This is a genomic window from Nocardioides segetis, from assembly GCF_051390595.1.
Lineage (GTDB): Bacteria > Actinomycetota > Actinomycetes > Propionibacteriales > Nocardioidaceae > Nocardioides.
In genome coordinates this window covers 1-112,811 of record NZ_JBNINR010000006.1, presented here as the reverse complement: position 1 = coordinate 112,811, position 112,811 = coordinate 1, and the positions used below count along the sequence as shown (strand labels likewise).

Here is a 112,811-nt window from a genome sequence, read left to right as displayed (position 1 = left end):
TGACCGCGCCCGGCCTCTTCCGTCGCCGCGACGGGAGCGAGGTCGAGGTGGACCGGATGCGCCGCCCGGACCTGGCCGGAGGGCTTGTCACGGGCGACGGCTTCCGGGCGGCCGTCGTGCCGTACGCCGGACAGCGGCTCGCGATGACCGTCGTCCTGCCCGACGACGGCGCGTTCGACAGGATCGAGGCCGCCGTCGCCGACGGCGGCTTCGCCGGCCTGCTGGACGGCGCCGTGCCCGGGGCCGTCGACCTCAGCCTCCCGCGGTGGACCTTCCGGACCCAGGCACCGCTCGGGGACGTCCTCGAGGCGCTCGGCATGCCCACCGCGTTCGACGACCGTCGCGCGGACTTCTCCGCGATGACCGACGAGGACCTCTTCCTCTACATCGCCGCCGTGCTCCACCAGGGCTTCATCGCGGTGGACGAGGAGGGCACCGAGGCCGCCGCGGCGACGGCGGTCGTCATGCGCACCGAGAGCGCGGTCGTCACCGAGGAGTTCGTCGTCGACCGGCCCTTCCTCTTCGTCGTCCACGACGTCGCGCACCGCACCCCGCTCTTCGTCGGCCGGGTGGCCGATCCCACCGCCTGACGGCGGTCCCGGACGCTCCGCACCCCGCCGGCCGGCTGATTTCAGCAAAGTCGCCAGCACCGTTCCCGTGCCGTTCACCGACCGCACCCCGGTTGGTCGCGGACCCCCGCCACCGTTCCCCGTGGTGGCGCGGCTCCGCGCTGCCACGAGACGGCCTTCTCGGGTGGCCACGACTGAGGACGACGTGTGACCAGCCTGCCCCTTGCCGATCCGGGCGCGCCCGAGGCGCAGCCGCGCCGGATCTCCCGACGATCCACGGGTGCCGACGCCGTCTTCGTCAACGTCTCCCGGGCGATCGGCGCTTCGGTGCTGGTCATCACCGGCGGGGTCGGCCTGTTCCTCGGCTGGCAGGCGTTCCCGACCCTGCGGCGGTACGGCTGGCGGTTCTTCACCGAGTCCGACTGGCTCCCCGAGGCCGACGTGCTCGGCATCGCGGCCGTGCTCGCCGGGACGCTGCAGATCGCCCTCGTCGCGATGGTGATCGCCTTCCCGCTCGCGCTGCTGACCGCGCTGTACATCTCCGAGTACGCGCCCGCGGCGCTGCGCTCGACACTGGTGTCGCTCGTCGACCTGATGGCCGCGATCCCGTCCATCGTCTACGGCCTGTGGGGCTTCTTCCTCGTGATGCCCCATGCCGCGGCATTCGCCACCTTCCTGCAGCGGCACCTCGGCTGGATCCCGATCTTCGACGTGAAGGACACCGATCCGGACGCCGCGATCTGGGACGCCAGCCGCTACACCGCGAGCGCGTTCTGCGCCGGCATCGCCGTGGCGATGATGGTGCTGCCGATGGCCTGCGCGGTCATGCGCCAGGTCTTCAGCCAGACCCCGCCGGGCGAGAAGGAGGCCGCGCTCGCGCTCGGCGCGACCCGCTGGGGCATGATCCGCACCGTCGTGCTGCCGTTCGGTCGCGGCGGCATCATCGGCGGCACCATGCTCGCGCTCGGTCGGGCGCTGGGCGAGACGATCGCGGTCCTGCTCATCATCTCGCCGGCCTTCGACCTGAAGTTCCGCCCGCTCGAGATCGGCACCAACAGCGTCAGTGCGCTCATCGCCGGCCGGTTCGGCGACGCGAGCGCGAGCCAGCTCTCCGCGCTCCTGGCGGCCGGGTTCGTGCTCTTCGTCATCACCCTGGGCGTCAACACCCTGGCCGCCGTCGTCGTCAACCGCAGCCGCTCGGGTGCCGGGGCGGAGGCCTGACATGAGCACGTCACCGGTCACCTCGCCGCGCGGCGCGCAGTTCGAGCCGCGCGGCACCACCGTGCTGCCGTCGTACGACGAGGACGCGCCGCCCCCGCTGCCGCGGCCCGCCCTGGGCCGGCCCAGCCTCGACGAGCGATTCGTCCGGTGGGGCGCGTGGGCCTCGGCGCTGGGCATGGCCTGGCTGGTCACGCAGCGCCTGCTCCCGCTGCCCGGTCCCGCCTGGTTCCTCGTCGCCTGGTTCGTCCTCGGCCTGGTCGTCACGGCCGTGCTCTCGGCCCTGACCGTGTCGATCGTCGAGGTGCGGGACCGGGTGGCGGCCGCCGTCGTCACGGGCGGTGCCCTCGTCGTCGGCGCGGCCCTCGTGAGCACCCTGGTGTTCATCGTGCTGCGCGGGTGGCGCCCCCTGCTGCACGGCAACTTCTTCGTCGACGACATGGCCGGCGTCGGCCCGAAGGACCCGTTCGACATGGGCGGCATCGCCCACGCGGCGGTCGGCTCGATGATCGAGATCGGGATCGCGCTGGTCATCGTGCTGCCGCTCGGCATCGGCACGGCCATCTTCATGACCGAGGTCGGCGGACGCTTCGCGGTGCTCGTGCGCACCATCGTCGAGGCGATGACCGCGCTGCCGTCGGTCGTCGCCGGCCTGTTCGTCTACACCACGGTCATCGTGGTGGCGGGCTGGCCCCGCTCCGGCCTCGCCGCCGCGCTCGCGCTCGCGGTGATGATGCTGCCGATCGTGGCGCGGGCAGCCGACGTGGTGCTGCGCGTCGTCCCGGGCAACCTGCGCGAGGCCGGGTTGGCGCTGGGCGCGAGCCGGTGGCGGACCGTGTGGCACGTCGTGCTGCCGACCGCCCGGCCGGGGCTCGCGACCGCCGTCATCCTCGGTGTCGCGCGCGGCGTGGGGGAGACCTCGCCGGTGCTGCTCACCTCCGGCGCGGCCGCGTTCATGGTCGTCGGGCCGACCGACGGGGTCATGAACTCGCTGCCGCTCTACATCTACACCACCGTCCGCAGCGGCGAGCCCCAGGCCATCACGCGTGCGTTCGCCGCCGCGACGGTGCTGCTCGGTCTCGTGCTGTTCCTGTTCGTCCTGGCCCGCCTCGTGGCGCGGCCCAAGAAGGCGAAGAAGACCCGGCCGTCCTCGACGGCGCGGACCCGTCCCGTGAAGGAGAACCCGTGAAGCGCCTCGTGGCGGCCCTGGTGGCACTGGTCTGCGGCGTCAGCGTCCCGCTCGCCGCCCATGCCGCCGTTCCCTACGCCCAGATCGAGGGCACCGGGTCGACCTGGTCGGAGCTGATCGTCCAGCAGTGGATCGCCGACGTGAACGCCAACGGCATGAAGGTCGTCTACACCGGCGGCGGGTCGACCAAGGGGCGCAAGGACTTCGCCAACAACAGCGTCGACTTCGCGATCTCCGAGATCCCCTACCAGGGCACCGACGAGCAGGGGCAGGCCGACACCAGCCAGGGCCGGCAGTACGCCTACCTGCCGATCGTCGCCGGCGGCACGGCCTTCACCTACCAGCTCAAGATCGGCAACCAGCAGGTCAAGAACCTCCGCCTGTCGGGGGAGACGCTGGCCAAGATCTTCACCAACCAGATCACCAACTGGGACGACCCCGCCATCGCCAAGGACAACAACGGCCGGAAGTTCCCGTCGCTGCCGATCATCCCGGTCGTGCGCTCCGACGGCTCGGGTACGACGGCCCAGTTCACGACGTGGATGGACAAGCAGCACCCCAGCATCTGGCGTCCGTACTTCGGGCGGTCCGGCCTCACGTCGTACTACCCGAAGAAGTCGGGCAGTCGGATGGTCAGCCAGGCCGGCTCGGACCAGGTGATGAACACGATCAAGGGGTTCTCGGGCAACGGGATGATCGGCTACGTCGAGTACTCGTACGCGATCAACGCCAACTACCCGGTGGTGAAGGTCAAGAACGCGGCCGGCTACTTCGTCGAGCCGACGCAGTACAACACCGCGGTGGCGCTGACCCAGGCCAAGATCAACATGGACACCACGTCCCAGCTCTACCTGACCCAGAACCTCGACGCCGTCTACACCTACGACGACCCGCGGTCGTACCCCATCTCGTCGTACTCCTACATGCTGTTGCCGACCGGGGGCAGCGACCAGCGGATGTCGACGGCCAAGCGGCAGACGCTCGCCGACTTCATGTACTACTCGCTGTGCACGGGACAGACGAAGGCGGGCGCGTACGGCTACTCGTCGCTGCCGCTCAACCTGGTCCAGGCCGGCTTCGAGCAGATCGCGAAGCTGAAGGCGGCCGACCCCGCCGTCGAGCTCACGGACCGTGACGTCAAGAGCTGCAACAACCCGACCTTCGACGGCAAGAACCCCGACAAGAACCTGCTCGCCCAGAAGGCCCCGAAGCCGCCCGCCTGCGACAAGGAGGGCGCCGGCCCGTGCGGCACCGAGACCGGCACGGGCGAGCCCGCCACCGACGACACCGCCCCGGCGGCGGACGCGCCGCCGGCGGGCGAGGCGCCGCCGGCCGCCGTCGACCCGGCGACCGGGCAGGACGTCCCGGTCGCGGAGAGCGGCGCCCTGCCGGTCGCCGGCGGCACCCAGGACGTCTACGCGACGCCCGACACGCTCTCGGCCGACCGCGCCGGTGACCGGCGTCCGTTCGGCTGGCTGATCGTCCTCGAGCTGCTCGCGCTCGTGCTCCTGCCCGGTCTGCTGGCGGCGGCGCTCCGTCGCCGGCTGACCACGCGGGGGACCGTCCGATGAGGCGCGGGCCCCGTCGGGTCCGGGCGCTCCGGCTCGGCCTGGTCGCCCTGGTCGTCGGCGCGAGCGCGGCCACCGGGGTCACCGCTCCGGCCGTCGCCGAACGGCCGCAGCCCGTGACGCCCCGGGCCGCCGTCGCCGGGGACGCGTGGAGCCAGACGAAGTCGATGCAGCGCGAGTTCATCGCCGCGGACGGTACGTCGACCGCGATCTCGGATCCGAACACCGGCGGTGCCTGGCAGGTCACCGTCAACGCCGACCACACGCAGAACCTGCGTGGTCGCGAGCGGGTCGGCATCACCTGGAGCGGGGCCCAGCCCAGTGCCGGCCGGGCCAACGACCCGTTCGGACCCGGCGGTGTGAACCAGGAATATCCGGTGGTCGTGCTCCAATGCCGGGGGACCGGGGATGCCATCACGCCGGAGACGTGCTGGACGTCGTCCTTCGCGCAGCGCTCCCAGGTCTCCAAGTCGGGCAGTGACGCCGGCTGGACCGAGGACCTGCACGCCGGCGCCGCGGCCAAGGAGAAGGTCTCGTCCAGCAACGGCACCGTGCCGGACGCCGCCACCTGTCCGACGATCGACCGGACGGGTCTGCTCTACACCCGGGTCGTCCCCTTCGTCGCGGCCAACGGGACCGTCTTCCCGGCGTGCGACGCCAAGACGATGCCGCCCGAGGCGGCCGCGGACGCCGCCCTGCCGGCCAATGAGATGTATGCCTTCACCGACGCCGCCGGCGGCGGCAGCGTCCAGTTCGAGGTGCGCACCGACGTCGAGAACGAGTCGCTGGGGTGCAGCAAGGCGACCGCGTGCTCCATCGTCGTGATCCCGATCGTGGGACTCAGCTGCGACACCGCCTCGACGGACGACGCCTCGAAGCTCTCGGTGACCGAGAAGTCGTGCCGGCGTACCGGACAGTTCCTGCCGGGGTCGAGCAACTTCACCAGCATCGGCGTCGACCAGGCGGCATCGCCGCTGCTGTGGTGGTCGGAGTCCAACTGGCGCAACCGCTTCGTCATCCCGGTCACGTTCGGCGACCCGCCGGACACCTGCGACATCCTCGACCCGCGGGCACCGACGGGCTTCTACGGCTCGGAGCTGATGGCCCAGGCCGCGCTGCAGTGGGCGCCGGCGTACTGCCTGAACAAGAAGCGCTTCAAGTTCCAGCACAACCAGATGCCCGACCAGGCCGGCTTCTCGCTGATGGCGTCGGGCGGCGGCGCCGCCGCGCTGGTGTCGTCGAAGTACGAGGCGACCGGTGATCCGGTCGGCTACGCGCCGGTCGCGCTGACCGGGTTCGGCATCGGCTACATCATCGACAAGCCGGACAACGCCGGGGAGTTCACCGACCTGCGGCTGAACGCCCGGCTGCTCGCCAAGCTGATCACCCAGTCCTACACCGGGTCCAGCTTCGGCGCCGGGCACCCGGGCATGGAGCAGAACCCGTGGACCATCAACCGGGACCCCGAGTTCGTCGCCCTCAACCCGGGCCTCACCGACGAGGCGATGGAAGCGGGGGCCGCCCTGCTGTCCTTGTCGAACTCCTCCGACGTGATCCGTCAGCTCACGGAGTATCTCGCCAGCGACAAGGACGCGATGGCGTTCGTCAAGGGCAAGGCGGACCCGTGGGGGATGCGGGTCAACCCGTCGTACAGGAAGATCAAGCTGCCCCGCGACGAGTGGCCACTGCTCGACGACTACGTGCCGACCGGCGGCACGGAGTGCAAGGCGAACAACCCCTCGACGTACTTCAACGACCTCGCCGCGCCGGTGTCCACGCTGCGCAAGATCGCCGAGGCGCTGCTCGACGCGTGGCCCAATGTGCAGACGCGCTGCGACACCGATCTCAGCGTCGACCCGCCGATCTACAAGCTCGGTCGCACCGAGCGCCAGCACTACGGCCACCGGCTCATGCTGGGCGTGGTCAGCCTCGGGGACGCCCAGCGCTACGGGCTGCGCACGGCGGGCCTGGAGACGCGCAAGGGTCGGTACGTCACGCCGACGACCGAGTCGCTGACGGCGGCCGTGAAGCTGGCCGAGCCCACGGGCGGACGTGGCCCGTTCGAGATGGACATGGCCGAGCTCCGCAAGGCGGGCAACGCCTATCCGGGCACGATGCTCGTCTACACCGCGGCGCGGCTGCAGAACCTCGACAAGGAGGACGCCGCCAAGGTCGCGCAGTTCATCCGCACCGCCACCTCCGAGGGTCAGCGGCCCGGCAGCGGCAACGGTCAGCTGCCCGGTGGGTTCGTGCCGATCCGCAAGAGCGGCGCCACCAAGGCGCTGTACGACCGCGCCCAGTCGGTCGCCCGCGCCATCGAGCAGCAGAAGGTGCCGGCCGCGCCGCCGGAGGCGGGGTCCGCGACCGTGACCCCGGGGGCTCCCGAGGCGGTCCCCGCCGGCGAGCCGGCCGCCGCCGCACCCGCTGCGGGCCCGGCCGCCGCCGCACCCGAGGCGCTCACGATGCCGCCGACGAAGGCGGTCTCCTCGGAGTGGAGCGGCCGGCTGCTGCCGGTGCTGCTCGTGCTCGGCCTCGTGTTCTCCGTCGTCAGCGCCGTGTCGCGGGTCGTCGTGCTGCGGAGTCGCCGATGACCGCGCTCGACGACCCGCAGGTCCGTGCCGGCGACGTCACGCCGGCCTCGCCCCCGGGGCGGGGCCTTCGCCTCCGGCGGTCGTCTCCGCAGCGCCGTGCGCCCCGGCCGCCCCGCACCCCTCGGCCGGCCGGACCGCCCAGCCGGGTCGAGACGGCGGGCTCGGTGGTCAGCACCTCGACGACGATGGTCGCTCTGGTCACGCTGTGGATGGCCCTGCAGATGCTCGTGCTCGGCGGCGTCGCCCAGGAGCGCAGCCAGTCGCTGCTCTACCGGGAGTTCCGCGCGCAGGTCGCCGCTGCCACCGCGCCGGTCGGGCCGGTCACCGATCCGGGCGCGCCCGTCGCCCTGCTGGAGATCCCGCGGCTGGGGATCCAGCAGGTGGTCGTGGAGGGCACCGCCTCCGGCGACCTGCTCGCCGGTCCCGGCCATCTCCGCAACACGGTCCTGCCCGGCCAGGCCGGGACGTCCGTCGTCCTCGGCCGCGCGGCGACGTACGGCAGCCCGTTCGCCGACGTCGACCGGCTCGAGCCGGGGGACCGGATCGAGGTGACCGTCGGGCAGGGACGGGTCGTGTTCACCGTGCAGGCGCTGCGTCGCAGCGGCGACCCGCTGCCCCAGCCCCTCGCGAGCGGACGGTCCCGGCTCACGCTGGTCACCGCCGAGGGGAGCGGCCGGCTGGGCGCGATCGCGCCGGGCGAGGTCGTGTACGTCGACGCCGAGGCATCCTCGGCGTTCCCCGCACCGTCGGGCCTGCCGCCGACGGTCCCCGAGTCGGAGAAGCCGATGGGCATCGACACAGGGGTGCTGCCCCTGCTCGCCCTCGATCTCGCGCTGCTCCTGGCGTTGACGCTCGGCGTCATCGCCGCTCGTCAGCGATGGTCGCTGGTGCACGTGTGGGTGGTCGCGACCCCCCTCGCGATCGCGCTGGCGTGGGTGACGACCGACGGAGTGATGCGGCTCCTGCCCAACCTGACCTGACCGCCGCCCTCGGGTGGCGCCGTCCGCCGCGGTTGCACCGGCAGCCGCTCGCCTCTCACAGAAAGTCGAACACGCAATGTCCGTACGCAAGACCTTCACGGCCGCCTTCGCCGCCGCGGTGGCCACGTCGGCGGTGACGATGATCGCCTCTCCGGCCCACGCCGCCTACATCGAGCAGCCCTATGACAGCAAGCCCGCGCCGACCGCGGCCGACCTGGTCGGTGGCGGCTCCGACACGACCATGATCGCCATGTACGAGGTGGCCAAGCTCTGGAACAACGGCGCCAAGGCGGGCTACGGCCAGGCCTTCGACATCGCGTCCTTCGACGCCTTCGGCGGCGGCGACATCCCGCTGGGGAACGGCACCGAGATCCTGCGCCCCAACGGGTCCGGGAAGGGACGCGACGCCCTCATCGCCAACGCGGCGATGGACTTCGCACGATCGTCGTCCGCGATCAGCGGGTCCGCGGCCGAGACGTTGGAGGGCATCCCGTTCGCTCTGGACACCGTGGAGATGGCGGTGTCCAACAACGGCGGGGGGACGCCCTCGGCTGCTCCCGCCTCGCTGACCCTGGCTCAGCTGCAGTCGATCTACGACTGCTCGGTGACCAACTGGAACCAGGTCGGCGGCGGCAACGCCCCCATCAGGCCGCTCGTCCCGCAGTCGGGCTCGGGGACGCTGAGCTTCTTCACGTCGAGCCTCGGCGTCGCGACGGGCGCCTGCGTCAAGGACTACATCGACGCCAACGGCAACGGCACCAAGGACCCGGGCGAGGCCAGTGTCCAGGAGCACGACGTCACGGCCGTCCAGACCGACCCGAACGCGATCGTCCCGATCTCCAAGGGCCGCGCGAGCCTGGTGGCGAACAACCCGGTGCGTCTCGTCGGCGGTGCGCAGGTCTCGTTCAAGCGCGCTGTCTACAACCTGGTGCGCGCGACGGACATCGCCAAGCCCGAGATCCAGGCGTTCTTCGGTCCTGACGGCTTCCTGTGCTCCGCGGCCGCCAACGAGGCGATCGCCCGGGGCGGTCTGACCCAGCTCGCCACCGAGGCCAACGACGGCGTCTGCGGTTCGCCGGCCGACAGCACCTCCAACTTCACCACCAACGAGGTCGTGGCCAGCGCGACCACGCTGACCGGTACCAACCTGGCCGCGGGCGTCCGCCTGACCGCGACCGTCTCCGGCTCCTCGCAGCCGACGGGATCGGTGTCCTTCTACGAGGGCGCGACCCTGCTGCAGAAGGTCACGGTCGTGTCGGGCCAGGGCAACTACGTCGTCCCGTCCCCGACGGTCGGCGCGCACACCTACAAGGCCGTCTTCACGCCCAACAACGCGAAGTTCCTCGGCTCGGAGACGACCACCACGGTGAACTACGCCCCGCCGGCCACCGGTCCGTCCCCGGCGCTCGCCGCCGCGCTGGCCCAGCTGGACAAGGCGCAGACCAAGGTGGCCAAGCTCAAGAAGCAGGTCAAGAAGGCGAAGGGCGCCAAGAAGGTCAAGGCCAAGAAGAAGCTGAAGAAGGCCAAGAAGGCGGTCAAGACCGCCCAGGCCGCGGTCGCCGCCGCGTCCTGACCGTCCTGACGCACCACCCGTAGCTCCGCAGTGCCGGTGCCGGGCGACAACGTCGTCGCCCGGCACCGTCCCGCCCGACAGGAAGAACCCCATGGACCCCAACGCCGACCAGACGACCGTCATCCCGGAGGTGCGTGCCGACGTACCCCGACTCGACCCGGCGGTGCCGGTCGACGCGGGCGCGTCCGTGAGCCTGGCCGAGATCGAGGCGCGCCAGATCACCGCCTGGTTCGGCGACCACAAGGTCCTCGACCGGGTCTCGCTGACGATGGCCGCCGGCCGGATCACCGCCCTGATCGGGCCCTCCGGCTGCGGCAAGTCCACCTTCCTGCGCATCCTCAACCGGATGCACGAGCTCGTCCCGTCCGCGCAGCTGGCCGGCGAGGTCCTCCTCGACGGGGAGGACATCTACGACCCGGGCAGGCGGCTCATCGACGCCCGCCGCTCGATCGGCATGGTGTTCCAGAAGCCGAACCCGTTCCCGGCGATGTCGATCCAGGAGAACGTGCTCGCGGGCCTCAAGCTCACCGGCACCCGGATGAAGAAGTCCGACAAGGACGACCTCGTCGAGTCCTGCCTGGTCAAGGGCGGGCTCTGGAACGAGGTCAAGGACCGCCTCGACGCCCCGGGCGGCGGGCTGTCCGGCGGCCAGCAGCAGCGCCTGTGCATCGCCCGCTCCCTGGCGATCCGACCCCGGGTCCTGCTCATGGACGAGCCCTGCTCGGCCCTCGACCCGACCTCGACCCGGGTGATCGAGGAGACCATGCTCGAGCTCGCCCGCGAGGTGACGATCGTGATCGTCACCCACAACATGCAGCAGGCCGCACGGGTCTCCGACCAGTGCGCCTTCTTCCTCGCCTCCCAGGGCCAGCCCGGCGTGATCGTCGAGCACGGCGACACCGACGCCATGTTCCAGGCGCCCCAGGACTCCCGCACCTACGACTACGTCAACGGCCGCTTCGGCTGAGTGTCGGCGGCACGCCGTAGGCTGGTCGCCACACCCCCGGTCGTCACAGACCGGGGGCGCTCGTGCTGTCCCCTGACCGAAGGTGCACCTCGTGAGTCTCGCCGGCCTCGCCGACGCCGTCCTCGCCGACCCGACGCTGTCCGCCGCACTCGCGGGCGCGGTCGACGGCACCCAGCCGACCGGTGAGCTGACCGGTCCGGAGGCCCTGCGGCCGTTCCTCGTGACCGGGCTGGCCCGGGCCGGGCGCCCGGTGCTGGTCGTGACCGCGACCACCCGCGAGGCCGAGCAGCTCGTCGCCGAGCTCGGCGACCTGATCGACCCGGACCGGGTCGCCTACTACCCGAGCTGGGAGACGCTGCCCCACGAGCGGCTGAGCCCGCGCAGCGACACCGTCGGCCGTCGGCTGGCCGTGCTCCGCCGGCTGTGCCACCCGGGCACCGATGCCGCGACCGGGCCGGTCCAGGTCGTCGTGGCGCCGGTGCGCAGCGTGCTGCAGCCGCAGGTCAAGGGGCTCGGCGACCTCGCGCCGGTCGAGCTGGCCGTGGGGGCGAGCGCCGAGATCGAGGACGTCGTCGCCGGACTGGTCGGCGCGGCGTACTCCCGGGTCGACCTCGTCGAGAAGCGCGGCGAGTTCGCCGTCCGGGGCGGGATCGTCGACGTCTTCCCGCCGACCGAGGAGCACCCGCTGCGGGTGGAGTTCTTCGGCGACGAGGTCGACGAGATCCGCTCGTTCGCGGTGGCCGACCAGCGCACGATCGAGAAGGTCGACCGGCTGTGGGCCCCGCCGTGCCGCGAGCTGCTGCTGACCGACGAGGTCCGGGCCCGGGCCGCGGAGCTGGGGCGGACCCACCCGCAGCTGCTCGAGATCACCGACAAGCTCAGCGAGGGCATCGCCGTCGAGGGCATGGAGGCGCTGATCCCCGCGCTCGTCGACGAGCTGCAGCTGCTCGTCGACCTGATGCCGGAGGACACCCGGATCCTGGTGCTCGACCCCGAGCGGGCCCGCGCGCGGGCGCACGACCTGGTGGCGACGAGCGAGGAGTTCCTGGCGGCGTCGTGGGCCACCGCGGCGAGCGGGGGTCAGGCCCCGATCGACCTGCAGGCGGCGTCGTACCAGTCGCTCGCGGACGTCCGCACCCACGCGCGCGAGCGCGGCCAGGCCTGGTGGACGTTCAGCCCGTTCGGGCTCGACTCAGCGATAGTCCCGGGGCAAAAGCACCAGGAGACGCCCGAGAACGGTGCTTTTGAGCAGGGAGTATCCCCGGCGCCGGCGTACCGCGGCGACGTGGCGCAGGCGTTCGCCGACATCGCCCGCTGGCGCGGCGAGGGCACGGCCGTCGCGGTCGTCCACGTCGGCCACGGACCCGCGCAGCGCATGGTCGAGGCACTGGGGGAGCAGGACGTCCCGGCCCGGCTGGTCGAGGACCTTCCGGCCGGCCACGAGCTCGATCCCGCCGTCGTGACCATCGCCTGCGGCAACCTCGGCCACGGCCTGGTCGACACCGCGCGCGGCCTCGTGATCCTCACCGGCGAGGACATCGTCGGCGCGAAGGCCTCGACGCGCGACAAGGGCGCGATGCCGGTGCGCCGCAAGCGGCAGATCGACCCCCTCGAGCTCAAGGCCGGCGACTACGTCGTCCACGAGCAGCACGGCGTCGGCCGGTTCGTGGAGATGAAGCAGCGCGAGGTGCAGGGCGCCGTGCGCGAGTACCTCGTCCTCGAGTACGGCCCGTCCAAGCGGGGCGGCCCGCCGGACCGGCTCTTCGTCCCGGCCGACACCCTCGACCAGGTCACGCGCTACGTCGGCGGCGAGCAGCCCAGCCTCGACCGGCTCGGCGGCGGGGACTGGACCAAGCGCAAGAACAAGGCGCGCAAGGCCGTCCGCGAGATCGCGGCCGAGCTGATCAAGCTGTACGCCGCCCGGCAGGCCACGAAGGGCCACGCGTTCGGCCCCGACACGCCCTGGCAGCGCGAGCTCGAGGACGCCTTCCCGTTCCACGAGACCCCCGACCAGCTGACCACGGTCGACGAGGTCAAGGCCGACATGGAGCGCACGGTGCCGATGGACCGCCTGGTCTGCGGCGACGTCGGCTACGGCAAGACCGAGATCGCCGTGCGGGCGGCGTTCAAGGCGATCCAGGACGGCAAGCAGGTGGCCGTCCTGGTTCCGACCACGCTGCTGGTCAACCAGCACCTGGCGACGTTCAGCGAGCGGATGAGCGGCTTCCCGGTCGTCCTCAAGCCGCTGAGCCGCTTCCAGACCGACAAGGAGGCAGCCGAGACCGTCGCCGGCCTCGCCGACGGCAGCGTCGACCTCGTCGTCGGCACCCACCGGCTCTTCAACGCCGACACGAAGTTCAAGGACCTCGGCCTGATCATCGTCGACGAGGAGCAGCGCTTCGGCGTCGAGCACAAGGAGGCGATGAAGCGGCTGCGCACCTCGGTCGACGTCCTCTCGATGTCCGCGACGCCGATCCCGCGCACGCTCGAGATGGCGATCACCGGCATCCGCGAGATGTCGACGATCACCACCCCTCCCGAGGAGCGGCACCCGGTACTGACCTACGTCGGCGGCTACGAGGACCGGCAGGTGGTCGCCGCCGTACGCCGTGAGCTGCTGCGCGACGGCCAGGTGTTCTACATCCACAACCGGGTCAGCTCGATCGAGAAGGCCGCGGCGAAGATCCGCGAGCTGGTCCCCGAGGCCCGGGTCGCCACGGCCCACGGCCAGATGGGGGAGCACCAGCTCGAGCAGGTGATGGTCGACTTCTGGGAGAAGAACTTCGACGTGCTCGTCTGCACGACGATCGTCGAGTCCGGCATCGACGTGTCCAACGCCAACACGATGATCATCGAGCGCTCCGACACGCTGGGGCTCTCGCAGCTCCACCAGCTGCGCGGCCGGGTCGGCCGGTCCCGGGAGCGCGCTTACGCCTACTTCCTCTACCCGACCGAGAAGCCGCTCACCGAGACCGCCCACGAGCGGCTGGCCACGCTCGCCCAGCACTCCGACCTGGGCGGCGGCATGGCGATCGCGATGAAGGACCTCGAGATCCGCGGCGCCGGCAACCTGCTCGGCGGCGAGCAGTCCGGTCACATCGCCGACGTCGGCTTCGACCTCTACGTCCGGCTGGTCGGCGAGGCGGTGCGCGACTTCCGCAGTGACGGGGAGGTGCCCGAGCAGCTCGACGAGGTCCGCATCGAGCTGCCGGTCGAGGCCCACCTGCCGCACGACTACATCCCGAGCGAGCGGCTGCGCCTGGAGATGTACAAGCGTCTCGCCGAGGTCCGCACCGACGCCGACGTCGACGAGATCGCCGCCGAGATGAACGACCGGTACGGCGAGCCGCCCGAGCAGGTCGCCGCGCTGCTGCTGGTCGCACGCTTCCGCGCCCGGGCCCGCCAGGCGGGGGTCAAGGAGATCACCACGGTCGGCAAGAACGTCCGGTTCCACCCGGTCGTCCTTCCCGAGTCGCGCACCATCCGGCTCAACCGGCTCTATCCGAAGTCGATCGTCAAGCACCAGCTGGAGTCGATCCTGGTGCCGCGTCCGGGCATCCCGGGACGGACGGGAACCCCCCTGGAGGGGGTGGCCCTGCTTGAATGGGCCAGACTCGTCATCGACTCGGTCATCGACCCCAAGGAGTGAGTGTGCGCCCCTCGTTCGTGCCCAGGTTCGCGTCCAGGTTCGTGCCGAGGTCCCTGCCCGCCGTGGCGGCGCTGTCCGCGGCTGCCCTGCTGGCCGCCGGCTGCGGGGTCTCCGACGACGGCGTCAAGCCGGGCGTCGCGGCCGAGGTCGAGGGGCAGCAGCTGCGGCTGAGCAAGGTCGACCGGGCGGTCGAGGACTACTGCGCGCTGCGGGCGGCGAACCCGCAGGCGACCGCCGCGCCGACGGCGCTGATCCGCGCCCAGTTCGTCGTCGGCTGGACCCAGGCGGTCGCCGTCGACGCGCTCGCTGACGAGCACGGCGTGACGCTGCCGTCGGAGGCGATCGACCGCACATCGGTCCAGCAGGCGTGGGAGCCGCTCGGCACCATCGACGACGACAACTACGAGACCTTCGAGTGGCTGACCTGGATCCAGCAGCGGCTCAGCGACCCGGTCGCGCAGCTCGGTGCCGAGGACGCGGGCGTCGAGGGCCAGGAGGCCGTCGCCGCCGGGATCGACCTGATCACCGGGTGGCTCGGCGACAACGACGTCACCTTCAACCCGGTCTTCGGCTCCTACGACGCCGAGACGGGCGTCTTCGGCAGCGACCCGCTGTCCGTCCCCGTGAGCGGCGAGGCCAAGGGCGCCAGCGACACCTCCGCGCTCACGCCCGAGCAGATCGCGGACCTGCCGGCCGACCAGCGCTGCGGCCCGGCCGCGGCTCCGGCGGCCGCCGCCCCCCAGGGCTAGGACCGTGTCCGAGCCGTCGGCAGCGGATCCCGCGGACGGCGCTGTCGCCGAGTTCGTCGCGGTGATGCGGCGGCTGCGCGCCGAGTGCCCCTGGAAGCAGGAGCAGACGCACCGCTCGCTGGTGCGCTACCTGCTCGAGGAGACCTACGAGACGGTCGACGCCATCGACGACGCCGAGACGAGCGGCGACTTCGGCCACCTGGCCGAGGAGCTGGGCGACCTGCTGTTGCAGGTGGTCTTCCACGCGGTGATCGCCGAGGAGCGCGGCGACTTCGACCTCGACGACGTCGCCCGCGGGATCACCGCGAAGATGCGCCGCCGCAACCCCCACGTGTTCGCGGAGGAGGAAGGCGGGGAGGGCCTCACCGCGGCCGAGGTCGACCGGCGCTGGCAGGCGATCAAGGCGACCGAGCGCGGGGCGGACTCCGGCGTCGGCGACCTGCCCTCCGCGCTCCCGGCCCTGCTGTACGCCGACAAGGCGCTCGCCCGCCGGGAGCGCGCCGGGCAGCCGGCGCCGGCGGTGGGCGACGACATCGGAGAGCGCCTGCTGGGGTTGGTCGCCGAGGCACGGGCCTCGGGAACCGACCCCGAGCAGGCGCTCCGGGATGCCGTCCGCCGGCTGGGCTGACCGCCGGGGTCAGCGGGTGGGGGCCGCGATGCCCTCGACGCGGACCGTCCGGCCGCGGGACGCGGCGACGATGCGGACGGTTCCGGTGTACCCGGAGTCGAACGCCGCCACCGGCACGACCTGACGGGTCGCGGTGCCGCCCTTGAGCGAGACGGTCGCGAGGAGCCGCTTGCCGGCGTACACCTTGACCTTGCCGAGCTTCGCGCCCCGGCTCACGACGAGCGCGAGCCGCCGCGCGTCGGTGACGGCGTACGTCGCCGTGGCGCCCTTGCGCTTCGTCGTCAGCGCCGTCCCGGCGTAGCTCCCGGCGGTCGGCTTGAGCTTCCACCCCTTCTTGGCCTTCAGCGCGGACGCCGGGACGGGCACGGTCCAGACCCGGCTCGCCGCCGTGGCGTCGGTGTTGCCCGCGGCATCCGTCGCGGTCGCCGTGAGCACGTGGGTGCCGGGCGCCAGGCCGGTCAGGGACAGCGGGCCGCGGCCACAGGGCAGGGGCGCCCCGTCCAGGGTGCAGGCGGTCGTGGCACCCGCCTCGGACGTGCCGACCTCGAAGGCGGCATCGGGCGACGTCGCGATCGACCCGTCATCGGGGCCTCCCGTGAGCGTGGTGTCCGGTGCCGTCCTGTCCGTCGGCCGCACCGCCTCCACCGTCCAGGTGCGGGTCACGGGGGTCTGGTCCCGGTTGCCCGCGGCGTCGCGACCGGCGGCCGCGAACACGTGGATGCCGGGAGCGAGTCCCTCGAGCCGGACCTCCCCACGGTCGCAGGGGGTGAGGGCCCCGTCGATGCTGCAGTGGAAGTCGGCCGCGCCCGGGGCGTCGAGCTGGAACACGGCCGTCGTCGACGTCGTCGTGGACCCCTCGGCGGGTCCTCCCGTGAGCGTGGTCTCCGGCGCGGTCGCGTCGACCGTCCAGTCCCACCGGGCCGGGACCGGGTCGACCCAGGTGCCGTTGCGCGCGGCCACGATGAGGGAGTGCTCGCCGTCGGGCAGGTCGGAGAAGATCCCCGCGCCGCTGTCGCAGGTGAACTGGTAGCCGTCGAGGGTGCAGTCGAAGGCGTTCCCGCCGCCCGAGGAGAAGGCGAAGTTCGCGTTGCGGCTGTTCGTGAGCCGCGGCGGCGTCGCGGTGAAGACGGTGTCCACCGAGTGCACCTGGAGGCCCCAGCTGTGGCTCAGGTTGCCCGAGGCGTCCTCCGCCCGGACCGAGAAGTGGTGCGACCCCTCGGACAGGGTCAGGACGCGTGGCGACGTACAGGTCTCCCAGCCGCCGCTGTCGAGCTGGCAGTGGCTGCGCACCGCGCCGCTGGCGGACCAGGCGAACCGGAACCGGCCCTGCTCGTTGACCACCTGGGTCGACGTGAAGCCGAAGATCTCCGGCGGCTCCTTGTCGCGGAAGACGGCGACGGGGAACTTCTCGACGCTGCCCGTGATCCCGGAGTGCACCGCGCAGTCCCGGGTGCCGTTGCTGTTGGAGCGGGTCTGGTCGCAGCCCTGCCACTCCACGAACTCCCAGCCCTGCGGCACGCCGAAGAACGATGGGCGCAGCCACACCCAGGCCTCGAAGAGCTCCTCGTTGCGGATCCGGCCGCAGGTCCGGGTGACGCGGTGGTCGAGATTGGTCGTGTGGTCGCAGGCCGTCGCGCCACCGTCCTCGATGGACCCCTCGACGACCTCGACGCGGCCGGCACCGGTGATGCCGATGGTGACGCCGACCTGACCGGCGTTCGCCGCCGACGGTACGACGACCGGGGTCAGGCCGAGCGCGACAGCGACGGTGCCGAGGGTCAGTCGGGCGAGAGTGCGGGGTGTCATGCGTTCTCCTCCGTGAGGTCGGGCAGGGCGAGCCACTGCTGCCAGGTCAGGTCGCGCCCGACGTACCGCGGGCGCTCGAGCGGCCAGTGGCCGGCGATCCAGGTCGGGACGAAGACGTCCAGGGCGGCCTCGAGCTCGCTGCCCACAGCGCCCTCCACGACCCACCAGGAGATGTCGGCGTCCGCGCCGACCTTGGCCGGCGGGTCGACGTACACACAGCCGAGGAGTGCGGTCTCCTCGACGTCGAAGAGGCCGTAGAGGAAGGACTCGTGCGCCTCGATCTCCGCGGCGTGGTGGGCCAGGTCGTCGATGTCGGCCTCCCGGGTCAGCTCGACCGGCGGCCACCCCCACGCCTGGCCGTAGATGCCCCACAGCCGGTCGCGCGACGCGTGCACCGCGGGCAGGTCGAGGTCGACGTCGTCCGGTCCCATCGGACGCAGGTGGTGCTCGTCGGTCACGGTGACGCGAGTCGGGTGGGCCCAGGTCGCGGGCAGCCAGGAGTCGGGTGTGCTCATGGCGCAAGCGTCACGGTTGGCGCTTGTGGTGGGCTTGTGGGGCGCTTGCGAGGGTGTGGCGAGGGCGCGAGGGCGGGAGGTCGCGGTGGCGGGATCGGCTGGTGTCGCCTTGGGTGTCCGGTCGCGCTGGCGAGGGGTGTGCGCACGCTGCGGTGGGGTGGCCGGTCGGGTTGGGAGAGGCAGCGACGGGGAGGGTCGGGAGGGTGGCTGGGTTCGGGCGGCCGGCTGCGGCTTTTGGCGACGGTCGGGGGGCCTGGCCTAGGCCGGTGACACGTGCGGCAGGTCGGTGTGGGTCGCTGACCTGCCGTAGGTGTCACCGGCTCATCCCTCGCTGATCGAGAGGTCCTTCCGCGGTGCATCGGTCGAGTGGGTTTCCCTTGTGCACAGGCGGGTTTGCGACGCTCGGGTTGTGTCGTGGCTGGGTGGGAGGATCCGTTCATGGATCTCGGAACCCGTGCCTCGTCGACAGCCTTGCTGCTGTCGCGGCTGAGCGCGGGGATTGAGGCCCGCAATCAGCTCCTGGTCGAGGAGTGGGCCGGGATCGTGGAGTGGGCGAGCGACCACGTCATCGCTGGTCCGGAGGGGGTCGCGACGATCACCGAGGGCTACCTCGACACCGGCGTCCCGATCGCCGGTGACGGTGCGCCGTTGGTGTCGGAGTTCGCGTTGATGGAGCTCATCGCCGTCCTCGGCCGCACCCCGGATGGTGGGCGGGCGTATGTCGGGCGGGTCATCGAGTGCGCCTGGCGTCTCCCTCACGTCTACGACGCCGTGATGGCCGGCAAGCTGGCGCCGTGGCGGGCCGAGCGGATCGCCGACCTCACCCGCGCCCTGTCCGCGGAGGCGGCGGCGTTCGTGGACCGGCAGCTGTGGGATGCCACCAGCGTGGGGTGGGCCCAACTCGAACGACTCGTCACCGAGGCGGTGCTGCGGTTCGACCCCGAACACGCCGAGGCCGCACGACGCAAGGCCGCGGACCACCGGCACTTCGATATCGGTGAGGTCGACGAGCACGGCCTGGTCCACCTCGACGGGCTCATGGACGCCGCCGACGGGCACGACCTCAACCAAGCGGTCGCGCGCCGTGCCGAGACCCTCGCCGAGCTGGGTGACGACTCGTCGTTGGATGTGCGGCGGTCCAAGGCCGCCGCCGAGCTCGCCCGCCACGACCTCGCCCTCGACCTGTTGATCCCCGACCCCGACACCGGAGAAGTCGTCGACACGGTCCCGGGACGCAAGGTCGTGCTCAACGTCCACATCACCGACACCACGATGACCAGCGACAGCCCGGCCGACGACCTGGCTGGCTGGAACCCGGTGGGTCGGTGGGAGGAAGGCCGGTGCCCGGTCACCTCGGCCCAGATCCGCGAGTGGCTCCGTGCCCGGCACACCACCGTCATCGTCCGCCCGGTCATCGACCTCGCCGACCATGTCCCCGTCGGGGCGTATGAGATCCCCGAGCGCCACCGCACCCGCGTCGCACTCAGGGACCACACCTGTCGGTTCCCCCACTGCTCACGTGCCGCACGAGCCTGCGACCTCGACCACGCCCGACCCCACGCCGACGGCGGAGTCACCTGCCCCTGCAACCTCGTGCCGCTGTGCCGCCGGCACCATCGCGCGAAGACCCACTCGACCTGGCGCTACGACACCCTCATGCCGGGCATCTACCTGTGGACCAGTCCGCACGGTCACCGGTTCCGCGTCGACCACCGCGGCACCCACCCCCTCCGGACCGCCACACCCCGGTCGAGCGACCCCGACCCACCCGACCGGTAGCCATCCCGCCCCGCACCCCGCAGGAGCACACCTGCGGGGACATCGGCATGTCGTCGGCCAGCCGCGGGCGCTCCGCAGCGCGCGAGGACCGAGTCCGTCGACGTCCGGCACCGCGTGCTCGCCGCGTCGCCCCGTGCTGCCCGGTCACCTCCCGCGCCTCGGGCGCACGCCGGACCGGAGGACGACGCGTGCGCGAGAGCCGACGCGGCGTCGGAGCGCCGTGACAGGTACGCCTCCAGCGTGGTGCGACGGCGCTACCTAGCCGATCGCCAGCTCCGCCATCGCGTCCACGCTCAGGGCGCGGCCGGCGGCGACGTCGGCGTCGTACGTCGCCGCGCCGCGTGCGTCGCGCGCGACCTGTCCGGCCCGGGCGATGAGGTCCTCGTCGGGGCGGTAGTAGCCGTAGACGTTGCCGCCGGCCCCGGCGCGCAGCTCGTCGGCGGCACCGCGCAGGACGCCGACCCGGGCGAGATCGCCGCCGAGCGACTCGACCACCGCGAGGGCGTCGAGGAGGTAGGCGAGGTTGGCGTGGTCGCCGGTGTCGCGGCTGAGCCGCACGCCCTCGGCGATCTGGCGGCGCGCCCGGTCCGGGTCTCCCTGCGCCATGGACACCTGGATCGCGGTGAACAGGGCGATGTAGACGGCGAGCGGGTCGTGACGGCGGCGGGCGGCGGTCAGGGCTTGGTCGACCAGCTCGCCGGCGCCGGTGGCGTCGCCGCGCAGCAGCTCGACGGTGCCGAGCCACACGTGCGACAGCGTCCAGAGCCACTCGCCGCCCAGCCCGGCGTCCTCGCAGAGTCCGATGGTCTCGCCGATGACCGTGGCCGCGCGGTCGAGGTCGTCGCGGGCGAGGGCGATCAGGCCGATGCCGCCGTGGGCGTACGGCAGGCCCTCGGCGTCGCCGATCCGCCGGGCGAGGGCGGCGCTCGTCTCCCAGATCTCGGCCGCGTCGAGGTCCCCCTGGGCGAAGGCGAGCGCGCCGACCACCGAGCCGGCCCGCACCCGGACCAGGTCGTCGATCTCGGCGTCGAGGACGCCCTGCATCAGCCGACGGCCCTCCCGCAGCGCCCCGCGGATCCACCAGAACAGCCACAGGTGCCAGCCGAGCCAGCCACCGAGGTCGGCCTGGCCGGAGGCCAGGGACCACTCGACGGCCGCCACCAGGTTGGCGTGCTCCCGTTCGATGCGGGCCAGCGTGTCGACCGTGCCCTCGCCGCGCAGCGAGGGCTCGTAGTGCGCGACCAGCGCGCCGAAGTGGCGCAGGTGCGCGTCCCGCGCCGCCCGCTCGGCTTCGGCGTCGAGCCGGCCGGCGGCGTACTGCGCCACCGGCTCCAGCAGCCGGAACCGGGGGCCGGGCGCGACGACCAGGAGCGACTGCTCGACGAGCGACTCGAGCAGGGCGAGCACGTCGGCGCGGGGCACCAGGTCGGCGAGGACGGCGGCCGCGGCGTCGAGGTCGAAGCCGCCGCTGAAGACCGCCAGCCGGGGGAACGCCTCCTGCTCGCCGGGGGAGAGGAGGGCGAAGCTCCAGTCGATGGCCGAGCGCATGGTGCGCTGCCGTGGGGGCAGGTCGCGCGCGCCCTCGGCGGCCATCACCTCGTCGAGCCGGGTGAGCATCTCGACCGGGGCCATCAGCCGGATCCGGGCCGCCGCCAGCTCGATCGCGAGCGGGATCCCCGCGAGCCGCTGGCACAGCTGGCCGACGACGGGATCGTCGGCCGACAACGCGCCGGCGGCGCCGGTCGCGGCGGCGCGGGTCACGAAGAGCTCGGTCGCTGCCGGCAGGTCGAGCGGGGTGAGGGGGAAGAGCACCTCGCCGCGCACGCGCAGGGGGATCCGGCTGGTCACCAGGATCCGCAGCCCCGGGCAGGCGGCGGCCAGGGTGGCGACCTCGGGCCACGCGTCGAGGAGGTGCTCGGCGTTGTCCAGCAGGAGGAGCCGACCGGTGTCGGCGCGCAGCAGGTCGAGCAGGGCCGCGAACGGGTCGCCGCCCTCGGCGACGCCGACCGCGTGGGCGATCGCGGGGATGACCGCGGAGGGGTCGTGCAGCGGAGCGAGCGGCACCAGGGTGACGCCGTCGGCGAAGGAGGACTCGGCCGCGGCGGCGACCGCCAGCGCGAGCCGGGTCTTGCCGCAGCCGCCGACCCCGGTGACCGTGACCAGGCGCGACGCCGGGGAGCGGAGTACGTCGACCAGGTGGGCCACGTCGCGCTCCCGACCGAGCAGGGGGCCGAGCAGGTCGGTCGGCGGGATCGCGCTGGGCCGGGGCGCGCGCGGCGCGGCCCCGGACGGCGTGGACGGTGGCGACGGAGCGGCCGGCGTGGACGGCGTGGACGGAGCGGGCGCCGGGCGCAGCGCCGGGTCCTGCTCCAGGATCTGCACGTGCAGTCGCTGCACCGCCGGTCCGGGATCCACGCCCAGCTCCTCGACGAGCTGGGCCCGGAGATCGGCGTACTCCGCGAGCGCGTCCGCCTGGCGTCCGGCCAGGTAGAGGGCCCGCATCAGCTGCCCTCGAACGGACTCGCGCAGCGGGTGCCGGCGGGCCAGCCCGGTCAGTCGGGCGACGGCGGCTCCGGCGTCGCCGAGGGCGAGGTCGAGCTCGGCGGCCAGCTCCTCGCCGGTGAGCCGCAGGCCGTCGAGCCGCAGTGCCTCGGTGCGTGCGAACGGCTGGGGGATGTCGGCGAGCGGCTCTCCGCGCCACCAGGCCAGGGCGGCGCTCAGGCGGCGTTGGGCGGTGCGCGGGTCGCCCGCGGCGAGGGCGGTCCGGGCGTCGTCGATGCCGGCGGCCAGTCGGTCGGTGTCGATCGCGGCGGGCGGGAGGTCCAGCCGGTAGCCGGGTGGCGCGGTCGCGATGTCGGCCGGGACCCCGGCCTCCCGCAGCCGCGACCGCAGCCGGGAGATGACGGCCTGCAGGTTGGCCAGCGTGCCGCCGCGGGCGCGCTCGCCCCACACCCGGTCGAGCAGCGTGTCGGTGGACACGACCCGGCCGGCGTCGACCGCGAGGGCCGCGAGCGTCTCCCGGTGGCGGGGCGAGCCGATGTCGACGGGCGTGCCGGCGCGGTCGAGCACCTCGAGCGGGCCCAGCAGGCGCAGCGGTACGGCATCCCCACGATCTGGCACGCGGCCCAGGGTAGGGCGCCGGGCTGGAAGGATGCAGGATATGGAGCGACGGGCACCCGCGGCGGCTCAGGCGCTGGACGTGCTGCGGGTGATCTCGACCAGTGTCGAGCCGGTGTCGGCCAGCCACATCGCGCGGGAGCTCGGCCTGGCCCGCTCGACGACGTACTACCTGCTCGACGTGCTCATCGAGCACGGCTACGTGCGCCACCACGCGGAGCGGCGCCGCTACGGGCTCGGCATCGCCGCGCACGAGCTCGGCTCGGCGTACCAGCGCCAGGCGCCGTTGCGCCGGATCGCCCAGCCGATCATCAACCGTCTCGTCGACGAGGCCGGCCACAACGGGCACTTCGCGATCCTGCACGGCAGCGACGTGGTCTACCTGATCGAGGAGCGGGCGCCGGGCCGCCCGGTGCTGATCAGCGAGGTGGGCGTGCGGCTGCCCGCCCACCTCACCGCCAGTGGTCTCGCCCTGCTGGCCCGGCTGCCGGTGCCGCAGGTGCGGGCGCTCTTCCCGTCGAAGGAGTCGTTCTTCACCCGCCGCGGGCTCGGGCCGCAGTCGCCGACCGAGCTGCGCCGCGCGCTGACGACGGTACGACGTGACGGGTACGCCTTCGAGCAGGGCTGGATCATGCCCGACCTGGCCTCGGTGTCGGCCGCCGCCGTCGACGACAACGGCCTGCCGCTCGGGTCGTTCACGCTGACCTTCCCCGAGGAGCACCTCGACACCCTGCCCGCGCTGGCCGCACTCGCCGTCCGGGCCGCGGAGCGGCTGAGCGAGCGGGTGCGGCACTGACGCGCGGCGCGGCTCAGGGCTGCCGGTAGACCTTGCGGGCGAGCAGCACGCCGATCACCGACAGCGGCGCGATCAGCATGAAGTAGTACGCCGGCGCGCGCAGCGTCACGTCGCTCCACGCGGTCAGCAGGAGCGGTCCGAGGCTGCCCATGAAGATCATGCCGACGTTGTAGGACAGCGCGATGCCGGTGGTGCGCACCTCGGTGTCGAACAGCTCGACGAGTAGTCCCGACAAGGTGCCGAAGTACGCCGCGATGACGACCCCGAGAGCCAGCTCCACGACGATGAGCGCGCCCGTGGTGCGGTGGCCGAGCAGGAAGGACAGCAGCGGGTAGATGCCGACGAAGCCGACGACAGCGGCGCCCAGCAGGATCGGTACGGCGCCCGTCCGGTCGGAGAGGCGGCCGAAGACCGGCGCGAGCACGGCCACCACGGTGCCGGCACCCGCCGCGGCGGCGTACCCGGACCACGGGGCGAGGTCGAGGCGGATCGCGTAGGCGGCGAGGAACGTGATCAGGTAGACGCCCATGCCGGCCAGGCCGACGCACAGCGTCCCGACGAGGACCCGGCCCCAGTGGTCGCGCAGCGTGGTGCGCAGCGGGTGGGCGATCGGCTCGGTCGCGCGGAACTCCTCGGTGTCCGGGATCCGGTTGCGGATCCACAGGCCGATCGGGCCGATCAGGATGCCGAACGCGAACGGCAGCCGCCACGCCCACGAGTGCAGCGTCTCGGTGTCGACGGTCGTGAAGAGCAGCCAGCCGGACACGCCCGCGAGGATCATCGCCATGCCCTGCGTGGCCGCCTGCCAGCTGGCCAGGAACCGGCGCCCGACCTGTGCGCTCTCGGCCATGAACGTCGTCGCGGCCCCGAACTCGCCGCCGGCGGAAAAGCCCTGGATGAGCCGGGAGACCATGAGGATCGCGGGCGCGGCGAGGCCGATGCTGGCGTACGTCGGGGTCACGGCGATGATCGCGACGCCGAGCGTCATCAGCCCGATGGTCAGCGTCAGCGCGGCCTTGCGTCCGTGCTTGTCGGCCAGGTTGCCGATCACCATCGCGCCGACCGGCCGGATGAGGTAGCTGATCAGGAGGCCGGCGTAGGTGCTGATCAGGCCGGCGGTCTGGTCGGACTTCGGGAAGAAGAGGACGGCCAGCACCGGCGCCATGTAGGCGTAGATGATGACGTCGTACCACTCCATGACGTTGCCGAGCCCGGCCGCGACGACGGAGCGCCAGGTCGAGCGTGGCGCGGAGCGGCGGAGCCCGGAGGCGGTGGTGGGTGCTGTGGTCATGACGGGTGGACCTCGCTCGTGAAGGGGTGAGCTGCGGGACGGAGCGCGGGGATGACCTCCGCGCCCAGGAGCGCGGCGCTGTCCAGCAGGTCCTGCCGGCGTGCGTCGCGAGAATGACCGGCCACGATCACGAAGTCCAGCCCGAGGTCGATGAGGGGCTGGATCCGCTCGACGCAGTGGTCGGGGTCGCCGACGATGGCGAACCGCTCCCGCAGGATCCGGTCCTCCTCGCTCAGCGTCGTGCGGAGGTTCGCATGGGTGTCGATCCGGTAGTCGCCGTGGAGCTTCGAGCGCTGGTCGCGATCCGCGAACCTGGCGAGGACGCTGAGGCTTCCCGAGATGAGCTGGTTGGCGACGTCGAGGTCGCGGTGGGTGGCGACGTTGAGGTACGCGCCGTACTGGATGCCGTCGGGGTCGAGGCCCGCGTCGGCGCGGGCCTTGCGTGCCGTCTCGAGCCCCTGGGCGATCGGCTCCGGCTCGACGCCGAGGGTGAGCACGAGACGGTCGGCGAGACAGGCGCCGAGCCGGATGACGCGGGGCCCGGACGCCGCGACCTCGATCGGGACCGGCGGCAGCCCGGTCTCGGCGATCCAGTCCATGCGGCTGTCGAAGTCGTCGATCCGCACGCGCCCGTCGTTGAGGTAGCCGCGCAGCCCGGTCAGGACCTCCTCGAAGGCGGGCACCGACGCGGGCCCGCGCCCGATGTGGGAGAGCGAGGAGTCGCCCCGCCCGATGCCCAGCACCATCCGGCCGTCCGAGAAGGCGTGCGCGGTCGCGGCCGCCGACGCGAGCGCGGCGACGTGCCGGGTGACCGGATTGGTCACGCCGGTCCCGAGCCGGATCCGCTCCGTGCGGGTCGCGGCGACCGAGATCGCGGCGAACGGGTCGCCGGTGAGGTTCTGGCTGTCCGCGGCGAGGAGGCCGTGCCAGCCGGACCTCTCGTAGTGGACGGCGAGGTCGGGGAAGTCGGTGGCCGGCACGAAGCTCAGCGCGAAGACCTCGACCTCGCGGCCGTCGGGGCGGCTCATCGGGGGTCTCCCATCGGGATCTCGAGCCCGGTGCGCGCGGCGCAGTCCCGGGCGATCGGGTAGCCGGCGTCGGCATGGCGCAGGACCGCCGTCGCCGAGTCGTTGCGGAACACGCGGGCCAGCCGCGCGTCCGCCAGCTCGGTCCCGTCGGCCACGCAGACCTGGCCGGAGTGGATCGACTTGCCCATCCCGACGCCGCCGCCGTGGTGGATCGAGACCCACGAGGCGCCGGAGGCGACGTTGACCAGGGCGTTGAGCAGCGGCCAGTCGGCGATCGCGTCGGAGCCGTCGAGCATGCCCTCGGTCTCGCGGTACGGCGACGCGACCGATCCGCCGTCGAAGTGGTCGCGTCCGACCACGATGGGCGCGGCGACCTCGCCGCGTCGTACCAGGTCGTTGAACGCGAGGGCCGCCTGGTCGCGCTGCCCGTGCCCGAGCCAGCAGATCCGGGCGGGCAGTCCCTGCTGCGGGACGCGGTCGCCGGCGAGCCGCAGCCAGCGCTGGAGGCCCTCGTCGTCGGGGAAGAGCTCGGCGACGGCCCGGTCGGTGCGGGCGATGTCGGCTCGGTCGCCGGAGAGCGCGACCCAGCGGAACGGCCCGCGTCCCTCGCTGAACAGCGGGCGGACGTACTCCTGCACGAAGCCGGGGATCTCGAAGGCGTCCGCACAGCCGCCCTGGGCGGCGAAGGCGCGCAGCGAGTTGCCGTAGTCGAAGGCGACGGCGCCGCCACGGCGGAAGCCGAGCACCGCCTCGACGTGCGCGGCCATCGAGGCCAGCGCCTGCTCGTGGCAGCCGGTCGGGTCGCGACGCACCTTCTCGGCCCAGCCGTCGAGGTCCTCCCCGGCGGGCAGGTAGGTCAGCGGCTCGTGGGCCGAGGTCTGGTCGGTGACGATGTCGATCGGGGCGCCGCTGCGCAGGTAGGCCGGCAGCACCTCCGCCGCGTTGGCGCACACGCCGATCGAGAGCGGGCGCCGGGCCGCGGCGGCCTCCTCGGCCATCCGCAGCGCCTCCTCCGGGCCGTCGGCGACGGTGTCGAGGTAGCCGAGCTCGACCCGGCGGGCGACCTTGGCCGGGTCGACGTCGAGGCAGATCGCGACGCCGCCGTTCATCGTGACGGCGAGTGGCTGGGCGCCGCCCATGCCGCCGAGACCCGCGGTCACCGTGATGGTGCCGCCGAGGTCGCCGCCGAAGCGCTGTCGGGCCACCGCCGCGAACGTCTCGTAGGTGCCCTGCACGATGCCCTGGCTGCCGATGTAGAGCCACGAGCCGGCGGTCATCTGGCCGAACATGATCAGGCCGAGCTCGTCGAGGCGACGGAACTCATCCCAGGTGGCCCAGTCGCCCACGAGGTTGCCGTTGGCGATGAGCACGCGCGGCGCGTCGGGTGTCGTCTCCAGGACGCCGACCGGCTTGCCCGACTGGACCAGCAGGGTCTGGTCCGAGCGCAGCGTGGTGAGCCGGCGGGCGATGGCGTCGAACGACGCCCAGTCGCGCGCGGCCTTGCCCGAGCCGCCGTACACGACCAGGTCGGCGGGGTTCTCCGCCACCTCGGGATCGAGGTTGTTGTGCAGCATGCGGTACGCCGCCTCCTGCTCCCACCCGAGGGCGGAGAGCCCGCTGCCACGCGGGGATCGGAGGGTGCGGACGGGGGACACGACGGTCATGCGGGACTCCTGCTCTCGACGCTTCGTGCCAGTCATCCTGGGCGCGCGGAGCAGGTGTGCGGGAGGTCACATCCGGCATTTGTGTCCCGCCGGCGGGACAAGAGCGGAGGCCGCTCAGTCGGTCGGAAGGGCGTCTGCCGGGACCGTCACCCGGTCCATCTCCTGCCCGCCGTCGCAGGTGAGCAGCGCGACCGTCGCTGTGCCGTCGCGCTCGCCGATCACCTGCCAGTGGCCGCCGGAGGCGATCCAGCGGTCGAGCGCGGCGCGGCCCTCAGACGACACCGGAGGCCGCCCAGGCCGTGCCGGAGACCGTGAACGGTCCCGGGCCGAGTTCGCGGAGCAGGTCGCCCTGCAGCCGCTCGCGGTCGGTGTCGTCGAGGCCCGCGACGTAGGCGCCGGCCGGACCGACGCCGAGGGTGTAGGGCTCCCACCAGTCGGCGAAGCGGGCGAACCGGACGGCGACGGTCAGCTCGACCTCGGCGACCTCGCGCAATCCGGCCGCGTCGAGCAGGGCCGCCAGGTCGCCACCGTGGGCGCCCGGCAGCGCGCCCTCGCCGCCGACGGCGGGGTCGAGTGCCCGGGCGGCGCGCCAGAGGGGGGACAGCGGTCCCCGCCCGCCCGCGTGGTCCCAGACGCAGGCGCTCACCCGGCCGCCGGGCCGGGTCACCCGGCGCATCTCGCCGATGCCGGCGGCGGGGTCGGTCATGAAGTTCACGACGAGCTGGGCGAGCGTCGCCCCGAAGGCGGCGTCGGTGAAGGGGAGCCGCTCTGCCGACGCCGCACGCACGTCGGCCTCGGGGTGGGCGGCGGCCGTGGCCGCGACGAAGGAGGCGACGGGGTCGACCGCCGCGACACCCGGCGCGCCGCGGCGTCGCACCAGCTCGGCGGTGAGCATGCCGGGGCCGCAGCCCACGTCGAGCACGCGCGCGGCCGGGTCGACGCCGGCCAGGCCGACGTCGGCGAACAGTCCGGCGAGGGGACCGGAGAAGGTCCCCATGAAGCGGACGTAGGCGTCGGCGGCGACCTCGAACATGGCCACGTCGCCGATCATTCTCCGCTCGACGGCGCCTGTCCATCGCCGCGCGGGGCGTCGCGCCGCACCGCGACGCAGCAGCGCCCCGGGGTCGGCTCCAGGTGGGCCGTCGTCCCGGTGCAGCCCAGCCCGTCGGCGACGCCCTGGACGAACGAGCGGTTGAGGCCGCACACGACCTCGGTGTGCTTCTGGGCGAGCGCGTCGAAGGGGCAGTTCGAGAGCAGCACGGCGTCGGGCTCGACGGCGGGCTCGTAGCCCTGGCCGGCCAGCACCGTGGCGAGCTCGGGGAGTCCGGCGGGGTCGGGGACGCCGCCGGCCGCGCCGGCCACCGCGCGCCCCTCCGCGTGGGCGGAGGCGGCGAGTGCCGTGTCGAGGTCCCGCGCCGATCCGGCCCGGCCGACGGCGGCGGCGAGGATGTCGCCGACGAGGTCGTAGCGCCGCGGTGGGAGCGTGATCGCGAACTCGCGGTCGGCACGGCGGTAGAGCTTGCTGGGGCGGCCCGCGCCGGGACCCGAGCGCCCGCTGAGCCGCCGGAACTCGACCTCCAGCAGCCCCTCGTCGGCGAGCCGGTCGAGGTGGAAGCTCACGGTGTGCTTGGCCAGGCCCAGGGCACCGGCGGCCTCGTCGCGCCCGACCGGCTCGGACCGGCCGGCGACGTACGCGTACAGCGCGCGTCGGGTGTCGTCGGCGAGCGCGCCGATCGCGCTGGCGCCGGAGTCGAGGTCCACGGGCAGATTCTAAAACAGAACTCTCTTGACACAAGAGGGGTGGAGCGTCTCTAAATTAGAAGATCATCCGTTTTAGAGAAAGGACCCGCCATGACCACCGACTCCCGGCCGGTCGCCCCGGCCACGCCGCACGCCTCCCTCGTGGGCGCCGACGGCGCCTTCCTGCTGCTCCGCTCGGTCTTCACCGTCGCGCCGATCGCCTTCGGTCTCGACAAGTTCGCGAACGTGCTCGTCGACTGGGAGCGCTACCTGGCACCCTGGCTGAACGATCTCGTGCCGGGGACGGCGCACCAGGCGATGCTGGCCGTCGGCGTGATCGAGGTCGTCGCCGGCCTCGTGGTCGCCGTCGCCCCGCGGTACGGCGCGCCGCTGGTCGCGCTCTGGCTGGCCGGCATCATCGTCGACCTGGTGAGCACGGGGGAGTACTACGACATCGCGCTGCGCGACGTCGGGCTGCTGGGGGCGGCGCTGGCGTTGACGCTGCTCGCCTGGGGGCGCCGGGTGCGGTAGGCGCCCCTACCCGGCCGGGGTGGCGCCCACCAGGCGCAGCGCGAGGTCGGCGTAGTAGTCGCCGATCTGGGTGGGCGACCACTCGCCGTCCTCGCGGTACCAGCGGGCGATGTCGATGCCCATCGATGCCAGCGCGGTCGCGGCCAGGGCCGGGTCGGGGGTGTCGAAGACGCCGGCCGCGACGCCGTCGCGGACTAGGGCGCGCAGCTCGCGGTCGATGCCGGTGCGCAGCTCGTCGATCTCGGCGCGGTGCTCCTCGCTCAGCGCGGAGAGCTCATAGTTGAGGATCCGCGCGACGGTGTGGTGGTGCGCGTGGAACTCCGCGAACGCCCGGCCGGCGGCGGCCGCCTGCTCGACCGGGTTGGCGGAGGACGCGCGGGCGGCGCGGACCACGTCCAGCGCCTGCTGGTGGCCCTCGCGCGAGATGAGGAAGAGCAGCTCCTCCTTGGAGCGGTGGTGCACGTAGACCGCGGCCGGGCTCATCCCCGCGGCGCCGGCGATGTCGCGGGTGGTCGTGCCGTGGAAGCCCTTCTCCGCGAAGGCGGTCACCGCCGCCTCGAGCAGCCGGGCGCGGGTCGTCTCGGCGCGGGACGGGGTGCTCATCGTCGTGCCTCCGGTGCTGGTGCGGGCCGCGCCCTTGACGGCACGGGCCGGGCGCGTGCAGGGTAGGATACACGCTAAGCAAGCGCTTAGTAACCTGATCCACCGGAGCGAGGCAGCAGATGAGCACGAGGTTCGAGGGCAAGACGGCGATCGTCACCGGGGCCAGCCGGGGCATCGGCCTCGCGATCGCGGAGCGGCTGGTCGCGGACGGCGCGCGGGTGGTCGTCACCGGGCGCGGCAAGGAGGCCCTCGACGACGCGGTCGCCGCTCTCGGCGGGCCGGACCGGGCGCTCGGCATCGCGGGGAAGGCCGACGACGAGGAGCACCAGGCCGACGTCGTACGCCAGGCGATCGCGACCTTCGGCAGCGCCGACCTGCTCGTCAACAACACCGGCATCAACCCGGCGTACGGCCCGATGATCGACCTCGACCTCGCCGTCGCGCGCAAGGTCGTCGACGTCAACGTCCTCGCCGCGCTCGCCTGGACCCAGCGGGTGCACGCCGCGTGGATGAAGGAGCACGGCGGCGCGGTCGTCAACGTCTCCTCGGTCTCCGGCGTGAAGCCCGCACCCGGCATCGGCATGTACGGCGCCAGCAAGGCGATGCTCATCTCGATGACCGAGCTGCTCGCCGTCGAGCTCGGCCCGGGCATCCGGGTCAACGCCGTCGCGCCGGCGGTGGTCAAGACGAGGTTCGCGACCGCGCTCTACGAGGGCCGCGAGGCCGAGGTCGCCGCGCAGTACCCCCTCAAGCGGCTCGGCGAGCCCGACGACATCGGCAGCGTCGTGGCGTTCCTGCTCTCCGCCGACGCCGCGTGGCTGACCGGCCAGACCGTCGTCGTCGACGGCGGCGTCACCCTCACCGGAGGCGTCGAGTGAGCGGCCGGACGAACCCGCCGGGCCTCGACCTCGACGCGCTCGGCAGCTGGCTGGCTGCGGCGGTCCCCGGCGCCGGGTCGGTGCTGAGCGCCGAGCTGATCGCCGGCGGCAAGTCCAACCTGACCTTCGCGGTCTCCGACGGCAGCGCGGAGTGGATCGTGCGCCGGCCTCCGCTGGGCCACGTGCTCGCGACCGCCCACGACATGGGCCGGGAGTACCGCGTCATGTCGGCACTGCAGGACACCGACGTCCCCGTGCCGCGGACCTATGCGTTCTGTGCCGATCCGGGGGTGATCGGCTCGGAGTTCTACGTGATGGAGCGCTGCGCCGGTACGCCATACCGCCGGGCCACGGAGCTCGCCGGCCTCGGCGCCCCCCGGGTCCGCGCGATCTCCGAGCGACTCGTCGACACGCTCGCCGCCCTCCACGCCGTCCCCCCGGACGCGGTGGGGCTCGGCGACTTCGGCCGGCCCGAGGGCTTCCTCGGCCGCCAGGTCGCGCGCTGGAGGAAGCAGCTCGACGCCTCCCACTCCCGCGACCTGCCCGCCGCGGACGAGCTGCACCGCCTGCTCGCCGCGTCGGTGCCGACCGGCTCGGCGACCGGGATCGTGCACGGCGACTTCCGCCTCGACAACGTCCTCATCGACAGCGGTCCCGGAGCGGCTCCCGGAGCGGACGGCTCCGACCGCGCCACCGCCGTCCTCGACTGGGAGATGGCGACCCTCGGCGACCCGCTCACGGACCTCGCGCTGATGCTCACCTACCACCGGCTGGCCGAGACGATCGGCGACGCCGTCGCGGACGCCTCGACGGCCCCGGGCTTCCTCAGCGAGGAGGAGATCGTCGCCCGCTACGCTGCGGCGAGCGAGCGCGATCTGTCCGACTTCGGCTGGTATCTCGGGCTGGCGGCCTTCAAGCTGGCCGCGATCCTCGAGGGCATCCACTACCGCTTCCTCGCCGGCCAGACGGTCGGGGAGGGCTTCGACGACATCGGCGCGGCGATCCACCCGCTGCTCGACGCCGGCCTCACCGCACTGAACGCACACTCCTGGAGGAAGAACTGATGGACTTCGGATTCGACGCCCGCACCGAGGAGCTGCGGGCCACGATGCTCGCCTTCATGGACGAGTTCGTGCACCCCGCCGAGTCGGTCTTCGACGAGCAGCTGGCCCGGCTCGACGACCCGTGGGCCTGGGACTCCACGCCGATCCTCCAGGAGCTGCGGGCCGAGGCCCGCAAGCGCGGCCTGTGGAACCTCTTCCTCCCCGGTGAGCACCCCGGCGTCGAGGGGGCCGGCCTGACCAACGTCCAGTACGCCGCGCTGGCGGAGATCTCCGGACGCAGTGGCCACCTCGCGCCCGCCGCCATGAACTGCGCGGCCCCGGACACCGGCAACATGGAGGTGCTGCACCTCTTCGGCACCGACGCCCAGAAGGAGCAGTGGCTCGAGCCGCTGCTCAACGGCGACATCCGCTCGGCGTTCGCGATGACCGAGCCCGACGTCGCGTCCTCCGACGCCACCAATATCAGCATGGAGATCGTTCGCGACGGCGACGAGTACGTGCTCAACGGCCGCAAGTGGTGGATCACCGGCGCCATGAACCCCAACTGCAAGATCTTCATCGTCATGGGCAAGACCGACCCCACCGCGGACCGGCACCGCCAGCAGTCGATGATCCTCGTGCCACGCGACACCCCGGGTCTCGAGGTCGTGCGCGGGATGCACGTCATGGGCTACGACGACCACGAGCACGGCGGTCACGCCGAGCTCCGCTTCACCGACGTCCGCGTCCCCGCGGCGAACCTCATCGGCGAGGAGGGCGGCGGCTTCGGCGTCGCGCAGGCCCGCCTCGGCCCCGGTCGGATCCACCACTGCATGCGCTCGATCGGCATCGCCGAGCGCGCCATCGAGATGATGTGCGAGCGCGCCGAGTCCCGCGTCGCGTTCGGCCGGCCGATCGCCGACCAGGGGATGGTCCGCGGCTGGATCGCCGAGTCGCGGGTCAAGCTCGAGCAGCTGCGCCTGCTGGTCCTCAAGACCGCGTGGCTGATGGACACCGTCGGCAACAAGGGTGCCCACACCGAGATCCAGGCGATCAAGATCGCGACCCCCGAGACCGTGCAGTGGATCCTCGACAAGGCGATCCAGGTCCACGGCGCCGGCGGTCTCTCCCAGGACTTCCCGCTCGCCAACATGTACGCCGGCATCCGGACCCTGCGCTTCGCCGACGGTCCCGACGAGGTCCACAAGAACGCCCTCGCGAAGGCGGAGATGCGGCGCCAGGCCGCCCGGCGCGAGGCGCGCTGACCCCCGCCGTGCCCGCCCTGCCGCCGCTCGCGGCGGCAGGGCGGGCCGGCGCGGCGGGCGTGCTCGTGATCCTCAACTGACCTCGTCTGGTCGGCCCGCCGTCGGGCGGCCGTCGGTCGTGGTTCACCGGCCGTTCTCCCGGTGCCGGGACGTTGGGTCTTGTCGACCCGTCTCATGCACCCGAGGAAACACCTGTCGTGAAATCCACCTCTCGCGCCGTCGCGGCAGCCGCCGCCGGCGCCCTCGGCCTCTCCGGCCTGTCCTTCTTCGCCGTCGCTGCTCCCGCCAGCGCCGCTGACCCCGCTGGCGCACTCGGAGCCGTCGTGATCAACGAGTTCAGCACCAACGGCTTCGCCGGCGGCGACTTCATCGAGGTCTACAACAAGGGCGCCGCCAACGTCGACCTGACCGGCTATCACCTGACCGACGACAAGGGCATCGCCGGCGGCGACGACATCGTCCTCGACGGGGTGCTCCCGGCGGGCGGCTACGCGGTGATCTTCACCGACGACCCGTCGTACCCGAACGGCTTCGGCCTCGGCAAGTCCGACGAGGTGCACCTGCTGAGCCCGGACCAGGCCACGGTCATCGACGCGTACGTCGACCTTCCGGCCGACACGCACGCCGCGCCGAGCTACGCGCGCACGACCGACGGCACCGGTGCCTTCGCCCAGTCGGCGGCGGCGACGCCCGGCGGATCCAACGCCCTGCCGGCGGCGGACGCCGGCGTGTCGATCAGCGAGTACTTCTCTGACGGCGCCGACTTCGTCGAGATCCGCAACTTCGGCCCGGCACCGGTCGACCTGACCGGATGGACGCTCGCGGACGGCGAGGGCACGATGAACGCGGGTGACGAGATCACCCTGGGCGGCGCCACCGCGGTGATCCCGGCCGGTGGCTATCTCGTGGTCGAGACCGAGCCCGCGGTGCCGGTCGACGGCTTCACCTACGCCGCCGGCGGCTACGGCCTGAACAAGCTCGACCACGTCTATCTCAGCAACGACGAGGGCACCCTGGTCGACACCACGTGGGTCGGCTACGAGGCCGACGGCGTGACGACCCGCCACGCGTCGCCGTCGTGGGCGCGCACCGCCCCGGGCGTCGGCCTGTGGAAGCTGTCGGCGGCCGCCACCCCGGGTGCCGCCAACTCCTTCGGGGGTGGCGCGGAGGTTCCGGACCTCGACCCGAACTGGGACGACATCGAGATCAACGAGATCTCCTCGCTCAACGCCGACGACGAGGGCAACCCCGGCTTCGGCGACGCGGTCGAGCTGGTCAACACCGGCACCAGCCCGGTCAGCATCGAGGGCTGGTACCAGGTCGACAGCGGGGCCGCGTCCGGCGCCGGCCGGCTGACCGTCGCCGACCTCAGGGTCTGGGACGGCACCACCTGGGTGCCGGCGACCGACATGGTCGTCCCGGCCGGCGGCTACGTGGCGTTCAGCTCGAAGAAGGGTCTGTCTGGCGAGGGCGACGCCGTCAAGGTCTACGGACCGGGCGCCGACCCGGCCGCCCGGCGGCTGGTCGACGAGCAGGCGTACGGCGACGGCGACGGCGGGGTCTCGGACAACTACGACTCCGACGCCGTCGCCTTCGCGGCGCTCCCGGACGGCTCGGACGAGTTCTGGCGCGTCACCACGTCGACCTTCGGCCGGGACAACAGCCCCTCCGAGCCGACCAAGTCCCGCCGCCTGGACAGCCCGGTGGTCGTCAACGAGATCTCCAACGTCAGCGGCGTGGTGGAGCTGCTCAACACGGGCAGCGTCGCCGTCGACATCGCCGGCTGGCAGCTGCTCGACTCCGCGGCCACCGTCGTCCACACCGTCCCGGCCGCCACGACCCTGGCTCCCGGGGCGTTCTACGTCGCCACGGGCGTCGTCGGCCTCGACAGCCAGGACGCGCTCACCCTGCGTCGCGCCGGCGACCACGCCGCCGTGGTCGCGCACACGTGGTACGAGGACGGCATCGCGTCGTACAGCCGGTGCGAGGTCTTCGGCGACGTCTCCTACGTCGAGACCCCCACCGCGACCTGGGGCGCGGCCAGCGCCTGCCCCGGCATCACCACCGAGACCTGGCCCGGACCGGCCGAGGTCACCACCGTCGACGAGGTCAACGGCTTCGGCGACGGTGACGGCAACGGCGAGGGCGACGTCTCCGGCGCGGCCTTCGACCCGACCGACCCGAGCATCCTGTGGGTCGTGCAGAACAAGAACACCCTGCACAAGATGCGCAAGGTCGGGGGCACCTATGTCGCCGTCGACGGCTGGGACGGCGGCAAGCGGCTCCACTTCGCCTCCGGCACCGGTGCGGTGGACTCCGAGGGCGTGACCGTGGGCCCGGACGGCTCGATCTACGTCACCTCCGAGCGCGACAACGACAACAGCGGCGTCTCCGCCAACAAGATCGAGCGCTACGACGTCTCCGGTGTCACCGCGGCCACGACCGACCTGACCGCCGCCGACGAGTGGGACGTCAACTCCTTCGTCACGACCGGCACGAACCTCGGCCTCGAGGGCATCACCTACGTGCCCGACAGCTTCCTGGTCGACGCCGGCTGGAAGGTCGGCGGCGCCGCGTACGCCGCCGAGACCCACCCGACCCCGGGTCTGTTCGTCACCGCGGTCGAGGCCACCGGCGACCTGCACTTCTTCTCGCTCGCCCCCGATGCGGAGCCGGTCGAGGTCAAGGTGGAGTCCTCCGGCTTCCCGTTCGCCATGGACATCGCCTACGACGCCGACCGGAAGGCGCTGTGGGCCGTGTGCGACGACAGCTGCGGCGGGGTCGCGAACCTGCTGAAGGTCGAGGACGGAGACTTCGCGGTCGCGCACTCGCTCGCCCGCCCGGCCGGGATGCCCAACCTCAACAACGAGGGCATGGCGATCAAGCCGCTGCGCACCGCGGCCGACGGCCTGGTCGAGGTCGTCTGGACCGACGACGGCGACACCGACGGCTTCTCCCTGCGCCAGGGCCACCTGCGGGCCGACTTCGCCGTGCCGGCCGTCACGCCCCCGGTGGTCACCCCGCCGGCCGTGACGCCGCCGACGGCCGCCGAGCAGGCCCTCGCCCAGGCCGCGGCCAAGGTGGCGGCGACGAAGAAGAAGGTCGCCGCCGTCAAGGCCAAGGCCAAGGCCGCCACGAAGGCGAAGCAGGTCGCCAAGGCGAAGCGGCTGGCCGCGAAGCTGAAGAAGCTCAAGAAGAAGCTGAAGAAGCAGAAGGCCGCGCTCGCCCAGGCGACCGCCGCCGCGAAGGGCTAGCGCCTTACGCCGATGACCGGGCCCGACGCCGTACGGTGTCGGGCCCGGTGGCCGCTGCGGTCTTCGGTGGTCGCGGGTCACCGCTGATGAACGCGTAGACCGCGACCGCGGTCCGCTGGAGCTGAGCGACGATGCCCTTCGCCAGCTCGCGACTCCTGGCGTAGGTGAGACCGTGGAAGGACCCGTAGACCAGCGCGGGGACCAGCGCCACCAGGACGACGACGAGCGACCGCAGCCAGGTGAGACCGTCCGGCCGCTCGGCGACCGCCCAGGTTGCGTAGCCGACGAGAACGACGATCGCGCCCGCTGCCAGGGCGTGTCTCGTGAACGCCCCCGAGGTCGGAATCGCGGCGATCGTCGCAGCCGCGACAGAGGCGAGGATCAGCGCCCAGTCGGAGGACTCGCTGATCCCCGCGAGCCGCCCCGCGATCGGGCCGGCGGCCAGGAACCACAGCGCCATGCCCAGATGCCAGGGGGCGAGGTGAGGGGGCGCCGACGGCAGGATCCTGAACTCGTTCCCCGGGATGAGCCGGCGTCGCCGCGCTTCCTCGGCGTCGACCTCGGTGGAGGGGACCTGCCAGCCCGCGGATCCGAGGACCGCCTCGAGGTGCGGCTTGGCCGCCAGGTCCTGGTCGCTCCGCCTGGCCGCGAGCCCGTCCCCGTCGGCGTAGAAGTAGCCGGCGCCCTCGAGTGCCCAGGTCAGCGCGACGAAGGAGACGCCGAGCCCCCAGAGGGCGAGCATCATCAGCCAGGTCGCCGATGTCGTCGAGCTCTCGACGACGGACCAGCCGACGTAGAACCGCGCGGGATAGCCGAGGCCGACGACCGCGAACAACGCGCCCATCTGCACCGGGGTGCACGTGCCGGTCGAGCGCAGCCACCACCGGATGGCCTCGTACGCGATCGCGACCGCCAGGTAGAGACACAGAGCGGACCAGAACCCTCGGGTGAGACTGAGGCCCCACGTTCCGTCGTGCCAGGGCACGTTGAGAAGGACTGCCGCCAGGTAGAGGCGAATGACGATGACGACCCAGGAGACGTGCTGATTGCCCGGGAAGTCCGGAAGGCGGCCGCGTCCGACGGCAGACGGAGCTGCCGCATCCTCCCGTCGGCCGACGATGTCGTTCCACTGGTAGCGAGCCTGGTAGACCAGGTACTCGACGACGATCCACAGCACGCCGAGCTGGATCAGGTCGTACCGGTCGGGTGACGCAGCCTCGGCTCGGTGGAGCACCGCGGCGAGCACGCCCGCCGCGACGAAGACGCCTTTCACGGTGTCATCGGGCCGGGGCAGCAGGAAGTAGCTGGTCGCGGACCGTTGCTTCGAGTCGTCCGGCGACGGTCTCGGCTGTCGGCGCAGCGTCGTCGCGAGTCGCCGGCCCAGGATGTCGACGTACTGCTCGAAGTTCTCGCGTCCCCTAAGGTTGAGCCGGATCGTGCCGACGAGGAGCAGGATCGAGGCCACGCTGTAGAACGGCACCATGACCATGCGCCAGGGCGTCGACCCGACCGCCACGACGAAGTAGCCGGCAAGGCCGCCGAACACGATGAGAACGGTCGGATAGACGATGGCGACGATCGCATGAGTCGAGCTGAACTTCGCTCGGACGCTGCCGGTGCCCAGTGACTCGATCGCCATCGAAAGCTCGGTGTACGAGATCGGGCGAAGGCCCGGGTAGGCGTCGAGGTCGGAGCCCGTGAATCCGACCCGCTGGCGAATCGTCCGCTCCAGGGCCCGCATGTAGAAGGAACGCATAATCGCCATCGCGCCGCCGTGATGGATCATCACGAGCGGGACGAGAACGATCATCGGGGCGATCGCGATGACGGGCTTCGGAATGTCGGTGCCCTCCTCGATCGCGAAGACGATCGCGCCCAGGATCGACAGTGCCGTCATCGCCAGGGCGATCACCGATGCCTGGATCGTCTGGAACTGCCTCTCGTCCTCGCGGGCCTGCTCGTAGTCGAGAAGGAGCGACTCCAGCTCGCCTCCGTCGTCGCTCCTCATCGCACCGCCGCCGGCGCCGGGAGCGCCCGCTCGGCCCGAGCTCCCCGGGGGAGCACGCCTGGTACGACTTCGGAGTCGAGCGTCCGTGGACGTATCGCCTCACCTATTTCGGCGACATCGTCTCGCGACGAGTAGATCTGGATGCGACCACGCGTGAATCGCCATGCGAACAGCTCCGGCACGTGGTCATGATGCCCGCGCCGCGAGTGAGGTGCCTGGGGATCGAGCATTTCTTTGATATCCGCCGGAGTCGAGCGCGGTGATCGGACTGTTTTTCGTGATTTCTCGCGACCAGTGCCCTTCCATCGGCGCGCTACGTATCACGCTGATGTGCCGTCGGGGATTTCCACAGGCCGAGAATTCACCCTTCCGATTCCGACGACGGTGACCTACGGTGCTGGCAGCCAGTGCCGTCCTATCTCGGGGAGTCGACATGGCCCTGCTGCAGCCACCGGTCGTGGTCGCGCCGGCGTCCGACGACGTCGTGGTGCGTCTCGACGAGGACCTGCGTGCCGTCGTCCGCCGCGAGGGGATCGACCCGCAGCGCGACGTGCCCGCCGTACGCCGCCTCGCGACCGCTCTGGTGCGCGAGCACGACGAGCGCAGCCTGACCGGCGTGGTGGCGCCGGTCGCGGACCCCGACGGGCTGGTGGCCGAGCTGGTGGCGCGGGTGGCGGGCTTCGGCCCGCTGCAGCCCTTCCTCGACGACCCGACGGTCGAGGAGGTGTGGATCAACAGTCCCGACCGGGTGTTCGTCGCGCGGCACGGGCGCCACGAGCTGACCAACCTGGTGCTCACCGAGGCGCAGGTGGCCGAGCTGGTGGAGCGGATGCTGAAGTCGACCGGTCGGCGCATCGACCTGAGCCGGCCCTTCGTCGACGCCATGCTGCCGGCGGGCCACCGTCTGCACGTGGTGCTGCAGGGGGTGGCCCGCGGGTTCTCGGCGGTCAACATCCGCAAGTTCGTGGTGCGGGCCTCGGACCTCGCGGAGCTGGTCGAGCTCGGCACGCTGACTCCGCAGGCGGCGCGCTTCCTGGACGCGTCGGTGCGGGCCGGTCTGAACCTGTTGGTGACCGGGGGGACCCAGGCGGGGAAGACGACCCTGCTCAACTGCCTGGCGGCCGCGATCCCCGGTGGTGAGCGGGTGATCTCGGCCGAGGAGGTGTTCGAGATCCGCTTCCCCCATCCCGACTGGGTGGCGTTGCAGACCCGCCAGGCGGGGTTGGAGGGGACGGGCGAGATCCGGTTGCGCGATCTGGTCAAGGAGTCGCTGCGGATGCGGCCGTCGCGCCTGATCGTCGGCGAGGTGCGGGCCGAGGAGTGCCTCGACCTGCTGCTGGCGCTCAACGCCGGCCTGCCGGGGATGTGCACCCTGCATGCCAACAGCGCCCGCGAGGCGCTGACGAAGGCCTGCACGCTCCCGCTCCTGGCGGGCGAGAACATCTCGGCGCGCTTCGTCGTCCCGACGGTCGCGGCCTCGGTCGATCTCGTGGTCCAGTTGGCCCTCGACCCGCGCGGCGCCCGGCGGGTGACCGAGATCGTCGCCGTGCCGGGGCGGATGGAGGGCGACGTGATCGAGACGGAGCCGGTGTTCGAGTGGCGCGACGGGGCACTGCGGCGGGGGATCGGGCTGCCGCCGCGGCTCGAGCGGTTCGAGCGGCTCGGCATCGACATCGTCGGGCTGCTCAACGAGGCGGGCTGAGCGATGGGTGCGCTGGTCGGGCTGGGGTTCGGGCTCGGCAGCCTGCTCGTCTGGGCGGCGTTGCGGTGGCCGCGCGAGGAGCGGGCCGCCGACGGAGCCGGCCGAGCGCGGCGACTCCTCGCCGAGGCCGGGATCCCCGAGGTCGCGCCCCGCTCCCTGGTGCTGCTGTCGCTCGGCGCGGGGCTGGCCGGCTTCGTGATCGTCCTCGGCATCACCCGTACGACGCCCATCGCGGTGGTCTTCGCGACGGGCGCCTGCTATCTGCCCTGGGCGGCCCTCGCCGGCCGGGCACGGCGCCGGCGCCAGGAGTTCGCGCAGGTCTGGCCGGAGGCCGTGGACGACCTCGCCTCCGCCGTGCGGGCCGGGATGTCGCTGCCGGACGCGGTCGCGGCGCTCGCCGTGCGCGGCCCCGACCCGCTGCGCCCGGCCTTCGACGCCTTCGCCCTCGACTACCAGGTGTCGGGCCGGTTCGGCGACTGCCTCGACCGGCTCAAGGAGCGCCTCGCCGACCCGGTGGGCGACCGCGTCGTCGAGGGGCTGCGGATCGCGCGCGAGGTCGGCGGCGGCGAGCTCGGCCGCCTGCTGCGCAACCTGTCGGGCTACCTGCGCGACGACCTGCGCACCCGCGCCGAGCTCGAGGCCCGCCAGTCCTGGGCGGTCAACGGCGCCCGCGTCGCGGTCGCGGCGCCCTGGATCGTGCTGCTCGTCATGTCGACCCAGCCGACCGTGATCGAGCGCTACCAGTCGCCCGCCGGCGTCGTCGTGCTGGTGGTCGGCGCGGCGACCTGCGCGGTCGCCTACCGGCTGATGACGCGCCTCGGCCGGCTGCCCGCCGAACGGCGGATCCTCGCCGGCGTCGGGCGCACCGGAGATCCCGACCGGGACCCCCGGCGATGAGCCCGGCCGTCTCCGGCGCCCTCCTCGGCCTCGCCGCCGCGCTGGGTCTCGCCCTCGTCGCGACCCGGGTGGTGGCCATCCGCCGCCCGCGCCTGGAGGATCGCGTGCTGCCGTACGTCCGCGACCTCGCCCCCGCCCGGCGTACGACGGCGCCGGCCGGTGCCCGCAGCACGGCCGCGGTGGTGTTCGGCCCCGTCCTGCGCCGGGCCGCCGACGCGGTCGAGCGCGTGGTCGGCGGCGCCGGCTCGGTGCGCCGCCGGCTGGTGCGGGTCGGCAGCCCGCTCACCCTCCACGAGTTCCGCGTGCAGCAGGTGCAGTGGGGGCTGGTGGGCTTCGCGATCGCCGCCGCCTACGGCGTGCTGCGCACCTGGACGCAGCCGGCCGACCCGTTGCCCCTGCTGGTGGCGTGCATCGGTGCGTTCGTGTGCGGGGTGCTGGTGCGCGACAACCGGCTCAGCGCGCAGGTGCGCCGGCGGGAGGCGGCGATGCTGGCCGAGTTCCCCGCGATCGCCGAGCTCCTCGCGCTGAGCGTCGCGGCGGGCGAGTCGCCGGTGGGAGCCCTGGACCGGGTCGTGCGGCGCAGCGGCGGCGAGCTGGCGCACGAGCTCGGCGAGGTCCTGGCCCGGATCCGCACGGGCGAACCGGTCGCGGAGGCCTTCGACGGCCTCGCCGCGACCACGGGCCTGTCCGTCGTGGCCCGCTTCGCCCACGGCGTCGCCGTCGCGATCGAGCGCGGCACCCCGTTGGCCGACGTGCTGCACGCCCAGGCCGCCGACGTCCGCGAGGCCGGACGGCGCCAGCTCATCGAGCAGGCCTCCCGCAAGGAGATCGCCATGATGCTGCCGGTGGTCTTCCTCATCCTGCCCACGACCGTCCTGTTCGCCTTCTGGCCCGGCCTCGTCGGGCTGTCCCTCAGCACCTGACCTGCTACCGACCGCCACGGAAATCTCGGGAAGGAACCACCGTGCATCATCGAGGAGCGCGCCGGCGCCGGCACGACCAGCGGGGCGACGTGCCCGGCTGGGTGCTGATCACGATCATGACCATCTCCATCGGCGTGGCCCTGTGGGGCATCGCGCAGCCGCAGCTGGTCGGCATCCTGCAGTCGGCACTCGACTCCGTGCGGTGACACCTCGGCCCCTGCGACCCGGCCGGCCCCCGGGGCCGCGACGCGCCGCGGAACGCGGGTCGGCTCTGGTCGACTTCACCCTCGTCACGCTCGTGCTGGTGCCGCTCGTCCTCGGCCTGGTCCAGGTCGCCCTGGTCCTGCACGTGCGGGCGACGCTCGCGGCGGCCGCGTCCGAAGGGGCCCGGCTGGCCGCGACGGCGGACCGCGGCCCCGGCGACGGCGTGGCCCGGACCCGGGCCCAGATCGCCGACGCGCTGGCCGGCCGGTTCGCGCAGGACGTGGTGGTGCGCCGCGTGCTGGTCGAGGGCGCGCCCGGCATCGAGATCGTGGTGCGGGCCGAGGTGCCCGCGCTCGGGATCGGCGGGCCCGCCGTCGCGGTCACGGTCACCGGCCGCGCCGTCGAGGAGGACCCGCGGTGACGACGCCGCGGCGGGCGACCGGACGGGGGCACCGACGCGGGGACGGACAGCGGGGGAGCGGCCTCGTCGAGGTGATGTGGCTGGGCATCGTGCTCCTGCTGCCGCTGCTGTGGATCGTGCTCTCGGTGTTCGAGGTCCAGCGCGGCTCGTTCGGGGTGAGTGGCGCCGCCCGTGCGGCGGCCCGCGCCTACGCGCTCGCGCCGGACGACGTGGCCGGCGAGCGGCGGGCCCGGGCGGTCGCGCGGCAGGCGCTCGCCGACCAGGGCCTGGACGACGTCCCGGTCGAGGTCGTGATCACCTGCTCGCCGTACCCGCGCAACTGTCACGCCGGCACCTCGGTCATCACCGTGCGGGTGGCCTCCGCGGTCGCGCTGCCCCTGCTGCCCGATCTGTTCGGCGTCGGCCGACCGCGCTTCGCGCTCGACGCCCAGACGACCGTCCCGATCGGTCGCTACCGGGAGACGGGCGAGGTCCGGTGAGCCGCGCCGGCCGCGGCAGCTCGATGCCGCTCGTCCTCGCCTTCGCCGCGATCGTGCTGCTCCTCGTGGCGGTCGTCGTCGATGCCAGCGCGGCCTACCTCGTCCGGCAGCGCCTCGACGCCCTCGCGGACGGCGCCGCGCTCCAGGGAGCGGACGCCGGAGCGCAGGGTGCCGACGCGTACGACGGTGGGCTGGCCACCGGCCACCTCGCGATCTCGCGCGCGGAGGCGGAGGCGGCCGTCCGCGCGTACCTCCACGACACCCGGGCGGCGCTCGACCACCCTGGGATCCGGGCGACGGTACGCGTGGACGGTGACCGGCTGGTCGTCGAGCTCACCGCTCCCGTCGACCTGCCGCTGCGCCTGCCAGGAGCACCCGAGGCGCCGACGGTGCGGGCGGTCGGCTCCGCGGTCGTCGACCCCGACGCCGGGTGACCCGCTGGTCGCGCCGCGGCGCGGCCGTGCCCGACCAGTGGCCCGGTGCTCAGTCGAGGACGCCGGGCGCGGCGCCCTCGTCGTCGACCCAGTCCTGTCCGTCGTCGAACAGGTCCCGGTCCTCGCCCTCGCGCTGATCGCGCCGCCGGCCCCGGCCGCCGGCCGCTCCGGCGACGCCGCCCCGCCCGCCCGCGCCTCCGCGGCCGGTCCGGCCCGCGGCACCGCTGCCCCGACCGCCGGCCCGGCTGACCGGACTGCCGGCCGCGCCGGGGCCGCCGACCGCGCCCCGACCGAGGGCACCGGGACCGCCGGTGCGGGCGCTGGCGCCGATCGAGCCGACGCTGCTGCCGCTGAGGCCGCGGCCGCCGACGAGGCCCTTGAGCCCGCGGATCAGGCCCGGCGCGCCGAAGGCGCCGGCCGCGAGGCCGCCACCGAGGACGGCGGGCCCGACCTGGCCGAGGTTCGGTCCGCCGCCGCTGCCGATCTCCGGGTCGTAGTCGAGGGGCGGCAGGTCCGGGTTGAGCGTGTGCACGATCGGGGGAGCGGCGACGGGGTGGACGCCGCCGACGCCGCCGCCGTCGCCGATACCGCCCACGTCGGTCGGGTCCGGGAAGTCGATGTCGCTGCCGGCGGGCAGCGGGCTGGTGCCGACCCAGTGGCCGGGCATGGTGCCGTTGGGGCCCGGGATCAGCGGCACGTGCGGGATGCCGGGGCCACCGGGCCCCTTGTCGTCGTTCTCGCCGGGCTTCTTCGGCTGGCCCTCGATCTTCTGCAGCGCGGTGTAGGCCTCGTCGTAGCGGGTGAGCAGGGTCTGGATCTTCTCGCGGGCCTTCTCGTCGGCGTCACCGTAGGTGGAGACCTTGCCGTTGTAGGTCGAGACCTTGTCGGCGTACTTGGCCATGGCCTCGGCGTCCTTGTCGATGTCGCCGGTCATCTCGGGAACGCTCGGCGCGGTCGCCGGGGGAGCGTCGGGTGCCCCCTGCGCGGCCTTCTCCGCCTCGGACATGGCGGTCGCGGCGGCGCTGAGGGCGGTCGAGACCTCGTTCATCTGGTCGCGCCGCTTGCCGATCTTGGCGGCCGCCTGGGTGAAGGCGGTCTTCGCCGCGTCGCGGGTCTCGGGGCCGCCGATGCCGGCCGGGATCGCCTTGCTCGCGGTGTCGAGCGCGTCGTAGATCGTCCCCAGCGCCGTGGTCGTCGCGGCCCACGAGCCCTGCGCGGTCGTCACGTCGTCGCTGGACATGCCCGTCGTGCGGCGGAGCAGGTCCTTGAGGTGCTCGCCGGCCATCACAGACCACCGTCCTCGTCGTTGTCGGTGCCGAGATCGAGGCCGACGGTGCGGTTCAGGGCCAGCCGCAGGTCGGCCTCGGCCTGCTCGTCGGCCTCGGTGATGACGCCCTTGGCGGCCAGGATCGCCGCCTGGAAGACGCCGAGGTCCTCGCGCAGCTCCACGAGCGAGTCGACGATCACCCCGTGGGCTCGGGCGTGCTCCTGGGCGAGCCGGTTGGACTCGATGCCCTGGCCGAAGGAGCCGGCGGGGATCGCGGCCTGACCGGTGAACTTCAGGTCCTGGATGGCCGTGATCTGCTCGTCGAGCGTCTTGTAGACGGACTCCACCTGAGCCTCGATGATCCGCAGCTCGAGATCCTTCAGCCCCGCCAGGAACGCCGGGTTGAACAGGGACGGGAAGATCGGGGGGATGATGGGGAGCGGTCCGATGGTCATGCGCGTTCCTTTGAGGTTCCCGAGGGACTGGCGACATGAGGGGGCTACCCACCCGATCGCCGAGGCAAACGGCACCATCGCAGGTTGCTAGCCTCGGTGCGTCCGCTGGGGTGTGGAGAGGATGGTCGGATGATCTCTCGGGTCGTGGGTCCGGCGGTGGCCGGCCTGCTGCTGCTCACGCTGTCCGCCTGCTCCGACGACCAGTCGCGTGGCCCCGGGGCCGACCCGGCGACGGCCGCCACGACGGCGACCGACGCGGGATCGCCGACTCCGGCCGCGCCCTCGGTGGCGCCCTCGGTGGCGCCCTCGGTGGCGCCCGCGACGGGGACCGAGATCGGCGTGGAGTCCGTGCGGATGCGGCTCACGGCGTCGCCGGACTGGAAGGTCAACCGCTTCGGCACGACGGTCACCGGGGCCCTCCTCGTCGACGGGGCCGGCATCCTCAACGCCACCGTCACCGACATCATCGCGGGGCCGGGCCTGGACACCGAGGACAAGGCCGTCTCCTACGAGCGCTCGCTGGCCGGCACCCCGCTCGCGCCGACCCGGGTGGCCGACCGGGTCGTCGACGGGACGACCTGCTTCGTGCTCGAGGCGCGCACCGACGAGGGCCACCGCTATGTCCTGGGCGGGGTGGTCGACGGGCGCTTCTTCGCCGTCGAGTTCGTGGTGCCCCCCGGGGTGCCGGACGGCGACCAGCTCATCGAGCAGATGCTCGGGACCGTCGAGATCGGCCCCGACCGGGGGTAGCCGGAGACGCCACGAGGGGCGGGTCCACCCGGACCCGCCCCTCGGTTGTCGACCCGCGCGCTCGGCTACCGGCCGCCGTGGTCGGAGGTCGGCAGGTGGTTCTCGCCGCCGGCGTAGAACACGTCGAACCCGCTCGACGTCACCAGCGACCGCCACCGCGGGTCGACCGAGCAGTGGCCCACGCCGTCCGCATCGGTGACCGTCTCGCAGATGAGCCGCTGACCGTCGCCGCCGGGCAGCGAGGCCGCGGTGCGGAAGACCAGCGGCTGACCGGCGAGCGGCCGGCCCTGCGCGTCGTTGAGCGTCGCGTAGACGTCGCGTACGGCGCCCAGGACGACGGTCGTGCGCAGGTCGTCGAGCCGCGCCACGGCCCGGTCGACGACCTGGGTCAGCTCGGCCGAGGTGCTGGCGGCCCGCGAGGCGCTCCCGGAGTACGACGCCGTGAGGGCGTGGCTCCCGGTGGCCAGCCCGTCGACGTCGAGGGTCGCCTGCTGGACGCCGTCGACCGTCGCCAGCGTCGCGGTGCCGAGCACGTCGTCGCCGGACCGGAAGGTCACCGTGCCGGTGGGCTTCCCGGAGGTCGGCGTCGCGTCGGTCACCGTCGCGGTCAGCGTCACCCGCTCGCCGTACGACGAGGGGTTGGCGCTGGACGCGAGGCCGGTCACGGTCACGCCGGACGACACCACCTGGGCGGTCGTCCCCGTCGAGCCCTCGAAGGTCACGCTGCCGGTGTAGGTGGCGCGGACCTCGTGCGTGCCGGCCGCCAGCGACGCCGTCGAGTACGACGCCGTGCTGGTGTCGGCCGCGGCGGCGGGGGTCAGGCTCGCGGCGCCGAGCAGCGTGCTGCCCGCCCAGAACTGGACGACGCCCGTCGGCCGGCCCGTGGCCGGGGCGACCGCGCGGACCGTGGCGGTGAAGGTCACGGCCTGGCCGTGGTCCGCCTCGGCGTCGTCGGAGGCGAGCTCGGTCGACGTGCCGGCCTTGCCCACGACCTGGCCGTTGCCCTGGTCGAGCAGGCCGGTGCTCCCGACGAACCGCGGCTCACCGCTGTAGACCGCCGAGATCCGGTAGGTGCCGGGGGCCAGGTCGGAGAAGTCGGCGCTGGTGGCGGTGCCGTCGTCGAGCGCCACCGGAGCGCCCAGGGCGGCCCCGTTGACCTTGAACTGCACCGTGCCCCCGGGCTCACCGGCGCCCGGGGCGACCGGGCTGACGGTCGCGGTGAACCGGACGGCGGCACCGGGCTGCGACGGGTTGGCCGTCGACGTCACCACGGTCGAGGTCTGCGCCCGCTGCACCTTCTGGGCGACCGAGCCGAAGCTGGACGAGAAGCTCTCGTCGCCGTCGTAGGTCGCGACGACCGCGTGCTGGCCGACGGTGAGCGAGTCGACCGTGATCGACGCGACCCCGCCCGTGCCGGACCCGACCGGCGCCGTGCCGAGCACCGTGTCGCCGTCGGTGAAGGTGACGGTGCCCGAGGCGGATCCCGCGCCCGGCGCGAGCACCGCGACGGTGGCGGTGAAGGTGACCGGCTGACCGAAGACCGCGACCGGCGCGCTGCTGGCGACGGTGGTCTTCGTCGCCGCCTTGTTCACCGTGTGGGACACGGCGGAGGAGGTGCTGGTGACGAAGTCCGGGTCGGCGCTGAGGTAGCGGGCCCGGACCTGGTGGCTGCCGCGGGCCAGGGTGCTGGTGGAGAGCTCCGCGACGCCGTCGACGAGGTCGACGAAGGGGCCGGGCTGACCGTCGATCTCGAACTGGACCACGCCCTCCGGCTCCCCGGTGGCCGGAGCGACCGGGGTGACCGTCGCGCGGATCGTGACCGGCTGGCCGACGACGGACGGGCTCGGGGAGACGTCCACCGCGGTGGTCGTCGCGGCGGCCGCGACCTCCTGGTCGAGCGCGTCGGTGGCACCGGCGAACCGGTCGTCACCCTCGTAGTCGACGGTGATCACGTGGTCGCCTGCGCTCAGCTTGACCGCCGCCGAGACGGCGTTGCCGCCGTTGAGCGGCACCGGGTCCCCGATGGCCTCGCCGTCGGCGAAGAAGCGCACCGAGCCGCTCGGCTCGCCGGCGCCGGGGCCGACCACGTCGACGTCCGCGGTGAAGGTGAGCGGCTCGCCGGCGACCGCGTCGGCGTTCGACGTGCTGAGCACGACCGTCGTGTCGGCGCGGTTGACGCCGTGGGTGACGTCGCCCGACGTGCTGGCGGCGAAGTCGGCGTTGCCGTTGTAGGTCGCCTGCACGGTGTGGTTGCCGGGCGGCAGGTTGCTGATGGTGAGCTCGGCGGTGTCGCCGGTCAGCGGCACCGCGGTGCCGTAGGGGTCACCGTCCACGTTGAACTGGACGCCGCCCGCCGGGTCGCCCACGCCGGGGGCGACGACGCCGACGGTCGCGGTGAAGGTGACCGCCTCGCCGGTGACCGTCGGGGACCCGGTGCTGGTGAGGTGGGTGCTGGTCGGCGCCTTGGCGACGGTCAGCTGCTTCGTCGTCGCCGTGCTGTCCACCAGGTTCGCGTCGCCGCTGTAGCGCGCGCCGATGGTGTGGCTGCCGGTGCTGAGGGTCGAGGTCGACGCGGAGGTCGCCGTACCCCCGGACACCGCGACCGGGGCGCCGAAGTCGGCGCCGTCGACGGTGAACTGGACCGTGCCGGTCGGCGTGCTCGTGCCGTTGACCCGGGCGACCTGAGCGGTGAAGGACACCGCCTCGCCGTGGACCACCGCCGCGGGCTGCACCAGCGTGGTCGTCGTCGAGTTCTTCTGCACGGCGAACGGGGTCGAGGCCGACGAGCCCTTGTAGTAGGCCGTCGCGGCGAAGGCGGCCGTCACCGTCGCGGTCCGCGGGCCCCCGGAGATCGGCAGAGAGGCGGTGGCCACGCCGCTGCCGTTGGTGACGGCGTTGACCGACGTGCCGTCCGACAGCGAGAACGTCACGGTCCGGTTGGGCAGCACCGACGAGCCCAGGTGGGGGTCGGTCAGGGTGGCTCGGACGGTCGCCGAGGTGTTCTGCGGCGCCTCGGTCGCGCCGGAGTAGGACAGCTGGGTGATGTTGTCGATGGTCACCGACCGGTTGAACGTGCTGGTCGAGTTGCTGCACCAGGCGAAGCCCGAGCGCTTCTGCTCGATCGAGCGCACCGTGTAGGCCCCGTTGGGGTAGTCGTGGGTGTCGATCGTGACGGACTTGGCGCCCGTCCCCTCCAGCTTCTGCGAGAACACCACGCCTCCTCCGCTGTTGATCAGCTGGAGCGTGACGTTCGGCTTCGTGGCGTTCGCGCACAGGGTGCCGTCACCGACACCGCTGGACGCGAGCGTCGCGTTGCCCCGCAGGACGGCGCCGTCGGCCGGCGCCGTGATGTCGGCCGCGGCCGTGGAGGCCAGGACGACGGGGATCCCGAGACCCAGGGTGGTGGCCGCGAGGGCCGCGATCATGCGCCGCACAGAGGTTCCTTTCATCGGAGCGGGCCTCACTTCAGGAGGGCGCCGCGCGCCGTGGAGGAGAGGTGGTTGGCGTCACCCGCGAAGGTGGCCGTGTAGCCGAGCGCGAGGGTGAGGGCGAGGATCTGCGAGCCCGCGTTGCACACGGCGATGCCGGACTCGTTGGTCGGCGCGACGCACAGCAGCTTGGCCCCCGCGCGGAACTCCACCGGGACGCCGGCCACGGGACCGCTGCCGGTGCCCGTCACCGTCGCCCGGAGCTGGCCGAGCGGCAGCATGAGCGGCAGCAGCTTCACCGCCGCCGGCGCGGCCACGATCGTCGTCGCGCGCTTCTCGACAATGAGATCGGCGGTGGCCGAGCTGCTGCCCTGGAACTGGGCGCTCCCGGCGTAGACGGCCTTCACGACATGGGTGCCCGCCGGCAGTGCGACGGTCAGCCGCGCCACGGTCGACACACCGTCGCTGGGACCGGTGATCGGCGTGGTCGACACGGTCCCGATCGGGGCGCCGTCGGCGAGGAAGGTCACCGGTCCGGTCGGCTGCGGCAGACCGCCCGGTGCCGGGGTCACGATGGCCGACAGGAGCACCGGGTCGCCGTACGTCGAGGCGCTCGGGGAGACGTGCAGCGCGGTCGTGGTCGCCGTCTGCACGACCGTCTGGGTCAGCTGCGCCGTGCCCGCGCCGTAGCGCAGGTCGCCGGAGTAGAGGACCGACACGGTGTGCTCGCCGGGCGTCAGGTCCGTGACCTGGGGGCTGGTCGCGGAGCCGTCGACGAGGGCGACGGCGGCGCCGAGCGGCTGGCCGTCGACCGCGAACTGGACGAAGCCGGAGGGCGCGATCCCACCGTCGGAGGTCACCTCGGCGGTGAACCGGACGCCCTCGCCGGGCCCGGAGGAGGGCGCCGACGACGCGAGGGACACCTCCGCGGTGCCGGTCGTCACCGTCTGGGTGAGGATGTCGCCGGAGCCGGAGAAGCCCGGAGCCGGCTCGAAGCTCGCGATGACCGTGTGGTCGCCCGGCTCGGCCGTGGCGACCGGCGGGCTCACCGCCACGCCGTCCTCGACGCTCACCGCGGCCCCGAGGTCCTGGCCGTCGACCGAGAACTGGACGGTGCCCACGGGGTCCTCGCCCTCGGCGGACACCGCGGCGCGGAACGTCACGCCCTGCCCGTACGACGACGGGTTGGTGCTCGAGGTCAGCGTGGTCGTGGTCGCCACGACAGCGGTGCCCGGGATCACCGTGTGCGCGACGGCCTCCGCCTCGCTGGAGCGATAGTCGGTGTCGCCGGCGTAGCGGGCGGTGATCTGGTGGGTGCCCGGCGCCAGGTCGTCGACGTCCAGGGTGGCGACGCTGCCCGACGGGGTGGCGGCGAGCGGGACGGCGCCCAGCGACTCGGCGCCGGCGTAGAAGGTCACCGTGCCGGTCGGGGAGCCCGAGCCGGGGCTGACGGCGGCGACGGCCGCGGTCAGCTGGACGTTCTGGTCCTGCACCGAGGGCGACGGGGTCGCCTGTACCACGGTCGCGGTGTCGGCCTGCTCGACGACCTGCTCGACCTGGTCCGCGCCGCCCTGGTACTGGCCGTTGCCGGCGTACTGGGCCTCGACGGTGTGGCTGCCCGCACCCAGCGTGGTCAGCGGCGGGAACACCGCGACGCCGTTGTCGAGCGCCACCGGACCGCCCACCGGGCTGCCGTCGACCAGCAGCTGGACCGAGCCGGCCGGGGTGCCGCCGCCGGGCGCCTGGACCGCGACGGTCGCGGTGTAGCCGATCGCCTCGCCGCTCACCGTGGTGGCGGAGGAGGAGGCCAGGGAGACCGAGACCGACGCCTTGGCGACGGTCACCGTCCGCGGGGCGGCCGCGCTCCCGGCGTACACGTCGTCACCGGTGTACGTCGCGACCACGGCGTTGCTGCCGACCGCCAGGTCGTCGACGACGACCGAGGCCTGGCCGTCGGAGCCGACGCCGGCCCGGCCGACCTCGGTCCCGCCGACGCTGAAGACGACGTCGCCGGTCGGGGTGCCGGCTCCGGTGGAGACGGTCGCCGACAGGGTGACCGGCTGGCCATGGACCGCGGAGGCGGGGGAGACGGTGGAGGCGGTGCTGGTGGCCAGTAGCGGCTCGCGGACCCGGAAGGTGACGGCGCTCGACGAGCTGGCGGTGCTGTCGGCCGAGCCGCTGTAGACGGCCGTGACGGTGTGGTTGCCGAGGCCGAGCGTCGACAGCGGCGAGCTCGTGGCCTGGCCGCCGTTGAGCGCGACCGGGGCGCCGAAGTCGGACCCGTCGACCACGAAGCGGACGGTGCCCGTCGGGGTGGCGCCGTGCTGCGGTGCGACCGTCGCGGTGAACCGGACCGGCTCGCCGATGGTGACGACCCCCGGGTCGGCGACGACCGTCGTCGTGGTGGCGATGGTGCCGACGGTGAACGGGGTCGACGTCGAGGCCGGCTCCAGTCCGCCGTCGCCCGCGTAGGACGCGGTGAGGGTCGCGGCCCGCGGCGGACCGGCCACGGAGATCTGGGTCTCGGCGACGCCGGCGGCGTTCGTGGTGGCGTTCGCCGAGGTGCTGCCCAGGGTGAAGGTGACGGTGCGACCTGCGACGCTCCCGCCGGCGCGGTCCGCGAGGACCGCGCGGACCGTGGCCGTGCTGCCCTGGGCGGCCGAGGTGTCGCCGTCGTAGGTGAGGGTGCTGCAGTTCTTCGGGGTGACGACGAGGGTGGCGGCGGTGGTGACGCCGGCGGCGGTCACCAGGACGCCCCAGCTCCCGCGGGCCCCGTTCTTCTGCAGCCCGTCCGCCTGGGCGGGCGCGGTCAGCGTGGCGGCGTAGTTGCCGCCGGAGGTGGTGGTCGCGTTGACGGTGACGACCTGACCGGGCGTGAGCTGGGACTTGTCGAGCGTGACGGTCACCGGGACGCCGGCCGCGCCGCTGCTGAGGCGGCCGGCGACGGTGACGTCGCCGCCGGCGCAGCTCAGGGACGGGGTGATCGTCTCGGTCAGGGTGGTGGCCGCGGCGGGCGTCGAGGCCGACGTCAGCTTGCGGTCCAGGGTCAGGGCGGCCCCGTCGAGGGGGAGCCGGAGGTACTGCTGCGCGTCGTTGCGGTGCGTCGGCGACCACCAGTCGGTGCTCACGAGCTGGCCGTCGGAGCTCTGCGAGTGGACCTTCCGGGTCGCGACACTGCCGCCCGCCGCGTTGATGGTCGCGTTGGTGACGTCGACGGGCGCGTCGAGGGCGAAGACGCCCTCGAAGGTGTCGGCTCCGGAGCCGTAGCTGCCGGCGTCGTAGGTGAACCCGCCGGTGTAGTCGACGTCGACGTCGTTGTGCCACGACTGCCCGGCCTCGACCGGGAAGTCGATGACGCGCCAGCCGCCCCGGGGGGTCAGCTCGAGGTCGACGGCCGCGGTGATGTTGACCGAGAGGATCGAGACCGACGCCTTCGCGCTGAGGTTCTGGTGCTGCTTCTCCTGCAGCAGCGCGAGGTCGGAGCGCCGGACGTACCGGGTGCCGCTCACCGACCCCGAGAAGTTGCTGAGGTTGGCGGTGCCGACGCCGTCGACCTTCGCGCTGCCCGATCCGCCGGTGATGGTGCCGGAGATGGCGAGCCGGTAGGCGCTCTGCCCCTGGAAGGTGTCCGCGCCGACCACGGTGTAGGTCACGTTCTCGTTGATCGTGACGTCCGCGGTGTCGCCGGTGTAGCGGAAGGACGTCTGGTAGGTCCACGACCAGCCGGGGCTCCAGGCCGCGACGTCGTCGCCGCCGGCCTGGGCGGCCTGCGTGGGTGCCGCCGTGGCGACCAGGCTGGCGAGCACCGTCGCGAGGACCGTCGCGAGGACGCCGAGCCAGGCCAGCCGGCGGCGGAAGGCCCGGGCCGCGCGGCGGCCCCCGGGCAGGAGTGAGTTGTCGATCGGCGCAGGGAGCATGCGTCACCGTCCCGTGAGGAGGGATGCCACCCGAGAAGGACGGCCACGGGGGACCATGTGGCGGAGGGAGTGTCCGGGATTCAAGCAGGTTGCGGTCGCGTGCACACGGCTTTTCTGAAATGGGTTCACTTCTTTTGCCTGGCGGACCGGCCGTGTTCACCGCCGCGCATCGCCCCGGCTCGGTGATTCGCGGCGCGCGCCGTAACCTTGCTCCTTGTGGCGGGCCCCGACTTCGACTCCGAGATCAAGCAGCTGACTGCGACGATGCACACCATCGAGCAGGTCCTCGACCTGCCCAAGATGGAGCAGGAGATCGCCGACCTCGGGGTCCAGGTCGCCGCGCCCGACCTGTGGGACGACCAGGCCAACGCCACCCGGGTCACCGGACGGCTCTCCTCGCTGCAGGGCCAGGTGGAGCGCTTCCGCGGCCTGCAGCAGCGCATCGACGACCTGGCGGTGCTCGCCGAGCTGGCCGCGGAGGAGGCCGACGCCGACACCCTGGCCGAGGCCGAGACCGAGCTCGACCGCATCAAGAAGGCCGTCGAGGGCCTCGAGGTCCGCACCCTGCTCTCCGGCGAGTACGACGAGCGCGAGGCCATCGTGACCATCCGCTCCGGTGCCGGCGGGGTCGACGCCGCGGACTTCGCCGAGATGCTGATGCGGATGTACACCCGCTGGGCCGAGCGCAACAAGTACCCCGTCGAGGTCTACGACGTCTCCTACGCCGAGGAGGCCGGCATCAAGTCGGCCGAGTTCGCGATCCACGCGCCCTACGCCTACGGCACCCTGTCGGTCGAGGTCGGCACCCACCGGCTGGTCCGGATCAGCCCGTTCGACAACCAGGGGCGCCGCCAGACGTCCTTCGCCGCGGTCGAGGTCGTGCCCCAGCTCGAGCAGACCGACGAGATCGAGGTCGACGAGAACGACATCCGCACCGACGTCTTCCGCTCCGGCGGGCCGGGTGGGCAGTCGGTCAACACCACAGACTCCGCGGTGCGCCTGACCCACATCCCCACCGGCATCGTCGTCTCCTGCCAGAACGAGAAGTCGCAGCTGCAGAACAAGGCGGCCGCGATGATCGTCCTCAAGGCCAAGCTCCTCGCGAAGAAGAAGGCCGAGGAGGCCGCGCTGAAGAAGGACCTCAAGGGCGATGTCGCCGCCAGCTGGGGCGACCAGATGCGCAACTACGTCCTCAACCCGTACCAGATCGTCAAGGACCTGCGCACCGGCTACGAGACCGGCAACCCCCAGCCCGTCTTCGACGGCGAGATCGACGGCTTCCTCGAGGCCGGCATCCGCTGGCGCCGCGGCGCCGAGCAGGTCGACGCCTGAGGCTCGTCCCGGACGCCCCGACCAGGCTCAGCGCGCCTTCGCCGCCGCCGAGCGCGGGCTGAAGCGGCCCCAGCCGAGGTCGTTGCGCGCCTTGATCCGCACCGACCAGCGGCCCTTGCGCGGCACGACGAGCTCGGTGCCGGTGAGGGTGCCGGGGAGCACCGCGGACGTGCGGCGGGCGACCACCCGGCCGCGGGCGTCCACCCGGAACGCCTTGATCACATAGCCCGTGATGGTGCCGCCGCCGGCGGCCGGCGGGGTCCACGCCACGCCGATGCTCGGGCGGCCGCCGCGGGAGCCCTTGCGGACCGCGGGCGCGCCCGGGGTCCCCGGACGCGAGGTCGGTGCGCCGGTCGACCCGGTGCCGTTCCCCGGACCCGAGGGGCCCGCCGGGTCGAGCGCGATCTCGGTCGGCGGCGGCACGGGCACACCGGCTCCGCCCGCGCAGCCGGCCATCAGCAGGTGGTAGCTCCCGATGCTGCCGTAGTCGTCGTAGCCCTCGCTGTCCCAACCGCCCGCGCCGCCGGTGCCGGACCCTCCGCCCGAGACGCTCAGGTAGTAGGGGCCGCCGGTCAGGGGGAGCGCGAGGGAGGCGCCCATCCCGACGAGGGTCCCGGTGCGCGTACGGGTGGTCGCCGGCGCGTGCGCGGCCATCAGGCCGCCGGCGGCGTCGCGCAGCTCGAGGACCACGTCGAGGTTGGGGCCCGGCGCCACCGGGGTGGCGGTCGCGGTCAGCGTGCCGACGCACTCGGTCAGCGTGTACCAGTCGCTGTCGGCGGGGCTCGAGATCACCCCACGGCCGTCGGGCAGCGTCGCCAGCGCCGCGGCGCTCGCGGGCGTGCTGCCCGCCTCGTCGGTGCGCGGCGGCAGGCCGTGAGCGCGCATCACCGCCAGGTCGTCCTGGTGGTTGTTCGCCCCCGGGTAGTCGCCCTTCGACCACTGGGTGATCGCCGAGGAGTACGGGCTGCCCATCAGGGGACCCCACAGCGTCGTGCCGCCGTAGTACCCGCTGCTCCCGGAGCCGTCGTGGGACAGGCCCAGGGTGTGCCCGGCCTCGTGCGAGGCGGCCTCCGCCATGTTCTTCGCCCGGTGGCCCAGCGCGTCCGGGAACACCCAGGCGGGACTGCGGGTCTCGCCCGCCGTGACCGCGTCGAAGGTGCCGATCCAGGCGATGCCACCGCACTCGCCCCGGCACAGCTGGGCCTGGACCGTGCTGTCGTTGGTGAAGGCCACGCGCGCGCCGTACGTCGGGTCGCTGCTCGAGCCGCGCCACAGGGCACCGAGCGGCGGCTCCTGGGTGGTGACGTCGACCTCCCAGGGGGCGAAGTCCTCGGCGACCCGGGTCCAGACCTCGCGCACGACGGCCCGCTCGTCGTCGGAGAAGAGCGGCGAGCCGTCCATCGACCAGGCGTCGAAGACCAGATCGGTGAGCCCCTGCTGGAGCCAGGAGTTGGAGCCGAGCAGCCCGCCGCCGTCGAAGTCCAGGTAGATCGTGCGCGCGGCGCCGGGACGGCTGTGCAACGCGAAGGCGTCGGTGCTCGCCGTGTCCGCGAGTGCAGCGGCCGCGGCGACGTCGTCGCCGTGGGGCTCGCCGGCGGCCGCCGCCTCCGCCTCGGCGGGCGGGTGCCACTCGTCGACGGCGAACAGCGTGCCGTCCGCCGCGACGTCGATGGCCGGGTCCTCGGCGAGCAGTCGCTGCTCCGCGGCGCTCAGGCCCGCGACGCCCGGGTCGGTCTCGGCGGCGGCCGCGGGGAGGGCGAGCGCCCCGAGCGCGAGGGCCAGACCGGCGAGGCCGGTCGCCGCGCGCAGGAGATGCTGCATGAACGGCCGATCGGCGCCGGCCGCGCCGTCCTGAGCGCGTCCCGGTCACGTCGGGACCATGGTCCCGGTGGATCCGACCGATCAGGTGAGCGGGACGGACGCGGCCTGCGCGACGGCGACGCACCAGCGGCCGGCCCGGTCGACGGCCTCGTCCTGGGGCACGTCGGCGGCGAGGGTCAGGCTGCAGGCGAGCCAGGCGTCGCCGAACAGGCCCTGGAAGGTGACCCGCTGCACCCCGTCGCCGGGGCACAGCACCGCCGTGGACGGGGCGCCGTACGCCGGGGCCGCGGGCAGCGCGGTGCAGGTCGCGGCTAGGGGGGTCTCGGTCATCCGACGGGCCGCGTCCGGCGTCACCGGCGGGGCGAACACCCATCCCCGCGCCTCGCCGGTCGCGCCCGTGTCTGCGGGATCGGTGGCATCGGCGGGATCGGCGGGATCGGCGGCGTCGGCGGGGGAGAAGCGGCAGCCGTACTCGTGGGGCACGTCGCCGCCGGGGAAGGCGTCGGACCGCTCGCCGTTGCCGTAGGCGGTGAGCGTCGCCTCGCCGCCGAGGGCCTCCTCGACGGCCTCCTGCGGCACCAGGTCGCAGAACGGCACCCGCTGGACGACCGCCTTCGTGGTGTCGAAGTCGGCCAGCGCGGTGCCCTGGTAGGCGGCGGGATCGCGCGACAGCGTCTCGTCCCCGGAGCGGGCCACGCCGACGGCGACGGGAACGAGCGTGAGCAGCGCTGAGAGGAGCAGCGCACGCAGGACCGTCGGCACGGTCGTCACCCTACCGACGCCGTGTCTGGCGCCGGAGACGTGACGTGCCCGACGCCCGCGCGACCCACCGGGGACGGGTCCGCCGGTCGCCTTCGGCCGTCGCGTACCGTCAGGTCAGTGATTCGCTTCGAGAAGGTCACCAAGCGCTATCCGGGCCCCGGTCGGCCGGCGCTCGACCAGGTCACCCTCGACATCGACAAGGGCGAGTTCGTCTATCTCGTCGGCACCTCGGGCTCGGGCAAGTCGACCGCCCTGCGGCTGGTCCTGCGCGAGCTGCGGCCGACCACGGGGCGCGTCCACGTCGCCGGCAAGGAGATCAACCGGATGGCGGGGTGGAAGGTGCCGCGGCTGCGGCGCCAGATCGGCACCGTGTTCCAGGACTTCCGGCTGCTGCCCAACAAGACCGTCGCGGAGAACGTCGCCTTCGCCCAGCAGGTGATCGGCAAGTCCCGCCGCGAGATCGGCAAGGTCGTCCCCGAGACGCTCGAGCTGGTCGGCCTCAAGGACAAGGGCGACCGGATGCCCGACGAGCTGTCCGGTGGCGAGCAGCAGCGGGTGGCCATCGCCCGCGCGTTCGTCAACCGCCCGATGATCCTCATCGCCGACGAGCCCACGGGCAACCTCGACCCCGCCACGTCCGCCGGGATCATGAACCTCCTGGGCGACATCAACCAGACCGGTACGACGGTCGTGATGGCCACCCACGACCACGGCATCGTCGACCAGTTCACCAAGCGGGTGATCGAACTCGACCACGGCAAGGTCGTGCGCGACGAGGCGTCCGGCAGCTACGGCTTCCAGCACTGATCCAGGAGAGCTTCCCTTCCATGCAGCTGCGCTACGTCTTCACTGAGCTCCGCACCGGCCTGCGGCGCAACCTGTCGATGCACCTCGCGGTCATCCTCACCCTCTTCGTGTCGCTGTCCCTCGCCGGCATCGGCATCCTCGTCCAGCGCGAGGCCACCGTCGCCCGCGACAGCCTGGGCGACGAGCTGAAGATCCTCGTCAACCTGTGCACCGACGAGGACCCCTCCCACAGCCCGAACTGCGCCAGCGGCGAGGTCACGGCCGACCAGCAGCAGCGCATCGAGAAGGAGATCGCCGACAGCGACGAGGTCGCCTCGTCCTCCTACCAGTCCAAGGAGGAGGGCTACGAGCGGGCGTACGAGCAGGCCAAGCGCAACAACACGCAGGCCGCCTTCGAGGGGCCCGACCCGGTCGTCACCGTCGAGCGGTGGCCGGCGGCCTACTGGGTGACGCTCAAGACGCCCGAACGCGCCGACGGCATCATCAGCGCGCTCGAGGGTCTCGACGGCGTGTCGGTGATCAAGGACCAGCGCAAGGCGCTCGGCCAGATCTTCGGCATCATGACGGTGCTCAAGTACGGCTCGTGGATCGGCGCCGGCTTCCTGCTGTTCGCTGCGTTGCTGCAGGTGACCAACACGATCCGGCTGGCGGCGCTCGCCCGACGGCGCGAGATCGCGATCATGCGGCTGGTCGGAGCGTCCACGCTCTACATCGCGCTGCCCTTCCTCCTGGAGGCCCTCGTCGCCGCCGTCGTGGGCGTCGCGCTGGCCGCGGGGCTGCTCGCGGCGTTCCAGTACTGGGGCGTGGAGAAGGCGCTCTCCGACCACGTCCAGTTCCTGCCGTGGGTCGACTGGGGCGACTACACCCAGGCCCTGGTCGGCCTCTTCCCGCCCGGCATCGTGATCCTCGGCCCCGCGCTCACGCTGATCCCGACACTCCTGCTGACCCGCAAATACGTCAAAGTCTGATCGCCGGCCGATACGGTCGAGGGGTTCGGTGAGCGAGCGTCGGCGAGCCCACCGGGCAACACTTCCCCGAACACCGATTGGTCTTACCGTGCGCTTCTTCCCCAGCGCCCCGTGGCTGCGCCGTACCCTGTCCGACCTGCGCGACCGCCTGCCCGTGTGGGCCCACCCCCAATGGCTGGTGACCGCCGTCGCCGTCGTCATCGCCGTGGCCGGCCTGGCCGTCCCGCTGGCCCACGCCGACGACGGCGACGACCTCAAGGACAAGCAGAACGCCGTCAAGGGCGAGATCGCCAGCGTCAAGGGCAGCATCCACGAGGCCAGCCAGCAGGTCGCCACGCTGGCCAAGCGGCTGGAGAAGGCCGAGGCCCGGCTCGGCGCGGCCCGCACCCGGCTCACGTCGGTGCGCGCCGACCTCGCGGCCGCCGAGGCCGCGGCAGCGACGCTCGCGACCCAGCTCACCGAGGCGCAGGGGCGGTTGACCGAGGCGAAGGCGGCCCTGACGCAGGCCCGGGCCGACGTCGCCGTCCAGCGGGTCGCCAGCCGGGAGACGCTCATCGGGATCGCGCAGCAGGGCGACGCGCGGCTGGCCCTCCTGGCGGCGTACGCCGACGCCGGCACGATCGAGGACGTGCTGATGGGGCAGACCGCGAACGAGCTCGTCGTCGGCCGCCAGAACGACGCCCTCGTCCGGCTCGAGGCGGCCGAGGACGCCATGGCGCAGCAGCGCACCGAGGTCCGCGCCGCCCGCGACCAGGTCGCCGACGCCAAGCAGGCCGCGGACGACAACGTGGCCACCGTCAGCGGCCTGGTCGACCAGGCCGCGGCCGCCGAGGCCGAGATCGCGGGGCTTGTCGTCCAGACCAAGGGCGCGCGGGAGGAGATCGTCGCGGCCCGCGAGGCGGACCGTGCCGCGCTGCGCCGCCTGGAGAAGCGCGAGGCGCGGATCCGGCAGAAGATCATCGAGCTCGCCAAGAAGCAGGGCGGCAGCTACGACGGCGACACGGCCGGTCTGCTCGCCCGCCCCGGCCCCGGCCCGGTCACCTCGCCGTACGGCTATCGGATCCACCCGATCTACGGTTACTGGGGCCTGCACAACGGCACCGACTTCGGCACCGGCTGCGGCGCCGCGCTGCGTGCCGGCGAGACCGGCACCGTGATCGACACCTACTACGACGAGGTGTACGGCAACCGGCTCTACCTCGCGATCGGCAAGGTCAACGGCGCCGACATCGTCCTGGTCTACAACCACCTGACCAGGTACGCCGTGAGCAAGGGCGCGACGGTCTCGCGCGGGCAGGTCGTCGGCTACTCCGGATCGACCGGCTGGTCCACCGGGTGCCACCTGCACTTCATCGTGCTGCGCAACGGCGACCCCGTCGACCCGATGCCCTACCTCTGAGCCCTCCCGCTGAGCCCTGCTCGGGCGGCCGGGTCGGGCGTGGAGCGACGCCCGTCGTCAAACCGGTTGCCGTCCCTGAGAGAATCGCCGTATGGCCAAGTCGTCGGGGAAGTCGGGTGCGAAGAAGGAGGACGCGAGCGGGCGCACGCTCGTCGCGTCCAACAAGAAGGCGCGCCACGACTACCACATCGAGGACACCTTCGAGGCCGGCCTGGTGCTGCAGGGCACCGAGGTGAAGTCCCTGCGGATGGGCCGGGCCAGCCTCGTCGACGGGTTCGTCGACATCGAGCGCGGCGAGGCCTGGCTGCACGGCGTGCACATCCCGGAGTACGCCCAGGGGACGTGGACCAACCACGCCGCCCGGCGCAAGCGCAAGCTGCTCCTCAACCGCGTCGAGATCGACAAGATCGAGCGGAAGGTCAGCGAGAAGGGCCACACCGTGGTCCCGCTGGCGCTGTACTTCGTCAAGGGCCGCGCCAAGATCGAGATCGGGCTCGCCAAGGGCAAGAAGTCGTGGGACAAGCGTCAGGCCATCGCCGAGCGCACCGCCGACCGCGAGAAGCAGGAGGCCGTCGGTCGTCGGCTCAAGGGCATGCGTGACTGACGAGGCGCCCGAGGTCCGCGCGTTCTGGGAGACGCTGGGCCTGCCGGGCCTCCTCGACCTCCACACCCACTTCCTGCCGCCCAACATCGAGCGGGCCGTGTGGGCGGTGTTCGACTCCGCTGGCCCGAAGATCGGCCGGCCCTGGCCGATCCGCTACCGCGGCCCGATGGACGAGCGGATCGGCCAGCTGCGCGCCTTCGGCGTGCGCCGGTTCCCCACGCATCCCTACGCCCACAAGCCCGGCGTCGCCGCCTATCTCAACGACTGGTCGCGGGAGTTCGCCACGACCGAGCCCGAGCTGCTGTGGTCGGCCACCTTCTATCCCGAGCCCGAGGCCGAGCGGTACGTCGCCGAGCTGGTCGCCGCCGGGGTCCGGATCTTCAAGATCCACCTGCAGGTGGGCGAGTTCGTGGCCGACGACCCCGCCCTCGACCCGGTCTGGGGCCTCCTCGAGGACGCCGGGACGCCGGTGACCGTGCACGCCGGCTCCGGCCCGGTCGGCAACGCGTTCACCGGCCCGGACTCCGTGGCCCGGCTGCTGCGCCGCCACCCGCGCCTGCGCCTGCTCATCGCCCACATGGGGGCGCCGGAGTACGAGGACTTCCTCGTGCTCGCCGAGCGCTACCCGAACGTCCATCTCGACACCACGATGGTGTTCACGGACTTCTTCGACCAGGCGGCCGCCTACCCGGCCCGCCTGCTGCCGCGGCTGCGGGACCTGCAGGCTAAGGTGCTGCTCGGCTCGGACTTCCCGACGATCCCGTACGCGTACGTCACGCAGCTCGAGGGCCTGGCCCGCCTGGACCTCGGCGACGACTGGCTGCGGGACGTGTGCTGGCACAACGCCGCCCGGCTGCTCGGCGAGGACGCCGTCGGTTCGTGACCCGCGGTCTCTTCCCTTGCGGCCCGGGCAGTGCTGGACTGGGGGCCGAGCTCACCCAAGGGGGGGAATCAACATGCGTGCTCGTCTCCTGACCCTGGTCGTCGCCACCCTGGCCGGCCTCGGACTCGTCCTACCCGCCGCGCCCGTGGCCGCCAGCACCGGCGGCACCGTCGACGGCGACACCCATCCGAACGTCGGCCTGATCGCGTTCTACGACGCCGAGGGCCGGTTCCGCTGCTCGGCGACGCTGGTCAGCCCGACCGTCCTGGTCACCGCCGCCCACTGCACCTCCGGGACGCTGGGCAAGACCCTGGTGACCTTCGCGAGCGTGGTCGCCGAGGCGCCGCCGTCGCCGCTGCCGGTGGCCGCGGACCCGGCGGCCGGGTACACCGCGCAGGAGCTCGCCGACGCGGGCTACCTGTCCGGCACGGCGTACACCCACCCGGAGTACAGCGACTTCACCGACCTGTCGAACTGGAACGACGTCGGGGTGATCGTCCTCGACGAGCCGGTCACGACCATCGAGCCCGCTCCGCTCGCGCCGGTCGGGACGTCCGACGCGATCCGGCAGCCGCGCCGGACGATCTTCCGGGCCGTCGGCTACGGCACCGAGGTGCGCCAGGCCGAGACCGGCCCGCAGAAGCCCACCCCGATGAGCTACCCGATCATCCGGCGCTACGTCGACATGCCGGGGCAGAAGATCACGCCGCAGATCATCCAGACCAACGGCAACGAGAAGGACCCGTTCGGCACCGGCGGCACCTGCTTCGGCGACTCGGGCGGCTCGCTGTGGCTCGGCGACGCGGTCGTCGGGGTGACCTCCTACGGCTACACGGACAACTGCCGCTACCTCGACGGCTACCAGCGCATCGACATCCCCGTGGTGGCGGACTGGCTGGCCGGCTTCCTGGACTGACGGGCCGGCCCGGACTGACGAGGCCGACGTGGTCCGCGCGCTGCGCGGGCCACGTCGGCCGTGGTCGTGCGTGGAGCTGCGGGGAATCGAACCCCGGTCCTCGAGCGCCGAGCCAGGTCTTCTCCGGGTGCAGTCAGTGCTGGCGTGTTGCTCGGCCCCGGCGCTCGCACTGACACGTCGCCGACAGGCCCAGCCGGGTTTGAGTCCCGCGCCACCCTCCCGGCGAGAGCGACGCAGCGAGTCTCCTAGATGACGCCTGGATCCGGGACGGAGACGGATGCCCGGTCAGACGCTTCGATCACTGCTCAGGCAGCGAGAGCGAAGGAACTGCGCTTAGCGTTGGCAGTTATTGGTTTCCAGCGATCGTTTACGAGATGACGCTGGCTTCTCGACCCGCTTCCCCTGGAACAAACGTCCCAAGTCGAAACCGATCAGCCCCTCTTGAGTTGTGTCGACCTCAGTCTACCGGTCCTCAACCACGCAGGCCCACCGGATAATCCCGAGGGCCGGCTGGGTCAGGCGCCCAGCGCCCGGGCGATCGCCGCGGGGACGGGGAGCTCGCCGCCGACGAGGTTCCACTGGTGCCCGGTGGTCTCGGGCCGGTCGAGCACCGCGGCCACCACCGCGGCGACGTCGGCGCGGGTCACGTCCCCGCGCGCGACGTCCGGGCCGAGCGCGACGCGGCCGGTCGCGGGGTCGTCGGTGAGCCGGCCGGGACGCAGGATCGTCCAGTCCAGCGAGCCGGCCCGCAGGGCGGCGTCGGCATCGCGCTTCGCGGCGACGTACGCCGCCCACACCTCGCCCGCGTCCGGCGCGACCGGGCGGTCGACGTCGATCGCGGAGATCTGGACGAACCGGCTGATCCCGGCGACCGGCGCGGCCGCGGCCGACTTGAGGGAGCCCTCGAGGTCGACCGTCCGCTTGCGCCGGGCGTTCCCGTCGGGGCCGCCGCCGGCGCTGAACACGACGGCGTCGCAGCCCTCGAAGGCGCGTGCGAAGGCCGGGACGTCGTCGTTCTCGATGTCGAGCAGCCGGACCTCGGCGCCCGCCGCCTCGAGCGGCGGTCGCTGCTCCTCGCGGCGCACCAGCGCCACCGGTCGGTGCCCGGCCGCCACCAGCAGCGGATGCAGCAGGCGGGCGATCTGTCCGTGACCTCCGACGACGGCGACGCGCATGCCCCCAACCTACGGGCGCACGGTGAGGGTCTGGGCGATGGTGCCGAGCGGACCGTCCGCGTCGTGCATCTTCGAGCTGGTGACGCCGATGCCCCCGGGGCCGTACGACTGCGTGGTGTCGAGGCCGAGCCAGCCGTCGGCGGGCACACGCAGGAAGTGCGCCGTCAGGTCGAGGTTCGGGAAGGCGACCTCGGCCGGATCGGTCCGCACCGCGATCCCGTTGGTCACGTCGATGAGCCCGGCAACGGCGGCGAGGCGGCTGATCGGCTCGTCGGCGACGAGCGGGTGCGGCGTCCGGACCCAGACCATCGAGCGGCCGGGACCCAGCTCCTTGCGGCGGACCTCGATCGAGGCGATGAACCCGCCGGGCCACAGGCCCGCCATGTCCCACGGCTCCATCTCGTCGGCCGCCGGGATCGACGGCAGGTCGGTGCCGGCCAGGGGAGCGGTGTCGTAGGGCTCGGCCAGCCAGGCGCGCAACAGCACCACCGCCCGTCCGGCGTACGACGCCGTGGCCTGCACCAGCTCGATGGTGCGGCCCGGGCGGAGCACCTCGACCGTGACGTCGATCGGCTCGATCGGCACCGTGCCGAGGATGTCGTAGGAGAGCCGGCTCACGACGAGCCCGTCGGAGCGGCGCGCGTCGCGGTCGCGTTCGACCTCGTGCGCGAGGACGCCCAGGGCGGGCGCGATGTGCTGCGTCGCGCGGTCCCAGGCGCCACCCACGTGCTCGGTGGGGGCGAAGGTGTGCGGTGCGGTCCGGTGCCAGTACGCCACCACCCCATTGTCCCGGTCGGCCCACCAGCGGACCTACCCCCGAAGGGAGGGTGGCTCCTGTGGTCATCGCCACCTCGCCGGCCGGTGGGGGTGGTCCCGCTGCTCCTCGGCGGCATCCTCCTGCTCGCCCACAGACGTTCACCCCGACCTCTCCGCGGAGCCACCTGCGCCTGGTCGGCTGGCGGCCATGACCTCTCGGAAGAGCCCCGCGCTGCGGCGCGCGCTGCTGACCGCCACCTCCACCGCCCTCGCCCTCGGCGTGGCCGCCGTCCCCGCCCACGCGGGGCCCGGCGTGGACCGCGACCGCGGGCACGGAGCCGGTGCCGAACGCCACCCCTCCGGCGAGCCGATCGTGATCGCGCACCGCGGCGCCTCCGGCTACCGGCCCGAGCACACCCTCGCGGCGTACCGGCTCGCGATCCGGATGGGGGCCGACTACGTCGAGCCCGACCTGGTGTCGACCAAGGACGGCGTCCTCGTCGCCCGCCACGAGAACGAGATCGGCGGCACGACCGACGTCGCGCAGCGCGCGGAGTTCGCGGGGCGGCGTACCACCAAGACGATCGACGGGGTCGCCGTCACCGGCTGGTTCACCGAGGACTTCACGCTCGCCGAGCTCAAGACCCTGCGCGCCAAGGAGCGGCTGCCGCGGGTCCGACCCGGGAACACCGGCTACGACGGCCGGTTCGAGGTGCCGACGCTCGAGGAGGTGATCCAGCTGGTCAAGCGGGAGTCCGGGCGCAGCGGACGCACCATCGGCATCGCGCCGGAGACCAAGCACCCGACGTACTTCGACTCCATCGGTCTCTCGCTGGAGGAGCCGCTCGTGCGGACGCTGCGCCGCAACGGCCTCGACAGGGCGAACGCGAAGGTCGTCATCCAGTCCTTCGAGACCGGCAACCTGCGCCAGCTCGACACCATGACCCGGGTCCCGCTCGCGCAGCTCGTCGACGGCAGCGGAGCGCCGTACGACCTGCGGGCGGCGGGCTCCACGACCACCTACGCCGACCTGGTCACGCCCGCGGGCCTGGCCGACATCGCGGAGTACGCCGAGTGGGTGGCGCCGACCAAGAACCTGGTCGTCCCGCGTGACGCGTCCGGCGCCCTGGCCGCGCCGAGCGCGCTCGTGCCGGACGCGCACGCGGCGGGGCTCAGGGTCGTCACCTGGACGATGCGCCTGGAGAACCAGTTCCTCCCGACCGACCACCGCATCGGCAGCGACCCCGACGCGCCCGGCGACCTGGCCGGCGAGATCGACGCGTTCCTCGACGCGGGCGTCGACGCGCTGTTCTCCGACCACCCGGACATCGCCGTCGCGACCCGCGACGCGTGGGCCGCGCAGGAGGGCGCGGCCTGACCCGCCGGCCGCGGCCTACACCGGCTCCTCGGCGGCGATCCGCAGCGCGGTCACCAGCTCGGCGTAGAGGGTGTCGCTGCGCAGCAGCTCGGCGTGGCTGCCGACGGAGCGCACCCGGCCGGCCTCGAGGACGACGATCTGGTCGGCGTCCAGCACGGTGGAGAGCCGGTGCGCGATGGTGACCACCGCGCCGCGCGCGGCCTGGCGCCGGATGCCCTCGGCGACGGCGGCCTCGGTGATCCCGTCCAGCTGGGCGGTCACCTCGTCGAGCAGGAGCAGCTCGGGGTCGGCGACCAGGGCCCGGGCCAGAGCCACGCGCTGACGCTCGCCGCCGGAGAGTGTGGTGGGTCCGATCTCGGTGTCCAGGCCCTCGGGCAGCGCGCGTACCCGGCCGGCCATCCGCACGACCTCCAGGGCGCGCCACAGCTCCGGCTCGGGCGCCTCGGGGTCGGCGTAGCCGAGGTTCTCGCGCAGGGTGCCGGGAACGAGCGGGGTGTCCTGCTCGACGTAGGCGATCCGTCGGCGCAGCTCGCCCAGCGGCCACCGGTCGTAGGGCACGCCGTCGAGGAGCACCGCTCCGGCGTCGGGATCGAGGAAGCGGAGCAGGACGGACAAGACGGTGGTCTTGCCGGCGCCGGACGGGCCGACGATCGCGGTGTGGCCGCGGCGGGGGATGACGATGTCGACGCCGTCGAGCGCCCACGGCGCGTCCGGCGCGTAGCGGACCCGGACCCCGCGCAGCTCCAGCGCGGTGGTCGCGCTGTCCGGCGCGGGGAGATCGGCGGCGGCCAGCTCGTCGTGCGCCTCCAGCTCCATGCTGGTGATCTCGTCGATCCGGGCCGCCGCGGCGAGCCCGGACTGCAGCGCGGTGAGCGCCATCGTCAGCATCATCACCGGCCAGGTCAGACCGAAGAGGTAGAGCAGGAAGGCGATGAGGGCGCTCACCTCGAGGGCGTCCGCGCCGACCCGGTAGGCGCCGAACCCCAGGACCAGCATCACGGCGAGGTTGATGCCGGCGCCCGTGATCGTCCAGGCCACCGTCTCCAGCCGCACCGCGCGCACCGCCGACACCGCCGAGCGGCGGGCGAACTCGCTGATCCGGTCCGCCTCCCGCTCCTCGGCCCGGCTGGCCTTGACGGTGCGCAGGGCCCGCAGCACGCCGGACAGGCGCCCGCCCATCTCGCCGACCTCGGCCTGGGACTCCTGGTAGGCACGGGCCAGGCCCGGCATGAGCAGCAGCGCCGCCACCGCGACCGCCACGACGACGGCCAGGGTGACCGCCAGCAGGCTCACGTCGAGATAGGCCATCAGGACGAGTGAGCCGACGACGCTGATCAGGCCGTTGACGCCGTACACGGCGCTGGTGGTGGCGGCCTCGCGGATGAGCAGGGTGTCGGAGGTGACCCGGGCGACCATCTCGCCCTCGGAGCGGTTGTCGAGCTCGCGGACCCGGACCCCGAGGAGGTGGCGCACCATGCCGGTGCGCGTCGCGAGGATGATCCGCTCGGCCAGGGTGCCGAGCATGATGCCCTGGACCAGGCCGACGACGGTGCCCGCCACCAGCAGCACGCCCAGGACCGTGACGGGTGTGCGCAGGGAGGCGTCCACGGCCAGCCCGTCCAGCACCCACTTGGTGACCAGGGGAGTGGCGAGCTCCGCTGCGGTGCCGAGCAGCCCGAGCAGCACGCCGACGACGAGGAGGCGGCGGTGCGGGCCGATGTAGCCCCCGAGCAGCGCGAGCTTCTCGCGAAGGCTCAGGTCGGGTGTGGCGCCCGGATCGGGCTTGACGGTCGGGACGGCGTAGGACACGGCTGCTCCTGGGGAGGGCGACGACGGCTCCCCATTATGGGACATCAATGTCCGATTTTGCAACGGAGAGGTCCGATCATGAGGCATCTTGGTAGCGTTCGCCCTCGTGACGAGTGGAACCGGAGCGGCGGAGGCGGGCGCCTCGCTGTCGGGGGTGCGCGAGCGCACCCGACGCGCGATCGTCGACACCGCCGTCACCGTCTGGAGCCGGGACTGGAACGCCTCGCTCGGTGACGTGGCGACCGGCGCGCAGGTCAGCCGCAGCACGCTGCACCGCTACTTCCCCGACCGGCAGCGCCTGGTGCTGGCGGCCCGCGAGCACGCGCTGCAGCTGCTCGCTGAGGCCGCGGGCACGGCGATGCAGGGCTGTGCCACCGCGGTGGAGGAGCTCGCGGCGCTGCTCCGGGCCATCGTTGAGGTCGGCGACGCGGTCATCTACCTCTATGCCGACCCCACGCGCTTCGGCGACGCCGTCGCGGAGGACCAGGACGACAGCGCGGACCTGCGCGAGGTCGTCGTCCGCGCCGCCGAGGACGGGGCGATCGACGCCTCGGCCGGCCCCGACTGGGTCATCTCCGCGCTCTACTCGATCGGCTACGCGGCCGCGGAGGCCATCAACCACGGCACCCTGCCGCGCAACCGGGCCGGCGACGTCGCCGTACGCACCTTCCTGCACGGCCTGGGCCGGGAGGAGGCGCGATGACGGACTGCGCCTTCTGCGCGATCGTCGCCGGTGACGCCGAGGCCGACGTCGTCCTCGACGAGCCCGGACTGCTCGCGTTCCTCGATCGCCGTCCGGTGTTCAAGGGCCATGTGCTGCTCGTGCCCCGGAGCCACGTCGTCACCCTGCCCGACCTGCCCGCCGACCAGCGCGACGGCTTCCTGGCCGCGGCCCAGCGGCTGGCGAGTGCCGTCGTCGAGGGACTCGGCGCCCAGGGCAGCTTCGTCGCCATGAACAACGTGGTCAGCCAGTCGGTGCCGCACCTGCACCTGCACGTCGTGCCGCGCACCAAGGGCGACGGTCTGCGCGGGTTCTTCTGGCCCCGCACGAAGTACGCCGCGGGCGAGTCGGCGCAGTACGCCGCCCGCCTGCGCGCCGCGCTGGCGTCGTAGGCTGCGGCCGAATCGGACGCGGTCCCGGGCCCAGACCCGGGCAGAGAGAGCTGAGGTAAGCAGATGGGTCGTTTCGACGGGCGAGTCGCCGTCATCACCGGAGCCGCGCGCGGGATTGGCTTCGGCACCGCCACCCGCTACGCCGAGGAGGGCGCATCGGTCGCGATCGTCGACCTCGACGAGGCCGCCGCGGCCGAGGCAGCCGCGAAGCTGCCGCTGGTCGAGGGCGCCCGGGCCGTCGGCATCGGGGCCAACGTCTCCGACGGAGCGTCGGTCGAGGCCGCCGTCGAGCGGGTGGTCGCCGAGCTCGGTGGCATCCACATCCTCGTCAACAACGCGGGCATCACCCGCGACAACCTGCTGTTCAAGATGACCGAGGACGACTGGGACCTGGTCATGGGCGTGCACCTCAAGGGCGCCTTCTTGATGACCAAGACCGCGCAGAAGCACTTCGTGGAGCAGAAGTACGGCAAGGTCGTGAACATCTCGAGCATCTCCGCGCTCGGCAACCGCGGCCAGGCCAACTACTCGGCGGCCAAGATGGGCATCCAGGGCTTCACCCGGACGCTCGGCATCGAGCTCGGCCCGTTCGGCATCAACGTCAACGCCGTCGCGCCCGGCTTCATCGCCACCGAGATGACCGACGCGACCGCGGCCCGCCTCAAGATGGACGTCGAGGAGTTCCGCCGCCTCAACGCCGAGGCCAACCCGGTCAAGCGGGTCGGTGCGCCCGCGGACATCGCCGCCGCGGTCACCTTCCTGTCCAGCGACGAGGCGTCCTACATCACCGGCCAGACCCTGTACGTCGACGGCGGCATCTCGCTCGGCACCTGAGTGCCCGGAGTCGGGTGGGTGAGCGTGGCCCCGAGGTCACTCTCACCCAGCCGACTCACGCGAACCAGAAGCCGGCGGTCGCCAGCGCGGTCACCTGATCGAGGCTGAGCGGCGGCTCGCCGGCGATCACCTCGTGCCCCCGGGCATCACCGTCGGGGCTGTTGAAGGCCGAGACGTCGATCGACCAGCCGTCGGGGGTGCAGATCGAGGCCCAGTTGCCCGTGAAGCCGCTGGTGTCGGAGCCGTCCCCGCCGTCGCCGGAGCGCGGCCACAGCCAGGACCCGTCGGGGAGCTGACGGCCCTCGGGCCCACAGCGCCTCTTCGGCGAGTACGCCGTGCGCTTGGCCAGGCAGGCCGGGTCGGCGGCACACTTCTGCTCGCGTGCCCTGCTGGCCCACGAGATGCACTCCTGCTCGGGGGTCAGCCCGACCGTCAGGGCCTCCTCGGTCGAGGAGAAGGTCGGCGCGTTCTCGCCCGCGTTGCGCGCCGCCTGGTTCCAGGTTCGCTGGTCCGCGTCGACCAGCGACGCGTCACAGCCGTCGGGCTTCGGGCCGGGCTCGAGTGACCGGGCCCAGGCGTCGGGGTCGGCGCTCCCGTCGCTGACGCGGACCTCCACGGCGGCGCCGTCGAGGAGCAGGCTGATCTCCAGGCCCCGCTCGTAGGGCACGTCGGGCTCGTCGAACATCGGTGTGGTCGTGACCCCGGTGACCGCGCCGTCGGGCAGGTGGTCGAGCAGGCGCTGCACGAGGACCTCGTCGCTCGGGAGCGTGCGCTGGTTCTCGGGGGTGAGCGGGCCGGGCGCGGCCGTGGCCGGGTCCGCAGCGGTGTCGTCGCCGCCGGGCTGCCAGGGCTGACCGGCGAGGCCGCCGACGATGAGGACGGCCGTGGTGCCGAGCGCCGCGACCGTGACGGCGCGGCGGCGCCGCAGCCGGCTCCGGCCGCGCTGCGCGGCACCGGCCACGAGCGCGGTGACATCGGGGTCGAGCCGGTCCGCGGCGCGCTCCAGCACCGTGCTGAGCTCGTGCTCGTTCATCGCAGGACCTCCTTCCGCATCCGCGCCAGTGCGCGCATGCATCGATTGCGCACCGCCCCTGGAGACAGGCCGAGGAGGTCGGCGACCTCGTCGACCGACCGGTCCTCCAGATGGCGCAGCACCACCACCGCGCGGTCGACCGGGCCGAGGTCGGCCAGCGCGTCGACCAGCGCCACCCGCAGTTCGGTCGTCTCGGCGTGGTCCACCCCGCCCGGGTCCGGGCCCGGCAGGTCGGCGTACGGCGTCTCGGTGCTGCTGCGCCGGCGCCGGGAGCTGATGAAGGTGCGGGTCAGCACGGTCTGCGCGTACGCCGCCGGGTTGTCCAGCGGCGGCCCGATCCGGCGGCTCATCCGCACGTAGACCTTCGCCAGCGTCTCCTGCACGAGGTCCTCCGCCTCCGCGCGGTGCCCGCACAGCAGCCAGGCCGAGCGGTAGAGCTCGGCCGCCCGGGCACGGGCGACCTCCTCGAACGGGTCCGGCACGGGGTCGATCATGGCTCTCCTGGGTCGATGCTCTGTCACCGGTCTCGACGCGTCCCGACCCGCCCGCGTCACAGGTCCGTCGCCTCCGCGACACGCGGGGCCCGGCTCCAGCCTCGGGACGCGGCGTGGGACAGACTGACCGCGTGCGTGTTTCCACCCTCCGCAGCGCCCTGCCCGCCTCGCTCGTCGTGCTGAGCCTCGTGCTCGCCGGATGCGGGGGTGGGGACGACGGCGACCAGAAGTCGGGCGGCGACAGCAGCTCCCAGGAGACCCCGGAGCCCGAGGTGCCGCAGATCTGGCCGCTGACCGGGCTCGAGGCCGCGGAGGGCGAGTCCGTCGAGCTGGACCGCCCGGTCGTGGTGACCAAGATCGACAACTCGCCGGCCAGCTCGCCGCAGGTCGGGCTCGGCAAGGCCGACCTGGTCGTCGAGGAGCTGGTGGAGGGCGGCATCACGCGCCTCGCGGCGTTCTACTACTCCCAGCTGCCCGGCGACATCGGGCCGGTCCGCTCGATGCGGGCCAGCGACATCGGCATCGTGTCGCCGGCGGGCGCGGTCATCGCGACCAGCGGCGGCGCCGCCGAGACGCTGCCGCGCATCGACCGGGCCAAGATCAAGTACTTCAGCGAGGGCGGTCCGGGCTTCTACCGCAACAGCGGCCGCCGCGCGCCCTACAACCTCTTCACCGACCTGAAGAAGGTCGCCAAGGCCGCCGAGGACGGCAAGACCGCGCGCCCGGCCGACTACCTGCCGTGGGGCACCGAGGCGGACTTCGCGGGCGGTACGCCGGCCCCGACCCTCTCCGCTCACTTCGGCAGCCGCACGACGAACTGGCGCTTCGAGAACGGCACCTACGTCAACACCAACTCCAACGCCGCGCAGGGCGACCACTTCCAGGCCAGCTCGGTGCTCGTGCTGCGGGTCAAGGTCGTCGACGCCGGCTACAGGGACCCGGCCGGCAACTTCGTGCCGGAGAGCAAGTTCGAGGGCACCGGCGCCGCCCAGCTGTTCCACAACGGGCAGGTCGTCGAGGGCACCTGGTCCAAGGACAGGGCCGACTCGTCGCTGAGCCTGGCCACCGCCGACGGCGCCGAGCTCAAGGTCCCGGCCGGCAAGGTCTGGATCGAGCTGGTGCCGGTCGACGCCAACGACGGCTCGGTGACGGTCGGTCAGTAGCCGCCGTCCCGCCGGGACGCGCGGCCGTGATCTTGTCACGCGGATGACGAGATCGGGGCCGCTCCCCGGAGGGTCCGGCGGGCGCCCGGACCCGCGCCGTCGATCCGTCTAGCGTCCTCCTCGACAGAGGATCACGACGGCCGACACGAGATATGACATGAGGCGCTACGGGGAGCCGAGGGCTCGGCCCGCCACCATCGTCGTGGTCGTGATCCTCGCGCTGGTGGCGCTGGCGAGCGGTGTCGTGGCGGCGTTCGACTCCGACTCGGCGCTCGCGCACCGGCCGCTGCCGGTGGGCGAGGGCAGGGCAGCCGCGGTCGCGTCCGTGCACCGCGACCACCGGGCGGCGTGCGCGGCGTTCCTGGCGACGTCGTCGCCCCGCTTCGTCGACCCGCGGGTCGCGGCGCAGGACCGTGACGCGCTCGAGCGTTCGCTGATGGGGGACCGGCCCGACGACGGGGTGCGCTCGATCGGGCTCACCCGGTGCGGGAACGCCGAGGTGATCGTGGTCGGTGTCGCGGACGACTCCGTCCGGGTGCCGGCCGCGGGGCCCGGCGGCACGCCGGTGCTCGTCCACCTGCAGTCCGCGTTCTTCGCCTTCTGACCCCGTCCGGGCCTCACTCCCGGCGTTCGGCGTCCCGGTCGTCGCCACCGCCGAACGCGCTCGGCATCGCGACACCCTGCTCCACCAGGCTCTGCACGCCGGCGAGCAGGAAGCCGATCGCGCTCTCGACCCGGCGGGCGGCGGCCTCGGGGTCGGCCGCCATGGCGACGGACTCGCCGGCGGAGGACATCGCGCCGAAGAAGATCCGCGCGAAGGTCTGCAGCATGTCCTCGTCGAGGTCCCAGGAGCCGGCGTCGAGGGTGGCGCGGACGATCTCGACGATATTGGCGAAGGTCGAGCGCTCCTCCTGCTCGCGGTAGCGCTCGTAGCCGAGCACCGCGGGCCCGTCCTGGATGACGATGCGCCGGTACGGCGACTCCTGGACGACGTCGAGGAAGGAGCGCAGGCCCTCGGTGGCCTTGCGCCACGGGTCCTTCTCGCTGCGCAGCGACTTCTGGATCCGTTTCGCGGCCTGCTGCTCGACCCGCTCGAAGACGGACTCGAACAGCGCCTGCTTGCCCGAGAAGTGGTGGTAGAGCGCGCCCTTGGTGACCCGGGCACCGGAGACGATCGCGTCGAGGGAGGTGGCGGCGTACCCCTTCTCGGCGAACAGTCGCTCCGCGACGTCGACGAGGGCCCGCTTGGTCGAGGCGGAGTACGACGCCCGCCGGGATCCGCCCGGAACGCCGGGCACGGGGACCTTGGGGACGAGTTTCGACACCGATGCCTTCGCCACCGACTCAGCATAGGCGCGGGCTCGGGCCGGGCGTGACACCGGTCACGGCCCGGGGTGGGCGGGATCACGGTGTCGCGCCGTTGGGCATACCCGCGGTCTGCTCCATACTCGTAGTACGTACCAGCGGTATGTCGGAGCTCCCGAATCCGACGACCGCCGATCGAACGAGGAGTGCTGACCATGACCTGGACGGCCTTTCACCACCGGGGCGAGACCCTCCGCTCCGTCATCGCGACCTCCGCCGTCCGCCGCGACGGCCTGCTGCCCATGGACGTCGACGGCGTGTCCGCGGCCTTCCGCGACGAGCTGGACCTGCTGGCCGCCCTCACCCTGAAGTGGCACACCCGCCTGTCCGGCCAGATCGAGCGGATGCTCGCCCATCAGCCGATGGACCTCGACGAGGCCGTCGCGATCGCCTGGAGCAACACCGCCCACGAGCTGCCCGGCGTACGGATGATCATCGACCACTACCGGGAGCACCCGATCGACGAGGCCATGGCGTCGGCGATGACCGCCGCCGTCTTCAAGGAGCGCCACCTGCTGGCGGTCATGGCCGGACGCACCAGCATCGGTGACGCCGCGGCCGGCCGGATCGGCGCGGAGATCGAGGAGCGGGCCCGTCTGCTCCACCGCGGACTGCCGGTGATCGCGCCGGACGTGGCCTATGCCGAGCCGGAGGTGCGTGGCTCGCTGCTGGAGCGGCTGCGCGCCGTCGTCGCCGCCTGAGTCACTTGCGACCAAGTGTCACAGCACGTTAGCCACCACATCAGCCTCATCGGTCCCACAACGGTGCTGTAACACTTGGTTGCATGAGCGGCGCCTCCGCATGCGCGTGCGCGGGGGATGATGGAGGCATGGCGAGCGAGTTGAGTGCCGGGCAGCTGCTGTTGGCGTCGGCGGAGCTGCTCGATCCCCACTTCGTCGACACCGTCGTGCTGCTGCTCGACGTCAACGACGACGGGGCCCTCGGGGTGGTCCTCAACCGACCCACGGCACTGCCGGTCTCCGAGGTGCTGGGCGACTGGGGCGAGGTCGTGGAGGAGCCCGAGGTGCTCTTCCAGGGCGGCCCGGTCGCGACCGACGGCGCGCTCGCCGTCGCGCTCGCGGCGCCGGGTGGGGAGGATGCCGCCGGCTTCCGGCCGGTGTGGGACCGGGTCGGCCTGCTCGACCTCGACACGCCGCGCGAGCTCGTCGACGGCACGGTCGACCGGCTGCGGATCTTCGCCGGGTACGCCGGCTGGGGCGCCGGCCAGCTCCAGGCCGAGATCGCGGAGGGCAGCTGGTACGTCGTGCCGGGCCGGGTGGACGACGTCTTCGGCGGCGACACCCGCGACCTGCGGCGTCAGGTGCTGCGCCGCCAGCCCGGTGACCTCGCGCTCCACGCCACCCGACCGCAGGACCCGGAGCTCAACTGAGGTTCCTCAGGCTCCTCCGATTTGAGACTTGGTTGTCTCATGTGAGACATTGAAGTCTCACTAGGAGGAATCATGAGTACCCGGGACACGGTGCTGGCCGCCGCCCAGCGCCTGCTCGCCACGGACCCGACCGCGCCGATGGCGCAGATCGCCGCCGCGGCCGGTGTCGGCCGCGCGACCGTCCACCGTCACTTCGCCAGCCGCGAGGACCTGCTCCACGAGATCGGCCGCCGCTCGCTCGACCGCTGGGCCGAGAGCATGGCCGAGGCGGGCCTGGCCGCAGCCGTCGCGTCCGCCGATCCGGCGCAGATCCGCGCCTGCCTCGACGACATGCTCGGGCGCTTCGTGGTCGACGCCGACGAGTACGGCATCGCACTGACCGACCCCACCGTCGTCAACGGCCCCGCCCTGCGGGAGCGCGCCGACGAGCTGTTCGCCGAGGAGGTCACCCTCTACGCCGCCGCCCAGACCGCCGGCGTGCTGCGCTCCGACGTCCCCGCCCGCTGGCTGGGGCACTCGCTGTTCGGCCTGCTCGTGGCCGTGCGCGACGCGCTGCTCGCCGGTGACATCGCGGTGCGCGACGCGCAGGACCTGGTCCGCACCGCGTTCCTCGAGGGAGGTGGCGCCCGATGACCGCCACCACTCCGCGCGCCGCCGCCTCGTCGGGTCGCGCCACGCAGGACCGCCGCCGCTGGGGCGGCCTGGCCGTGCTCGCGGCCAGCCTGCTCGTCGTGGTGATGGACATGACCGTCCTCAACGTGGCCCTGCCCGACCTCACCGCCGACCTGCAGGCCGGCGCGCTCGCCCAGTTGTGGATCGTCGACGTCTACTCGCTGGTCCTGGCCGGTCTGCTCGTCCCCGTGGCCGCCCTGGCCGACCGGTGGGGCCGGCGTCGCATGCTCCTCACCGGCTTCGCGATCTTCGCCCTCGCCTCCCTGGCGGCTCTCGTCGCCCGCAGTCCCGGCGACGTGATCGCCGTCCGGGCGCTGCTCGGCATCGGTGGCGCGATGATCATGCCGGCCACGCTCTCGCTCATCCGGGCCCTCTTCCCGGACGCCCGGGAGCGGGCCTTCGCCCTCGGCCTGTGGGCCGCGACCGCCGCGGTCGGCGGTGCCATCGGCCCGATCGTCGGCGGTGCGCTGCTCAGCGCGTTCAGCTGGCACGCCGCCTTCCTGGTCAATGTGCCGCTGATGGTCGTCGCGCTCGTCGCCGGCGTCCTGCTGCTGCCCGAGAGCCGCTCGGCGAGGCCCGGTCGGGTCGACGCGCTCGGTGTCCTCCTCTCGGTGGGCGGCATGGTCGCGGCCGTCTACGGCGTCAAGCACCTCGGCAAGGGCGACCTCGACGTCGTCACCGTGCTCGTCCTGCTCGCGGGCTTCGCGCTGCTGGCCGTGTTCGTGCGGCGCTGCCTGCGCCAGGACGACCCGATGCTCGCGGTGCGGCTCTTCGGCAATCCGGTCTTCCGCTCCGGCGTGGCCACGGCGCTGGTGAGCAGCACCGCGATGATGGCGCTGCTGTTCGTCGGCTCGCAGTGGCTGCAGCTGGTGCAGGGCTGGAGCCCGCTGGTGGCCGGCGTCGCGCTGCTGCCGATGGCGCTCGGCGGGCTGATCGGTCCACCGCTGGCACCGGCCGTCGCCGCCCGCTTCGGCGCCCGCAACGTCGTGGTCGCGGGGCTCGTGGTGCTCGCCGCCGGACTGCTCGTGCTGTGGGTCCTCCCGCGCCCGCTGGCCTACGCCGGCGTCGCCGTCGCGTTGCTCCTCGTCGGCTTCGGTACGGCGGCACTGGGCCTGGGCTCCGCGCTGATCATGGGCTCGGCGCCGGTGCACCAGGCGGGGTCCGCGGCCGCGATCGAGGAGATGTCCTACGAGGTCGGCGGGGTGCTCGGCATCGCCGTGCTCGGCAGCCTCGCCGGGGTGGTCTACCGCCACGGCCTCCCGGCGGGCGCGGACGACTCAGCCGTCGAGTCCGTCTCGGGCGCCCTGGGGACGCCGTTCGAGTCCGCCGCGCTGGCGTCGTACACCGACGCCTTCGGCGCGGTCGGCCTCGTGGGCGGTGTGCTCACCGTGGTCGTCGCGGTCCTCGTGTGGTTCGGGCTCCCGAAGGACGTCGATGTGTCCGGCAGCCACTAGACTGCCCGGTGTGACCACGATCGGCTTCTCGACAGAAACGGACGTCCGCGAGGACCGCCGTACCGTCCCGACCGACGAGGGCGACCACGAGCGTTTCTCCCACTATGTGGAGAAGGACAAGCTCACCGAGGCGATGGTCATGGGCACCCCCGTGGTGGCCCTGTGCGGGAAGGTGTGGGTGCCCAGCCGGGCGCCGGAGAAGTTCCCCGTCTGCCCGGAGTGCAAGGAGATCTGGGAGGGCCTCGGCGACGACAAGGGCGACGGCAAGGGTCCGGAAGGGTCCGGTCCCGACGCATGACCTCGCTCGGTCCGGCCTGGCCGGAGCGGGCAGCCTGGGGCACGGCGCCGTCGCTGCGTGCCTGGCAGTCCGCCGCGCTCACCGACTACCTCGCCCGCAACCCGCGTGACTTCCTCACCGTCGCCACGCCCGGCGCCGGCAAGACGACCTTCGCCCTGACCGTCGCCGCCGAGTTGCTCGGCCGCCGGGTGGTCGACCGGCTGATCATCGTCGCGCCCACCGAGCACCTCAAGCTGCAGTGGGCCGAGGCGGCGGCGCGCGCAGGGCTGCCGATCGACCCGACCTACTCCGCGGGCTCGGGCAAGATCTCCAGCGACTACGTCGGCGTCGCGGTCACCTACGCCGGCGTCGGCGTCAACCCGCTCGCGATGCGGATCCGCACCGAGCGCTTCAAGACCCTGGTCATCCTCGACGAGATCCACCACGCCGGGGACTCGCTGAGCTGGGGCGAGGGGGTCCGGGAGGCGTTCGAGCCGGCCGCGCGCCGCCTCGCGCTGACGGGCACGCCCTTCCGCTCCGACATCAACCCGATCCCCTTCGTCACCTACGCGCCCGGCGAGGGCGGCGTGCCGACGTCGGTGGCCGACTACACCTACGGCTACGCCGACGCGCTGTCCGACCACGTCGTGCGGCCGGTGCTGTTCTTGGCCTACTCCGGCCAGATGAGCTGGCGGACCCGGGCCGGCGACGAGGTGGCCGCCTCCTTGGGCGAGCCGCTCACCAAGGACATGACCTCCCAGGCGCTGCGCACGGCGCTCGACCCGAACGGGTCGTGGATCCCGTCGGTGCTCGCCGCGGCCGACAAGCGCCTGTCCGAGGTGCGCCGCCACATCCCCGACGCGGGCGGCCTCGTGATCGCCTCCGACCAGGACAGCGCCCGCGCGTACGCCAAGCTGCTCAAGCAGATCAGCGGCGAGTCCGCGACCGTCGTGCTGTCCGACGAGAAGGCGTCGTCGAAGAAGATCTCGACCTTCAGCGAGAGCGACAGCCGCTGGATGGTCGCGGTCCGGATGGTGTCCGAGGGCGTCGACGTGCCGCGGCTCGCGGTCGGGGTGTGGGCGACGACGACCTCGACGCCGCTGTTCTTCGCCCAGGCCGTCGGCCGCTTCGTGCGGGCGCGCAAGCGCGGCGAGATCGCCTCGGTGTTCCTGCCGTCGGTGCCGAACCTGCTCACCTTCGCCGCCGAGCTCGAGGCGCAGCGCGACCACGTCCTCAAGCGCCGGGTCAGCGATGACGGCGACATCTTCGCCGCCGAGGACGACCTGCTGGCGCAGGCCAACGCCGGTGACGCCGCCTCCGACGAGCTCGAGGCGCTGCCCTTCGAGGCACTCGGCTCGGAGGCGCGCTTCGACCACGCGCTGTACGACGGCGCGCAGTTCGGCCACGAGGGCGAGGTGCACGTGGGATCGGACGAGGAGATGGACTTCCTCGGCATCCCCGGCCTGCTCGAGCCCGACCAGGTCAGCGCCCTGCTCCAACAGCGGCAGGCGGACCGGCGTCGTACCCGCCGACCGGCCCAGGAGTCCGACGAGCGCCACGCCGACACCGTCGCCGAGGTCACCACCCACGAGCACCTCGGCCTGCTGCGCCGTGAGCTCAACTCGCTCGTCGCGTCCTGGCACCATCGCACCGGACAGGCGCACGGGATCACCCACGCCGCGCTGCGCAAGGAGTGCGGCGGGCCGGCCGCGGCGGTCGCCAACGCCGACCAGCTGCAGAAGCGGATCGACCGGATCCGGGAGTGGGCGGTCCGCAAGACGTCCTGAGCGGCGGGCTGGCGGAACAACCGGTCGACCGGCGATCCCTGCACGCGTGAGCCAGCCCATAGGAAAGGCTCGCCTTAGTTAGGCTAGGCTGCGACGCGTGACGACGGTGCTCGAAGGACGCGACCTGGTGCTGGGCTACCAGCGCGCCACGGTGGTGCACGGGGTCTCGGTGCGTCTGGAGCCCGGACGGGTCACCGCGCTCATCGGGCCCAACGGCAGCGGCAAGTCGACGGTGCTCCGCTCGCTGGCCCGACTCCACCCCGTCGCGTCCGGACAGGTCACGCTCGACGAGCACGACACCGCGCCGCTGAGCGCCAAGGAGTTCGCCCGTCGGGTGACCCTGCTGTCCCAGTCGCGCCCGCACCCGTCGGGGCTCGAGGTCCGCGACGTCGTCGCCTTCGGGCGGCACCCCCACCGCGGCCGCTTCGCCGGGTCGACTGACGCCGACCGGGCCGCGATCGACCACGCCATGCAGGTCACCGGCATCGACGGCATGGCCGACCGGCCCGTCGACCAGCTCTCCGGCGGCGAACTCCAGCGGGTGTGGCTGGCCACCTGCCTGGCCCAGGACACCGCCGTCGTGCTCCTCGACGAGCCGACCAACCACCTCGACCTGCGCTACCAGGTCGAGACCCTCGACCTGGTCCGCGACCTCGCGGACCGGCACGGGACGGCGCTCGGCGTCGTCCTCCACGACCTGAACCATGCCGCCACCGTGGCCGATCAGGTCGTGCTGCTGCACCAGGGCGCCGTCCGCGCGGTCGGCGCGCCCGCCGACGTACTCACCGCCGAGCACCTCTCGGCCGTGTACGGACTGCCCATCCGCGCCTTCGTCGACCCGGACACGGGCGCGGTGCGGGTGGAGGCCCAGGGCAGACACCACCGGCACCGCTCCAGTTGACGCGCGCCGAACCCCACCGAACGACAGTGAGGAACCGATGAAGACCCGACCGACGACCGCTGCCCTGACGCCGGTGCTGGCGCTGCCGCTCGGCCTGCTCCTGGCGGCCTGCGGCACCACCGACACCGGATCCGACGACAAGGCGGCCCCCAAGGCCAACGACTCGGCCGAGTGCTCGGCCGACGAGACCACGACCTCGACCGGCCCGGTGACGCTCACCGACAGCTACGGCCGCACCGTCGAGCTCGACAAGCCCGCCGAGCGGGTGGCCGTGCTCGAGTGGCAGCAGGTCGAGGACGTGCTCACGCTGTGCCTCACCCCCGTCGCGGTCGCCGACGCCGAGGGCTACACCACCTGGGACACCGCGGAGAAGCTGCCCGAGGGCGTCACCGACGTCGGCACCCGCGGCGAGCCCAACCTGGAGACCCTGTTCGGGACCAACCCCGACCTGGTGATCGTCGAGGCCTACACCGCGGAGGACGAGATCCTCAAGCAGCTCGCGAAGTACGACGTCCCGGTGCTCGCCACCAAGGGCGCCGACGCCGCCGACCCGGTCGCGAACATGATCGACACCTTCGAGCTGATCGCCCAGGCCACCGGTCGCGAGGAGCGCGCCGAGGTCGTGGTCGACGCCTTCGACGCGCACCTCGCCGAGGCCAAGGAGAAGCTCGCCGACGTCGAGACGACCGAGTTCGTGTACTTCGACGGCTGGATCCAGGGCGGCAACGTCTCGATCCGCCCGTTCGGGCAGGGTTCGCTCATCGGTGAGCTCGGCGAGGCCCTCGGCCTCACCAACGCCTGGACCGGTGAGGTCGACGAGGCCTACGGACTCGGCCAGACCGACATCGAGGGGATGAGCGAGCTCGGCGACGCCACCTTCTTCTACACCGGCACCGTCGACCCCGAGGGCGACGTCAACGCCGCCCTCGCCGAGAACGCCGTGTGGCAGAAGATCCCGGCCGTCGCCGAGGGCCGCTCGCACGCGTTCCCCCCGGGCGTGTGGACGTTCGGCGGTCCGCGCTCGGCCGAGCAGATCGTCGACGCCTACGTCGACCTGCTCACCCGCTGATCACGAGTAGGCCCACCGCATGACCCTCGAGCAGCAGCAGCCCACCGTGACGGGACGCCCCGCGCCGTCCGGGGCGCGGCCCCGCCTCGGCCGCGCCGGCGTCACCGGCGCCACCGGTGCGCTGCTGCTGCTCGTCATCGCGCTGGTCGGCGTGTCCACCTGGCACCTCACGCAGGGCACCTCCGCGGTGGGTGCCGGCGACCTCCTCCGCTGGGTCCTCGGCGACCGCGAGAGCGGTCCGGGCGCCGACCCCGGCGACGTCCTCCTGGGCTCGCGGGTGCCCCGCCTCGCGGCCGGCATCGCCGTCGGCTTCGCCCTGGGCGTCGCCGGCGCGCTCTTCCAGTCGCTGGCCCGCAACGCCCTCGCCTCGCCCGACACCCTCGCCGTGACGGGCGGTGCCTACCTGGCCGTCACGATCGTCGCCGCGTTCGGCGTGACGGTGCCGATCTGGGCCTCGGGGCTGACCGCCTTCGCCGGCGGCGCGCTCGCCGCCTTCGTCGTGCTCGGCCTGGCGGGTGGCGCCGGTACGGCGACCACCCGTCTCGTCCTGGCCGGCTCCGCGGTGGCTCTCGCCCTGCAGGCAGCCACCTCGACGCTGCTCATCCTCTTCGAGGAGGAGACCACGAGCCTGTTCGCCTGGGGGAGCGGGTCCCTGAGCCAGCTCGGGCTGCGCGCCTTCCAGCAGGCGGCGCCCGTGGTCGTGGTGTGCACCCTGGCGGCGTTGCTGCTGGCCCGCCGTCTCGACCTGCTCGGCCTCGGCGACGACAGCGCCGCCGTGCTCGGCGTACCGGTCCGCTCGACGCGTGCCGCGGGCACCGTGCTCGCCGTGCTGCTGACCGCGGCGTCGGTCACGCTGGCGGGCCCGATCGGGTTCGTCGGGCTCTTCGCGCCGGTCATCGTGCGGCTGTGCGGGCGGATGGTCCCCGCCCTCAACCGTCATGCGGTGCTCCTCCCAGCCGCCGGCCTCACCGGCGCCGTCGTCGTGGTGCTGGCCGACGCGCTCATCCGCGCGGTGCTCGGCGCCGACGAGGCGATCTCCATCCCCACCGGCATCACCACGACCCTGCTCGGCGCGGTCGTCATGATCGCGCTCGCCCGGCGCAGCCGCGACTCGGGTCCGACCCGCCAGCCCGCCGCCGCGCGGGTGCGGGTGGGCAGCCGGCTGCGCTTCGCCGTCGTCCTCGTCGTGGTGGTCGCGGCCGCCGCGGCCGTCACCCTGCTCGGCCTCCTGGCGGGCGACACCTGGCTGAAGGCCGGAGACCTCTCCCTGTGGGCGCGCGGCGACGCCGCGCCGCTCATCCAGTTCGCGCTCGACGAACGCGCGCCGCGGGTCGCGGCCGCGGTCCTCGGCGGTGCCGCGCTGGCGCTCTCGGGCGCGCTGGTCCAGGCGACCTGCCGCAACCCCCTCGCCGAGCCCGGCATCCTCGGCATCACGGGCGGCGCCGGCGTCGGTGCCGTCGTCGTGGTGACCGGCGCGGGCGTGTCGCAGGCGGCGAGCAACAGCGCGATCCTGGTCGGCGCCGTCATCGGCGCCCTCGTCTCGTTCGCGCTCGTCTACGGGCTGGCCTGGCGGCACGGCCTCAACGCCGACCGGCTGCTGCTCATCGGCATCGGCACCTGGTACGGCGCGGTCGCGCTCACCACCTTCCTCCTCGTGCGCTCCAACCCCTGGGACACGCCGCGGATCTACACCTGGATGTCGGGCACGACGTACGGCCGGACCTTCGAGCAGGTGCTGCCCGTCGCCGTCGTGCTCGTCGTCGCGCTGCCGCTGGCCTGGCTGGTCCGCCGCGAGCTCGACCTGCTGGCCCTCGACGAGGACACCCCGCGGCTGGTCGGCGTACGACTGGAGACGGTGCGACTCGTCGTCCTGCTGACCGCGGCCCTGCTGGCGGCGACGAGCGTGGCGGCCGTCGGCGTGGTCGGCTTCGTCGGCCTGGTCGCGCCGCACATGGCGCGGGCCCTGGTCGGCGGTCGGCACGCGCGCTCGGTCCCCGTCGCGATCCTCCTCGGTGCGGTGCTCCTCGGGGTCGCCGACCTGGTCGGGCGCACGGTGATCGCCCCGGCGCAGATCCCGGCCGGGTTGGTCGTGGCGCTGATCGGTGCGCCCTACTTCGTCTACCTGCTGGCGCGCTCGCGCGCCTGACTCATCCCTGGAACGGGCGCACGCCCGGGCCCGGTCGCGTCGCCACCCGCCGCGGGTCGTCGACGTGGTGACCGGCCGCGCAGCGGACCTCGACGTGCACCGGCTCCTCGCAGTCGCGGTGCACGAAGACCGTGGGCGGGCCGCCCGGGTCGGCGAGGTGGCGGTCGCCCCAGTGGCTGATCGCGAGCAGGATCGGCTGGAGCTCGAGGCCCTTCGCGGTGAGCCGGTACTCGTGGCGGGTCCGCGCGCCGTCCTCGCGATAGGGCTCCTTGCGCAGGATGCCCTGCTCCACCAGCGACGCGAGCCGGTCGGTCAGCACCTGGCGCGGGATGCCGGCGTGCCGGCGGATGTCGTCGAAGCGGCGGACCCCGAGGAAGACCTCGCGCAGCACCACCACCGTCCACCGCTCGCCGAGGATCGCCATCGCCCGTCCGAGCGTGCAGTTGTCGACCGACCAGGCGAGGGCGGGCGGTGCGGCTGCCGGGGGAGCGGAGGGCGCGTCGGTGGCCATCGGTCCAGGATAGAGCGACCCAGGTCTCGTTGACAGACTCAGCCTGCGCTGATGTGATGGCGCCATGACTGAGTCCGTGATCCAGACCCAGATCGATCCCGCGTCGCTCGACGGGTTCGAGCAGCTGCGCGCGATGCTCGACGGCCGGCTCCCGACGGCGCCGATCGCCGAGACCCTGGGCTTCGTCGGCTTCGAGGTCCCCGAGCGTGGCACCGCGATCTTCGAGCTCGACCCCGAGCTGCGCCACTACAACCCGATCGGCAGCGTCCACGGCGGGGTGTTCGCCACGCTGCTCGACTCCGCCTGCGGCTGCGCCGTGCACTCCACGCTCGGCGTCGGCGAGGGCTACACCTCGCTCGACCTGACCGTGAAGTTCCTCAAGGCGGTCACCGTCGACTCCGGCCGGCTGCGCGCCGTCGGCACGGTGATCCAGCGCGGTCGCCGTACCGCGCTCGCCGAGGCGAGGCTGTACGACGGCCGCGAGCGGCTGGTCGCCTATGCGAGCTCCAGCTGCATGATCTTCGGCTGACGCCGGGTCGGCGTCGTATGTCGTTCAATCTGTGCCGGGTCAGGCGAGGTCCCCCAGCGCCTCGGCCTGGGCCTCCTCCGGGGAGTGGGGGGCCGGAGCGGACCCGCCGCGCAGCGCCGTGCTGATCGTGCGGGCGCCGGCCACGAGCACCACGACGCCCACCGCGACCGCGATCGCGCCGAACCAGAACGGCGCGGCCGAGCCCTGGTGCTCGGCGAGCTTGAGGGCGACGTAGGGTCCGACGGCGCCGCCGGTGAACCGTACGAACGAGTACGCCGCCGAGGCGACGGGCCGCTCGACCGGGGCGGCGCCCATGACGGCCTCAGTCACCAGGGTGTTGATGACGCCGAGGAACGCGCCGGCCGCGACGATGCCCACGATCACGACCGCGGCCGTGTCCGCGCCCACCGCCATCATCAGCAGGTCGAGCGCGAAGAGGGCGAGGGCGCCGATCAGGGCGGGCACCGTGCCGACCCGGCGCTGGACCCACGGGGCCAGCGCCACCGACGCCACGGCGAGCAGCACGCCCCAGCCGAAGAAGACCCAGCCGATCTGCATGATCCCGGCGTCGGGCAGGGCGAACGGGCCCGCCGCGAGCAGCGTGAAGAAGCCGAGGTTGTAGCAGACCGCGACAGCGGCGATCACGGCCAGCGCGGGATGGGCCAGCGCCCGGAACGGATCGGCGAGCGTGGTACGACGCGGGGCGGGTGGGGTCGCGGGGAGCAGCAGTGCGGTCGCGACGAGGGCGATGGTCATGAGCACGGACACGCCGAAGAACGGCCCGCGCCACGACTGCTCGCCGAGCAGACCGCCGACCAGCGGCCCGGAGGCGATGCCCAGGCCGAGGGCGGCCTCGAACAGGATGATCGCCTGGGCCAGGGATCCCTTCGACGAGCTCACGATCGTGGACAGCGCCGTCGCGATGAACAGCGCGTTGCCCAGTCCCCAGCCCGCGCGGAAGCCGATGACCGCGCCGACCGAGCCGGACATCCCGGCGAGGCCGGCGAAGACGATGATCAGGACCAGCCCGGCGAGCAGCGTCCGCTTGGCGCCGATCCGCGTGGAGACGACGCCGGTGATCAGCATCGCCACGCCCATCACCGCCATGTAGCTGGTGAACAGCAGTGAGACCTGGCTCGGCGTCGCCTCGAGCCGGGCCGCGATCTCCTTGAGGATCGGGTCGACCAGGCCGATGCCCATGAACGCGATGACGCAGGCGAAGGCGACCGCCCACACCGCGCGCGGCTGGCGCAGGAACGAGCCGGACTCGGCGGCGTGGCCGGGGGTCGGCGTGGGGGTGGGAGTGTGGGTGGGGGTGCCGGGATCGGCGGTGGCGGTCACGAGTGTCCTTCCGTGGGGTCGAGGACGGCCTGGAGCACGGCCACGGCGGTCGCGAGGTCGTCGGTGGAGAGATCGGTCCGGCGGGCGAGACGCTCGGAGACGAGCGCGGCGCTGAGTCGCCGGATGCGGCGCAGCTCGGCGCGCCCGGCGTCGGTGAGCGCCACGAGCGTGCCGCGGGCGTCGGCCGGGTTCGCGGTCTTGGTCACCCAGCCCACCTCGACGAGCTGGCGGACCTGGCCGGTCATCGTCGGCTGCGAGCAGCGGTCGGCCTGGGCGAGCGCGGTGATCCCGAGCGGGCCGAGCTCGTCGAGGATCGACAGCACCCGGGTGCCGGCGCTGGGTGCGTGCTCCCGGCGGACGAGTCGCACCAGCCGGGCGGCGTAGACCGTCAGGTCGCTGCTGAGGTCGTCGGTGTCGCAGGAGGTCACGTCCGGCCAATTTACATTGGAAACCTATGGATGTCACGTGTCGGTGGCCCACGCCACAATGGCGCCATGCCGACCTATGTCGCCTTCCTGCGCGCGATCAACCTGGGGCCGAACCGCACGTTCGCGAAGGCCGACATCGTCGCCGCGACCGAGGACGCCGGGGGAGCCGACGTGCGCACGCACATCAACACCGGCAACGTCCGGCTGACCACCTCGCTGCGCTCGCGGGCGAAGGTCGAGGCGGCCCTCGAGGCGGCGTACCGCGAGCGGGCCGGCTTCGAGATCCCCACGATCGTCTACTCGCCCGCCGAGCTGGTCGCGATCGCCGAGGACGCCCGGGAGCTCACGGCCGCGCGGCCCGATCTCGAGCGGCACTACGTCTACCTGCTGAAGGACGAGCCCGACCCCGCACTGGTCGCCGCGATCGAGGCGCGCAGCGATGACGTCAACGCGGTCGTCGTACGCCGGCGCGCGGCCCACGTCCTGCTGGGACCCGGCTACCGGGCCGGTGGCGTCGACCCCTACAAGACGGAGAAGGCGCTGCAGGTGACCGCCACCAACCGCAACTTCAACGTCGTGACGACGCTGGCCGACCTGTGGTGCTCGTGAGCGTCCCGGAGCGCTGTGACACGATGGAGTCGTGACGACCGCGAGCCCGGAGAAGGTCGATCCGGGAGTCCAGCAGGACCTCACCCCGGACGAGATCACGCTCGCCGACACCCCCTGGGTGACGGTGGTGTGGAACGACCCCGTGAACCTGATGTCGTATGTCACCTTCGTCTTCCAGAAGCACTTCGGCTACGGCAGGAAGAAGGCCGAGAAGCTGATGATGGAGGTGCACGAGGACGGGCGGTCCGTGGTCAGCAGCGGCACGCGCGAGGAGATGGAGCGCGACGTGCAGGCCATGCACGAGTACGGCCTCTGGGCGACTCTTTCGAAGGCTGAGTGAGCAGCACCCGACATGACCTCTGGATTCGTCCGGCACCGCCGGAGCAAGCGTGCCATCGCGACCTTCTCGGTCTTCGAGGCCGACCTGCTGCGCTCGCTGGCCGCCCAGCTCGTCGAGCTGCTGCACAACGAGTCGGCCGTGGCCGCCACCGAGCGTGACCCGCTCGAGGCGCTCCTCGACTTCTCCGGGCCGACGACCGAGCCGGAGGACCCGGTGCTGCGCCGGCTCTTCCCCAACGCCTACCGCGGCGACGACGAGGCGGCCGGTGAGTTCCGCCGGTTCACCGAGGGCACGCTGCGCGACGGCAAGGCCCGCGCGGCGGCATCGGTGATCGACGTGCTCGAGGAGGCCGGGCTGCCGCCCGAGCCGACCGGCGAGGACCTCACCATCGACGTCGAGCTCGATCCGGAGACGGCGCTGGTCTGGCTGCGCTCGTTCACCGACCTGCGGCTGGCCCTCGGCACCCGCCTCGGGGTCGAGGAGGGCGACGAGGACTACTGGTACGCCCTGCCCGACGAGGACCCGCGCGCCCAGGCCCACCACATCTACGAGTGGCTGGGGTTCCTCCAGGAGACGCTGGTCCACGCCGTGCACTGAGCCCGGGGGTGCCGCCCCCCGGGCGGGTGCCGCGTTCAGCGCGTGGGAGCGAGGTCCACCGAGGCGAGCGGGACCACCGGGTACATCGGGGGCTCGTCCTCCGGCGTGAGGGCGGTCGGCCCGTAGATCCAGTCGGTGTAGGTGTAGTCGTGGGTCTCTCGCGCGCGCAGCAGCTGGTTGCGCCGGTCGCGGGCGAGCCCGTCGAGATGCCACAGCTCGCCCCAGGCCCGCGCGGTGAGGACCACCCGGCGGCAGTGCTCGGGACGGACGGCCTGGTAGGCGGCGAGGGCGCCGTCCCAGTCCACCGTGCGGGCCGTGCCGTCGCCGGAGGTACGCCGGGCGACGTGCTCGGCGAGCACCCACCCGTCCTCGATCGCCATGATCGCGCCCTGGGCCATGTACTGCAGCGGCGGGTGGGCGGCGTCCCCGAGCAGGGCGATCCGCCCGTGCACCCAGGTCATGATCGGGTCCCGGTCGTACATCCGCCACCACTTGTCGCGCCACATGTGCGGGATGCCGTCGCGCACGGCGGCGCATGTCCGCGCGAACGCCGCGTCCAGCTCGTCCGGCGTCCCCCAGTCCTCCTCGCCGGCCCGCGCCTTCGGCGACTCGAAGACCGCGACCTGGTTGAGCAGCTCGCCGCCACGCAGGCCGTAGTGGACGAAGTGGCAGCCCGGGCCGACGTAGACGACGACCTCGGAGAGGTCGACGGGACGCCCCGCGGTCTCCGCGACCGGAACGGTGCCGCGGTAGGCGACGTACGCCGAGGAGACCGGCTCGTCGTCCACCAGGAGCCCGCGGGCGACCGAGTGCAGTCCGTCCGCGGCGAGGACCACCGGCGCCTCGTGGACGGTCCCGTCGGCAAGGGTTACGCGGGCGCCGGCACCGGTGCTCTCGTACGCCGTCGCGCGGGCGTCGGTGAGCAGCTCGACGCCGATCTCCTGGCAGGCGCGCAGGAACAGCCCGTGCAGATCGCTGCGGTGGATGACGAGATACGGGAAGCCGTAGCGGCGCTCGAGGTCGACCAGGTCGAGCCGGGTCAGCTCGGTGGCGTCGACGGCGTCGCGCATCACCATCGAGGCCGGGACGACGCCCAGCCGGCGGGCCTCGTCGAGCAGGCCGTAGTCGTCGAGGATCCGGGTGCAGTTGGGCGCCAGCTGGATGCCGGCCCCCACCTCGCCGAACGCGGGTGCCTGCTCGAGCACGCGCACGGACAGGCCGGTCCGGGTCAGGGCGTAGGCGGTGCTGAGCCCGCCGATGCCGCCACCGACCACGATCACGTCGGGATTCATCGGATTCCTCTCACAGCCACGGACCGAGGTCCGGGGCGTCGCTCAGGTGATGGGGACGGCCGGCCAGCCAGGCGGCGACCTCGGGGAGTGGGCCCGCGACGTCGGGGGCGCCACCGCGCTTGGCGGTGATGTCGGCGACCAGTGCGTCGAGGAAGTCGGTGGGGAGGTCGGCGAAGGTGGTGCCGGTGTCGAGGTCGACGGCGTGGATCATGACCTCGCGGGCGCGTAGCCAGGGGATCTGGGTGGCGGGTACGGTGCGGCCGTGGGCGGTGCGGACCGCGTGCGCCCACTGGTCCTCGCTCAGGGCGTCGAGGGCGGTGGCCAGTGCCGTGGCGGAGCGGGTCTGCCAGGCCGTGAGGTCGGCCGCGGGGAGCATCGCGCCGCGCTCGATGCCGGCTGCCCGTTGGTCGGGGGAGGTGTACATCGGGGTCTCGGTGCCGGTGCGTGCCCAGTGGGCGAGGTTGAGCAGGGCGTCGGCGTTGGCGGCGACGTGGGCCAGGACGTGGCCGCGGGTCCAGTCGGGCAGGAGGCTGGGCGCGGCGCAGGCGGCTGCGTCGAGGCGTGCCGCCGTCGCGTCGAAGAGCTGTTGTCCCTGGCGCATCCAGCGCAGGGCGTCGGCGGGGGCCATGGTCATTGCTTGACGATCCGGTTGGTGCAGGCGCCGATGCCTTCGATCGTGGTGGTGACGGTCTCGCCGCCGAGGAGGTAGATCTGGGGGTCGCGGGCGTGGCCGACGCCGGCGGGGGTGCCGGTGGCGATGAGGTCGCCGGGGTTGAGGCGGGTGATGGTGGAGACGTAGCGGACGAGGTGGACGGGGTCGAAGAGCAGGGTGGCGGTGTTGTCGGACTGCATGAGGCGGTCGTCGACGGTGGTTGTCACGGTGAGTGCGGGGCGGACGCCGCCGGGGAGCTCGTCGGGGGTGACGAGCCAGGGTCCGACCGGTGTCGAGGAGTCCCAGATCTTGCCTTGGGTCCACTCGATGGTGCGGAACTGCCAGTCGCGTACGGAGATGTCGTTCATGACGGTGAAGCCGGCGATCGCGGCCTCGGCCTCGGTCTCGGTGGCGCGGCGGACGGGTCGGCCGATGACGATGACGAGCTCGACCTCCCAGTCGAGGGCGTCGGTCTCGGGGGGCTTGACGATGTCGTCGTTGGCGCCGATGAGGGTGTCGGCGAACTTGGGGAACAGGGTGGGGTGGGTGGGCAGCTCGCGGCCCATCTCCTTGATGTGGTTGGTGTAGTTGTGGCCCACGCAGATGACCTTGGACGGGTTCGGCACGACGGGGGCGAAGTCGGCGCCCTCGACGTCGTACGTCGCGGCGCCGGCGGCATCGGCGGAGGGCGCGCCGGCGGTGGGGTCGGCGGCCAGGTAGGCCCCGAGGTCGTCGTAGCCGAGGTCGACCAGCACGTCGTGTCCGTCGCGGTTCTCGAGGCGGACGGCCCGGGTCCCGTGGGGGGTGCGGATGGTGGCGAGCCTCATGGTCAGTCGTCCTTCGGGGTGCGGTGGAGTCGGTGGAGTCGGTGGAGTTGGAGTGCTTCGAAGACGGGCGCGTCGGAGAAGCGGAAGAGGTCGAGGGTGCCGCCGCCGGTGGTGGTGTCGGAGTCGGTGGCCCCGGCCTCGGAGCGGGCGGTGAAGGGCTGCCAGGAGGGGACGACGAACAGGTCGCCGCGGGTGACGGTCCAGGACCGGTCGCCGACGGTGACGGTGCCGGAGCCGTCGAAGACCTGGTAGACGCTGGAGCCGGTCTCGCGGACGGGGGCGGTCTGGGTGCCGCGGACGATGCGGTGCATCTCGGCGCGGATGGTGGGCAGGACGTCGGCGCCGGTGGCGGGGTCGGTGAACCGGACCGCGGCGTGGCCGGGCTCGACGGTGCCGGCGTACCCCTCGGCCTCGATGGCGAGCTGGTCGGTGAGCGCGCGGTCGGTGAACTCCCACTTGTAGGCCAGCAGCGGCGAGCCGGGGCTCGCCGGGGCGGCGCCGAGGGGGCGTAGGCCGGGGTGGCCCCACAGTCGCTCGGAGCGCGACCGGTCGGGGGTGGTTCGCTCGGCGTCGGTGATGGTGTCGCGGCCGAAGTCGAAGAACTGGGCCTCGGTGGCGTACTGGAACGGGATGTCGAGGCCGTCGATCCACGCCATCGGCTCGTTGGTGGCGTTGTGGTGGGCGTGCCAGTTCCAGCCGGCCTGGGGGAGGAAGTCGCCGCGGCGCATGGGGACCGGGTCGCCGCCCACGACGGTCCACACGCCCTCGCCCTCGACGACGAAGCGGAAGGCGTGTTGGGTGTGGCGGTGCTCGGGGGCGTCCTCGCCCGGCATGAGGTACTGGATCGCCGCCCACAGGGTCGGGGTCGCGAAGGGGCGTCCGCCGAGGGTGGGGTTGGCCAGCGCGATCGCGCGGCGCTCGCCGCCGCGGCCGACCGGGACGATGTCGCCGGCCCGGGCGGCCAGGGCTCGCAGGGCCTCCCAGCGCCACAGGTGCGGGACCGCGCGGGAGCGGGGGTGGGCGGGCATGAGGTCGCCGATCTCGGTCCACAGCGGGACCAGGAGCTCCTCCTCGAACCCGCGGTAGAGGGCTTCCAGGGCGGGCGTCACGTCGGGCTGGTCCGGCGCGGCGACGGCCTGCAACCGAACAGGGGTGGGAGCGGTGCTCATGGGGTCGAGGATGGGTCTCGCGCTCGGCGCCAGAAAATGAGATTCTGCGAGCCAGAAAACTGGAGGCGCTGTGAAGAACCGGCCGTCGTACGCCATCGAGTCGGTGGACAACGCCCTGCTGCTCGCCCAGCTGCTCCTGCTGGAGGGCCCGATGCGGGTGACCGACGCCGCGGAGCGCCTGGAGGTCTCCGCCTCCACGGCGCACCGCCTCTTCGCCATGCTCGTCTACCGCGACTTCGCGGAGCAGGATGCGGACAAGCGCTACCGGCCGGGCCCGCTCCTGCGGGGATCGACCGCGACGGCCGCGCCGCTGTCGGCGCTGCGTGAGGCCGCGCTACCCCACCTCCGGCGACTCGTGGACCGCACCGGCGAGTCGGTGAACCTCGTGGTGCTGACCGGGGCCGAGGCCCGCTTCGTCCAGACGGTCGAGTGCGACCGGCCGCTCCGCGTGGGTGATCGCACGGGCAAGGCACTGCCCGCGCACGTGAGCAGCGGCGGCAAGGCGATGCTCGCGGAGCTCGACGAGGCCGCCCTCGCCGCCGCCCTCGCGGACCTCGAGCCGGCCGCGCGGGCGAGGGTACGCCGCTCGCTGAGGGCGGTGCGGCAGAACGGCTTCGCGCTCAACAACGAGCAGACCGAGGCGGGACTGACGGCGATCGGCGTCGCGGTGCGCTGGGCGGAGGGCATGGCCGCCGGGATCTCCCTGGCCATGCCGACCGCGCGCTTCTCCCGCGACCGGGTCCCCGGGTGGGTCAAGGAGCTGCACGGCTGCGCCCGCGCGATCGAGAAGGCGCTCAGCTCGGCGGCGGAGCGGGGCTGAGGCGCGCCTCCCCGAGCGCCACGACGGCGTCGGCGAGCAGCTCCATCGCGGCGGTCAGGTCGCGCCGCGGATCGGCCTGCTGGGCCACGAACGCGCCGTCGAAGCCGGCGATGCCGAAGTAGTCGAGCTCGTCGGCCAGGCGGCGGGCGGCCTCGACGCCCACGGGGGCGAACGCGGTCGCGATCATGTGGTTCATGTAGGCGCGCCCGTCGCGGCGTACCTGCTCGATCATGGTGTCGACCTCGGCCTCGGCGGCCTCCGCGCTCATCACGAGGATGAGGTGCAGGCGCAGGAAGTCCGACCGGGCGAGGAAGACCTCCGCGGTGCGGACCAGGAACCAGCGCATCCGCTCGCGTGGCGTGGCACCCTCGGGACCGCCGGCGTGCGCTCGGCGCATCGCCTCGAAGAAGTCGTAGGCGCCGCGCGACATGACCGCGGTGAGCACGCCGCTCTTGGACTGGAAGTGGTGGTAGATCGCGCTCTTCGGCAGCCCACTCTCCTGGCTGAGCACCGAGAGCGTCGTGGCGGCGTACCCGCGCTCGGCCATCACCCGGGAGGCGATCTCGAGGATCTCCTCCCGCGAGCGCCGCCCCCGCCTGTTGGTCGTCCGCTGTCCGCTCACCACGCGCCGAAGCATAGGTGCGCCCCCTCCCGCAGGGGCGCCGAGCGTTTTCTGCACCACGGAATCCGGTTGGTCCGCGGACGCGCGGCATGTGACCGTCGTCATGCACTATTGGAACGATCGGTCCAAAACATTGGGAGTCCGGATGACGCAGGCAGAGCAACCTCTCGGGTACGACGCCGGCTATGACGCCGACGTCGCCGTGGTCGGGTACGGCCCGACCGGGGTGACCGCGGCGCTGACGCTGGCCCATGCGGGGGTGTCGGTCCTCGCGCTGGAGCGTGACCGCGACATCTACCCGCGGGCCCGCGCCGTGACCATCAACGACTGGACGATGCGGATCTTCCAGTCCCTCGGCATCGACGAGCGGGTCACCCGCGTCATCGAGCCGCAGCGCGCGCTGCGCTGGGTCACCTACGACGGCACCGAGCTCATGCGCGTCGAGCATCCGCCCTCCACGCTCGGCGTGAAGCCGCGGTTCTACAACATCTACCAGCCGGTGATGGAGCAGGAGCTGCGCGACTGCGCGGCGGAGTACGACGACCTCCTCCGCGTCGAGTACGGCGCCGAGGTGGTCGACCTCGCCCAGGATGCCGACGGCGTGACCGTCACGGCCGTCGACGCGGCGCCGACGGCGGCAGCAGCCGCACCCGCGGGATGATCGACTGCGACCTCGCCGGCGACACCCTCGACGTGCAGTGGATCGTCATCGACTGCAAGGTCAAGCGCTGGTGGCCGGACCGCGACTTCCTCACCTTCTGGTCCGACCGGGAGCGCCCGGTCGTCGACATCGCGCTCTCGGCCGGCAACCACCGCTGGGAGATCCCGCTGAAGCCCGGCGAGATCGAGGACGACTTCGCCAGCCCCGCCCAGGTCTGGCCGCTGCTCGCGGCGATGGGCGTCACCGACGACGACGTCGAGATCCACCAGTGGGCGTTCTACCGCCACCACACGCGGATGGCCGACACCTGGCGCGACGGCCGGGTCTTCCTCGCCGGCGACGCCGCGCACCTGATGCCGCCGTGGGCCGGGGCGGGCATGCAGACCGGCATCCGCGACGCGCACAACCTCGGCTGGAAGCTCGCGCGGGTGCTGCGCGGCGAGCTCGACGACGCGTGGCTCGACACCTACGAGGCCGAGCGCCGGCCCAACGCCGCGTTCTACACCGGCCTGGCCGTCCAGCTCGGCCGCGTCATCAAGCAGGAGGCGACGCCTGCGGAGATCGACGCGATGAACACCGTGCCCGAGGGCCTGGTCACGCCGTTCGAGCCGCCGCTCATCGCGCCGCCGGTCCTCGACGGCGGCTGGCTGCGCGGCCCGGTCGGCGACGCGAGCGTGGTCGGCCGGATGGTCCCGCAGCCGATCGTCGGGGACACGACCGGCCGGATGGCGCGCCTCGACGACCTGCTCGGCGACGGGTTCGTGCTGCTCGGCGCGGACGTCGACCCGGCCACCCTGCTCGACGCCGAGGAGAAGGCGGCCTGGGACGCGCTCGGCGCGCGCTACGTCGCGGTGCGCCCCAAGACGTCCTACACGCAAGGGGCGGACGACCTCGTCGACCTCGACGAGGTGCTGCTGCCGTGGCTGGCCCGCTACGGCGCCCGCGCCGTCGCCGTACGCCCGGACCGGTTCGTGGCCGCGGCCGACGTCACCGGACTCGCCGCCCCACCCCCTGACCACCCCCGAACCTCCGAACCCCCGAACCCCCGAAACCCAGACAAGGAGCACACCGATGAGTGGAGTCAAGGAGCTCGCCTACGTCGTCTACGAGGTCAGCGATCTCGCCCCGTGGGAGCACTTCGGTACGACGCTGCTGGGCCTGCAGCTCGCCGACAAGGACGCCGACGGCCTGAGCCTGCGGATGGACGCCAAGGCGTACCGCTGGCGGATCGAGCGTGGTGCCGCGGACGACCTGGTGGTCAGCGGCTACGAGGTGGCGAGCGACGCGGACCTCGACGAGCTGGTCGCGCGGCTGCGCGCCGCCGGTGCCGAGGCGGTCGAGGGCGACGCGGCCCTCGCGACCGCGCGCAAGGTCGACCGCGTGGTCACGACCGTGGACCCGATGGGCAACCGGATCGAGCTGGTCACCGGCTTCGCCGACGCGGAGACGCCGTTCGCGTCCGACGTCCTCCTCGGCGAGTTCGTGACCGGCGCCGGCGGTGCGGGCCACCAGGTGCTGCTCTCGAAGGGTGTCTCCCGTGAGGACTACCTGGCGTTCTACGAGGGCGTCCTGGGCTTCCGGATCTCGGACATCATCATCGAGGAGCTCGCGCCGGGCATCGTCGCCGACCTGATCTTCCTGCACTGCAACCCGCGGCACCACTCGGTCGCCTTCGGCGACATGCCGCACCCCAAGCGGACGCACCACTTCATGGTCGAGGTCGCCGACATGCGCGACGTCGGCATGGCCTGGGACCGGTGCCTCCAGGCCGGCCAGCCGTTCGAGATGACGCTCGGCATGCACCCCAACGACAACATGTTCAGCTTCTACGTGAAGACCCCGTCGGGCTTCGCGGTCGAGTACGGCTGGGGAGGGCTGCTCATCGACGACGACACGTGGGAGGTCACGACCCTCGACCGGCTCAACAACTGGGGTCACCACCCGATGCAGGCCGAGCTCGGCTGGCTGCAGGCAGCGATCGCGAACGACCCCGCCGCCACGGAGGGCGCGCACTGATGGGCCTCCTGGAGAGCGACGTCGCGAAGGACGTCACCACCGCCGACTTCACGATCCACTACAACGAGGCCGGTCCCGCGGACGGCGTCCCGGTCCTGCTGATCCACGGTGGGGGCCCCGGCGCCACCGGCTGGAGCAACTACAACCCCAACATCGGGTTCCTCGCCGACGCAGGCTGCCGCGTCGTCGCCCCCGACCTGCCGGGGTGGGGCGGCTCCTCGGAGGTCGACTTCCTCGACTACGAGCCGCTCGACGCGCTGTGCCAGCTGATGGACGCGCTCGGCATCGAGCGGGCGGCGTTCGTCGGCAACTCCATGGGTGGCCACACCTCGATCCGGATGGCGATCGAGCGCCCGGAGCGGGTCACCCATCTGGTCACGATGGGCGCGCCGCTGCAGCTCAAGCCGTTCCTGTTCGGCGCGACCGGCCCGAGCGAGGGCATCAAGATCATGTACCAGGGCTACTCCGACCACAGTCCCGAGGCGATGCGCCGTCTCGTCGAGATCATGGTCCACGACGTCGAGCGGTTCGCGACCCCGGAGCTGTGCCGCCAACGGTCCGAGGCGGCCGCGCAGCGTCCCGAGCACCTGGCGAACGCGCGAAGGCCGGCATCCGGGGGCCCATCCCGATCTGGGCGGACCTGGATCGCCTCGCGGAGATCACCGCGCCGGCGCTGCTGATCCATGGCCGCGACGACCGGGTGGTGACCTTCGAGGGCACCCTGTTCGCGGCCGCCCGGATCCCGGACTCGCGGGCGCACATCATCAACCGCTGCGGGCACTGGGCCCAGCTGGAGCACGCCGACGAGTTCAACCGGCTGGTGGCCGACTTCGTGCTCAGCCGGCCGGCTTGACCGCCAGCACCGGGCAGCGCGCCTCGAGGATGATCCGCTGGGCGACGCTGCCGAGCAGCAGCTTGCCCACCGGCGTGCGGTGGCGGATGCCGACCACGATCAGGCTCGCGCCCTCCTCCTCGGCCGCCGCGATCACCGCCTCGGCGACGTCGCTCACCACGTCGTGGCGGACGACCACGTCGAGGCCGTCGGCGGCCAGCCGGTCGCGCAGCGCGGCGATGTCCGCGTCGTGGGCGAACCGGGCGTCGACCAGGCTGCTGCCGAGGGTCGCGTTGACGATCACGAGCCGCGCGCCCTCCTTGCGGGCGAGTGCGGCGGCATGCTCGACCGCCGCCTCGCCGTACCGGTCCGCGCTGTAGGCGGCCACGATGCTCCCGGGGCGGCTCATCGCTCGATCAGCTCCTTCTCGTCCTCACGGTCGGGGGTCGGCGGCTCCGCGGGCCGGCGGAGGCCGGCGACGGCCATGGCGATCAGCAGCAGCGCCATCACGGCGTAAACGACGACGGCGACCGGCTCGCTCCACAGCGTGCTGACATCGCCCTGCGAGATCTTCAGCGCGGTGGTCAGCTGCTCCTCGAGCTTCGGGCCGAGGATGACGCCGATGATCAGCGGCAGCACCGGGATCCCGAAGCGGCGCATGAAGAAGCCGAGTACGCCGAGCACCAGGAGCAGGGCGAGGTCGAAGGCCTGGAAGTTCACGCTGTAGGCGCCGAGCGAGGCGAAGAAGAGGATGCCGGCGTACAGGTAGGGCCGGGGGATCCGCAGCAGCTTGGCCCACAGCGGGGCCATCGGCAGGTTGAGCACGAGCAGCAGCGTGTTGGCCACGAAGAGGCTGGCCAGCAGGCCCCACACCAGGTCGGGGTGGTCGTCCATCAGCGTCGGCCCGGTCTGGAAGCCGTAGCCCTGGAGCGCGACGAGCATGATCGCGGCGGTCGCCGTCGTCGGCAGGCCCAGTGCGAGCAGCGGCACCAGGGTGCCCGCGGCGGAGGCGTTGTTGGCGGCCTCGGGGCCCGCGACGCCCTCGATCGCGCCCTTGCCGAACTCCTCGGGGTGCTTCGACAGCCGCTTCTCCGTCGCGTACGACAAGAAGGTGGGCAGCTCCGCGCCGCCGGCGGGGAGGGCGCCGAAGGGGAACCCGTACGCCGTGCCGCGCAGCCACGGCTTCCATGAGCGGCCCCAGTCGTCCCGGCTCATCCAGGGCTGGCCGACGGGGATGATCTCCAGCGGCTTGCGGCGCAGGTGGGCGGCGACCCAGAGCGCCTCGCCGATCGCGAACAGCGCGACCGCGACGACGACGATGTCGATGCCGTCGGCCAGCAGCGGCTCGCCGAACGTGAGCCGGGCCTGGCCGGTGCTCGTGCCGACGAGCCCGATGGCGAGGCCGAGGAAGAGCGCGATGAAGCCGCGCAGCTTGGAGGCGCCGAGCACGGCGGTGACGGCGAAGAGCGCCAGCACCATCAGCGCGAAGTACGACGGCGAGCCGAGTGTGACGACGATGTCGGCCACCTGGGGGGTGACCACCCACAGCAGGACCGTCGCGATGCTGCCGGCCACGAAGGAGCCGATCGCCGCGGTGGCGAGAGCCTGCGCGGCTCGCCCCGCCTTGGCCATCTTGTTGCCCTCGATCGCCGTGATCACCGAGGACGACTCGCCCGGGGTGTTGAGCAGGATCGAGGTCGTCGAGCCGCCGTACATGCCGCCGTAGTAGATGCCGGCGAACATGATGATCGCGCTGTCCGCGCCGACGCTGTAGGTCACCGGCAGCAGCAGGGCCAGGGTCATCGCCGGCCCGATGCCCGGCAGCACCCCGACGGCGGTGCCGAGCAGCACGCCGAGCGCGGCGAAGAGCAGGTTCTCGGGGGTGAGGGCGGTCTGGAAGCCGTCGAGCAGCAGATCCATCAGAGCACTCCGTCCAGGATGCCGGCGGGGATCGGGATCCCCAGGCCGACGTAGAAGCCGTACCAGCTGCCGACCGACAGGGCGACGCCGACCGCGAGGTCGCGCACCCAGCTGCGGCTGCCGAGGACGACCGCCGAGCCGGCGAAGAGCAGCGCGCCGGTGATCGCCCAGCCCAGGACGTCGATCAACGCGATGTTCGCGATCAGCACGAGCGCCAGCAGGCCGACGGTGCGCACGTCGGTGCCCTGGGTCAGGTCGACGTCCTCGCCCTCCTCGGCCTGCGGCCGGTCGCCGCGGGCGGTGGCGACCGCCAGCAGGAGACCCAGCAGCACGAGGACGCCGCCGACGACGTACGGGAGGGTGTAGGGCTGGACCGGCTGGTCGGCGAAGCCGTCCTCCAGCCCCGCCGCGTCGACGAGCACGTAGCCTCCGGCCAGCACCAGGAACGCGGCCAGGCCGTACTGCGCCCTGTCGACCAGGCGGGTGGGTGCGGGGGCGGGACCCGCCTGCGTGGACGAGCCGTCCGAGGGATCGGTGATCATGCGAGTCCCAGCTCCTTCAGGGTGTCGGCGACCCGGTCGTCCTGCTCGGCGAGGAAGTCCTCGAACTCCTGCCCGGTGGCGAAGTTGTCGGTCCAGCCGTTGGTCTCGAGCGCGTCGCGCCATTCGGGGGTGTCGTGCATCTCGGTGAGCAGCTCGGTGAGGTAGTCCCGCTGCGCGTCGGAGATGCCGGGCGGGGCGAGCACGCCGCGCCAGTTGGTGAAGACCAGGTCGACGCCGGACTCGGTGAGGGTCGGCGCGTCGATGCCCTCGAGACGCTCGGCGCCCGACACGGCCAGGACGCGCAGCTTGCCGTCCTCGATCTGGCCCTCGAACTCGCCGAGGCCGGACATGCCGACGTCGATCTTCGCGCCGAGGAGCGCCGTCGTGAGCGGGCCGCCACCGTCGTAGGAGATGTAGTTGACCTGCTTCGGGTCGACGCCGATGGTGTCGGCGAGCTGCATCGGGAAGAGGTGGTCGGGACCGCCGTTGCTGGAGCCGCCGCCGACGGCGAGGCCGCCGGGGTCCGCGCGCCAGGCCTCGACCAGGTCGTCGATCGTCTCGAACGGCGAGTCGGCGGGCACCAGGATGCCCTCCTGCTCCTCGACCAGCCGGGCGATCGGGGTCATCTTGAGCGGGGTGGCGCTCGACTTGTTGGTGTAGACAGCGCCGACGACGCCGAGGCCCATCAGCATCATGAGGTCGTCGGCGCCCTTCTCGTTGACCAGCCGCTGCATCGCGACGGTGCCGCTCGCACCCTGCACGTTGGTGATCTCGAAGCGGCCGGTGAGGTCGTTGTCCTCCATGGCCCGTGCCGCCGCCCGGCCGGTGAGGTCGTAGCCGCCGCCGACGCTGTTGGGGATCATCATCCGCAGCCGCCGGTTGCTCGGGTCGTCCGAGCCGCGGGTGACCCCGCAGCCGGCGACGACGGCGGCGAGTGCCAGGGCGAGGAGGAGCGCGACGAGGGCGGAGCCCTTCGGTCGACTCGCGTGCATGGGAACCTCCGGATCGGGTGGTGACCGCTGTCACGTGCGATCCGTGCCAGCATGGCGGTGGCTGTGGCGGCCGTCACGCTTGCGGACGCAAAGGAGGTTGTGGTCGTTGTGGTCGCACCCATCGGGCGGTTGAGCTGGCGTCGCGGCGAGCTGACGCTCGCGGCGAAGGTGCTGCTCCTGCAGCTCGTCGTGATCGTGGTGCTGCTCGTCGCCGTCGGCGTGCTGAGCATCCGGCAGTCGAACGCCGACTTCGCCGACGAGCGCGGCGCGCAGATGCGCTCCGTGGCGGAGTACGTCGCCGTGCAGGACTTCGTCCGGACCGGGCTCGAGGGGGTGCGAGGCGGGACCGAGCTGTGGCAGGTGACGGCCGACCTCACGTCGTACGCCGAGCGCGGGGTGCGGCTCTCGGGCGCGACCGACGTCCTCGTCGTCGGCCCCGACGGCACCGTCCTCGCGGCCACCGACGCCAGCCGGGTGGGGGAGCGCGCCGACCTCGGCGGCGGCGACGTGGCCGCCGGGCGGGGCGGAACCGTCGACGTCGAGGCGGCCGGCGAACGCCGGGTGGCCGCCTTCGCGCCGGTCATCGCGGACGTTCCCGGCGACAACAGCGCGGTCGGCGCCATCGTCGCCGAGGCGGCCTATCCGTCGCTCGGCGACCAGCTGGCCGAGGCGGTCCCGGAGCTCGGCCTCTTCCTCGGCCTCGGCGCCGTCCTCGGCCTGGTCGGCACGTGGCTGGTCGCGCGGGTCGTGCGTCGCTCGACCCGCGGGCTCGGCACGACCGAACTCGCGCACCTGGCCGACCACCGGGAGGCGCTGCTGCACGCGATCCGCGAGGGCGTCGTCGGCGTCGGGACCGACGGCCGGGTCACCGCCATGAACGACGCCGCTCGCGCAACGCTCGGCCTGGAGGACGGGCCGGACCCGGTCGGACGCCGGGTCGACGCGCTCGGACTCGACCCGCACGTGGTGGCGCTGCTGACCGGCGAGGGCGACGAGGTCCGCGACGCGCTCGCCCTCGTCGGCACCCGCGTCGTGGTGTTCAACCGCGGCGACGCGTCCTCCGGGGGCCGGGGCATCGGCACCGTCACCACGCTGCGTGACCGCACCGAGCTGGTCTCGCTGCAGAGCCAGCTCAGCTCGAACCTCTCGATCACCGACACCCTGCGCGCGCAGACCCACGAGTTCGACAACCGGCTGCACACGATCTCCGGACTGATCCAGCTGGGGGAGTACGACGAGGTGGCGGGCCTGGTCGGCCGGCTCACCCGGCACCGGGCCGAGGTCGGCGAGCACGTCGCCAAGCGGCTGGCCGACCCCGCCGTCGCGGCGCTGGTCGTCGCCAAGCACGCCGTCGCCGAGGAGCGCGGAGTCGCTCTCGAACTCGACCCCGGGTCCCGCCTGCCCGCCCTCGCGCCCGACGAGAGTGCCGACCTGACCACGGTCCTCGGCAACCTGGTCGACAACGCGGTCGACGCCTGCGCCGGCCGGCCGGACGCGCTCGTCGAGGTGTGGGTGCACGCCGAGGCCGCGGCGGACGGGGCCTCGGTCCACGTCCGGGTCCGCGACAACGGCGCCGGCGTCCCCGCGGAGCTACGCGACGCGATCTTCGTCCGCGGCTTCTCCACCAAGGAGGAGGTGCTCGGCGGACGGGGGCTCGGGCTGCCGCTGGTCCGGCTGATCTGCGCGCAGCGCGGCGGCGAGGTCGTGGTCGACGACGCCGGGCTGGGCGACGGCAGCGGAGCCGAGTTCCGCGTGGTGCTCCCCATCGGCGCCGCGGTGGGACAGGATGGGCGACCGTGAACCGGGCGCTGCGGGTCCTCGTGGTCGACGACGACTTCATGGTCGCGCGCATCCACGGCCGCTTCGTCGAGCAGACCGACGGCTTCGAGGTCGTGGGCACCGCTCGCACCGGCGGCGAGGCGATCGAGCTCGCCGCCACCCTGCAGCCCGACCTGGTCCTCCTCGACGTCCACCTGCCCGACCTCTCCGGCCTCGAGGTGCTCGAGCGGCTGCGCGGGCAGTCCCGCGAGCAGGGCCGCGACGTCGCGGTCGTCATGGTCACCGCCGAGCGCGGCGCCGCCGCTGTCCGGACCGCCCTGCACGGCGGCGCGCTGCAGTACCTCGTCAAGCCCTTCGAGTACGACGACCTCGCCGACCGGCTGCGCCGGGTCGCCGCCACGCTCGCCACCCTGCCGGGCGCCGGCGGCGAGCGCGAGGCGGAGGTCGACCAGGCGACGATCGACCGGGCGTTCGGGGCCGGCCGGCCGGTCGTCGTACCGCAGGGACTGCCGAAGGGCCTGAGCCCCGAGACCGCCGACCTGGTGCTGGAGGCGGCGCGGGCCGCCGGGGAGATCTCGGCGTCGGAGACCGCCGACGCCGTGGGCCTGTCCCGGGTGACCGCGCGGCGCTACCTCGAGCACTTCGTGGACGTCGGCACCGCCGAGGTCCGGCTGCAGTACGGCGGCACCGGACGGCCCGAGCGCAGGTACCGGATCCCCACGTAGGCTGGGTGGTGTGACCGCAATCGACGAGCGTCCGCAGCCGCCGACCCCCAGGGCCACCATGGGTGGCGACACCCAGGGCTTCTGGGAACGGTTCGCGCTCGGCCTGTTCATCGCCGTCCCGTTCGTCGCCTTCCTCGCCGCGGTGCCCGTGGCCTGGGGAGGCTGGCTCGGCTGGAGCGACGTCGCGATCACCTTCGTGATGTACGGCCTCACCCTGCACGGCGTCACCGTCGGCTACCACCGGCTCTTCACCCACAAGTCGTTCAAGCCCAACCGCCCGGTGAAGATCACGCTCGCGATCCTCGGCTCGATGGCGATCGAGGGGCCGGTGATCCGCTGGGTCGCCGACCACCGCAAGCACCACAAGTTCTCCGACAAGGACGGCGACCCCCACTCCCCGTGGCGCTACGGCAACAGCCTGCGCGGACTGACCAAGGGCTTCGTGTGGGCGCACGTCGGCTGGCTGTTCGACCCCGAGCAGACCCCGATCGACAAGTACGCCCCCGACCTCGCCAAGGACCACGACCTGGTCCGGATCTCGCGGCTGTTCTGGCTGTGGGTGCTCACCTCCATCCTCCTGCCGCCGCTGCTGGGGTTCCTGCTGACCTGGTCGTGGCAGGGCGCGCTCACCGCGTTCTTCTGGGGCACCGTGGTGCGCATCGGCCTGATCCACCACGTCACCTGGTCCATCAACTCGATCTGCCACACCCTCGGTGAGCGCCCCTTCGCCTCGCGCGACTTCTCCGGCAACGTCTGGTGGCTGGCCATCCCCTCGGGCGGCGAGTCCTGGCACAACCTCCACCACGCCGACCCGACCTCCGCACGTCACGGGGTCAAGCGCTTCCAGTTCGACACCTCCGCCCGGGTCATCTGGGTGCTGGAGAGGCTCGGGTGGGTGCGCGACGTCCGCTGGCCGACGGCCGAGCGGATCCGGGCCAAGTCGGTGTCGTCTGCTGGCTGATGGCGGAATGACCCGTCAGTAATTGTTGCGGTTTGGGACCAAACCGTGACGATTCCGGCTCAGGGCATGCGGTTTGTGCCCAATCGACGCGCCTGTCGCGCCGGCCCCTCGGGCCGCTGCCGGCCACGCCCACCCCTCGGGCCGCTGCCGACCGCGCCCACCCCTCGGGCCGCTGCCGGCCACGCCCACCCCTCGGGCCGCTGCCGGCCACGCCCACCCGACGCCCTACCCTTGACCGCGTGTTGCGCATCGACCAGGCGACGTACGACGCCATCGTGGAGCATGCCCGGCGGGACCACCCGGTGGAGGCGTGCGGGATGGTCGCGGGCCCGATCGGCAGCGACCGGCCCGTGCGGCTGATCGAGATGGTCAACGCCGCCGGCAGCCCGACCTTCTACGAGTACGACTCGACCGACCTGCTGCGTCTCTACCGCGAGCTCGACGACCGCGACGAGGAGCCGGTGGTGATCTACCACTCCCACACCGCGACCGAGGCGTACCCCAGCGTCACCGACATCAACCTGGCCAGTGAGCCCGGGGCACATTATGTGCTGGTCAGCACGCAGGAGCACGGGAATAACCCGGGCCCCGTGGAGTTCAGGTCCTACAGAATCATCGACGGCGTCGTGACCGAGGAAGAGGTCAGCGTCGCGGCGACAGCCGACACAGAGGAGAGCAGCTGACATGGCCATCGAGGTCCGGATCCCGACCATTCTGCGCACCTACACCGGTGGTGAGAAGGCGGTCAACGCCGACGGTGCCACGCTGAGCGCGCTGATCGACTCCCTCGAGGCCAACCACCCCGGCATCAAGGACCGCCTCATCGAGGGCGAGGACCTGCGCCGGTTCGTGAACATCTACATCAACGACGAGGACGTCCGGTTCATCGGCAGCCTCGAGGCCGAGCTCTCCGACGGCGACCAGGTCGTCATCCTGCCGGCCGTCGCCGGCGGCGCCCGCTGAGGTCTCGGTCCGCTCGCTCCTCGCGGCGACTCGACCAACGAAGGAAGTCCCGATGGTGCGCTACGACAGTCTCCTGACCTCGGTCGGCAACACGCCGCTGGTCGGCCTGCCGCGACTGTCGGCGCCGTTCAACTCCGCGGGCGCCTCCGACGGTCGCGGGGTGCGGATCTGGGCCAAGCTCGAGGACCGCAACCCGACCGGCTCGATCAAGGACCGTCCGGCCCTGAAGATGATCGAGGAGGCCGAGAAGGACGGGACCCTGCGCCCCGGCTGCACGATCCTCGAGCCGACGTCCGGCAACACCGGCATCTCGATCGCGATGGCGGCCAAGCTCAAGGGCTACCGCACTGTCTTCGTGATGCCGGAGAACACCTCCGAGGAGCGGCGACAGCTGCTGCGCATGTGGGGGGCCGAGATCGTCTCGTCGCCGGCGGCCGGCGGCTCCAACGAGGCCGTGCGCGTCGCCAAGCAGATCGCCGCCGAGCACCCGGACTGGGTGATGCTCTACCAGTACGGCAACGCCGCCAACGCGCTCGCCCACGAGGAGGGAACCGGCCCCGAGCTGCTCGCCGACCTGCCCTCGATCACCCACTTCGTGGCCGGCCTCGGCACCACCGGCACCCTGATGGGCGTCTCGCAGTTCTTCCGCCGCGCGAAGCCCGACGTCAGGATCGTCGCCGCCGAGCCGCGCTACGGCGAGCTTGTCTACGGCCTGCGCAACCTCGACGAGGGCTTCGTGCCCGAGCTGTACGACGCCGAGCTGATCGACAGCCGGTTCTCGGTCGGCCCGCGCGACGCCGTACGCCGGGTGCGCGAGCTGCTCGAGCTCGAGGGCATCTTCGCCGGCATCTCCACCGGGGCGATCCTGCACGCCGCACTCGGCCAGGCCGCCAAGGCCGCGAAGGCCGGCGAGGCCGCCGACATCGCGTTCGTCGTGGCCGACGGCGGCTGGAAGTACCTCTCCACCGGTGCCTACGAGGGCACCGTCGACGAGGCCGAGGACCGGCTCGAGGGACAGCTCTGGGCGTAGGGATGCCCCGGCCGAGGCATGATCGGGCGGTGAAGATCCTCATCGGGCTCGTGCTGGCACTCTCCGGGGCACTCGTGCTCCCCGTGCCCGCGTCCGCGCGGGACGAGCCGCCCCCGCTCGCGCAGGTCCAGCCACCGTCGTACGACGGGGCGCGGAAGTACGGCCGCGCGCTGAAGGCCGACCCCGGCACCTGGTCGCCGGAGCCCGAGCGGATCGGCTACCAGTGGCTGCGCGACGGCGTACCCATCCCCGGCGAGGTGCGGCGCAAGCACGAGATCGCGCCCGAGGACGTCGGCCACCGGCTCGACCTCGTGGTCGTCGTCGGCGCGACCGGGTACGCCGACACCGTCGTCCAGCTGCGGGTCGGGAAGGCCAAGCACCGGGTCGGCGTGCGCCGTACCGTCCGCTACAGCGTGCGCACCCGCGGCGGCACCGGCGGCGTCGACGTCGCCGACTTCCGCCGTCTCGCCCAGGAGACGTACGACGACCCGCGTGGCTGGCGGGCGCGGGGAGTCCGCTTCCGGCAGGTGCGGCACGGTGGCGCGTTCACGCTCTGGCTCTCCCAGGCCGCGCTCGTCCCGTCCTTCTCCGGCTCCTGCAGTGCCACGTGGTCGTGCCGGGTGGGCCGCAACGTGATCATCAACGTGGACCGCTGGCGCGACGCATCGCCGGCATGGAACGGCGCCGGCCGCTCGCTGCGCGACTACCGGCACATGGTGGTCAACCACGAGACCGGGCACTGGCTCGGCCGCGGCCACACCTCCTGCCCGCGCCGGGGCGCGCTCGCGCCGGTGATGATGCAGCAGTCGAAGGGCACCCAGGGCTGCCGCTTCAACCCCTGGCCGACGCCGAGCGAGCTCGGGCGCTGACCGGCGCCGGGCAGGTCGCCGCGGGTCGCGCCGGGAGGCTCACTTCCAGGTCAGGTCCTGGGCGTGGTTCCACAGGCTGTCGGGCACGGGCCCGACGCCGAGGATGTCGAGGCTGACGTTGGCGACCTCGCCGTTGCGGATCGGCTGCGGGACGGCCCCGAAGCCGGGGCGGGCGCGACCCGGCTTGGCGCGGCCGGGGTTGAGCTTGTAGAGCTCCGTGTTCGGCACCCCGGCGCCGGGGCCCCAGAAGGCGAACGCGACCCGGTAGTTCTCGCGGTTGGTCTTGATCGCGTGGTTCCGCGTCCCCGGGATGCCGCCGTGGTCGGAGGTGAGCACCACGATCGTGTTGCTGCGCAGCGACGGCGTGGACTCGATCTGGGTCATGATCTTGCCGACGATCCGGTCGACCTTCGCGACCGCCTTCAGGTAGGTCGGGGACATCCAGCCGTGGTCGTGCCCGACCTGGTCGGGCTTGCCGAGGTGGAGGAACGAGAACGACGCCGGGTCGGTGGCGAGGTCGGAGCGCAGCGCCTTCGCTACGGCACCGTCCTTCTCGACCTGGATCACGTTCGGCTCGATGGCAGCCGGCCAGGACCGCTCGAAGAGCCAGAACTTCGCCTTGGTCGCGTAGACCGCGGTGGTGCCGCCGGCCGCCCTGACCTGCGAGAAGACCGAGTCGACGCCGTGGCCGGCGGCCTGCTGCACGGTCTTGGTCACGGTGTCGTCGTTCCAGGTGACGCCGTGCCCGCCCTTGGTCGCCTTGATCCGGCGCCCGGTGACCATGCTCGTGTGGTTGGGCAGGGTGACGGTCATCTCGAGCTGGGTGCGGGCGTTGAGCGTGCCGGCCCCCTCGTCCTTGATGAGCCGGTGCAGGTTCGGCGTACCGGCCCGGCCGAGCCTCTTGAGCGCCCGCGGGTTCAGTCCGTCGACCGAGATCGCGACGACGTGCTTGTTGTTGACCGTGTCCCGTGCGGCCTCGGCACGGTCCGCGGTGGCGGTGCCGGGGCCGGAGAGGCCGAAGCCAGCGAGGGCGGCGGCGACGGCGACGGCGAGGACGGCGGGACGGCGCAGGTTGATCACCCCAGGAGCCTACGTCGCGCGCACCCGGTGGACGTGATCTCGGTCCCGGAATGCCGACCGTGGGCACCCGGACGCCGTAGTCTGACCGGGTGCGGCACCTGAACCACCCCGACGGCAGCATCGACCAGGACGCGCCGATCGGGATCTTCGACTCCGGCTTCGGAGGCCTCACCGTCGCGCGCTCGGTGATCGACCAGCTGCCGCACGAGTCGATCACCTACGTCGGCGACACGGCCCGTCAGCCCTACGGGCCGAAGCCGATCGGCGAGGTCCGCGAGTACGCCCTCGAGTGCCTCGACCATCTCGTCGCGCGGGGGGTGAAGGCGCTCGTCATCGCCTGCAACTCCGCCTCGGCCGCGATGCTTCGCGACGCCCGCGAACGCTACGACGTCCCCGTCGTCGAGGTGATCTACCCGGCGACCCGGCGGGCGGTGGCAGCGTCGCGCAACGGCCGCATCGGCGTCATCTGCACCCGTTCGACCGCGGAGTCGATGGCCTACGACGACGCCTTCGCCGCGGCGCCCCAAATCTCCCTCACCACGCGCGCCTGTCCGCGCTTCGTCGACTTCGTCGAGGCTGGGGTGACCGGCGGCGACGAGCTCATCGCCGTCGCCCACGAGTACCTCGACCCGCTCACCGAGCTCGGCATCGACACGCTGATCCTCGGCTGCACCCACTACCCGCTGCTGACCGGTGTCATCTCCTACGTGATGGGCGACGACGTCACGCTGGTCAGCAGTGCGGAGGAGTGCGCCAAGGACGTCTACCGGATGCTGGCCGACACCGGCCTGATGCGGCCGACGGGGGTGCCGTCGTACTCCTTCGCGACGACCGGGTCCCCGGCGGAGTTCGAGACGATCGGGCGGCGGTTCCTCGGACCCGAGCTCGTCGCGGCAGGTCAGTTCGCAGGGGGTGTGCGGTGACAGGTGACAGCACGGCGACCGAGACGACGCCGGAGACGACGGCGCTGCGGATCCCGCCGGCCGAGCGCGCCGTGAAGGTGACGGTCGTCGGATGCTCGGGCTCCTACCCGGGCCCGGACTCGCCCGCGAGCTGCTACCTCATCCAGGCCACCGACGCGCAGCGCACCTGGAGCCTGGTCCTCGACATGGGCAACGGCGCTCTCGGCGCCCTGCAGCGCTACGTCGACCCGCTCCAGGTGGATGCGGTCTTCCTCAGCCACCTGCACGCCGACCACTGCGTCGACATGACCAGCTACTACGTCCTGCGCAAGTACCACCCGACCGGCAGCCAGCCGAAGATCCCCGTCTGGGGGCCGAAGGGCACCGCGAAGCGGCTCGCCAAGGCCTACGACCTGCCCCGCAAGCCGGGCATGGAGGAGGAGTTCGCCTTCCGTGTCTACCGCGACCCGGTCGACATCGGGCCGTTCCGCGTCGAGCCCTACGCGGTCGACCACCCCGTCCCGGCGTACGGCCTGCGGGTCTCGGCCTTCGGCAAGATCCTCGCCTACAGCGGCGACACCGGCCCCACGCCGGCACTGATGGACATCGCGGCCGACGCCGACCTCTTCTTGTGCGAGGCGTCCTTCCGGGCCTGCGACGACAACCCCCCGAACCTGCACCTGACCGGCGTCGAGGCCGGCGAGGTCGCCACCAAGGCCGCCGCCAAGCGCCTGGTCGTCACCCACGTCCCGCCCTGGCACGACGCGCAGACCATGCTCGCCGAGGCGGCGGGCGCCTTCGACGGCCCCACCGAGCTGGCCGCGCAGGGCACCGTCTACGAGCTGTGAGGCCGGCGAGGTCGACGCGAGCCGCCTCCTGACACCGCTGACACCGCTGACGCGGCCCGAGCGGAGACGTGCCGCGTCGCCCTGAGCGGAGGACCCGAGACGAGGCCGCGACGAACCCGAGGATCGCAGGGAACCGGATGCCCGCCCTCGGGCGTCCCTGAGGTGAAGGCATCGTCGAGTCGAGAAGAGCCGCCGTGGAGTTCGCTGAGTTCGTGGCCACCCGCCGCCCGGCGCTGGTCCGCGCGGTCGTGCTCATGGGCTCGCCTCTCGCCGACGCCGAGGACATCGTCCAGTCCGCGCTGACCACGTGCTACCGGCATTGGGCGAAGGTCGCGCGGGCGGCCTCGCCGGAGGCGTACGTCTATCGGATCCTCGTCAACACGAGGACCAGCGCGTGGCGGCGGAGATGGCGCGGCGAGCTTCCGAGCGACGATCTGCCCGAGGGCGTCACCGACGCGGACCTGACCACCGGCATCGCCGTCCGGGAGGCCTTGGCGTCCATGCCCGCAGCGCAGCGCGAGGTCCTCGTGCTCCGCTACTACGCCGATCTCTCCGAACGCGAGATCGCCGAGATCCTGCGGATCCCACCGGGCACGGTGAAGAGCCGAGCCGCCCGCGGACTCGCCGCTCTCGCGACGACCCTGAGGAGCCCCGATGCTCACGGATGACGAAGCACGTGACCTGCTCACCCGCGCCGCGGGGACCATCGACGTCCCGCCGTACGGCACGGCCGACGTCCCCACCGGGAGGTCGCGACGGTGGCTCGCGGTCGTGACGACCGCGGCAGTGGTGGCGATCGGCGCGGCCGGCGCGATCGGCATCGCCCGCGGGGACGGCGGCGACCCGGACGGTGCGAAGGACGTCGCGACGGCCGGCTCGCCGAGCCCGTCCGGCACGCCGTCCCTCGACGACCTGCTCGATCCGCGACCGGGCCGGTTCCCCAGGCCGGTCCGGCTCAGCGAGCCGGTGACCACGAACGGGACCGGGACGGGGACGATCGAGCTCGGACCGGCGCCGGAGGACGCCAACGGCGTCGAGGTCCGCGTCGCCTGCCTCACCGCGGGACGGTTCGTCTTCCCCCAGGGCGGGTCGGTGGAGTGCACCGCGAAGCAGGCACGGGCCTTCGTGCGCGACCCGGACCTGCTCGGCGCCGGCGGGGTCGCCGACCTCGACGACGGTCGGACCTCCGTCACGATCACCGCCGATCCGGGCTCTGCTTGGCGGGTCGTCACCGCCTTCGTCCGGTTCGACGAGCCCACCGACGCCGACACGGTCGACGTCGAGGAGCTGCACCGGCAGCTGGAGGCTCGCTCGGTCCCCTTCGACGAATGCGCCGATGCGGTCGCCTTCTTCGCGCGATCCGACGTCATCGAGTTCTACACGCGGTACTTCGGGCCCCAGCACGTCGCGAACATGGGCAAGGGCCGGGTCATCGACTGCCCCACCACCGCCCAGCTGGAGGAGGGCTTCGCGCGGATCCAGGAGCAGGCGGCGACGGGCGAGCTCCAGGAGTCGTTGGCGAAGGCCGAGGAGCTGAGAGAGCGGGGGAGGCCCGGCGCCCGCCGCTGATCGACCCGTCCCCGGCTCCGCGAGCTTGGTCAGGGGCTCAGGGGGTCAGGGACTCGGCGGCTGGTTGGGTTCGTCCGGGTGGTCCGAGAAGTAGTGCGTGCGACCGTCTCTGTCCACGACGAACCAGCGGCCGCCCCGAAGATCCGGATCATCGTCAGCGGGCAGCTCGGGGCCATCACCCGTCACCCAGTCGTAGGTGTCGTAGATGAGGTAGGAGTGACGTCCGAGCGCGGCGAGCACCTGGTCTCGGATCGGAGTCACCGATGGATCGCCGGTTCCGTACACCGTGCTCATGTAGTCGTCCCACTCCTCAGGCGTCATCACGATCTCGACGGTCGCAGATGGTCCTTCTGAACCGCCTTTCACCACGATCTTCAGTCCGAGGTGCGTCTCATCTACCTCGCTGAGTTCGGCAAGGTAGGCGATCAGTCGGTCCCACAACTGTCGAACAGTCAGGTCCTCCACAAGTGTCTCCTCATGACCGGTAGTTGAGTGTCTGTCAATGCCCACGGCGGGCGTCGCGGAGCGCGATGCATCACGATCATGGGTTGAACAACAGGACGTCGCCCTTGCAATACGCAGTCTTCCGCGGGAACGTGGTCATGATTCTCACTCCAGTCTTCCCGAGTAGAACGACGACGTACCGATCCTCGATGGTGCCGTTTGGTGAGGGGAGCCCGAACTTTTTCTCGAAGCAGAAGCGGTTGGCCTTGGCCGGGTCCTGGTCGGTGATCTTTCGGGGCTCCTTCAAGACCCATCCGATTGCCCAACTCATGTAGCTACCCCAGCCCTTCCCTCCCGGTATGCGAGTTGGCCGAACTGCCTCTTGTGCCCTAGCCGACAGTTCGGGGTCAAGTCCCTCGTAGTGGTGTAGCGCTGCGTTCCTTCGCTTGGGTTGGTCAGGCGGTTAGGGCCGGCAGGTCATCAGCTCCGATCTCGGTTTCGGTGGTGGCGACGATGGTGACGCGGCAGCGGGTCAGGACTTCGAGTCCGAGGTAGCGGCGGCCTTCGGCCCATTCGTCGGTCTGCTCGGCCAGCACGGCGCCGACCAGGCGCACGATCGCCTCGCGGGTCGGGAAGATCCCGACTGCGTCTGTGCGGCGCCGGATCTCTCGGTTGAGGCGCTCGGCGGGGTTGTTGGACCAGATCTGGGTCCACACGTCTTTGGGGAAGGCGGTGAAGGCCAGGATGTCCGCGCGAG

At 72.7% G+C, this 112,811-nt stretch carries 106 protein-coding genes, 1 other RNA gene and 1 pseudogene (1 of these 108 running past the window's edge); 68 read left to right on the top strand and 40 right to left on the bottom strand.

The features are described 5' to 3' along the window. The 11 genes from ACPZVR_RS13105 to ACPZVR_RS13055 form a co-directional block, all read left to right on the top strand. A protein-coding gene (locus ACPZVR_RS13105; RefSeq protein ID WP_436700042.1) for a serpin family protein crosses the window boundary here: on the top strand, positions 1-590 show its 3' end. The gene continues 742 nt to the left of window position 1, outside the view; 590 of the gene's 1,332 nt are visible here — the last part of the coding sequence; the start codon falls outside the window, past its left edge; the stop codon is at positions 588-590. Positions 591-776: 186 nt separating this feature from the next. Further along, complete coding sequence (gene pstC, locus ACPZVR_RS13100) at positions 777-1,790, top strand: phosphate ABC transporter permease subunit PstC (protein ID WP_436700041.1); 1,014 nt, start codon at positions 777-779, stop codon at positions 1,788-1,790. A 1-nt stretch (position 1,791) separates the two neighbouring features. Then, a complete protein-coding gene (gene pstA, locus ACPZVR_RS13095) occupies positions 1,792-2,976 on the top strand; it encodes a phosphate ABC transporter permease PstA (protein WP_436700040.1) in 1,185 nt (394 codons plus the stop codon). Then, the gene (locus ACPZVR_RS13090; RefSeq protein ID WP_436700039.1) at positions 2,973-4,547 is read left to right on the top strand and encodes a phosphate ABC transporter substrate-binding protein PstS; all 1,575 of its coding nucleotides are present in this window, start codon (positions 2,973-2,975) and stop codon (positions 4,545-4,547) included. The genes pstA and ACPZVR_RS13090 overlap by 4 nt, the downstream gene beginning before the upstream one ends. Next, the gene (locus tag ACPZVR_RS13085; protein ID WP_436700038.1) at positions 4,544-7,135 is read left to right on the top strand and encodes a hypothetical protein; all 2,592 of its coding nucleotides are present in this window, start codon (positions 4,544-4,546) and stop codon (positions 7,133-7,135) included. Before ACPZVR_RS13090 ends, ACPZVR_RS13085 begins: the two co-directional genes overlap by 4 nt. Next, positions 7,132-8,115, top strand: coding sequence for a sortase (locus tag ACPZVR_RS13080; protein WP_436700037.1), 984 nt, complete (start codon positions 7,132-7,134; stop codon positions 8,113-8,115). Before ACPZVR_RS13085 ends, ACPZVR_RS13080 begins: the two co-directional genes overlap by 4 nt. Positions 8,116-8,191: 76 nt before the next feature. Beyond that, positions 8,192-9,688: a substrate-binding domain-containing protein gene (locus tag ACPZVR_RS13075; RefSeq protein WP_436700036.1), complete on the top strand. Its 1,497-nt coding sequence runs from the start codon at positions 8,192-8,194 to the stop codon at positions 9,686-9,688. 91 nt (positions 9,689-9,779) lie between these two features. Next, the gene (locus ACPZVR_RS13070) at positions 9,780-10,655 is read left to right on the top strand and encodes a phosphate ABC transporter ATP-binding protein (RefSeq protein ID WP_436700035.1); all 876 of its coding nucleotides are present in this window, start codon (positions 9,780-9,782) and stop codon (positions 10,653-10,655) included. 91 nt (positions 10,656-10,746) lie between these two features. After that, positions 10,747-14,304 carry a transcription-repair coupling factor gene (gene mfd, locus ACPZVR_RS13065; RefSeq protein WP_436700034.1) on the top strand — a complete coding sequence of 1,186 codons (3,558 nt, stop codon included), beginning with the start codon at positions 10,747-10,749 and terminating at the stop codon, positions 14,302-14,304. A 41-nt stretch (positions 14,305-14,345) separates the two neighbouring features. After that, the gene (locus ACPZVR_RS13060; RefSeq protein ID WP_436700033.1) at positions 14,346-15,053 is read left to right on the top strand and encodes a hypothetical protein; all 708 of its coding nucleotides are present in this window, start codon (positions 14,346-14,348) and stop codon (positions 15,051-15,053) included. A gap of 4 nt (positions 15,054-15,057) precedes the next feature. Continuing rightward, positions 15,058-15,681 (top strand): nucleoside triphosphate pyrophosphohydrolase, encoded by a 624-nt coding sequence (locus ACPZVR_RS13055; RefSeq protein ID WP_436700032.1) that lies wholly within the window; start codon positions 15,058-15,060, stop codon positions 15,679-15,681. Between the two features lie 9 nt (positions 15,682-15,690). Here ACPZVR_RS13055 and ACPZVR_RS13050 read toward each other — a convergent pair whose 3' ends face one another. Together ACPZVR_RS13050 and ACPZVR_RS13045 are read right to left on the bottom strand one after the other, a co-directional pair. After that, entirely contained in the window at positions 15,691-17,487 is a 1,797-nt protein-coding gene (locus ACPZVR_RS13050) for a hypothetical protein (RefSeq protein ID WP_436700031.1), read from the bottom strand. Continuing rightward, positions 17,484-18,002, bottom strand: coding sequence for a GNAT family N-acetyltransferase (locus ACPZVR_RS13045; protein WP_436700030.1), 519 nt, complete (start codon positions 18,000-18,002; stop codon positions 17,484-17,486). Before ACPZVR_RS13045 ends, ACPZVR_RS13050 begins: the two co-directional genes overlap by 4 nt. A gap of 438 nt (positions 18,003-18,440) precedes the next feature. Between ACPZVR_RS13045 and ACPZVR_RS13040 the strand changes: the two genes are divergently transcribed. Then, on the top strand, positions 18,441-19,781 hold the full coding sequence (locus tag ACPZVR_RS13040; protein WP_436700029.1) for an HNH endonuclease signature motif containing protein: 1,341 nt from the start codon (positions 18,441-18,443) through the stop codon (positions 19,779-19,781). Between the two features lie 258 nt (positions 19,782-20,039). Here ACPZVR_RS13040 and ACPZVR_RS13035 read toward each other — a convergent pair whose 3' ends face one another. After that, positions 20,040-22,901 (bottom strand): AfsR/SARP family transcriptional regulator, encoded by a 2,862-nt coding sequence (locus ACPZVR_RS13035; RefSeq protein WP_436700028.1) that lies wholly within the window; start codon positions 22,899-22,901, stop codon positions 20,040-20,042. A 40-nt stretch (positions 22,902-22,941) separates the two neighbouring features. Between ACPZVR_RS13035 and ACPZVR_RS13030 the strand changes: the two genes are divergently transcribed. Next, positions 22,942-23,694: an IclR family transcriptional regulator gene (locus tag ACPZVR_RS13030; RefSeq protein WP_436700027.1), complete on the top strand. Its 753-nt coding sequence runs from the start codon at positions 22,942-22,944 to the stop codon at positions 23,692-23,694. 13 nt (positions 23,695-23,707) lie between these two features. Here the strand turns inward: ACPZVR_RS13030 and ACPZVR_RS13025 are convergent, their stop codons facing one another. From ACPZVR_RS13025 to ACPZVR_RS13000, 6 genes are all read right to left on the bottom strand, one after another. Further along, positions 23,708-24,985: an MFS transporter gene (locus ACPZVR_RS13025; protein ID WP_436700026.1), complete on the bottom strand. Its 1,278-nt coding sequence runs from the start codon at positions 24,983-24,985 to the stop codon at positions 23,708-23,710. Then, positions 24,982-26,013: an LLM class flavin-dependent oxidoreductase gene (locus tag ACPZVR_RS13020; RefSeq protein ID WP_436700025.1), complete on the bottom strand. Its 1,032-nt coding sequence runs from the start codon at positions 26,011-26,013 to the stop codon at positions 24,982-24,984. Before ACPZVR_RS13020 ends, ACPZVR_RS13025 begins: the two co-directional genes overlap by 4 nt. Then, entirely contained in the window at positions 26,010-27,677 is a 1,668-nt protein-coding gene (gene hutU / locus ACPZVR_RS13015) for a urocanate hydratase (RefSeq protein ID WP_436700024.1), read from the bottom strand. The genes ACPZVR_RS13020 and hutU overlap by 4 nt, the downstream gene beginning before the upstream one ends. A 114-nt stretch (positions 27,678-27,791) precedes the next feature. After that, positions 27,792-27,959, bottom strand: coding sequence for a hypothetical protein (locus ACPZVR_RS13010; RefSeq protein ID WP_436700023.1), 168 nt, complete (start codon positions 27,957-27,959; stop codon positions 27,792-27,794). Then, a complete protein-coding gene (locus ACPZVR_RS13005; protein ID WP_436700290.1) occupies positions 27,949-28,710 on the bottom strand; it encodes a class I SAM-dependent methyltransferase in 762 nt (253 codons plus the stop codon). The genes ACPZVR_RS13010 and ACPZVR_RS13005 overlap by 11 nt, the downstream gene beginning before the upstream one ends. A gap of 14 nt (positions 28,711-28,724) precedes the next feature. Further along, a complete protein-coding gene (locus tag ACPZVR_RS13000) occupies positions 28,725-29,438 on the bottom strand; it encodes a helix-turn-helix transcriptional regulator (RefSeq protein ID WP_436700022.1) in 714 nt (237 codons plus the stop codon). Positions 29,439-29,528: 90 nt separating this feature from the next. Between ACPZVR_RS13000 and ACPZVR_RS12995 the strand changes: the two genes are divergently transcribed. After that, positions 29,529-29,948, top strand: a complete 420-nt coding sequence (locus ACPZVR_RS12995) for a hypothetical protein (RefSeq protein WP_436700021.1) — start codon at positions 29,529-29,531, stop codon at positions 29,946-29,948. Positions 29,949-29,954: 6 nt separating this feature from the next. Here ACPZVR_RS12995 and ACPZVR_RS12990 read toward each other — a convergent pair whose 3' ends face one another. Further along, the gene (locus ACPZVR_RS12990) at positions 29,955-30,551 is read right to left on the bottom strand and encodes a TetR-type transcription factor C-terminal domain-containing protein (RefSeq protein ID WP_436700019.1); all 597 of its coding nucleotides are present in this window, start codon (positions 30,549-30,551) and stop codon (positions 29,955-29,957) included. Positions 30,552-30,670: 119 nt separating this feature from the next. Between ACPZVR_RS12990 and ACPZVR_RS12985 the strand changes: the two genes are divergently transcribed. The 4 genes from ACPZVR_RS12985 to ACPZVR_RS12970 all read left to right on the top strand — a co-directional run bounded on the left by ACPZVR_RS12985 (position 30,671) and on the right by ACPZVR_RS12970 (position 36,991). Further along, on the top strand, positions 30,671-31,429 hold the full coding sequence (locus ACPZVR_RS12985; RefSeq protein ID WP_436700017.1) for an SDR family oxidoreductase: 759 nt from the start codon (positions 30,671-30,673) through the stop codon (positions 31,427-31,429). After that, positions 31,426-32,493: a phosphotransferase family protein gene (locus ACPZVR_RS12980; RefSeq protein WP_436700016.1), complete on the top strand. Its 1,068-nt coding sequence runs from the start codon at positions 31,426-31,428 to the stop codon at positions 32,491-32,493. The genes ACPZVR_RS12985 and ACPZVR_RS12980 overlap by 4 nt, the downstream gene beginning before the upstream one ends. After that, a complete protein-coding gene (locus tag ACPZVR_RS12975; RefSeq protein WP_436700015.1) occupies positions 32,493-33,737 on the top strand; it encodes an acyl-CoA dehydrogenase family protein in 1,245 nt (414 codons plus the stop codon). The genes ACPZVR_RS12980 and ACPZVR_RS12975 overlap by 1 nt, the downstream gene beginning before the upstream one ends. 197 nt (positions 33,738-33,934) lie before the next feature. Then, entirely contained in the window at positions 33,935-36,991 is a 3,057-nt protein-coding gene (locus tag ACPZVR_RS12970) for a lamin tail domain-containing protein (RefSeq protein WP_436700014.1), read from the top strand. Between the two features lie 4 nt (positions 36,992-36,995). On the opposite strand, the gene ACPZVR_RS12965 is transcribed toward ACPZVR_RS12970, so the two are convergent. Further along, a complete protein-coding gene (locus tag ACPZVR_RS12965; RefSeq protein ID WP_436700013.1) occupies positions 36,996-38,999 on the bottom strand; it encodes a hypothetical protein in 2,004 nt (667 codons plus the stop codon). A gap of 433 nt (positions 39,000-39,432) precedes the next feature. Between ACPZVR_RS12965 and ACPZVR_RS12960 the strand changes: the two genes are divergently transcribed. Genes ACPZVR_RS12960 through ACPZVR_RS12930 form a run of 7 tightly spaced genes read left to right on the top strand, consistent with a single transcriptional unit; the run spans position 39,433 to position 44,059 of the window. Next, positions 39,433-40,701, top strand: coding sequence for a TadA family conjugal transfer-associated ATPase (locus ACPZVR_RS12960; protein ID WP_436700012.1), 1,269 nt, complete (start codon positions 39,433-39,435; stop codon positions 40,699-40,701). Positions 40,702-40,704: 3 nt separating this feature from the next. Further along, positions 40,705-41,598 carry a type II secretion system F family protein gene (locus ACPZVR_RS12955; RefSeq protein ID WP_436700011.1) on the top strand — a complete coding sequence of 298 codons (894 nt, stop codon included), beginning with the start codon at positions 40,705-40,707 and terminating at the stop codon, positions 41,596-41,598. Then, positions 41,595-42,521, top strand: a complete 927-nt coding sequence (locus tag ACPZVR_RS12950; protein ID WP_436700010.1) for a type II secretion system F family protein — start codon at positions 41,595-41,597, stop codon at positions 42,519-42,521. Before ACPZVR_RS12955 ends, ACPZVR_RS12950 begins: the two co-directional genes overlap by 4 nt. A gap of 41 nt (positions 42,522-42,562) precedes the next feature. After that, the gene (locus ACPZVR_RS12945; protein ID WP_436700009.1) at positions 42,563-42,727 is read left to right on the top strand and encodes a hypothetical protein; all 165 of its coding nucleotides are present in this window, start codon (positions 42,563-42,565) and stop codon (positions 42,725-42,727) included. Further along, a complete protein-coding gene (locus ACPZVR_RS12940; RefSeq protein ID WP_436700008.1) occupies positions 42,724-43,146 on the top strand; it encodes a TadE/TadG family type IV pilus assembly protein in 423 nt (140 codons plus the stop codon). The genes ACPZVR_RS12945 and ACPZVR_RS12940 overlap by 4 nt, the downstream gene beginning before the upstream one ends. Further along, a complete protein-coding gene (locus ACPZVR_RS12935) occupies positions 43,143-43,625 on the top strand; it encodes a hypothetical protein (RefSeq protein ID WP_436700007.1) in 483 nt (160 codons plus the stop codon). Before ACPZVR_RS12940 ends, ACPZVR_RS12935 begins: the two co-directional genes overlap by 4 nt. Next, positions 43,622-44,059 carry a pilus assembly protein TadG-related protein gene (locus tag ACPZVR_RS12930; protein WP_436700005.1) on the top strand — a complete coding sequence of 146 codons (438 nt, stop codon included), beginning with the start codon at positions 43,622-43,624 and terminating at the stop codon, positions 44,057-44,059. The genes ACPZVR_RS12935 and ACPZVR_RS12930 overlap by 4 nt, the downstream gene beginning before the upstream one ends. 49 nt (positions 44,060-44,108) lie before the next feature. Here ACPZVR_RS12930 and ACPZVR_RS12925 read toward each other — a convergent pair whose 3' ends face one another. Together ACPZVR_RS12925 and ACPZVR_RS12920 are read right to left on the bottom strand one after the other, a co-directional pair. Then, positions 44,109-45,344: a hypothetical protein gene (locus ACPZVR_RS12925; RefSeq protein ID WP_436700003.1), complete on the bottom strand. Its 1,236-nt coding sequence runs from the start codon at positions 45,342-45,344 to the stop codon at positions 44,109-44,111. Further along, complete coding sequence (locus ACPZVR_RS12920; RefSeq protein ID WP_436700002.1) at positions 45,344-45,781, bottom strand: hypothetical protein; 438 nt, start codon at positions 45,779-45,781, stop codon at positions 45,344-45,346. Before ACPZVR_RS12920 ends, ACPZVR_RS12925 begins: the two co-directional genes overlap by 1 nt. Positions 45,782-45,910: 129 nt before the next feature. On the opposite strand from ACPZVR_RS12920, the gene ACPZVR_RS12915 reads away from it, so the two are divergent. Beyond that, positions 45,911-46,531 carry a hypothetical protein gene (locus ACPZVR_RS12915; protein ID WP_436700001.1) on the top strand — a complete coding sequence of 207 codons (621 nt, stop codon included), beginning with the start codon at positions 45,911-45,913 and terminating at the stop codon, positions 46,529-46,531. A gap of 65 nt (positions 46,532-46,596) precedes the next feature. Here the strand turns inward: ACPZVR_RS12915 and ACPZVR_RS12910 are convergent, their stop codons facing one another. Further along, positions 46,597-49,956, bottom strand: coding sequence for an Ig-like domain repeat protein (locus ACPZVR_RS12910; protein WP_436700289.1), 3,360 nt, complete (start codon positions 49,954-49,956; stop codon positions 46,597-46,599). Between the two features lie 35 nt (positions 49,957-49,991). Next, entirely contained in the window at positions 49,992-53,876 is a 3,885-nt protein-coding gene (locus ACPZVR_RS12905; RefSeq protein ID WP_436700000.1) for an Ig-like domain repeat protein, read from the bottom strand. 216 nt (positions 53,877-54,092) lie between these two features. On the opposite strand from ACPZVR_RS12905, the gene prfB reads away from it, so the two are divergent. Continuing rightward, complete coding sequence (gene prfB, locus ACPZVR_RS12900) at positions 54,093-55,208, top strand: peptide chain release factor 2 (protein WP_436699999.1); 1,116 nt, start codon at positions 54,093-54,095, stop codon at positions 55,206-55,208. A gap of 27 nt (positions 55,209-55,235) precedes the next feature. Here prfB and ACPZVR_RS12895 read toward each other — a convergent pair whose 3' ends face one another. Both ACPZVR_RS12895 and ACPZVR_RS12890 read right to left on the bottom strand, forming a co-directional pair. Then, positions 55,236-57,029, bottom strand: a complete 1,794-nt coding sequence (locus ACPZVR_RS12895; RefSeq protein WP_436699998.1) for a fibronectin type III domain-containing protein — start codon at positions 57,027-57,029, stop codon at positions 55,236-55,238. Between the two features lie 81 nt (positions 57,030-57,110). Next, positions 57,111-57,791 carry a hypothetical protein gene (locus tag ACPZVR_RS12890; RefSeq protein WP_436699997.1) on the bottom strand — a complete coding sequence of 227 codons (681 nt, stop codon included), beginning with the start codon at positions 57,789-57,791 and terminating at the stop codon, positions 57,111-57,113. Positions 57,792-57,908: 117 nt separating this feature from the next. On the opposite strand from ACPZVR_RS12890, the gene ftsE reads away from it, so the two are divergent. The 6 genes from ftsE (at position 57,909) to ACPZVR_RS12860 (ending at position 63,368) form a co-directional block, all read left to right on the top strand. Then, complete coding sequence (gene ftsE / locus ACPZVR_RS12885; RefSeq protein ID WP_436699996.1) at positions 57,909-58,598, top strand: cell division ATP-binding protein FtsE; 690 nt, start codon at positions 57,909-57,911, stop codon at positions 58,596-58,598. Between the two features lie 20 nt (positions 58,599-58,618). After that, positions 58,619-59,566, top strand: coding sequence for a permease-like cell division protein FtsX (ftsX, locus tag ACPZVR_RS12880; RefSeq protein WP_436699995.1), 948 nt, complete (start codon positions 58,619-58,621; stop codon positions 59,564-59,566). 88 nt (positions 59,567-59,654) lie between these two features. After that, positions 59,655-60,965, top strand: coding sequence for a peptidoglycan DD-metalloendopeptidase family protein (locus ACPZVR_RS12875; RefSeq protein ID WP_436699994.1), 1,311 nt, complete (start codon positions 59,655-59,657; stop codon positions 60,963-60,965). 91 nt (positions 60,966-61,056) lie between these two features. Continuing rightward, positions 61,057-61,569, top strand: a complete 513-nt coding sequence (gene smpB / locus ACPZVR_RS12870; RefSeq protein ID WP_436699993.1) for an SsrA-binding protein SmpB — start codon at positions 61,057-61,059, stop codon at positions 61,567-61,569. Continuing rightward, complete coding sequence (locus ACPZVR_RS12865) at positions 61,562-62,452, top strand: amidohydrolase family protein (protein ID WP_436699992.1); 891 nt, start codon at positions 61,562-61,564, stop codon at positions 62,450-62,452. The genes smpB and ACPZVR_RS12865 overlap by 8 nt, the downstream gene beginning before the upstream one ends. A 73-nt stretch (positions 62,453-62,525) precedes the next feature. Continuing rightward, positions 62,526-63,368 (top strand): trypsin-like serine protease, encoded by an 843-nt coding sequence (locus tag ACPZVR_RS12860; protein WP_436699991.1) that lies wholly within the window; start codon positions 62,526-62,528, stop codon positions 63,366-63,368. A gap of 68 nt (positions 63,369-63,436) precedes the next feature. On the opposite strand, the gene ssrA is transcribed toward ACPZVR_RS12860, so the two are convergent. From ssrA to ACPZVR_RS12845, 3 genes are all read right to left on the bottom strand, one after another. Continuing rightward, positions 63,437-63,807, bottom strand: a transfer-messenger RNA (tmRNA) gene (ssrA, locus tag ACPZVR_RS12855). Between the two features lie 76 nt (positions 63,808-63,883). Beyond that, positions 63,884-64,543, bottom strand: coding sequence for an SDR family oxidoreductase (locus ACPZVR_RS12850; protein ID WP_436699989.1), 660 nt, complete (start codon positions 64,541-64,543; stop codon positions 63,884-63,886). Between the two features lie 9 nt (positions 64,544-64,552). Further along, a complete protein-coding gene (locus ACPZVR_RS12845) occupies positions 64,553-65,320 on the bottom strand; it encodes a thioesterase family protein (RefSeq protein WP_436699988.1) in 768 nt (255 codons plus the stop codon). 187 nt (positions 65,321-65,507) lie between these two features. Between ACPZVR_RS12845 and ACPZVR_RS12840 the strand changes: the two genes are divergently transcribed. Next, positions 65,508-66,677 (top strand): glycerophosphodiester phosphodiesterase, encoded by a 1,170-nt coding sequence (locus ACPZVR_RS12840; RefSeq protein ID WP_436699987.1) that lies wholly within the window; start codon positions 65,508-65,510, stop codon positions 66,675-66,677. 15 nt (positions 66,678-66,692) lie between these two features. Here the strand turns inward: ACPZVR_RS12840 and ACPZVR_RS12835 are convergent, their stop codons facing one another. Then, on the bottom strand, positions 66,693-68,486 hold the full coding sequence (locus tag ACPZVR_RS12835; RefSeq protein WP_436699986.1) for an ABC transporter ATP-binding protein: 1,794 nt from the start codon (positions 68,484-68,486) through the stop codon (positions 66,693-66,695). A gap of 106 nt (positions 68,487-68,592) precedes the next feature. Here ACPZVR_RS12835 and ACPZVR_RS12830 point away from each other — a divergent pair, with 106 nt between their 5' ends. From ACPZVR_RS12830 to ACPZVR_RS12820, 3 genes are all read left to right on the top strand, one after another. Continuing rightward, the gene (locus ACPZVR_RS12830) at positions 68,593-69,189 is read left to right on the top strand and encodes a TetR/AcrR family transcriptional regulator (protein WP_436699985.1); all 597 of its coding nucleotides are present in this window, start codon (positions 68,593-68,595) and stop codon (positions 69,187-69,189) included. Next, on the top strand, positions 69,186-69,599 hold the full coding sequence (locus ACPZVR_RS12825; RefSeq protein WP_436699984.1) for an HIT family protein: 414 nt from the start codon (positions 69,186-69,188) through the stop codon (positions 69,597-69,599). The genes ACPZVR_RS12830 and ACPZVR_RS12825 overlap by 4 nt, the downstream gene beginning before the upstream one ends. Positions 69,600-69,662: 63 nt before the next feature. Beyond that, the gene (locus tag ACPZVR_RS12820; protein ID WP_436699982.1) at positions 69,663-70,433 is read left to right on the top strand and encodes an SDR family NAD(P)-dependent oxidoreductase; all 771 of its coding nucleotides are present in this window, start codon (positions 69,663-69,665) and stop codon (positions 70,431-70,433) included. Between the two features lie 55 nt (positions 70,434-70,488). On the opposite strand, the gene ACPZVR_RS12815 is transcribed toward ACPZVR_RS12820, so the two are convergent. Beyond that, positions 70,489-71,466: a hypothetical protein gene (locus ACPZVR_RS12815; protein ID WP_436699981.1), complete on the bottom strand. Its 978-nt coding sequence runs from the start codon at positions 71,464-71,466 to the stop codon at positions 70,489-70,491. Beyond that, positions 71,463-71,960: a SigE family RNA polymerase sigma factor gene (locus ACPZVR_RS12810; protein WP_436699980.1), complete on the bottom strand. Its 498-nt coding sequence runs from the start codon at positions 71,958-71,960 to the stop codon at positions 71,463-71,465. Before ACPZVR_RS12810 ends, ACPZVR_RS12815 begins: the two co-directional genes overlap by 4 nt. Before the next feature lie 131 nt (positions 71,961-72,091). Here ACPZVR_RS12810 and ACPZVR_RS12805 point away from each other — a divergent pair, with 131 nt between their 5' ends. Further along, positions 72,092-73,123 carry a DUF3048 domain-containing protein gene (locus ACPZVR_RS12805; protein WP_436699978.1) on the top strand — a complete coding sequence of 344 codons (1,032 nt, stop codon included), beginning with the start codon at positions 72,092-72,094 and terminating at the stop codon, positions 73,121-73,123. Between the two features lie 157 nt (positions 73,124-73,280). After that, positions 73,281-73,727, top strand: a complete 447-nt coding sequence (locus ACPZVR_RS12800) for a hypothetical protein (protein ID WP_436699977.1) — start codon at positions 73,281-73,283, stop codon at positions 73,725-73,727. A gap of 13 nt (positions 73,728-73,740) precedes the next feature. Here the strand turns inward: ACPZVR_RS12800 and ACPZVR_RS12795 are convergent, their stop codons facing one another. Then, positions 73,741-74,463, bottom strand: coding sequence for a TetR/AcrR family transcriptional regulator (locus ACPZVR_RS12795; RefSeq protein ID WP_436699976.1), 723 nt, complete (start codon positions 74,461-74,463; stop codon positions 73,741-73,743). Between the two features lie 180 nt (positions 74,464-74,643). Here ACPZVR_RS12795 and ACPZVR_RS12790 point away from each other — a divergent pair, with 180 nt between their 5' ends. From ACPZVR_RS12790 to ACPZVR_RS12750, 9 genes are all read left to right on the top strand, one after another. Then, the gene (locus tag ACPZVR_RS12790; protein ID WP_436699975.1) at positions 74,644-75,189 is read left to right on the top strand and encodes a hypothetical protein; all 546 of its coding nucleotides are present in this window, start codon (positions 74,644-74,646) and stop codon (positions 75,187-75,189) included. A gap of 128 nt (positions 75,190-75,317) precedes the next feature. Beyond that, positions 75,318-75,878 carry a YqgE/AlgH family protein gene (locus ACPZVR_RS12785; RefSeq protein ID WP_436699974.1) on the top strand — a complete coding sequence of 187 codons (561 nt, stop codon included), beginning with the start codon at positions 75,318-75,320 and terminating at the stop codon, positions 75,876-75,878. A 72-nt stretch (positions 75,879-75,950) separates the two neighbouring features. Further along, positions 75,951-76,511, top strand: coding sequence for a TetR/AcrR family transcriptional regulator (locus ACPZVR_RS12780; RefSeq protein WP_436699973.1), 561 nt, complete (start codon positions 75,951-75,953; stop codon positions 76,509-76,511). Next, entirely contained in the window at positions 76,508-78,004 is a 1,497-nt protein-coding gene (locus ACPZVR_RS12775) for an MFS transporter (RefSeq protein WP_436699972.1), read from the top strand. The genes ACPZVR_RS12780 and ACPZVR_RS12775 overlap by 4 nt, the downstream gene beginning before the upstream one ends. Positions 78,005-78,014: 10 nt before the next feature. After that, positions 78,015-78,302, top strand: a complete 288-nt coding sequence (locus ACPZVR_RS12770; protein WP_436699971.1) for a DUF3039 domain-containing protein — start codon at positions 78,015-78,017, stop codon at positions 78,300-78,302. Continuing rightward, positions 78,299-80,068 carry a DEAD/DEAH box helicase gene (locus tag ACPZVR_RS12765; RefSeq protein ID WP_436699970.1) on the top strand — a complete coding sequence of 590 codons (1,770 nt, stop codon included), beginning with the start codon at positions 78,299-78,301 and terminating at the stop codon, positions 80,066-80,068. The genes ACPZVR_RS12770 and ACPZVR_RS12765 overlap by 4 nt, the downstream gene beginning before the upstream one ends. 97 nt (positions 80,069-80,165) lie before the next feature. Continuing rightward, positions 80,166-80,969, top strand: coding sequence for an ABC transporter ATP-binding protein (locus tag ACPZVR_RS12760; protein WP_436699969.1), 804 nt, complete (start codon positions 80,166-80,168; stop codon positions 80,967-80,969). A 37-nt stretch (positions 80,970-81,006) separates the two neighbouring features. Continuing rightward, on the top strand, positions 81,007-82,038 hold the full coding sequence (locus ACPZVR_RS12755) for an iron-siderophore ABC transporter substrate-binding protein (protein ID WP_436699968.1): 1,032 nt from the start codon (positions 81,007-81,009) through the stop codon (positions 82,036-82,038). A 19-nt stretch (positions 82,039-82,057) separates the two neighbouring features. Then, on the top strand, positions 82,058-84,184 hold the full coding sequence (locus ACPZVR_RS12750; RefSeq protein ID WP_436699967.1) for an iron ABC transporter permease: 2,127 nt from the start codon (positions 82,058-82,060) through the stop codon (positions 84,182-84,184). A 1-nt stretch (position 84,185) separates the two neighbouring features. Here the strand turns inward: ACPZVR_RS12750 and ACPZVR_RS12745 are convergent, their stop codons facing one another. Further along, entirely contained in the window at positions 84,186-84,695 is a 510-nt protein-coding gene (locus ACPZVR_RS12745) for a winged helix-turn-helix transcriptional regulator (RefSeq protein ID WP_436699966.1), read from the bottom strand. Between the two features lie 64 nt (positions 84,696-84,759). Between ACPZVR_RS12745 and ACPZVR_RS12740 the strand changes: the two genes are divergently transcribed. Then, positions 84,760-85,224: a PaaI family thioesterase gene (locus tag ACPZVR_RS12740; RefSeq protein ID WP_436699965.1), complete on the top strand. Its 465-nt coding sequence runs from the start codon at positions 84,760-84,762 to the stop codon at positions 85,222-85,224. 39 nt (positions 85,225-85,263) lie between these two features. Here the strand turns inward: ACPZVR_RS12740 and ACPZVR_RS12735 are convergent, their stop codons facing one another. Together ACPZVR_RS12735 and ACPZVR_RS12730 are read right to left on the bottom strand one after the other, a co-directional pair. Beyond that, positions 85,264-86,565, bottom strand: a complete 1,302-nt coding sequence (locus tag ACPZVR_RS12735) for an MFS transporter (RefSeq protein WP_436699964.1) — start codon at positions 86,563-86,565, stop codon at positions 85,264-85,266. Next, positions 86,562-86,993, bottom strand: coding sequence for a MarR family winged helix-turn-helix transcriptional regulator (locus tag ACPZVR_RS12730; protein ID WP_436699963.1), 432 nt, complete (start codon positions 86,991-86,993; stop codon positions 86,562-86,564). Before ACPZVR_RS12730 ends, ACPZVR_RS12735 begins: the two co-directional genes overlap by 4 nt. Before the next feature lie 66 nt (positions 86,994-87,059). On the opposite strand from ACPZVR_RS12730, the gene ACPZVR_RS12725 reads away from it, so the two are divergent. The 3 genes from ACPZVR_RS12725 to ACPZVR_RS12715 are packed head-to-tail and all read left to right on the top strand — an operon-like array spanning position 87,060 to position 88,539. Then, complete coding sequence (locus ACPZVR_RS12725) at positions 87,060-87,602, top strand: DUF1697 domain-containing protein (protein ID WP_436699962.1); 543 nt, start codon at positions 87,060-87,062, stop codon at positions 87,600-87,602. A 31-nt stretch (positions 87,603-87,633) separates the two neighbouring features. Next, complete coding sequence (clpS, locus tag ACPZVR_RS12720; protein ID WP_436699961.1) at positions 87,634-87,942, top strand: ATP-dependent Clp protease adapter ClpS; 309 nt, start codon at positions 87,634-87,636, stop codon at positions 87,940-87,942. A gap of 12 nt (positions 87,943-87,954) precedes the next feature. Beyond that, positions 87,955-88,539, top strand: coding sequence for a DUF2017 domain-containing protein (locus ACPZVR_RS12715; protein WP_436699960.1), 585 nt, complete (start codon positions 87,955-87,957; stop codon positions 88,537-88,539). A gap of 35 nt (positions 88,540-88,574) precedes the next feature. On the opposite strand, the gene ACPZVR_RS12710 is transcribed toward ACPZVR_RS12715, so the two are convergent. Genes ACPZVR_RS12710 through ACPZVR_RS12695 form a run of 4 tightly spaced genes read right to left on the bottom strand, consistent with a single transcriptional unit; the run spans position 88,575 to position 92,479 of the window. Further along, on the bottom strand, positions 88,575-89,831 hold the full coding sequence (locus tag ACPZVR_RS12710; RefSeq protein ID WP_436699959.1) for an FAD-dependent oxidoreductase: 1,257 nt from the start codon (positions 89,829-89,831) through the stop codon (positions 88,575-88,577). Positions 89,832-89,841: 10 nt separating this feature from the next. Further along, positions 89,842-90,465 carry a maleylpyruvate isomerase family mycothiol-dependent enzyme gene (locus ACPZVR_RS12705; RefSeq protein WP_436699958.1) on the bottom strand — a complete coding sequence of 208 codons (624 nt, stop codon included), beginning with the start codon at positions 90,463-90,465 and terminating at the stop codon, positions 89,842-89,844. Then, positions 90,462-91,310: a fumarylacetoacetate hydrolase family protein gene (locus ACPZVR_RS12700; RefSeq protein ID WP_436699957.1), complete on the bottom strand. Its 849-nt coding sequence runs from the start codon at positions 91,308-91,310 to the stop codon at positions 90,462-90,464. The genes ACPZVR_RS12705 and ACPZVR_RS12700 overlap by 4 nt, the downstream gene beginning before the upstream one ends. Before the next feature lie 2 nt (positions 91,311-91,312). Beyond that, entirely contained in the window at positions 91,313-92,479 is a 1,167-nt protein-coding gene (locus ACPZVR_RS12695; protein WP_436699956.1) for a cupin domain-containing protein, read from the bottom strand. Between the two features lie 70 nt (positions 92,480-92,549). On the opposite strand from ACPZVR_RS12695, the gene ACPZVR_RS12690 reads away from it, so the two are divergent. Beyond that, positions 92,550-93,299 carry an IclR family transcriptional regulator gene (locus ACPZVR_RS12690; protein ID WP_436699955.1) on the top strand — a complete coding sequence of 250 codons (750 nt, stop codon included), beginning with the start codon at positions 92,550-92,552 and terminating at the stop codon, positions 93,297-93,299. Here ACPZVR_RS12690 and ACPZVR_RS12685 read toward each other — a convergent pair. Then, positions 93,274-93,924, bottom strand: a complete 651-nt coding sequence (locus ACPZVR_RS12685; RefSeq protein ID WP_436699954.1) for a TetR/AcrR family transcriptional regulator — start codon at positions 93,922-93,924, stop codon at positions 93,274-93,276. The genes ACPZVR_RS12690 and ACPZVR_RS12685 overlap by 26 nt on opposite strands. Positions 93,925-94,024: 100 nt before the next feature. Between ACPZVR_RS12685 and ACPZVR_RS12680 the strand changes: the two are divergent. The 4 genes and pseudogenes from ACPZVR_RS12680 to ACPZVR_RS12665 form a co-directional block, all read left to right on the top strand. Beyond that, a pseudogene (locus ACPZVR_RS12680) lies at positions 94,025-95,505 on the top strand (FAD-dependent monooxygenase); the annotation flags it as partial. 148 nt (positions 95,506-95,653) lie between these two features. Next, positions 95,654-96,598 carry a VOC family protein gene (locus ACPZVR_RS12675; protein WP_436699953.1) on the top strand — a complete coding sequence of 315 codons (945 nt, stop codon included), beginning with the start codon at positions 95,654-95,656 and terminating at the stop codon, positions 96,596-96,598. Continuing rightward, positions 96,598-97,278, top strand: a complete 681-nt coding sequence (locus ACPZVR_RS12670) for an alpha/beta fold hydrolase (protein WP_436699952.1) — start codon at positions 96,598-96,600, stop codon at positions 97,276-97,278. Before ACPZVR_RS12675 ends, ACPZVR_RS12670 begins: the two co-directional genes overlap by 1 nt. Beyond that, positions 97,209-97,451 carry an alpha/beta fold hydrolase gene (locus ACPZVR_RS12665; RefSeq protein WP_436700288.1) on the top strand — a complete coding sequence of 81 codons (243 nt, stop codon included), beginning with the start codon at positions 97,209-97,211 and terminating at the stop codon, positions 97,449-97,451. The genes ACPZVR_RS12670 and ACPZVR_RS12665 overlap by 70 nt, the downstream gene beginning before the upstream one ends. Here ACPZVR_RS12665 and ACPZVR_RS12660 read toward each other — a convergent pair. Genes ACPZVR_RS12660 through ACPZVR_RS12645 form a run of 4 tightly spaced genes read right to left on the bottom strand, consistent with a single transcriptional unit; the run spans position 97,435 to position 100,884 of the window. Beyond that, complete coding sequence (locus tag ACPZVR_RS12660) at positions 97,435-97,839, bottom strand: universal stress protein (RefSeq protein WP_436699951.1); 405 nt, start codon at positions 97,837-97,839, stop codon at positions 97,435-97,437. The genes ACPZVR_RS12665 and ACPZVR_RS12660 overlap by 17 nt on opposite strands. Beyond that, complete coding sequence (locus ACPZVR_RS12655) at positions 97,836-99,350, bottom strand: tripartite tricarboxylate transporter permease (protein ID WP_436699950.1); 1,515 nt, start codon at positions 99,348-99,350, stop codon at positions 97,836-97,838. The genes ACPZVR_RS12660 and ACPZVR_RS12655 overlap by 4 nt, the downstream gene beginning before the upstream one ends. Continuing rightward, a complete protein-coding gene (locus ACPZVR_RS12650; protein WP_436699949.1) occupies positions 99,350-99,892 on the bottom strand; it encodes a tripartite tricarboxylate transporter TctB family protein in 543 nt (180 codons plus the stop codon). The genes ACPZVR_RS12655 and ACPZVR_RS12650 overlap by 1 nt, the downstream gene beginning before the upstream one ends. Next, positions 99,889-100,884: a Bug family tripartite tricarboxylate transporter substrate binding protein gene (locus ACPZVR_RS12645; protein WP_436699948.1), complete on the bottom strand. Its 996-nt coding sequence runs from the start codon at positions 100,882-100,884 to the stop codon at positions 99,889-99,891. The genes ACPZVR_RS12650 and ACPZVR_RS12645 overlap by 4 nt, the downstream gene beginning before the upstream one ends. A gap of 129 nt (positions 100,885-101,013) precedes the next feature. On the opposite strand from ACPZVR_RS12645, the gene ACPZVR_RS12640 reads away from it, so the two are divergent. The 7 genes from ACPZVR_RS12640 to ACPZVR_RS12610 all read left to right on the top strand — a co-directional run bounded on the left by ACPZVR_RS12640 (position 101,014) and on the right by ACPZVR_RS12610 (position 107,211). Continuing rightward, positions 101,014-102,684, top strand: coding sequence for a sensor histidine kinase (locus tag ACPZVR_RS12640; RefSeq protein ID WP_436699947.1), 1,671 nt, complete (start codon positions 101,014-101,016; stop codon positions 102,682-102,684). Then, entirely contained in the window at positions 102,681-103,388 is a 708-nt protein-coding gene (locus ACPZVR_RS12635; RefSeq protein ID WP_436699946.1) for a response regulator, read from the top strand. The genes ACPZVR_RS12640 and ACPZVR_RS12635 overlap by 4 nt, the downstream gene beginning before the upstream one ends. Before the next feature lie 10 nt (positions 103,389-103,398). Further along, positions 103,399-104,349, top strand: coding sequence for an acyl-CoA desaturase (locus tag ACPZVR_RS12630; protein WP_436699945.1), 951 nt, complete (start codon positions 103,399-103,401; stop codon positions 104,347-104,349). 239 nt (positions 104,350-104,588) lie between these two features. After that, positions 104,589-105,032, top strand: a complete 444-nt coding sequence (locus ACPZVR_RS12625) for a M67 family metallopeptidase (protein ID WP_436699944.1) — start codon at positions 104,589-104,591, stop codon at positions 105,030-105,032. A gap of 1 nt (position 105,033) precedes the next feature. Beyond that, positions 105,034-105,312 (top strand): MoaD family protein, encoded by a 279-nt coding sequence (locus tag ACPZVR_RS12620; protein WP_436699943.1) that lies wholly within the window; start codon positions 105,034-105,036, stop codon positions 105,310-105,312. 55 nt (positions 105,313-105,367) lie between these two features. Next, positions 105,368-106,342 (top strand): PLP-dependent cysteine synthase family protein, encoded by a 975-nt coding sequence (locus tag ACPZVR_RS12615; RefSeq protein WP_436700287.1) that lies wholly within the window; start codon positions 105,368-105,370, stop codon positions 106,340-106,342. 29 nt (positions 106,343-106,371) lie between these two features. After that, a complete protein-coding gene (locus ACPZVR_RS12610; RefSeq protein WP_436699942.1) occupies positions 106,372-107,211 on the top strand; it encodes a DUF3152 domain-containing protein in 840 nt (279 codons plus the stop codon). Between the two features lie 39 nt (positions 107,212-107,250). Here the strand turns inward: ACPZVR_RS12610 and ACPZVR_RS12605 are convergent, their stop codons facing one another. After that, complete coding sequence (locus tag ACPZVR_RS12605) at positions 107,251-108,291, bottom strand: alkaline phosphatase family protein (RefSeq protein WP_436699941.1); 1,041 nt, start codon at positions 108,289-108,291, stop codon at positions 107,251-107,253. Between the two features lie 89 nt (positions 108,292-108,380). On the opposite strand from ACPZVR_RS12605, the gene murI reads away from it, so the two are divergent. The 4 genes from murI to ACPZVR_RS12585 all read left to right on the top strand — a co-directional run bounded on the left by murI (position 108,381) and on the right by ACPZVR_RS12585 (position 111,610). Beyond that, a complete protein-coding gene (gene murI, locus ACPZVR_RS12600; protein WP_436699940.1) occupies positions 108,381-109,214 on the top strand; it encodes a glutamate racemase in 834 nt (277 codons plus the stop codon). Next, complete coding sequence (locus ACPZVR_RS12595) at positions 109,211-110,041, top strand: MBL fold metallo-hydrolase (RefSeq protein ID WP_436699939.1); 831 nt, start codon at positions 109,211-109,213, stop codon at positions 110,039-110,041. Before murI ends, ACPZVR_RS12595 begins: the two co-directional genes overlap by 4 nt. Positions 110,042-110,235: 194 nt before the next feature. After that, complete coding sequence (locus ACPZVR_RS12590) at positions 110,236-110,709, top strand: SigE family RNA polymerase sigma factor (RefSeq protein WP_436699938.1); 474 nt, start codon at positions 110,236-110,238, stop codon at positions 110,707-110,709. Next, positions 110,696-111,610, top strand: coding sequence for a hypothetical protein (locus tag ACPZVR_RS12585; protein ID WP_436699937.1), 915 nt, complete (start codon positions 110,696-110,698; stop codon positions 111,608-111,610). The genes ACPZVR_RS12590 and ACPZVR_RS12585 overlap by 14 nt, the downstream gene beginning before the upstream one ends. Before the next feature lie 45 nt (positions 111,611-111,655). Here ACPZVR_RS12585 and ACPZVR_RS12580 read toward each other — a convergent pair whose 3' ends face one another. The 3 genes from ACPZVR_RS12580 to ACPZVR_RS12570 form a co-directional block, all read right to left on the bottom strand. Then, on the bottom strand, positions 111,656-112,075 hold the full coding sequence (locus ACPZVR_RS12580; protein WP_436699936.1) for a hypothetical protein: 420 nt from the start codon (positions 112,073-112,075) through the stop codon (positions 111,656-111,658). Positions 112,076-112,151: 76 nt separating this feature from the next. Further along, entirely contained in the window at positions 112,152-112,385 is a 234-nt protein-coding gene (locus tag ACPZVR_RS12575; RefSeq protein ID WP_436699935.1) for a hypothetical protein, read from the bottom strand. Positions 112,386-112,509: 124 nt separating this feature from the next. Beyond that, a partial coding sequence (locus ACPZVR_RS12570) for a transposase (RefSeq protein WP_436699934.1) occupies positions 112,510-112,811 on the bottom strand: 302 nt, incomplete at its 5' end.

Excerpts from the sequence above, each read along its gene's own strand:
- pstA (WP_436700040.1), top strand. The coding sequence starts at position 1,792 with ATGAGCACGTCACCGGTCACCTCGCCGCGCGGCGCGCAGTTCGAGCCG.
- ACPZVR_RS13085 (WP_436700038.1), top strand. The coding sequence starts at position 4,544 with ATGAGGCGCGGGCCCCGTCGGGTCCGGGCGCTCCGGCTCGGCCTGGTC.
- ACPZVR_RS13080 (WP_436700037.1), top strand. The coding sequence starts at position 7,132 with ATGACCGCGCTCGACGACCCGCAGGTCCGTGCCGGCGACGTCACGCCG.
- ACPZVR_RS13075 (WP_436700036.1), top strand. The coding sequence starts at position 8,192 with ATGTCCGTACGCAAGACCTTCACGGCCGCCTTCGCCGCCGCGGTGGCC.
- ACPZVR_RS13070 (WP_436700035.1), top strand. The coding sequence starts at position 9,780 with ATGGACCCCAACGCCGACCAGACGACCGTCATCCCGGAGGTGCGTGCC.
- ACPZVR_RS13050 (WP_436700031.1), bottom strand. The coding sequence starts at position 17,487 with ATGACACCCCGCACTCTCGCCCGACTGACCCTCGGCACCGTCGCTGTC.
- ACPZVR_RS13045 (WP_436700030.1), bottom strand. The coding sequence starts at position 18,002 with ATGAGCACACCCGACTCCTGGCTGCCCGCGACCTGGGCCCACCCGACT.
- ACPZVR_RS13040 (WP_436700029.1), top strand. The coding sequence starts at position 18,441 with ATGGATCTCGGAACCCGTGCCTCGTCGACAGCCTTGCTGCTGTCGCGG.
- ACPZVR_RS13030 (WP_436700027.1), top strand. The coding sequence starts at position 22,942 with ATGGAGCGACGGGCACCCGCGGCGGCTCAGGCGCTGGACGTGCTGCGG.
- ACPZVR_RS13025 (WP_436700026.1), bottom strand. The coding sequence starts at position 24,985 with ATGACCACAGCACCCACCACCGCCTCCGGGCTCCGCCGCTCCGCGCCA.
- ACPZVR_RS13020 (WP_436700025.1), bottom strand. The coding sequence starts at position 26,013 with ATGAGCCGCCCCGACGGCCGCGAGGTCGAGGTCTTCGCGCTGAGCTTC.
- hutU (WP_436700024.1), bottom strand. The coding sequence starts at position 27,677 with ATGACCGTCGTGTCCCCCGTCCGCACCCTCCGATCCCCGCGTGGCAGC.
- ACPZVR_RS13005 (WP_436700290.1), bottom strand. The coding sequence starts at position 28,710 with ATGTTCGAGGTCGCCGCCGACGCCTACGTCCGCTTCATGGGGACCTTC.
- ACPZVR_RS12995 (WP_436700021.1), top strand. The coding sequence starts at position 29,529 with ATGACCACCGACTCCCGGCCGGTCGCCCCGGCCACGCCGCACGCCTCC.
- ACPZVR_RS12990 (WP_436700019.1), bottom strand. The coding sequence starts at position 30,551 with ATGAGCACCCCGTCCCGCGCCGAGACGACCCGCGCCCGGCTGCTCGAG.
- ACPZVR_RS12985 (WP_436700017.1), top strand. The coding sequence starts at position 30,671 with ATGAGCACGAGGTTCGAGGGCAAGACGGCGATCGTCACCGGGGCCAGC.
- ACPZVR_RS12975 (WP_436700015.1), top strand. The coding sequence starts at position 32,493 with ATGGACTTCGGATTCGACGCCCGCACCGAGGAGCTGCGGGCCACGATG.
- ACPZVR_RS12965 (WP_436700013.1), bottom strand. The coding sequence starts at position 38,999 with ATGAGGAGCGACGACGGAGGCGAGCTGGAGTCGCTCCTTCTCGACTAC.
- ACPZVR_RS12960 (WP_436700012.1), top strand. The coding sequence starts at position 39,433 with ATGGCCCTGCTGCAGCCACCGGTCGTGGTCGCGCCGGCGTCCGACGAC.
- ACPZVR_RS12955 (WP_436700011.1), top strand. The coding sequence starts at position 40,705 with ATGGGTGCGCTGGTCGGGCTGGGGTTCGGGCTCGGCAGCCTGCTCGTC.
- ACPZVR_RS12950 (WP_436700010.1), top strand. The coding sequence starts at position 41,595 with ATGAGCCCGGCCGTCTCCGGCGCCCTCCTCGGCCTCGCCGCCGCGCTG.
- ACPZVR_RS12925 (WP_436700003.1), bottom strand. The coding sequence starts at position 45,344 with ATGGCCGGCGAGCACCTCAAGGACCTGCTCCGCCGCACGACGGGCATG.
- ACPZVR_RS12920 (WP_436700002.1), bottom strand. The coding sequence starts at position 45,781 with ATGACCATCGGACCGCTCCCCATCATCCCCCCGATCTTCCCGTCCCTG.
- ACPZVR_RS12915 (WP_436700001.1), top strand. The coding sequence starts at position 45,911 with ATGATCTCTCGGGTCGTGGGTCCGGCGGTGGCCGGCCTGCTGCTGCTC.
- ACPZVR_RS12910 (WP_436700289.1), bottom strand. The coding sequence starts at position 49,956 with ATGATCGCGGCCCTCGCGGCCACCACCCTGGGTCTCGGGATCCCCGTC.
- ACPZVR_RS12905 (WP_436700000.1), bottom strand. The coding sequence starts at position 53,876 with ATGCTCCCTGCGCCGATCGACAACTCACTCCTGCCCGGGGGCCGCCGC.
- ACPZVR_RS12895 (WP_436699998.1), bottom strand. The coding sequence starts at position 57,029 with ATGCAGCATCTCCTGCGCGCGGCGACCGGCCTCGCCGGTCTGGCCCTC.
- ftsX (WP_436699995.1), top strand. The coding sequence starts at position 58,619 with ATGCAGCTGCGCTACGTCTTCACTGAGCTCCGCACCGGCCTGCGGCGC.
- smpB (WP_436699993.1), top strand. The coding sequence starts at position 61,057 with ATGGCCAAGTCGTCGGGGAAGTCGGGTGCGAAGAAGGAGGACGCGAGC.
- ACPZVR_RS12860 (WP_436699991.1), top strand. The coding sequence starts at position 62,526 with ATGCGTGCTCGTCTCCTGACCCTGGTCGTCGCCACCCTGGCCGGCCTC.
- ACPZVR_RS12850 (WP_436699989.1), bottom strand. The coding sequence starts at position 64,543 with ATGCGCGTCGCCGTCGTCGGAGGTCACGGACAGATCGCCCGCCTGCTG.
- ACPZVR_RS12840 (WP_436699987.1), top strand. The coding sequence starts at position 65,508 with ATGACCTCTCGGAAGAGCCCCGCGCTGCGGCGCGCGCTGCTGACCGCC.
- ACPZVR_RS12825 (WP_436699984.1), top strand. The coding sequence starts at position 69,186 with ATGACGGACTGCGCCTTCTGCGCGATCGTCGCCGGTGACGCCGAGGCC.
- ACPZVR_RS12820 (WP_436699982.1), top strand. The coding sequence starts at position 69,663 with ATGGGTCGTTTCGACGGGCGAGTCGCCGTCATCACCGGAGCCGCGCGC.
- ACPZVR_RS12815 (WP_436699981.1), bottom strand. The coding sequence starts at position 71,466 with ATGAACGAGCACGAGCTCAGCACGGTGCTGGAGCGCGCCGCGGACCGG.
- ACPZVR_RS12810 (WP_436699980.1), bottom strand. The coding sequence starts at position 71,960 with ATGATCGACCCCGTGCCGGACCCGTTCGAGGAGGTCGCCCGTGCCCGG.
- ACPZVR_RS12800 (WP_436699977.1), top strand. The coding sequence starts at position 73,281 with ATGAGGCGCTACGGGGAGCCGAGGGCTCGGCCCGCCACCATCGTCGTG.
- ACPZVR_RS12790 (WP_436699975.1), top strand. The coding sequence starts at position 74,644 with ATGACCTGGACGGCCTTTCACCACCGGGGCGAGACCCTCCGCTCCGTC.
- ACPZVR_RS12785 (WP_436699974.1), top strand. The coding sequence starts at position 75,318 with ATGGCGAGCGAGTTGAGTGCCGGGCAGCTGCTGTTGGCGTCGGCGGAG.
- ACPZVR_RS12780 (WP_436699973.1), top strand. The coding sequence starts at position 75,951 with ATGAGTACCCGGGACACGGTGCTGGCCGCCGCCCAGCGCCTGCTCGCC.
- ACPZVR_RS12775 (WP_436699972.1), top strand. The coding sequence starts at position 76,508 with ATGACCGCCACCACTCCGCGCGCCGCCGCCTCGTCGGGTCGCGCCACG.
- ACPZVR_RS12765 (WP_436699970.1), top strand. The coding sequence starts at position 78,299 with ATGACCTCGCTCGGTCCGGCCTGGCCGGAGCGGGCAGCCTGGGGCACG.
- ACPZVR_RS12755 (WP_436699968.1), top strand. The coding sequence starts at position 81,007 with ATGAAGACCCGACCGACGACCGCTGCCCTGACGCCGGTGCTGGCGCTG.
- ACPZVR_RS12750 (WP_436699967.1), top strand. The coding sequence starts at position 82,058 with ATGACCCTCGAGCAGCAGCAGCCCACCGTGACGGGACGCCCCGCGCCG.
- ACPZVR_RS12745 (WP_436699966.1), bottom strand. The coding sequence starts at position 84,695 with ATGGCCACCGACGCGCCCTCCGCTCCCCCGGCAGCCGCACCGCCCGCC.
- ACPZVR_RS12740 (WP_436699965.1), top strand. The coding sequence starts at position 84,760 with ATGACTGAGTCCGTGATCCAGACCCAGATCGATCCCGCGTCGCTCGAC.
- ACPZVR_RS12725 (WP_436699962.1), top strand. The coding sequence starts at position 87,060 with ATGCCGACCTATGTCGCCTTCCTGCGCGCGATCAACCTGGGGCCGAAC.
- ACPZVR_RS12715 (WP_436699960.1), top strand. The coding sequence starts at position 87,955 with ATGACCTCTGGATTCGTCCGGCACCGCCGGAGCAAGCGTGCCATCGCG.
- ACPZVR_RS12710 (WP_436699959.1), bottom strand. The coding sequence starts at position 89,831 with ATGAATCCCGACGTGATCGTGGTCGGTGGCGGCATCGGCGGGCTCAGC.
- ACPZVR_RS12705 (WP_436699958.1), bottom strand. The coding sequence starts at position 90,465 with ATGACCATGGCCCCCGCCGACGCCCTGCGCTGGATGCGCCAGGGACAA.
- ACPZVR_RS12700 (WP_436699957.1), bottom strand. The coding sequence starts at position 91,310 with ATGAGGCTCGCCACCATCCGCACCCCCCACGGGACCCGGGCCGTCCGC.
- ACPZVR_RS12695 (WP_436699956.1), bottom strand. The coding sequence starts at position 92,479 with ATGAGCACCGCTCCCACCCCTGTTCGGTTGCAGGCCGTCGCCGCGCCG.
- ACPZVR_RS12675 (WP_436699953.1), top strand. The coding sequence starts at position 95,654 with ATGAGTGGAGTCAAGGAGCTCGCCTACGTCGTCTACGAGGTCAGCGAT.
- ACPZVR_RS12670 (WP_436699952.1), top strand. The coding sequence starts at position 96,598 with ATGGGCCTCCTGGAGAGCGACGTCGCGAAGGACGTCACCACCGCCGAC.
- ACPZVR_RS12660 (WP_436699951.1), bottom strand. The coding sequence starts at position 97,839 with ATGAGCCGCCCCGGGAGCATCGTGGCCGCCTACAGCGCGGACCGGTAC.
- ACPZVR_RS12655 (WP_436699950.1), bottom strand. The coding sequence starts at position 99,350 with ATGGATCTGCTGCTCGACGGCTTCCAGACCGCCCTCACCCCCGAGAAC.
- ACPZVR_RS12650 (WP_436699949.1), bottom strand. The coding sequence starts at position 99,892 with ATGATCACCGATCCCTCGGACGGCTCGTCCACGCAGGCGGGTCCCGCC.
- ACPZVR_RS12645 (WP_436699948.1), bottom strand. The coding sequence starts at position 100,884 with ATGCACGCGAGTCGACCGAAGGGCTCCGCCCTCGTCGCGCTCCTCCTC.
- ACPZVR_RS12620 (WP_436699943.1), top strand. The coding sequence starts at position 105,034 with ATGGCCATCGAGGTCCGGATCCCGACCATTCTGCGCACCTACACCGGT.
- ACPZVR_RS12585 (WP_436699937.1), top strand. The coding sequence starts at position 110,696 with ATGCTCACGGATGACGAAGCACGTGACCTGCTCACCCGCGCCGCGGGG.
- ACPZVR_RS12575 (WP_436699935.1), bottom strand. The coding sequence starts at position 112,385 with ATGAGTTGGGCAATCGGATGGGTCTTGAAGGAGCCCCGAAAGATCACC.